At 60.4% G+C, this 111,778-nt stretch carries 106 protein-coding genes, 2 tRNA genes and 6 pseudogenes (2 of these 114 only partly in view); 65 read left to right on the top strand and 49 right to left on the bottom strand.

What is annotated here, in order from left to right; all coding sequences use genetic code 11:
• Positions 1-859, bottom strand: partial view of a glycosyltransferase gene (locus PZN02_RS02725; protein ID WP_280660102.1) — the 5' portion only. The gene continues 128 nt to the left of window position 1, outside the view; only the first 859 of its 987 coding nucleotides appear in the window; its start codon is at positions 857-859; its stop codon lies off the left edge, out of view.
• 281 nt (positions 860-1,140) lie between these two features.
• On the opposite strand from PZN02_RS02725, the gene PZN02_RS02720 reads away from it, so the two are divergent.
• Together PZN02_RS02720 and folD are read left to right on the top strand one after the other, a co-directional pair.
• Entirely contained in the window at positions 1,141-1,815 is a 675-nt protein-coding gene (locus tag PZN02_RS02720; RefSeq protein ID WP_280660101.1) for a WecB/TagA/CpsF family glycosyltransferase, read from the top strand.
• Between the two features lie 263 nt (positions 1,816-2,078).
• Positions 2,079-2,978: a bifunctional methylenetetrahydrofolate dehydrogenase/methenyltetrahydrofolate cyclohydrolase FolD gene (gene folD / locus PZN02_RS02715; RefSeq protein ID WP_280660100.1), complete on the top strand. Its 900-nt coding sequence runs from the start codon at positions 2,079-2,081 to the stop codon at positions 2,976-2,978.
• A 90-nt stretch (positions 2,979-3,068) separates the two neighbouring features.
• Here folD and PZN02_RS02710 read toward each other — a convergent pair whose 3' ends face one another.
• On the bottom strand, positions 3,069-4,100 hold the full coding sequence (locus tag PZN02_RS02710; protein WP_280660099.1) for a substrate-binding domain-containing protein: 1,032 nt from the start codon (positions 4,098-4,100) through the stop codon (positions 3,069-3,071).
• Between the two features lie 289 nt (positions 4,101-4,389).
• Here PZN02_RS02710 and PZN02_RS02705 point away from each other — a divergent pair, with 289 nt between their 5' ends.
• The 7 genes from PZN02_RS02705 to PZN02_RS02675 all read left to right on the top strand — a co-directional run bounded on the left by PZN02_RS02705 (position 4,390) and on the right by PZN02_RS02675 (position 12,108).
• Positions 4,390-5,748 (top strand): ABC transporter substrate-binding protein, encoded by a 1,359-nt coding sequence (locus tag PZN02_RS02705; RefSeq protein ID WP_280660098.1) that lies wholly within the window; start codon positions 4,390-4,392, stop codon positions 5,746-5,748.
• A gap of 261 nt (positions 5,749-6,009) precedes the next feature.
• Positions 6,010-7,020: a carbohydrate ABC transporter permease gene (locus PZN02_RS02700; RefSeq protein ID WP_280660097.1), complete on the top strand. Its 1,011-nt coding sequence runs from the start codon at positions 6,010-6,012 to the stop codon at positions 7,018-7,020.
• A gap of 1 nt (position 7,021) precedes the next feature.
• Positions 7,022-8,167 (top strand): carbohydrate ABC transporter permease, encoded by a 1,146-nt coding sequence (locus tag PZN02_RS02695; protein ID WP_280660096.1) that lies wholly within the window; start codon positions 7,022-7,024, stop codon positions 8,165-8,167.
• 30 nt (positions 8,168-8,197) lie between these two features.
• On the top strand, positions 8,198-9,853 hold the full coding sequence (gene bglA, locus PZN02_RS02690) for a beta-galactosidase BglA (RefSeq protein WP_280660095.1): 1,656 nt from the start codon (positions 8,198-8,200) through the stop codon (positions 9,851-9,853).
• Positions 9,854-9,927: 74 nt separating this feature from the next.
• Positions 9,928-11,016, top strand: a complete 1,089-nt coding sequence (locus PZN02_RS02685; RefSeq protein WP_280661364.1) for an ABC transporter ATP-binding protein — start codon at positions 9,928-9,930, stop codon at positions 11,014-11,016.
• Between the two features lie 196 nt (positions 11,017-11,212).
• The gene (locus PZN02_RS02680; protein ID WP_280660094.1) at positions 11,213-11,623 is read left to right on the top strand and encodes a hypothetical protein; all 411 of its coding nucleotides are present in this window, start codon (positions 11,213-11,215) and stop codon (positions 11,621-11,623) included.
• Between the two features lie 119 nt (positions 11,624-11,742).
• A complete protein-coding gene (locus PZN02_RS02675; protein ID WP_280660093.1) occupies positions 11,743-12,108 on the top strand; it encodes a GFA family protein in 366 nt (121 codons plus the stop codon).
• A 48-nt stretch (positions 12,109-12,156) separates the two neighbouring features.
• Here the strand turns inward: PZN02_RS02675 and edd are convergent, their stop codons facing one another.
• The 5 genes from edd to PZN02_RS02650 all read right to left on the bottom strand — a co-directional run bounded on the left by edd (position 12,157) and on the right by PZN02_RS02650 (position 19,243).
• On the bottom strand, positions 12,157-13,977 hold the full coding sequence (gene edd / locus PZN02_RS02670) for a phosphogluconate dehydratase (RefSeq protein ID WP_280660092.1): 1,821 nt from the start codon (positions 13,975-13,977) through the stop codon (positions 12,157-12,159).
• Positions 13,978-14,223: 246 nt separating this feature from the next.
• Positions 14,224-14,922 (bottom strand): 6-phosphogluconolactonase, encoded by a 699-nt coding sequence (pgl, locus tag PZN02_RS02665; protein ID WP_280660091.1) that lies wholly within the window; start codon positions 14,920-14,922, stop codon positions 14,224-14,226.
• Between the two features lie 9 nt (positions 14,923-14,931).
• Positions 14,932-16,407, bottom strand: a complete 1,476-nt coding sequence (zwf, locus tag PZN02_RS02660) for a glucose-6-phosphate dehydrogenase (RefSeq protein ID WP_280660090.1) — start codon at positions 16,405-16,407, stop codon at positions 14,932-14,934.
• Between the two features lie 97 nt (positions 16,408-16,504).
• Positions 16,505-17,791, bottom strand: a complete 1,287-nt coding sequence (locus tag PZN02_RS02655) for an NAD(P)/FAD-dependent oxidoreductase (protein ID WP_280660089.1) — start codon at positions 17,789-17,791, stop codon at positions 16,505-16,507.
• Between the two features lie 15 nt (positions 17,792-17,806).
• Positions 17,807-19,243, bottom strand: coding sequence for a glutamine synthetase family protein (locus tag PZN02_RS02650; RefSeq protein WP_280660088.1), 1,437 nt, complete (start codon positions 19,241-19,243; stop codon positions 17,807-17,809).
• Between the two features lie 134 nt (positions 19,244-19,377).
• Here PZN02_RS02650 and PZN02_RS02645 point away from each other — a divergent pair, with 134 nt between their 5' ends.
• The 5 genes from PZN02_RS02645 to PZN02_RS02625 all read left to right on the top strand — a co-directional run bounded on the left by PZN02_RS02645 (position 19,378) and on the right by PZN02_RS02625 (position 25,735).
• A complete protein-coding gene (locus tag PZN02_RS02645) occupies positions 19,378-20,562 on the top strand; it encodes a BaiN/RdsA family NAD(P)/FAD-dependent oxidoreductase (RefSeq protein ID WP_280660087.1) in 1,185 nt (394 codons plus the stop codon).
• 217 nt (positions 20,563-20,779) lie between these two features.
• On the top strand, positions 20,780-20,920 hold the full coding sequence (locus PZN02_RS02640; protein ID WP_280660086.1) for a hypothetical protein: 141 nt from the start codon (positions 20,780-20,782) through the stop codon (positions 20,918-20,920).
• Positions 20,921-21,321: 401 nt separating this feature from the next.
• Positions 21,322-23,847: a methyl-accepting chemotaxis protein gene (locus PZN02_RS02635; RefSeq protein WP_280660084.1), complete on the top strand. Its 2,526-nt coding sequence runs from the start codon at positions 21,322-21,324 to the stop codon at positions 23,845-23,847.
• 375 nt (positions 23,848-24,222) lie between these two features.
• On the top strand, positions 24,223-25,101 hold the full coding sequence (locus PZN02_RS02630) for a LysR family transcriptional regulator (protein WP_280660083.1): 879 nt from the start codon (positions 24,223-24,225) through the stop codon (positions 25,099-25,101).
• A gap of 142 nt (positions 25,102-25,243) precedes the next feature.
• A complete protein-coding gene (locus PZN02_RS02625) occupies positions 25,244-25,735 on the top strand; it encodes a GNAT family N-acetyltransferase (RefSeq protein ID WP_280660082.1) in 492 nt (163 codons plus the stop codon).
• Positions 25,736-25,894: 159 nt separating this feature from the next.
• Here the strand turns inward: PZN02_RS02625 and PZN02_RS02620 are convergent, their stop codons facing one another.
• Positions 25,895-26,134 carry an SMc00767 family acetate metabolism repressor gene (locus PZN02_RS02620; protein WP_280660081.1) on the bottom strand — a complete coding sequence of 80 codons (240 nt, stop codon included), beginning with the start codon at positions 26,132-26,134 and terminating at the stop codon, positions 25,895-25,897.
• A 130-nt stretch (positions 26,135-26,264) separates the two neighbouring features.
• Entirely contained in the window at positions 26,265-27,554 is a 1,290-nt protein-coding gene (gene aceA, locus PZN02_RS02615; protein WP_280660080.1) for an isocitrate lyase, read from the bottom strand.
• A gap of 230 nt (positions 27,555-27,784) precedes the next feature.
• On the opposite strand from aceA, the gene PZN02_RS02610 reads away from it, so the two are divergent.
• The gene (locus PZN02_RS02610) at positions 27,785-29,194 is read left to right on the top strand and encodes a helix-turn-helix domain-containing protein (protein WP_280660079.1); all 1,410 of its coding nucleotides are present in this window, start codon (positions 27,785-27,787) and stop codon (positions 29,192-29,194) included.
• Between the two features lie 7 nt (positions 29,195-29,201).
• On the opposite strand, the gene PZN02_RS02605 is transcribed toward PZN02_RS02610, so the two are convergent.
• Entirely contained in the window at positions 29,202-30,155 is a 954-nt protein-coding gene (locus PZN02_RS02605; RefSeq protein WP_280660078.1) for a fatty acid desaturase family protein, read from the bottom strand.
• 339 nt (positions 30,156-30,494) lie between these two features.
• Here PZN02_RS02605 and PZN02_RS02600 point away from each other — a divergent pair, with 339 nt between their 5' ends.
• The 4 genes from PZN02_RS02600 to PZN02_RS02585 all read left to right on the top strand — a co-directional run bounded on the left by PZN02_RS02600 (position 30,495) and on the right by PZN02_RS02585 (position 34,743).
• The gene (locus tag PZN02_RS02600; protein ID WP_280660077.1) at positions 30,495-31,589 is read left to right on the top strand and encodes a polyamine ABC transporter substrate-binding protein; all 1,095 of its coding nucleotides are present in this window, start codon (positions 30,495-30,497) and stop codon (positions 31,587-31,589) included.
• A 267-nt stretch (positions 31,590-31,856) separates the two neighbouring features.
• Positions 31,857-33,002 (top strand): ABC transporter ATP-binding protein, encoded by a 1,146-nt coding sequence (locus PZN02_RS02595; RefSeq protein WP_425336265.1) that lies wholly within the window; start codon positions 31,857-31,859, stop codon positions 33,000-33,002.
• Between the two features lie 4 nt (positions 33,003-33,006).
• Positions 33,007-33,918 (top strand): ABC transporter permease subunit, encoded by a 912-nt coding sequence (locus tag PZN02_RS02590; RefSeq protein WP_280660076.1) that lies wholly within the window; start codon positions 33,007-33,009, stop codon positions 33,916-33,918.
• 3 nt (positions 33,919-33,921) lie between these two features.
• Positions 33,922-34,743 (top strand): ABC transporter permease subunit, encoded by an 822-nt coding sequence (locus PZN02_RS02585; RefSeq protein ID WP_280660075.1) that lies wholly within the window; start codon positions 33,922-33,924, stop codon positions 34,741-34,743.
• 59 nt (positions 34,744-34,802) lie between these two features.
• Here the strand turns inward: PZN02_RS02585 and PZN02_RS02580 are convergent, their stop codons facing one another.
• Positions 34,803-36,626, bottom strand: a complete 1,824-nt coding sequence (locus tag PZN02_RS02580) for an AsmA family protein (protein ID WP_280660074.1) — start codon at positions 36,624-36,626, stop codon at positions 34,803-34,805.
• 174 nt (positions 36,627-36,800) lie between these two features.
• On the opposite strand from PZN02_RS02580, the gene PZN02_RS02575 reads away from it, so the two are divergent.
• Positions 36,801-38,753, top strand: coding sequence for an acetoacetate--CoA ligase (locus tag PZN02_RS02575; RefSeq protein WP_280660073.1), 1,953 nt, complete (start codon positions 36,801-36,803; stop codon positions 38,751-38,753).
• Positions 38,754-39,171: 418 nt separating this feature from the next.
• On the opposite strand, the gene PZN02_RS02570 is transcribed toward PZN02_RS02575, so the two are convergent.
• Complete coding sequence (locus tag PZN02_RS02570) at positions 39,172-40,854, bottom strand: ABC transporter permease (RefSeq protein WP_280660072.1); 1,683 nt, start codon at positions 40,852-40,854, stop codon at positions 39,172-39,174.
• A gap of 93 nt (positions 40,855-40,947) precedes the next feature.
• Complete coding sequence (locus PZN02_RS02565; protein ID WP_280660071.1) at positions 40,948-44,373, bottom strand: PAS domain S-box protein; 3,426 nt, start codon at positions 44,371-44,373, stop codon at positions 40,948-40,950.
• A gap of 229 nt (positions 44,374-44,602) precedes the next feature.
• Here PZN02_RS02565 and PZN02_RS02560 point away from each other — a divergent pair, with 229 nt between their 5' ends.
• From PZN02_RS02560 to PZN02_RS02550, 3 genes are all read left to right on the top strand, one after another.
• Positions 44,603-45,052, top strand: a complete 450-nt coding sequence (locus tag PZN02_RS02560; RefSeq protein ID WP_280660070.1) for a phasin — start codon at positions 44,603-44,605, stop codon at positions 45,050-45,052.
• Positions 45,053-45,300: 248 nt separating this feature from the next.
• Positions 45,301-45,377, top strand: a tRNA-His gene (locus tag PZN02_RS02555).
• An 88-nt stretch (positions 45,378-45,465) separates the two neighbouring features.
• Entirely contained in the window at positions 45,466-45,738 is a 273-nt protein-coding gene (locus PZN02_RS02550) for a hypothetical protein (protein ID WP_280660069.1), read from the top strand.
• A 123-nt stretch (positions 45,739-45,861) separates the two neighbouring features.
• Here PZN02_RS02550 and PZN02_RS02545 read toward each other — a convergent pair whose 3' ends face one another.
• A complete protein-coding gene (locus tag PZN02_RS02545; protein ID WP_280660068.1) occupies positions 45,862-46,743 on the bottom strand; it encodes a LysR family transcriptional regulator in 882 nt (293 codons plus the stop codon).
• A gap of 114 nt (positions 46,744-46,857) precedes the next feature.
• Here PZN02_RS02545 and PZN02_RS02540 point away from each other — a divergent pair, with 114 nt between their 5' ends.
• The 3 genes from PZN02_RS02540 (at position 46,858) to PZN02_RS02530 (ending at position 50,761) form a co-directional block, all read left to right on the top strand.
• Positions 46,858-48,354: a CoA-acylating methylmalonate-semialdehyde dehydrogenase gene (locus PZN02_RS02540; protein ID WP_280660067.1), complete on the top strand. Its 1,497-nt coding sequence runs from the start codon at positions 46,858-46,860 to the stop codon at positions 48,352-48,354.
• A gap of 234 nt (positions 48,355-48,588) precedes the next feature.
• Entirely contained in the window at positions 48,589-49,710 is a 1,122-nt protein-coding gene (locus tag PZN02_RS02535; protein WP_280660066.1) for a YjgN family protein, read from the top strand.
• Positions 49,700-50,761: a M48 family metallopeptidase gene (locus PZN02_RS02530; protein WP_280660065.1), complete on the top strand. Its 1,062-nt coding sequence runs from the start codon at positions 49,700-49,702 to the stop codon at positions 50,759-50,761. Before PZN02_RS02535 ends, PZN02_RS02530 begins: the two co-directional genes overlap by 11 nt.
• A gap of 85 nt (positions 50,762-50,846) precedes the next feature.
• Here PZN02_RS02530 and PZN02_RS02525 read toward each other — a convergent pair whose 3' ends face one another.
• The gene (locus PZN02_RS02525; RefSeq protein WP_425336282.1) at positions 50,847-51,872 is read right to left on the bottom strand and encodes a Fe(3+) ABC transporter substrate-binding protein; all 1,026 of its coding nucleotides are present in this window, start codon (positions 51,870-51,872) and stop codon (positions 50,847-50,849) included.
• Positions 51,873-52,075: 203 nt separating this feature from the next.
• Between PZN02_RS02525 and rirA the strand changes: the two genes are divergently transcribed.
• Positions 52,076-52,540 carry an iron-responsive transcriptional regulator RirA gene (gene rirA, locus PZN02_RS02520; RefSeq protein WP_280660063.1) on the top strand — a complete coding sequence of 155 codons (465 nt, stop codon included), beginning with the start codon at positions 52,076-52,078 and terminating at the stop codon, positions 52,538-52,540.
• Between the two features lie 41 nt (positions 52,541-52,581).
• Here rirA and PZN02_RS02515 read toward each other — a convergent pair whose 3' ends face one another.
• Both PZN02_RS02515 and PZN02_RS02510 read right to left on the bottom strand, forming a co-directional pair.
• The gene (locus PZN02_RS02515; RefSeq protein ID WP_280660062.1) at positions 52,582-52,971 is read right to left on the bottom strand and encodes a response regulator; all 390 of its coding nucleotides are present in this window, start codon (positions 52,969-52,971) and stop codon (positions 52,582-52,584) included.
• Between the two features lie 81 nt (positions 52,972-53,052).
• Positions 53,053-53,766, bottom strand: a complete 714-nt coding sequence (locus PZN02_RS02510) for a helix-turn-helix domain-containing protein (RefSeq protein WP_280660061.1) — start codon at positions 53,764-53,766, stop codon at positions 53,053-53,055.
• A 693-nt stretch (positions 53,767-54,459) separates the two neighbouring features.
• On the opposite strand from PZN02_RS02510, the gene PZN02_RS02505 reads away from it, so the two are divergent.
• The 8 genes from PZN02_RS02505 (at position 54,460) to PZN02_RS02470 (ending at position 62,016) form a co-directional block, all read left to right on the top strand.
• Entirely contained in the window at positions 54,460-56,055 is a 1,596-nt protein-coding gene (locus tag PZN02_RS02505) for an ABC transporter substrate-binding protein (RefSeq protein WP_280660060.1), read from the top strand.
• A 111-nt stretch (positions 56,056-56,166) separates the two neighbouring features.
• A complete protein-coding gene (locus PZN02_RS02500; protein WP_280660059.1) occupies positions 56,167-57,171 on the top strand; it encodes an ABC transporter permease subunit in 1,005 nt (334 codons plus the stop codon).
• A gap of 10 nt (positions 57,172-57,181) precedes the next feature.
• Positions 57,182-58,090: an ABC transporter permease subunit gene (locus PZN02_RS02495; protein WP_280660058.1), complete on the top strand. Its 909-nt coding sequence runs from the start codon at positions 57,182-57,184 to the stop codon at positions 58,088-58,090.
• A gap of 1 nt (position 58,091) precedes the next feature.
• A complete protein-coding gene (locus tag PZN02_RS02490; protein WP_280660057.1) occupies positions 58,092-58,946 on the top strand; it encodes an ABC transporter ATP-binding protein in 855 nt (284 codons plus the stop codon).
• A complete protein-coding gene (locus PZN02_RS02485; protein ID WP_280660056.1) occupies positions 58,943-59,767 on the top strand; it encodes an ABC transporter ATP-binding protein in 825 nt (274 codons plus the stop codon). Before PZN02_RS02490 ends, PZN02_RS02485 begins: the two co-directional genes overlap by 4 nt.
• 240 nt (positions 59,768-60,007) lie before the next feature.
• Entirely contained in the window at positions 60,008-60,352 is a 345-nt protein-coding gene (locus PZN02_RS02480; protein ID WP_153438308.1) for a RidA family protein, read from the top strand.
• Positions 60,353-60,599: 247 nt separating this feature from the next.
• The gene (locus PZN02_RS02475; RefSeq protein ID WP_280660055.1) at positions 60,600-60,770 is read left to right on the top strand and encodes a hypothetical protein; all 171 of its coding nucleotides are present in this window, start codon (positions 60,600-60,602) and stop codon (positions 60,768-60,770) included.
• A gap of 115 nt (positions 60,771-60,885) precedes the next feature.
• Positions 60,886-62,016, top strand: coding sequence for an AI-2E family transporter (locus PZN02_RS02470; protein WP_280660054.1), 1,131 nt, complete (start codon positions 60,886-60,888; stop codon positions 62,014-62,016).
• A 44-nt stretch (positions 62,017-62,060) separates the two neighbouring features.
• Here the strand turns inward: PZN02_RS02470 and PZN02_RS02465 are convergent, their stop codons facing one another.
• Positions 62,061-62,858 (bottom strand): response regulator, encoded by a 798-nt coding sequence (locus tag PZN02_RS02465; protein ID WP_280660053.1) that lies wholly within the window; start codon positions 62,856-62,858, stop codon positions 62,061-62,063.
• A 188-nt stretch (positions 62,859-63,046) separates the two neighbouring features.
• Here PZN02_RS02465 and PZN02_RS02460 point away from each other — a divergent pair, with 188 nt between their 5' ends.
• Positions 63,047-63,241, top strand: coding sequence for a NepR family anti-sigma factor (locus PZN02_RS02460; protein WP_425336264.1), 195 nt, complete (start codon positions 63,047-63,049; stop codon positions 63,239-63,241).
• Between the two features lie 122 nt (positions 63,242-63,363).
• Here the strand turns inward: PZN02_RS02460 and PZN02_RS02455 are convergent, their stop codons facing one another.
• Positions 63,364-63,612 carry a glycine zipper domain-containing protein gene (locus tag PZN02_RS02455; protein ID WP_280660052.1) on the bottom strand — a complete coding sequence of 83 codons (249 nt, stop codon included), beginning with the start codon at positions 63,610-63,612 and terminating at the stop codon, positions 63,364-63,366.
• Positions 63,613-63,724: 112 nt separating this feature from the next.
• On the bottom strand, positions 63,725-63,973 hold the full coding sequence (locus tag PZN02_RS02450) for a glycine zipper domain-containing protein (protein ID WP_280660050.1): 249 nt from the start codon (positions 63,971-63,973) through the stop codon (positions 63,725-63,727).
• 474 nt (positions 63,974-64,447) lie between these two features.
• Here PZN02_RS02450 and PZN02_RS02445 point away from each other — a divergent pair, with 474 nt between their 5' ends.
• Together PZN02_RS02445 and PZN02_RS02440 are read left to right on the top strand one after the other, a co-directional pair.
• The gene (locus PZN02_RS02445; protein WP_280660049.1) at positions 64,448-64,768 is read left to right on the top strand and encodes a hypothetical protein; all 321 of its coding nucleotides are present in this window, start codon (positions 64,448-64,450) and stop codon (positions 64,766-64,768) included.
• A 33-nt stretch (positions 64,769-64,801) separates the two neighbouring features.
• Positions 64,802-64,999, top strand: coding sequence for a CsbD family protein (locus PZN02_RS02440; RefSeq protein WP_225105449.1), 198 nt, complete (start codon positions 64,802-64,804; stop codon positions 64,997-64,999).
• A gap of 59 nt (positions 65,000-65,058) precedes the next feature.
• Here PZN02_RS02440 and PZN02_RS02435 read toward each other — a convergent pair whose 3' ends face one another.
• On the bottom strand, positions 65,059-65,262 hold the full coding sequence (locus PZN02_RS02435) for a hypothetical protein (protein WP_280660048.1): 204 nt from the start codon (positions 65,260-65,262) through the stop codon (positions 65,059-65,061).
• A 229-nt stretch (positions 65,263-65,491) separates the two neighbouring features.
• On the opposite strand from PZN02_RS02435, the gene PZN02_RS02430 reads away from it, so the two are divergent.
• The 4 genes from PZN02_RS02430 (at position 65,492) to PZN02_RS02415 (ending at position 68,143) form a co-directional block, all read left to right on the top strand.
• Positions 65,492-65,656, top strand: coding sequence for a DUF1328 domain-containing protein (locus PZN02_RS02430; protein WP_280660047.1), 165 nt, complete (start codon positions 65,492-65,494; stop codon positions 65,654-65,656).
• A gap of 153 nt (positions 65,657-65,809) precedes the next feature.
• Positions 65,810-66,310: a TIGR00645 family protein gene (locus tag PZN02_RS02425; protein ID WP_225105447.1), complete on the top strand. Its 501-nt coding sequence runs from the start codon at positions 65,810-65,812 to the stop codon at positions 66,308-66,310.
• A gap of 74 nt (positions 66,311-66,384) precedes the next feature.
• Positions 66,385-67,638 (top strand): NAD(P)/FAD-dependent oxidoreductase, encoded by a 1,254-nt coding sequence (locus PZN02_RS02420; protein ID WP_280660046.1) that lies wholly within the window; start codon positions 66,385-66,387, stop codon positions 67,636-67,638.
• Between the two features lie 235 nt (positions 67,639-67,873).
• Positions 67,874-68,143, top strand: a complete 270-nt coding sequence (locus PZN02_RS02415; RefSeq protein WP_280660045.1) for a hypothetical protein — start codon at positions 67,874-67,876, stop codon at positions 68,141-68,143.
• 166 nt (positions 68,144-68,309) lie between these two features.
• On the opposite strand, the gene PZN02_RS02410 is transcribed toward PZN02_RS02415, so the two are convergent.
• Complete coding sequence (locus PZN02_RS02410) at positions 68,310-68,864, bottom strand: MgtC/SapB family protein (RefSeq protein ID WP_280660044.1); 555 nt, start codon at positions 68,862-68,864, stop codon at positions 68,310-68,312.
• A 237-nt stretch (positions 68,865-69,101) separates the two neighbouring features.
• The gene (locus PZN02_RS02405) at positions 69,102-69,473 is read right to left on the bottom strand and encodes a hypothetical protein (protein ID WP_425336263.1); all 372 of its coding nucleotides are present in this window, start codon (positions 69,471-69,473) and stop codon (positions 69,102-69,104) included.
• A 353-nt stretch (positions 69,474-69,826) separates the two neighbouring features.
• Between PZN02_RS02405 and PZN02_RS02400 the strand changes: the two are divergent.
• The 4 genes and pseudogenes from PZN02_RS02400 to PZN02_RS02385 all read left to right on the top strand — a co-directional run.
• Positions 69,827-70,323: pseudogene (locus PZN02_RS02400) on the top strand (fumarylacetoacetate hydrolase family protein); the annotation flags it as partial.
• Between the two features lie 122 nt (positions 70,324-70,445).
• A complete protein-coding gene (locus PZN02_RS02395; RefSeq protein ID WP_280660042.1) occupies positions 70,446-70,811 on the top strand; it encodes a hypothetical protein in 366 nt (121 codons plus the stop codon).
• Positions 70,812-71,105: 294 nt separating this feature from the next.
• A complete protein-coding gene (locus PZN02_RS02390) occupies positions 71,106-71,399 on the top strand; it encodes a hypothetical protein (RefSeq protein WP_280660041.1) in 294 nt (97 codons plus the stop codon).
• Positions 71,400-71,497: 98 nt separating this feature from the next.
• Positions 71,498-72,271: a hypothetical protein gene (locus PZN02_RS02385; protein WP_280660040.1), complete on the top strand. Its 774-nt coding sequence runs from the start codon at positions 71,498-71,500 to the stop codon at positions 72,269-72,271.
• An 81-nt stretch (positions 72,272-72,352) separates the two neighbouring features.
• Here the strand turns inward: PZN02_RS02385 and PZN02_RS02380 are convergent.
• From PZN02_RS02380 to PZN02_RS02325, 12 genes and pseudogenes are all read right to left on the bottom strand, one after another.
• Positions 72,353-72,526: pseudogene (locus tag PZN02_RS02380) on the bottom strand (fatty acid desaturase); the annotation flags it as partial.
• 13 nt (positions 72,527-72,539) lie between these two features.
• Entirely contained in the window at positions 72,540-72,668 is a 129-nt protein-coding gene (locus PZN02_RS02375; RefSeq protein WP_280660039.1) for a hypothetical protein, read from the bottom strand.
• A 65-nt stretch (positions 72,669-72,733) separates the two neighbouring features.
• Entirely contained in the window at positions 72,734-72,985 is a 252-nt protein-coding gene (locus PZN02_RS02370) for a hypothetical protein (protein ID WP_280660038.1), read from the bottom strand.
• The gene (locus tag PZN02_RS02365) at positions 72,975-73,187 is read right to left on the bottom strand and encodes a hypothetical protein (RefSeq protein WP_280660037.1); all 213 of its coding nucleotides are present in this window, start codon (positions 73,185-73,187) and stop codon (positions 72,975-72,977) included. Before PZN02_RS02365 ends, PZN02_RS02370 begins: the two co-directional genes overlap by 11 nt.
• A 275-nt stretch (positions 73,188-73,462) precedes the next feature.
• Positions 73,463-73,603, bottom strand: coding sequence for a hypothetical protein (locus PZN02_RS02360; protein ID WP_280660036.1), 141 nt, complete (start codon positions 73,601-73,603; stop codon positions 73,463-73,465).
• Between the two features lie 1,085 nt (positions 73,604-74,688).
• Positions 74,689-74,952: a MurR/RpiR family transcriptional regulator gene (locus PZN02_RS02355; protein ID WP_280661360.1), complete on the bottom strand. Its 264-nt coding sequence runs from the start codon at positions 74,950-74,952 to the stop codon at positions 74,689-74,691.
• A 127-nt stretch (positions 74,953-75,079) separates the two neighbouring features.
• Positions 75,080-76,039 carry a sugar phosphate isomerase/epimerase family protein gene (locus PZN02_RS02350; RefSeq protein WP_280660035.1) on the bottom strand — a complete coding sequence of 320 codons (960 nt, stop codon included), beginning with the start codon at positions 76,037-76,039 and terminating at the stop codon, positions 75,080-75,082.
• Positions 76,040-76,051: 12 nt separating this feature from the next.
• Positions 76,052-77,062 (bottom strand): Gfo/Idh/MocA family oxidoreductase, encoded by a 1,011-nt coding sequence (locus tag PZN02_RS02345; RefSeq protein ID WP_280660034.1) that lies wholly within the window; start codon positions 77,060-77,062, stop codon positions 76,052-76,054.
• 10 nt (positions 77,063-77,072) lie between these two features.
• A complete protein-coding gene (locus PZN02_RS02340) occupies positions 77,073-78,047 on the bottom strand; it encodes an ABC transporter permease (RefSeq protein ID WP_280660033.1) in 975 nt (324 codons plus the stop codon).
• Positions 78,047-78,823, bottom strand: a complete 777-nt coding sequence (locus PZN02_RS02335; RefSeq protein ID WP_280660032.1) for an ATP-binding cassette domain-containing protein — start codon at positions 78,821-78,823, stop codon at positions 78,047-78,049. The genes PZN02_RS02340 and PZN02_RS02335 overlap by 1 nt, the downstream gene beginning before the upstream one ends.
• 17 nt (positions 78,824-78,840) lie before the next feature.
• Entirely contained in the window at positions 78,841-79,797 is a 957-nt protein-coding gene (locus PZN02_RS02330; RefSeq protein ID WP_280660031.1) for an ABC transporter permease, read from the bottom strand.
• 102 nt (positions 79,798-79,899) lie between these two features.
• Positions 79,900-80,931 (bottom strand): sugar ABC transporter substrate-binding protein, encoded by a 1,032-nt coding sequence (locus PZN02_RS02325; protein WP_280660030.1) that lies wholly within the window; start codon positions 80,929-80,931, stop codon positions 79,900-79,902.
• Positions 80,932-81,084: 153 nt separating this feature from the next.
• Here PZN02_RS02325 and PZN02_RS02320 point away from each other — a divergent pair, with 153 nt between their 5' ends.
• Entirely contained in the window at positions 81,085-82,167 is a 1,083-nt protein-coding gene (locus tag PZN02_RS02320) for a LacI family DNA-binding transcriptional regulator (RefSeq protein ID WP_280660029.1), read from the top strand.
• A gap of 702 nt (positions 82,168-82,869) precedes the next feature.
• On the opposite strand, the gene PZN02_RS02315 is transcribed toward PZN02_RS02320, so the two are convergent.
• From PZN02_RS02315 to PZN02_RS02290, 6 genes are all read right to left on the bottom strand, one after another.
• Positions 82,870-83,595 (bottom strand): ribonuclease activity regulator RraA, encoded by a 726-nt coding sequence (locus PZN02_RS02315; protein WP_280660028.1) that lies wholly within the window; start codon positions 83,593-83,595, stop codon positions 82,870-82,872.
• An 18-nt stretch (positions 83,596-83,613) separates the two neighbouring features.
• Positions 83,614-85,350 carry an L-arabinonate dehydratase gene (gene araD, locus PZN02_RS02310; RefSeq protein ID WP_280660027.1) on the bottom strand — a complete coding sequence of 579 codons (1,737 nt, stop codon included), beginning with the start codon at positions 85,348-85,350 and terminating at the stop codon, positions 83,614-83,616.
• 37 nt (positions 85,351-85,387) lie between these two features.
• Positions 85,388-86,290: a dihydrodipicolinate synthase family protein gene (locus PZN02_RS02305; RefSeq protein ID WP_280660026.1), complete on the bottom strand. Its 903-nt coding sequence runs from the start codon at positions 86,288-86,290 to the stop codon at positions 85,388-85,390.
• A gap of 36 nt (positions 86,291-86,326) precedes the next feature.
• Positions 86,327-87,826 carry a tripartite tricarboxylate transporter permease gene (locus PZN02_RS02300; RefSeq protein WP_280660025.1) on the bottom strand — a complete coding sequence of 500 codons (1,500 nt, stop codon included), beginning with the start codon at positions 87,824-87,826 and terminating at the stop codon, positions 86,327-86,329.
• Between the two features lie 27 nt (positions 87,827-87,853).
• The gene (locus PZN02_RS02295; protein WP_280660024.1) at positions 87,854-88,327 is read right to left on the bottom strand and encodes a tripartite tricarboxylate transporter TctB family protein; all 474 of its coding nucleotides are present in this window, start codon (positions 88,325-88,327) and stop codon (positions 87,854-87,856) included.
• A gap of 62 nt (positions 88,328-88,389) precedes the next feature.
• A complete protein-coding gene (locus PZN02_RS02290) occupies positions 88,390-89,367 on the bottom strand; it encodes a Bug family tripartite tricarboxylate transporter substrate binding protein (protein WP_280660023.1) in 978 nt (325 codons plus the stop codon).
• A 234-nt stretch (positions 89,368-89,601) separates the two neighbouring features.
• Here PZN02_RS02290 and PZN02_RS02285 point away from each other — a divergent pair, with 234 nt between their 5' ends.
• Positions 89,602-90,624 carry a LacI family DNA-binding transcriptional regulator gene (locus PZN02_RS02285; RefSeq protein WP_280660022.1) on the top strand — a complete coding sequence of 341 codons (1,023 nt, stop codon included), beginning with the start codon at positions 89,602-89,604 and terminating at the stop codon, positions 90,622-90,624.
• A gap of 129 nt (positions 90,625-90,753) precedes the next feature.
• A pseudogene (locus tag PZN02_RS02280) lies at positions 90,754-90,912 on the top strand (type IV secretory system conjugative DNA transfer family protein); the annotation flags it as partial.
• Positions 90,913-91,896: 984 nt separating this feature from the next.
• Here the strand turns inward: PZN02_RS02280 and PZN02_RS02270 are convergent.
• Complete coding sequence (locus PZN02_RS02270) at positions 91,897-92,346, bottom strand: YybH family protein (protein WP_280660021.1); 450 nt, start codon at positions 92,344-92,346, stop codon at positions 91,897-91,899.
• Between the two features lie 735 nt (positions 92,347-93,081).
• Positions 93,082-93,825 (bottom strand): annotated as a pseudogene (locus tag PZN02_RS02265) (tyrosine-type recombinase/integrase); the annotation flags it as partial.
• Positions 93,826-93,972: 147 nt separating this feature from the next.
• On the opposite strand from PZN02_RS02265, the gene PZN02_RS02260 reads away from it, so the two are divergent.
• From PZN02_RS02260 to PZN02_RS02245, 4 genes are all read left to right on the top strand, one after another.
• Positions 93,973-94,599 (top strand): hypothetical protein, encoded by a 627-nt coding sequence (locus PZN02_RS02260; protein ID WP_280660020.1) that lies wholly within the window; start codon positions 93,973-93,975, stop codon positions 94,597-94,599.
• A 583-nt stretch (positions 94,600-95,182) separates the two neighbouring features.
• A complete protein-coding gene (locus tag PZN02_RS02255; RefSeq protein ID WP_280660019.1) occupies positions 95,183-95,482 on the top strand; it encodes a thermonuclease family protein in 300 nt (99 codons plus the stop codon).
• Positions 95,483-96,159: 677 nt separating this feature from the next.
• On the top strand, positions 96,160-96,519 hold the full coding sequence (locus PZN02_RS02250) for a DUF5655 domain-containing protein (RefSeq protein WP_280660018.1): 360 nt from the start codon (positions 96,160-96,162) through the stop codon (positions 96,517-96,519).
• A gap of 502 nt (positions 96,520-97,021) precedes the next feature.
• A complete protein-coding gene (locus PZN02_RS02245) occupies positions 97,022-97,375 on the top strand; it encodes a hypothetical protein (RefSeq protein ID WP_280660017.1) in 354 nt (117 codons plus the stop codon).
• Positions 97,376-97,418: 43 nt separating this feature from the next.
• Here PZN02_RS02245 and PZN02_RS02240 read toward each other — a convergent pair.
• Positions 97,419-97,670 (bottom strand): annotated as a pseudogene (locus PZN02_RS02240) (helix-turn-helix domain-containing protein); the annotation flags it as partial.
• A gap of 89 nt (positions 97,671-97,759) precedes the next feature.
• Between PZN02_RS02240 and PZN02_RS02235 the strand changes: the two are divergent.
• The 3 genes from PZN02_RS02235 to PZN02_RS02225 all read left to right on the top strand — a co-directional run bounded on the left by PZN02_RS02235 (position 97,760) and on the right by PZN02_RS02225 (position 99,140).
• Positions 97,760-98,113, top strand: coding sequence for a hypothetical protein (locus PZN02_RS02235; RefSeq protein ID WP_280660015.1), 354 nt, complete (start codon positions 97,760-97,762; stop codon positions 98,111-98,113).
• A gap of 206 nt (positions 98,114-98,319) precedes the next feature.
• Positions 98,320-98,766 carry a hypothetical protein gene (locus PZN02_RS02230; RefSeq protein ID WP_280660014.1) on the top strand — a complete coding sequence of 149 codons (447 nt, stop codon included), beginning with the start codon at positions 98,320-98,322 and terminating at the stop codon, positions 98,764-98,766.
• Complete coding sequence (locus PZN02_RS02225) at positions 98,763-99,140, top strand: DUF6074 family protein (RefSeq protein ID WP_280660013.1); 378 nt, start codon at positions 98,763-98,765, stop codon at positions 99,138-99,140. Before PZN02_RS02230 ends, PZN02_RS02225 begins: the two co-directional genes overlap by 4 nt.
• A 200-nt stretch (positions 99,141-99,340) precedes the next feature.
• Here the strand turns inward: PZN02_RS02225 and PZN02_RS02220 are convergent.
• A tRNA-Gln gene (locus PZN02_RS02220) sits at positions 99,341-99,414 on the bottom strand.
• Positions 99,415-99,844: 430 nt separating this feature from the next.
• Between PZN02_RS02220 and PZN02_RS02215 the strand changes: the two genes are divergently transcribed.
• From PZN02_RS02215 to PZN02_RS02205, 3 genes are read left to right on the top strand one after another with little or no spacing between them, the layout of a single operon-like run.
• The gene (locus PZN02_RS02215; protein ID WP_280661358.1) at positions 99,845-101,461 is read left to right on the top strand and encodes a Ppx/GppA phosphatase family protein; all 1,617 of its coding nucleotides are present in this window, start codon (positions 99,845-99,847) and stop codon (positions 101,459-101,461) included.
• The gene (locus PZN02_RS02210; RefSeq protein ID WP_280660012.1) at positions 101,458-102,186 is read left to right on the top strand and encodes an RlmE family RNA methyltransferase; all 729 of its coding nucleotides are present in this window, start codon (positions 101,458-101,460) and stop codon (positions 102,184-102,186) included. Before PZN02_RS02215 ends, PZN02_RS02210 begins: the two co-directional genes overlap by 4 nt.
• 3 nt (positions 102,187-102,189) lie before the next feature.
• On the top strand, positions 102,190-102,573 hold the full coding sequence (locus tag PZN02_RS02205; protein WP_280660011.1) for a VOC family protein: 384 nt from the start codon (positions 102,190-102,192) through the stop codon (positions 102,571-102,573).
• A 27-nt stretch (positions 102,574-102,600) separates the two neighbouring features.
• On the opposite strand, the gene PZN02_RS02200 is transcribed toward PZN02_RS02205, so the two are convergent.
• Positions 102,601-104,007 (bottom strand): DHA2 family efflux MFS transporter permease subunit, encoded by a 1,407-nt coding sequence (locus PZN02_RS02200; protein ID WP_280660010.1) that lies wholly within the window; start codon positions 104,005-104,007, stop codon positions 102,601-102,603.
• Positions 104,008-104,390: 383 nt separating this feature from the next.
• Here PZN02_RS02200 and PZN02_RS02195 point away from each other — a divergent pair, with 383 nt between their 5' ends.
• From PZN02_RS02195 to PZN02_RS02175, 5 genes and pseudogenes are all read left to right on the top strand, one after another.
• Positions 104,391-105,374 carry an MBL fold metallo-hydrolase gene (locus tag PZN02_RS02195; RefSeq protein WP_280660009.1) on the top strand — a complete coding sequence of 328 codons (984 nt, stop codon included), beginning with the start codon at positions 104,391-104,393 and terminating at the stop codon, positions 105,372-105,374.
• A 189-nt stretch (positions 105,375-105,563) separates the two neighbouring features.
• A complete protein-coding gene (gene guaB, locus PZN02_RS02190; protein WP_280660008.1) occupies positions 105,564-107,066 on the top strand; it encodes an IMP dehydrogenase in 1,503 nt (500 codons plus the stop codon).
• A gap of 60 nt (positions 107,067-107,126) precedes the next feature.
• Positions 107,127-107,543 carry an MAPEG family protein gene (locus PZN02_RS02185; protein WP_280660007.1) on the top strand — a complete coding sequence of 139 codons (417 nt, stop codon included), beginning with the start codon at positions 107,127-107,129 and terminating at the stop codon, positions 107,541-107,543.
• 82 nt (positions 107,544-107,625) lie between these two features.
• A pseudogene (locus PZN02_RS02180) lies at positions 107,626-107,769 on the top strand (zinc-dependent alcohol dehydrogenase); the annotation flags it as partial.
• 163 nt (positions 107,770-107,932) lie between these two features.
• Positions 107,933-108,808: a dienelactone hydrolase family protein gene (locus PZN02_RS02175; protein ID WP_280660006.1), complete on the top strand. Its 876-nt coding sequence runs from the start codon at positions 107,933-107,935 to the stop codon at positions 108,806-108,808.
• Between the two features lie 117 nt (positions 108,809-108,925).
• Here PZN02_RS02175 and PZN02_RS02170 read toward each other — a convergent pair whose 3' ends face one another.
• Positions 108,926-109,876, bottom strand: coding sequence for a LysR substrate-binding domain-containing protein (locus PZN02_RS02170; protein ID WP_280660005.1), 951 nt, complete (start codon positions 109,874-109,876; stop codon positions 108,926-108,928).
• 205 nt (positions 109,877-110,081) lie between these two features.
• Between PZN02_RS02170 and PZN02_RS02165 the strand changes: the two genes are divergently transcribed.
• Complete coding sequence (locus PZN02_RS02165) at positions 110,082-110,378, top strand: DUF1127 domain-containing protein (RefSeq protein ID WP_280660004.1); 297 nt, start codon at positions 110,082-110,084, stop codon at positions 110,376-110,378.
• Between the two features lie 352 nt (positions 110,379-110,730).
• On the opposite strand, the gene PZN02_RS02160 is transcribed toward PZN02_RS02165, so the two are convergent.
• Both PZN02_RS02160 and PZN02_RS02155 read right to left on the bottom strand, forming a co-directional pair.
• On the bottom strand, positions 110,731-111,549 hold the full coding sequence (locus tag PZN02_RS02160; protein ID WP_280660003.1) for a DUF937 domain-containing protein: 819 nt from the start codon (positions 111,547-111,549) through the stop codon (positions 110,731-110,733).
• A 99-nt stretch (positions 111,550-111,648) separates the two neighbouring features.
• A protein-coding gene (locus PZN02_RS02155) for a glutamate--cysteine ligase (RefSeq protein WP_280660002.1) crosses the window boundary here: on the bottom strand, positions 111,649-111,778 show its end. It continues 1,244 nt past the right edge of the window; 130 of the gene's 1,374 nt are visible here — the last part of the coding sequence; its start codon lies beyond the right edge, outside the window; it ends in the stop codon at positions 111,649-111,651.

The following is a 111,778-nucleotide window of genomic DNA, read 5'->3' as shown; positions in this document are numbered from 1 at the left end:
CCGGCAGAGCGGTGGCGATGAGCGCAAGGGATTTACCGAGCGCTCTCAACCGACCGGAGAATGTCGGATCGCGCTGATGCTCCAGGAGTGCCGAGATCGCGCCGTTCTCGAGACTGCGGGCGCGGATCCACGACCTCGTCGTGTGATAAACTGGAACCGTTTCCGCGACCCAGGCTTCCGTTGCCCAGGCAAACGTGAACCCCTTCGCCTTGCATCGATCAAAGAACTCCGCGTCGCCGACGCCGACGACATTGAGCGCCGGATCCAGAAACGGCTGGGCCATCCCGTCGAGCACCGGCCGGGCTATAAGGACATTGCCTGCCGAATAGACGGTCGGTACCGGTCCGCTCTCATTATAAGGAGGCGTGAAAACGGGGTGCCGCTTCCACTTCTGCTCGTGCGGATCCTCGAAGACGGGGAGTTGCGGCCCGCCGACGATATCCGCCCTATGGATTTCCTGGACGGCAACGAGGCAATCGAGCCATTCCGGAGCGGCAACTTCATCGTCATAGATGACGGCGAGCGCGCGGAGGTTTGGATAGAGATCGAGCGCCGTCGCCCATCCGGCATTGCACGCATGGGCGTGTCCGCGGCGGCGAACGACGACAACTGCGGAATCGGACGGGTGCCCGAGAAAGAAATCTTTCGCCGCCTGGGCGCCAGCCAGCCCCTCCGCGTCGTTTTCGACGACGACGGTCGCCAAAGGCACATCAGGCCGTTGCGAAACAATGGTTTTCAGCGTTTTGACGATGTGTTCGGGCCGGCGGAAAGTCAGCACGACGACCACAAGTTCGATGTCCGCCGCATCTTCCCGCTCGGTCTGGAAATAGACGGTGATGTCCTGACCGTTCGGCGTCATCTTGAGACCCGTTCGCATAGATAGCCGGAAGGCACTACAGCAAAACTTCCTAAACAGATGTTGAATCCGGAAAACGGCTTTTGAATGAGAGCCTTAAACGCCGTTTCACTGCAAGCGGCTAAAGTGAAAAAATAGTCTCTCATCCCGTGTGGCAACATGTTTCCGATACCGGTCTCTTCTATCGCGCCGAGGGCAAGTTCCGCCTCGATCATCGATACGGCAGGGCGCACTTGGCAATGGTCTGGCGCCGATTCGGTCAGCAGGACCGAAGGCGGATCACGATGAACGTCGTTTCGCGCATTGCCGTCGCCGCGTCCAAGCGGATCACTTCCAGCGCGCCGCCTCGCGAGTTTGGTTGGGCCGATGCCTTGGCATTCGCCGACACGGTCGTCTCCCGGCCCAAGTGGCATGCGATCGTGACCGACCGCATGTTTCCGAGCAGTCGGGATGCGATGGCCTTCGTGCCCGCGCTCCTGACCTATATCGAAAAGCCGATGCGTGTCGCGCTGGTCGGATCGCACCGTCATGTTGCGGAACACGCTGCCGAGAATTTCCGCAGCCACGCACCCTGGCACCAGTTCATCGCTGTCGGTGGCTTTTCCGACCAGGCGAACGCGCTCGATAAAGTGCGCGCGCTCCAGCCCGACATTCTTCTCGTGAAGATCCAGAGCTTGAAACAGGAGAAATGGGTCGATCGATATATTGCTCCCGAGCACGGCCGGCTCGTCATCACCGTTTGCGATTTTGTCACGCAGGGATCTTCGCGCGCGCCCGTTCTCCTTCGCTGGCTGGAATGGCTCTATCGGTTCGTGGCCGAGGCCGGACGGCGGCGCACCTACCACGCCTTTCGGTGGAGGCCGATGGAGCGTGATCGCGATCTCGCCAACGCTTCCGGGCCGCCAAACCACTTCGATCCACGGGCGTATCGCGGCGCTCGCCTCATCTCGCACGAATGATCCCGATCATTGCCGGCTGATCGTCGCTGCCGCGGCGAAAACTGCTCTCGCGGTGCGGTCGGGTCCCTCATGACGATGCAGCGGGGCGGATCCCGATCTTTCAGCTATGCAAGGAAATGCGGCACTCGTTCGCCGGATTGCTGTTCCGGCCCCGTCGGCTCTTGCATTTATGCGTTTGGAACAGCATAGGGCGCATGCAGGCAATCGCGTGATGCCGTGCGCACTAGAGTGTGCCGCGTGAAGGACAAACCGGGAGATACGCTGTGACGACTGTGATTGATGGCAAGGCCGTTGCCGCTTCGGTCATCGAAACCGTGAAATCCGCCACAAAGACGCTGGAGGCGGAAACCGGCGTGCGCGCCGGGCTCGCGGTCGTGATCGTCGGAGACGATCCGGCTAGCCATACCTATGTGTCAGCAAAGAGCAAGATGGCCAAGGAATGCGGCTTCCTTTCGGTCCAGCATACGCTGCCGCAGGAAACCTCACAGGAGGAACTGGCTGCGCTCGTCGCCGAACTCAACGCGGACGACTCTATCCACGGCATTCTCGTGCAACTGCCACTGCCGAAGCATCTTCGGTCGGAGCCGATCATCCAGTCCATCCTCCCTGAGAAGGATGTCGACGGTTTGCACGTCGTCAATGCGGGCAGGATTGCGACCGGGGATCTCGAAGGTGGGCTCGTGTCGTGCACGCCCGCCGGGGCCATGGTGTTCGTACGCCGCACGCATGGCGAGGATCTTTCCGGACTTAACGCCGTCGTCATCGGCCGCTCGAACCTCTTCGGCAAGCCGATGGCGGCGCTGCTTCTTGCCGCCAATGCGACGGTAACGACGGCGCATTCGCGCACGAAGGATCTGCCTGCCGTTTGCCGCAATGCCGATATTCTGGTTGCCGCCGTGGGCCGCGCGGAAATGGTCAAGGCCGATTGGGTGAAGCCCGGTGCGACGGTGATCGACGTCGGCATCAATCGCGTCCCGGCGCCGGAACGTGGTGAGGGCAAGACGAAGCTCGTCGGCGACGTCGCCTTTGAGGATTGCGCGAAGGTCGCGAGCGTGATCACGCCCGTCCCCGGCGGTGTCGGGCCGATGACCATCGCCATGCTGATGGCGAACACGATTATTGCCGCCTGCCGCAAGGCCGGTCGCAAGACGCCGAAATTCTAAGACGGTTGGGCGGCTCTCTGCCGCCCGTTTCGCCGTTTCGTTGAAACCGTGAAGCGTTCGGACGGCAAAAGCCGTCGCGCACTTCAATTGCTATTTGCCCGGTGCCGGTCCAGTCGAAGCGCGAACGATCAGTTCTGCGTGCCAAAGTTCCTGATCCGGGTAGGTGCCGCGGTCCAGGATGCCGCCAATCAGCCGGCTGGCAACGCGTGCGCCGGCGGCTCTCAACGACGAGCGCGTCGTCGTCAGCGGCACGCTGAAATTTTCCGGCTTCAGCATCGGCAAGATATCGTCGTGAGCGATAATCGAGATATCCGTACCGACCGTGAGGCCGGCTTGATTGATCGCGCGCACGGCGCCGAGTGCCAGGACCGTACTCGAGCAGAGAACCGCAGTAGGCGGATCCGGCTCCTTCAGGAAGCGCTGCATGCTGCGATAGCCGTATTCATCGGTCATGACCGAATGGTGGACCAATGTTTCGTCGAGGTCGAGACCCCACTCCTTGAGGGCGCGCGTCACGCCCTTTTTCCGGCGAATGGCGAAGGCCAGATGTTCCTGTCCGTTGATGAGCGCGACCCGCCGGTGGCCGAGCTGGATGAGGAGCCTCGTCGCCTCGTAGAAGGCGGCGGTGTTGTCTATGTCGACGAACGGATAGTCTTTCGGGCCGCCGATCGATCGGCCATGCACGACAAAGGGGATAGACAGCGACTTCAGCATGGCGATGCGCGGGTCATTGGCGCGCATATGGGCAAGAAAAACGGCGTCGACATTGCCGCTTGCCGCCAGCCGCCGGAACGTCGCTTCCTCATCTTCGGGCGCGCTCGGGTTCAGCACGAAGTGAAAGTCATGCTTGACGGCCTCTTCGGCGAGACCGCCGAGAAATTCGCCGAAATGAATGTCCGATCCGATGCCGGATGCAATCGGCATGACAAGGCCGATGGAGTAGGCCTTGCCCGTCGCGAGCCGCTGCGCGGCACGGTTCGGCCTGTAACCGGTTTCGCGGACGGCTTTCAAGACCCGCTGCCGCGTCTTGGCGCTGACTTCCGGGTAGCCGTTGAGCGCTCGGCTCACCGTCGTCTGCGACAGGCCGAGCAGCTCGGCTAGCTGCTTAAGTTTGACCGGCATGGCCTCCTCCCAAAGCGCTTTGGGATACCCTTTTTATGCAGGTTGTTCCGGTCAGCGCCCCCAATGTCCTCTATCACCCGTTCCGCACCGGAAAAAGCGGAAAACCGCGCTTTCGCGCCGCAAAATGTTGATGCAAAGCAGTATCCACGTCGCGTTGAGACGAGCGGTAGGAAAGCGCTTGACTCTTCGTCTGCCGCGATGATTTCTTAGCGACTCAAAGCGCTTTGAATTGCGCGTTGATGATCCGCCCGTGGTGCAATGCCCGGGTTCATGTTGGGAGGACGATAACGTGAAGAGATCATTCCTGATGGGTGTGGCTGCGCTCGCCCTGGTAGTGGGGTCTGCCGATGCTGCCGAGCTGAAATTCAAGCCCGGCGAGGACTCCAAGTTCAACTGGGCGAGCTTCGAGGAGTTCAAAAAGGGCCACGACCTCAAGGGTCAGACGCTGACGATCTTCGGCCCCTGGCGCGGCGAGGATGAGGCGCTCTTCAAGAGCGTCTATGCTTACTTTGTCGAAGCGACCGGTGTTGACCTCAAATATTCGTCCTCCGAAAACTATGAACAGCAGATCGTCATCGATACGCAAGCCGGCAGCCCGCCGGATATCGCGATCCTGCCGCAGCCAGGCCTCATCGCCGACCTTGCCTCGAAGGGCCATCTGACGCCGCTCGGCGATGAAACCAAGCAGTGGTTGCTCGACAACTATGCCGCCGGTCAATCCTGGGTCGATCTCTCCACCTACAACGGCAAGGACGGCAAGTCGGCGCTCTATGCATTCCCCTACAAGATCGATGTGAAGTCACTGGTCTGGTACGTGCCGGAAAACTTCGAGGACGCCGGCTACGAAGTGCCGAAAACCATGGAAGAGCTGAAGGCACTGACCGAGAAGATCGCAGCCGACGGTGAAAAGCCGTGGTGCATCGGCCTCGGTTCGGGCGGCGCGACCGGCTGGCCGGCGACCGACTGGGTCGAAGACCTGATGCTGCGCACGCAACCGGCCGATGTTTACGACAAGTGGGTCAAGAACGAGATTCCTTTCACGGATCCGGCAATCACCGGCGCATTGGACGAATTCGGCTGGTTCGCGCGCAACGACAAGTTCGTGGATGGTGGCGCTGCGGCCGTGGCCTCAACCGACTTCCGCGACAGCCCGAAGGGCCTCTTCTCCTCGCCGCCGAAGTGCTACCTGCACCATCAGGCGTCGTTCATTCCGTCCTTCTTCCCGGAAGGCACGGTGATTGGCGAGGATGCCGATTTCTTCTACATGCCTCCCTATGAGAGCAAGAAGGAACTCGGCAATCCGGTGCTCGGTGCTGGTACGCTTGCGTTGATCACCAAGGATACGCCGGCTGCACGCGCCTTCATCGAGTTCCTGAAGACGCCGATTGCGCATGAGGTCTGGATGGCCCAGACGAGCTTCCTGACGCCCTACAAGAGCGTCAACGTCGAGACCTACGGCAACCCGCCGCTGAAGAAGCAGGGCGAGATCCTTCTCAACGCCACGACCTTCCGTTTCGACGGGTCCGACCTGATGCCGGGCAAGATCGGCGCGGGCGCTTTCTGGACAGGCATGGTCGATTTCGTAGGCGGCAAGTCGTCTGCGGATGTCGCAGGCGGTGTGCAGAAGGCGTGGGACGCCATCAAGTAAGACTAAAACAAAGACGGCGGACGGTGCCTACTGCATGATTCCTTAAAATCGGAATCGATTTAAGGATAAAATCATGCAGCAAAGCTCTACAGCGACCTTTGCGAGTCTGATCAGACGCGCGGCGCTGTAGATCGTCCGCCGCTCCTTCATTTCCGGATTGCCTCAGCAATCGGGGTAATCCCAATCAAGAGCGGTAGCCGCCATCACAAGATGCGTCTGGAGCATCCTGCTCCGGAGCGCGTTTAAGGGGAGGGATGTGTCATGCAGCAGCTACTCGCTGCCATTCTGACGATGATTGTCGGTGTCCTGGCTTGCGCAGCCTATTTCTGGGGCACCAATTTCATTCTCGACCGGATTTTCCCATCGAAGGGCCTCTCCGGTAAGGCTGCGTCCCGCAACCTGCGCATCACCAACGCCATCCGGCCCTGGCTGTTTCTGGCGCCCGCACTGTTCGCGCTGACGATCTATCTCATCTATCCGGTGTACCAGTCCGTCGTTTTCAGTTTCCATGATCGAGGGGGAGTGAACTTCGTCGGCTTCAGTAACTACTTCTGGATGATCAATGACGGTGAATTCCGTCAGTCGATCTTCAACAATTTCCTCTGGCTGCTGGTCGTTCCGGCACTCTCGACCTTCTTCGGGCTCATCATCGCAGCGCTGACGGACCGCATCTGGTGGGGCAACATCGCCAAGACGCTGATCTTCATGCCGATGGCGATCTCCTTCGTTGGCGCGGCCGTGATCTGGAAGTTCATCTATGACTACCGTGCGGAGGGAGCGGAGCAGATTGGCCTCTTGAATGCCATGGTCGTCGCCCTCGGCGGCCTGCCGCAGGCCTGGATCACGCTGCCCTTCTGGAACAATTTCTTCCTCATGGTCATCCTCATCTGGATCCAGACCGGATTTGCGATGGTCATTCTCTCCGCAGCACTGCGCGGCATCCCGGAGGAGACCATCGAGGCCGCGGTGATCGACGGCGCCAACGGCTGGCAGATCTTCTTCAAGATCATGGTGCCGCAGATCTGGGGCACGATCGCCGTCGTCTGGACCACCATCACCATCCTGGTGCTCAAGGTTTTCGACATCGTGCTGGCGATGACGAACGGGCAATGGCAGAGCCAGGTGCTCGCCAACCTCATGTTCGACTGGATGTTCCGCGGCGGCGGGGACTTCGGCCGCGGCGCGTCGATTGCCGTGGTGATCATGATTCTTGTCGTCCCGATTATGATCTGGAACATCCGCAACGCGGCCAAGGAAATGAGGAGCCACTGAGATGAACCCAGCCACGCGCTCCCCGCTGATGTGGGTCGTCCATCTCTCGGTGCTTCTCATCGTCGCTCTCTGGACGATGCCGACCGCCGGCCTGTTGATCTCGTCGCTGCGCGACAAGGACCAACTCGCCGTTTCCGGATGGTGGACGGCCCTTGCCACTTCGTCGCGCAATGACGTCGCGCGCGCTCCGTCGGCCGACAGCCAGGTCGAACGGGACGGCAAGTTCGTCATCTCCGGTAACATTCTTGATGGTCGGGCCGGGCAAGTTTCGGCCTTCGGCTTCTCCAGCCGCGAACCGGCGGCGTTCAAGGCCGGCGAAACCGCGGAACTGAACGACGGCGAGAAGCTGACGGTGCAGGCGGACGGCAGCTTCGAGATCGTTTCCGATACCAGGATGGAAGGCTCGCGCGGCCAGCGCATCTTCTTCACCGCCGCAGCACCACCGCGCTTCACCCTCGACAACTATAAGGAGGTGCTCGGTGCGGAGGGCATCGGTGCGTCCTTCATCAACTCGTTAACGGTTGCCGTTCCATCGACGGTCATCCCGATTCTGATCGCGGCTTTTGCAGCCTATGCCCTGGCCTGGATGCCCTTTCCCGGGCGTGCAATCCTGATCGCCGTGGTCGTCGGGCTGCTGGTCGTGCCGCTGCAGATGTCGCTCATTCCGCTCCTGAAGCTCTACAACGGCGTCGGCGCATTCTTCGGCGTCCCGGCCAAGACCTATATGGGTATCTGGCTTGCCCATACCGGCTTCGGCCTGCCGCTCGCGATTTATCTCTTGCGCAACTACATGGCGGGCCTGCCGCGCGAGATCATGGAATCCGCGCGCGTCGACGGCGCCAGCGATTTTGACATTTTCGTCAAGATCGTCCTGCCATTGTCTTTCCCGGCGCTCGCATCCTTCGCTATCTTCCAGTTCCTCTGGACCTGGAACGATCTCCTGGTCGCGATCGTCTTCCTCGGTACCGGCCAGGACCAACTCGTGCTGACGGGGCGGCTGGTCAACCTGCTCGGCTCTCGCGGCGGCAACTGGGAAATCCTGACCGCTTCCGCCTTCATTACCATCGTCGTTCCTCTGATCGTCTTCTTCGCCCTGCAGCGCTATCTCGTGCGCGGTCTGCTCGCGGGATCGGTCAAGGGCGGCTGACAGACTTCAGGACAAGGACCTTTTACACGAATGAACCAGACCGAAACGACCGGCTCCATTCTTACGCCGGACAGGGATTGGTGGCGTGGGGCTGCGATCTACCAGATCTACCCGCGCTCCTTTCAGGACACGAACGGCGATGGCATCGGCGACCTGAATGGGATCACGGCCCGGCTGCCGCATGTCGCGGCGCTTGGCGTCGATGCGATCTGGATTTCGCCCTTCTTCACCTCGCCGATGAAGGACTTCGGTTATGACGTATCCAACTACAGGGATGTTGATCCGATCTTCGGCGAACTCGAGGATTTCGATGCGCTGATCGCCGAGGCGCACCGACTCGGCCTGCGGGTGATGATCGATCTCGTCCTGTCGCACACGTCTGATCGTCATCCATGGTTCGTCGAAAGCCGGTCGAGCCGTAGCAACGCCAAGGCGGACTGGTACGTCTGGGCCGATTCCAAGCCCGACGGAAGCCCGCCCAACAATTGGCTGTCGATCTTCGGCGGCTCGGCCTGGGCTTGGGATCCGACGCGGCTGCAATATTACCTGCACAACTTTCTGACCTCGCAGCCGGACCTCAACCTGCACAATCCGGAGGTCCAGGAGGCGCTGCTTGCCGTCGAACGCTTCTGGCTCGAGCGCGGCGTCGACGGCTTCCGCCTCGACACCATCAACTTCTATTTCCACGACAAGCAATTGCGCGACAACCCGGCATTGGTGCCGGAGCGGCGCAATGCCTCGACGGCGCCGGCCGTCAATCCGTACAATTATCAGGAACACCTTTACGACAAGAACCAGCCGGAAAACCTCGAGTTCCTCAGGCGTTTTCGGGCGGTGATGGACGAGTTTCCGGCGATTGCCGCCGTCGGCGAGGTTGGCGACAGCCAGCGGGGGCTTGAGATCGCCGGTGAATACACCTCCGGCGGCGACAAGATGCACATGTGCTATGCTTTCGAGTTTCTGTCGCCCGATCCCTTGACGCCCGGCCGCGTGGCCGAGGTACTGCTTGAATTCCAGAAGGCGGCGCCCGAAGGCTGGGCCTGCTGGGCCTTCTCCAATCATGACGTCGTCCGGCACGCCAGCCGCTGGGCCTACGGCGTCAGCGATTACGGCGCTCACGCCAAGTTGCTGGCAAGCCTTTTGATGTCGTTGCGCGGTTCGGTTTGCCTGTATCAGGGCGAGGAACTGGGGCTGACGGAGGCGGAACTCGCCTATGAGGATCTCCGGGATCCCTACGGCATCCAGTTCTGGCCGGATTTCAAGGGGCGCGACGGCTGCCGCACTCCCATGGTTTGGGAGAGCATGCCGGACGGCGGGTTCAGCGACGCCAAGCCATGGCTGCCGGTTTCCGAGGCCCACCTTGCGCACGCAGTTTCCATTCAGGAGGCCGACCCGGCCTCTATCATGCAGCATTACCGGCGCTTCCTAAAGTTCAGGAAGGCGTATCCCGCGTTTGCCAAGGGCGAGATCAAGTTTTTTGAGACGCGGGCACCGCTGCTCGGCTTTCTGCGCACCTATGCCAACGAGAAACTGCTCTGCGTATTCAACTTGAGCGAAGGACGCGCGACCGCTGAGTTGCCGAGCGAACGACTGGAAGCACTTGAGGGGCACGGTTTCGTTTCGGAAATCAAAGACAACAAGGTTAATCTTCCGGGCTGGGGCGCGTTCTTCGCGCGTCTCGGCTAAGCGTTTTCCAGCGAAGTGGACACCGGTCCGCATGAGGAAAGCGCATCATGGAGAAACAGAGAGGGGAGGATGCGATGACAGGCCTGCTGCTTAAAGATATCCGCAAGTCCTATGGGGCCGTTGACGTCATTCACGGCATCAACCTCGACATCAAGCAGGGCGAGTTCATCGTCTTTGTCGGGCCGTCGGGCTGCGGGAAATCGACGCTGCTCAGGATGATCGCCGGCCTTGAGGAGATAACCGGCGGCGACATGTTCATCGACGGCGACCGGGTCAACGACGTGCCGCCATCGAAACGCGGCATCGCCATGGTGTTCCAGTCCTACGCGCTCTACCCGCACATGACGGTCTACGACAACATGGCATTCGGCATGCGGATCGCCAAGGAGTCGAAGGAGGAGATCGACCGCCGCGTACGCGCGGCGGCGGAAATCCTCCAACTCACCGAATATCTGAACCGCCTGCCAAAGGCGCTCTCTGGCGGCCAGCGTCAGCGGGTCGCCATCGGCCGGGCAATCTGCCGAGATCCCAAGGTCTTCCTCTTCGACGAGCCGCTTTCCAACCTCGATGCTGCCTTGCGCGTCGCCACGCGGATCGAGATCGCCAAGCTCAACGAGCAGATGGCCGACACGACAATGATCTATGTCACCCATGACCAGGTGGAGGCGATGACGCTTGCCGATCGCATTGTCGTGCTTTCTGCTGGCCATATCGAGCAGGTCGGTGCACCGCTCGAACTTTATGAGCGCCCGGCGAACCTTTTTGTCGCCCGCTTCATCGGCTCGCCGGCGATGAATATTATCCCTTCGACGATCTCGGCCGCCGGCGCGCAGACGACCGTGACGCTCGCAGGCGGCAAGTCGGTGACGCTCGATATATCCACGGACGCTTCCGAGAAAGGAAAGAAGGCGAGTTTCGGCGTGCGGCCGGAAGACCTGCAGGCGACGCAGTCCGAAGACTTCCTGTTCGAAGGAACGGTTTCGATCGTCGAGGCGCTCGGTGAAGTGACGCTGCTCTACATCGAGGGACTGGTCGAAAACGAGCCGCTCATCGCGAAGATCCCCGGCATCCCGCAGGTCCACCGCGGAGACAAGGTGCGCTTCACCGCCGACAAGGCAAAGCTTCACCTCTTCGATGCCGAAGGACGCAGCTATCGCACCTAGTCAGGGTCACCGGTAGTCGGCGCAGGCGGAGAAATAGCGCGCTCATTCTTCTCCATCTTCAGTCAGATGGATTTAACCATATCGCACTCGTCCGGCGTTGTCGGGCGGGTTTTCCACACGTCTTTGGCAAGCCAAACTCTCTGTTAAATTTCATGGGTTAGCGTCGCCGCGCATGGAAATGTGAAAGGCGAATTCTATGAGCGGCGCGGCGCCTGTGGTGCACCAGCACTTCCTCAACAAGGAAGAATCCTTCATGTACGATCGGGAAGCGAACTTTCCAATGGAGGACACACGCAACGAGGCGCGCATCGAATTCACCGAGAAGGGCATGCAGCACCTCTCATCTCGCCGCTGCGAGATCATCAAGCTTTCCAAGAGCAGCGCCATCATCGGCATCCTGACGAAGTTCCAACTGCCGCGGACCTTCTATCTCGACATCCCGAGCGCACGCATCCCCTTGATCGGCTGCCTACTCAAGCGCGTCCATGCCAACAATATCATCGAAGCTCGCTTCCTGCGGCTTTTGACAGATCGCGATTTGAACCGGATCTTCGTCTACAGCACGCATCCGAACCACCGCAATCGCACGCTCGATATCTATCGCTGAAACCGAAAAAGTGCGTTGTGTCTACGGCGCGTGTCGGCATTGCGCTCCGTCTTGACGGGGCTGCCTGCGTTGTCGAGACTCAAGCTGTGGCGACTGTAGATCGAGGCCAGAGAACCGCTATGCAGCGACCCTATCGGCTTTCCTGTCATTGCGGCGACATCTCTCTCGAGGTCGACGCTGAGCTATCGCGACTGGTCGAATGCAATTGCTCGACGTGCCGGCGTTCTGGTTTCCTTCATTGGAAGGTGGATGCCGCTGCTGTCAGGCTGATTACCGAAAAGCGCCGTCTGTCGACCTACATCTGGCGCGGCATCACCGAAGGCCATCACTTCTGCCCCACATGCGGCACCGCGATCATGCGAAGCGGCTATCCGGGCGACCGCGTTTCGCTCAATGCCCGCTGCATTGAAGGGGTGGACGTGTTCACGCTCGAGATTGAGCGTTACGACGGCCGAAACGATATGCCTCCCGGGCCGCTCCCTTAGCGAGAGCGGCCAATACTTGGTCCGGACGTCCGCCGGCTCACTGCGGGCTCATTGGAAAAGGACACTTGCCCCATTATCGGCCGTACCCGCGATCCTGCGGAACGGCGCGAACAGCTCGCGGCCCATGCCGAATTCGTTGTCGGAGAGGTCGATATGGGCCGGCACGCGCGTTTTCAGTGCAATATCTTCGACCAGTACCTCTATCGTTCCGGCAATCGCGTCGATGCGGACGATGTCACCTTCCTGAATGCGCGCGATCGGCCCGCCGTCCTTTGCTTCCGGGGTGACATGGATGGCTGCCGGGACCTTGCCGGACGCGCCCGACATGCGGCCGTCGGTCAAGATGGCAACCTTCTGGCCACGATCCTGCAGGATGCCGAGTACGGTCGTCATCTTGTGCAGTTCCGGCATGCCATTGGCCTTCGGACCCTGGAAGCGGACCACGGCGACGAAATCGCCCTCCAGCTTGCCCGCCTTGAAAGCGGCGTTGAGCTCCGACTGATCGTGAAAGATCTTTGCCGGCGCTTCGATGACATGGCGATCCGGCTTGACGGCTGAAATCTTGATGACGGCCTTGCCGATATTGCCGGCGAGCATCTTTAGCCCGCCCGTGTGCTGGAACGGTTGATCGATCGTTGTCAGCACCTTCGGATCGGCGCTCTGTTGCGGCGCCGGCTCGCGGTGGACGCCGCCGTTGGCGCCGAGCTTGACGTCGATCGCATAGGCGTCGAGGCCTTGGCCGAACACCGTCCTGACGTCATCGTGCAGCAATCCGTTCTTGAGCAGTTGCCCGATCAGGAAGCCCATGCCGCCGGCGGCGTGGAAATGGTTCACGTCCGCGAGCCCGTTCGGATAGACGCGTGCCAGCAGTGGCACGATGTCGGAAAGTTCGGAGATGTCCTGCCAGGTGAGCATGATGCCTGCGGCGCGCGCCATGGCAACGAGATGCATGGTGTGGTTGGTCGAGCCGCCCGTTGCGTGCAGACCGACGACGCCGTTGACGATCGATCGTTCGTCGATCATCTCGCCCGCGGGCGTGAACTCGTTGCCCATGGCGGTGATGGCCAGCGCCCGTTTGGCCGCCTCCTTGGTGAGCGCGTCGCGCAGCGGCGTGCCTGGATTGATGAAGGAGGCACCGGGCAGATGGAAGCCCATGATCTCCATCAGCATCTGATTGGAGTTGGCGGTGCCGTAGAAGGTGCAGGTGCCGGGGCCGTGATAAGACTTGGATTCCGCCTCGAGCAATTCGTCGCGACCGACCTTGCCCTCGGCGAAGAGTTGGCGGACGCGGGCCTTTTCGTCATTCGGCAGACCCGAGGTCATCGGTCCGGCGGGAATGAAGACAGCGGGCAGGTGGCCGAAGGTCAATGCAGCGATGACGAGGCCCGGGACAATCTTGTCGCAGACGCCGAGATAGACAGCGGAGTCGAACATGTTGTGCGATAGCCCGACGCCCGCTGCCATCGCGATCAGGTCGCGCGAGAAGAGCGACAGCTCCATGCCGGGCTGGCCCTGGGTGACGCCGTCGCACATCGCCGGCACGCCGCCGGCGACTTGCGCCACGCCGCCCGCCTCGCGAGCCGCCTCCCGGATCACTGCCGGGTAGGTCTCGAAGGGCTGATGCGCCGAGAGCATGTCGTTGTAGGAGGTAATGATGCCGAGATTGGGGACGCGGTCACCCGCGAGCGCCGTCTTCTCGGCGGGGGAACAGACGGCAAACCCATGTGCGAGGTTGCCGCAGCCGAGCACGCTGCGATGCGGTCCGTTTGTCGCGGCGGTGCGGACTCTGTCGAGATAGGCCTCGCGGTGGGGTTTCGAGCGCTCGACGATGCGGGCGGTGATGGCGGCAACGCGGGAATCGGCGGACATGATACATCCTGTTCCGGAGCCTTGACGGCCCCTGTCTTCATCCTGTCATCGGTCTACAGCGGCCGTGCGGCACCGCATCGGCGACTGTAACAGTTTGAACTGTTGTGTAAATTTGTCCTCAGTTCGATCGCGAAATGAGGACAAATCACTCAACATAACCTGCGCACTCGAGGGAACGCGCAAGGAAAGCCCTGTTCGGGGCGCTATCTACCGTGGCGGGTGCTGCCCGAAGGGGCACTCGCCGTATTACGGCGCCCAGTAGATCTGCAGCGGCGATGTTGCGTGCCGCAACATGGCGCGGATCGGCATCTCCGTCTCATCGCCGGGCGCCTCCGCTCGGGCAAGAACCTCCTTCTTGCCTTCGCCTTCGATATGCAGGACGAGTAGCCCGGCGTCCTCAAGACTGGAAAAAGTAAATGTCAGGCGCGTCTCACCCGCGCCGTCCGCGTCCATCGTGATCACGCCACGTGGCGTCGCCGGATCGATCGCCTCTTTAAGACGCGTCCCTCGCGGGAAGAACGAGGCGGTGTGCCCATCCGTTCCCATCCCGAGGACAACGACATCGAAGGGTGCGCCGATCGCCGCAACCGACCGGCTCGCCGTCGCTGCGGCGTCCTCGGCAGTGGCTGCTGCGTTGTAGAGCGGCAGGAACCTGGCCGCCTTCGCCTTGTTCTGCAGCAGGTTGGCGGCGACCAGCCCATGGTTGGAGCGTTCGTTTTCCGGGGGCACGAAGCGCTCGTCGACCAGCGTGACGGTCACCTTCGTCCAGTCTATCTCGCGCCGCGAAAGTGCCTGGAAGAAGGCCTTCGGCGTCGTTCCGCCGGAGACCGCGATGCTCGCAGCGCCGCGGGCCTCGATCGCCGCGGCGAGCTTGGCGCTGACCGCATCCGCAAGGCCCTCCGCCAATGCGGTTCCGTTCTCGAATATGTGCAGGGAAGCGCTCATGGGTCGATCCTAGATTGTATCGTTCCAGGTGCGGCCGTCGCGCTCGATCAGTGCGATCGACTGGCTCGGACCCCAGGTGCCGGCCGTGTAGCCCTGCACCTGCTGTCCGGTCGTTTCCCACGCCTTGAGGACAGGGTCGATCCATTGCCAGGCGGCTTCCACTTCGTCGCGCCGGACGAACAGCGTCTGGTTGTTGCGGACGACATCCAGCAGCAGGCGCTCATAGGCGTCGGCGTTTCGCACGCCGAAGGCTTCCGCGAAGCTCATGTCGAGCGGGACGTTCCTGAGGCGCATGCCGCCCGGCCCCGGGTCCTTAATCATCAGCGACTGCTTGACGCCTTCGTTCGGCTGGAGGCGGATCATCAGCTGGTTTGCCGAAATCCGTCCGGCGCTGTGATCGAAGATCGAGTGGGGGATCTGCTTGAAGGTGATGACGATCTCCGACATGCGGCCCGCCATGCGCTTGCCGGTGCGAATATAGAAGGGCACGCCGGCCCAACGCCAGTTGCTGACCTCGGCCTTGAGCGCGACGAACGTCTCGGTGTTGGAAACGCCGCCTTCCAGTTCCTCGAGATAGCCCTTTACCGGACCGCCGGCGGATGCGCCGGCACGATACTGGCCGCGAACCGTCACCTGCTCGACATTGGCCGCGGTGATCGGCTTCAGCGCGCGAAGCACCTTGAGCTTTTCGTCACGCACGGCCTCAGCGTCCATCGAGGTCGGCGCTTCCATGGCGACGAAACAAACGAGCTGCAGAATGTGGTTCTGCACCATGTCGCGGAGCGCACCCGCCTTATCGTAGTAGCCGGCACGGTTTTCGAGGCCGACGGATTCCGAAACGGTGATCTGCACATGGTCGATATGCGCCGAGTTCCATAGCGGCTCGTAAAGCGCATTGGCAAAGCGCAGGGCCATGAGGTTCTGCACCGTCTCCTTGCCAAGGTAGTGGTCGATGCGGAAGATCTGCTCTTCACGGAAAACCTTGCCGATCGTGTCGTTGAGTTCCGTCGCAGAGGCGAGGTCGCGTCCGATCGGTTTCTCGACGACGATGCGGGTGTTCTTGGTAATGAGCTTGTTGTCGCGAATCTTTTCCGAAATATCGCCGAAGATCGCCGGCGCGACGGCGAGATAGAAGGCACGGATGCGATCCTTTCCTTCGTCGAGGATTTTCTTCAGCTCGTCCCAGCCCTGGTCGGATTTGGCGTCGACAGAGACGTAGTAGAGCCGGGCCGTGAATTTCGCCACTTCCGCCTCGTTGAATTCGCCCTGTTTGAGATGCTCCTTCAAGGCGTCGGTCGCGAACGTTCGGTATTCTTCGTGAGTCAGTGCCGCGCGTGATGCGCCAATGATTCGCGTCGGCTCGCTGAATTGACCTTCGATCTGCCGGTGATAGAGCGCGGGCAGAAGCTTGCGCTCCGCAAGATCGCCGGTGCCCCCGAATACCACATAGTCAAACGGGTCGACGGGAATGATCTGGCTGCTCATGGGATATCTCGATCTTGTTCAGGTCAGGGGTGGTATAATCTAATCGATTTAAAAACGCTAGGGTGCGGCGCAACAAAATGCGTCTGCACGCGGCGTTTTAGAACCGGTCGCGCAAAGCATACCAGCTGAGCGCGAGGAACAGGAGCACCGAGCGGAATCGCATTCCGCCCGGGAAAGCAGGTATTTTCAAGGCCTTGAGAAGATCCAGCTCCGTCTGTTTGCCCAAGACCAGGTCAGCATAGAGCTTGCCGCAATAGTTGGACAGCATGACGCCGTGCCCGGAATAGCCGCCGATGCTTGTAACCCCAGGCATGACCTCTCGGCAGAAGGGCTGGCGCGGCATGGTGATGCCGACCGAACCGCCCCAGGCGTGCGTGATCTCGACATTGGCGAGCGCCGGATAGATCTCGCTGATCTGGCGGCGGATGTGGCTCGAAATGTCGCGTGGATTGTCGGCTGTATAGGCTTCGCGCCCGCCGAAGAGCAGCCGTCCGTCTTTCGATTTACGGAAATAGCGCACGACGAAGCGCGAATCGTCGACCGATTCGCCGCCGGGCAGTACGTCTGGATGGTCGGACAGGATCTTTGTCGCGCCGATGAACGAGCGGATCGGCATGACGTGGCTGGCGGTTACAGGCTCAAGGTTGCCGATATAGGCATTGCAGGCGATCAGCACTCGGTCCGCAGTGATCGTGCCGCGATCGGTGTCGATGGCGATCGCGGTCCCCTTTTTCTCGATCTTCAGCGCCTTCGTCTGCTCGTGGAGGCTGGCGCCGGCACGGGCCGCCTGCTTTGCGAGACCGACGAGCAGTTTCATCGGGTGGATGTGTCCGGTGCCGGTGTCGCGTATGCCGAACCGATAGTGATGCGATCCCAGCCGGCTTGCCGTCTCGTCGCGTTCCATGAAGGAGAGGTGCGAATATCCGAAACGCTCCGCCATCGCCTCGACATGGCGGCGGTAATCCTTCTCGAGGCTTTCCTTGTGGCCGACGGAAAGCTGCCCGGGCACGAACTCGATGTCGATCCCGTGTTCGTCGGCGAAGTCCAGGAGATAGCGCTTGGCGTTCTCCGCCATCTCGAACAGCAGCTTGGCACGCTCGTGGCCGAGCGTTTCCTCGGTATCCTCCGCCCAGGCGCGCTGGCCGGTGCCGAACTGGCCACCGTTCCGGCCGGAGGCACCGTCGCCGAACCGGCAGGCGTCGATCAGGGTCACGTCGATGCCGTTCTTGGCGAGATTGTAGGCGGCCTGAAGACCCGTGTAACCGCCGCCGACGATTGCGACGTCACTCTTCCGGGAGCCTGGCAGCGTCGGATAATCCGGACGCTCCAGTACCGTCGCCTCGTACCAGGAGATTCCGGGCGAGATCGGACTTTGCCAGGGCATGAAGTTGCCTTTCGGTCAGACGTTCAGAAGCAGGAATTCGCGTTCCCACGGACTGATGACCTGCATGAAGGTCTCGAATTCGCCACGCTTCACGCCGGCATAGATGGCGATGAATTCGGGCGTGAAGACGTCGGCAAGCGAGGGCGCAGATTCGAGCAGCGAGACGGCCTCGAGCAGGCCGCGCGGCAGATCGATTTCGCCTTCGTTGGCGGTGTCCTCGGTCGGCGGCGTGGGCTCCAGGCCCTCGACGATGCCGAGATAGCCGCAGCCGAGCGAGGCCGCGAGCGCCAGATAGGGGTTGGCATCCGAACTCGGTAGGCGGTTCTCGATGCGTCGCGCCGCCGCGTCCGATACGGGGATGCGGAACGCCGTTGTCCGGTTGTCGTAACCCCAGGCGGTGTTCACCGGCGCTGACATGTCGGGCGTCAGCCGCCGGTAGGAGTTCACGTACGGCGCCATCATCGCCAACGTCCTCGGAACGTAGTGCTGCATGCCGCCGATGAAGGAGAAGAACTCCTTCGATGGCGACCCGTCCACATTCGAGAAGAGGTTGCGACCGGTGTTGATCTCGACAACTGACTGGTGAATGTGCATCGCCGAGCCGGGTTGGCCCTGCATCGGCTTCGCCATGAAGGTCGCGTAGATGCCGTGCTTCAGCGCCGCTTCACGAATTGTTCGCTTGAACAGGAAAACCTGGTCGGCCAGCTCGATAGGGTCCCCGTGCCTGAGGTTGATTTCGAGCTGCGCCGGGCCCTCTTCGTGAATGAGGGTGTCGATCTCCAGACCCTGCTTCTCGGAGAAATGGTAGATGTCGTCGATCAGTTCGTCGAATTCGTTGATGCCGGCGATCGAATAGCCCTGGCCGCCGAGAATCGAGCGGCCGGAGCGTCCCTTCGGCGGGCGCAGCGGGTAGTCCGGATCGTCGTTCTGGGCGACCAGGTAGAATTCGATCTCGGGCGCGACGACCGGCTTCCAGCCCTTCTGGCGATAAAGGTCGACCACGCGCTTCAAGACGTTGCGCGGCGTATAGCTGATCTGCTCGCCTTGCGAGCCGACGATGTCGCAGATCACCTGGGCCGTCGGGTCGGTCTCCCAGGGAACGACAGAAAGGGTCGAAAGATCGGGCATCAGCTTGATGTCGCTGTCGCGGGAATCGTAACGAAACTGGTCGGTTTCGTCGGGATATTCGCCGGAAATCGTATGGCGGTAGATCGCCGAAGGCAGAGCAAGCGAGGTGTTCGACGTGAATTTGGAGGTCGGCATCATCTTGCCGCGCGGTACGCCGGCAAGGTCAGGCGTGATGCATTCGATATCTTCGATACCGCGGATCCTGAGCCAGTCGACTGCCTCCTTCCAAGTCTTGACGCCTCGGGACGAGTGCAGGGCGGCGGGTATTTTCGAACTCTTGCTGATCTTTGCTGCTTGCTGGGCGACACTTCTCTTGGAGGGCATAAATCACCGGTTTTGGCTTCGGATAGCGCATCATAGCCGGAGTTTGGCGATTGGCTAGAGCGGCTTCAGCGGATCACGATTGACTTTTGCGTCTGCCATCGGAAAGGAAGGCCGAAACGTGAAAAGGATCTTCCGTGGCAGAGAAACACGATGTGGTGATCATCGGCGCAGGTGCGGCCGGCATGATGTGCGCGATCGAGGCGGGAAAACGCGGACGCCGCGTGCTCGTGCTCGACCACGCCAAGGCGCCCGGCGAGAAGATCCGCATATCCGGCGGCGGCCGCTGCAACTTCACCAATATCCATGCCGGCCCGAAGAACTTCCTCTCCGAGAATCCGCATTTCTCTAAGTCGGCACTGGCGCGCTACCGGCCGCAAGACTTCGTGGCGCTCGTCGAGCGGCACGGCATCACATGGCACGAGAAGACGCTTGGGCAGCTCTTCTGCGATCATTCGGCGAAGGACATCATCCGCATGCTGCTTGCCGAGATGCAGGAGGCAAGCGTGGTGCTCCGGCTGGCAACGGCGATCTCGGCGATCGAGAAAGCCGCATCCGGATTCCGCGTAACGACCGACGATGGTCCCATCGAGGCAGCGTCATTGGTCGTCGCGAGCGGCGGCAAGTCGATTCCGAAAATGGGCGCCACGGGTTTTGCCTACAGGGTCGCTGAACAGTTCGGTCTCGCGATCGTCGAAACGCGGCCGGCACTGGTTCCGTTGACCCTCGATCCGGTCCAACTTGAAAAGATCGGTGAACTGGCGGGCGTTGCGGCCGATGCCGAGGCGCGCTGCGGCAAGGCCGCCTTCCGCGAAGCGGTGTTGCTCACCCATCGCGGCTTGAGCGGACCCGCCATCCTGCAGGTCTCCTCCTATTGGCGGGAAGGCGCGGAGATCGTCCTGCGGGTGATGCCGGATATCGATATCGGGTCTATTCTCAAGGGAATGCGCCGAACGAACGGGCGACAGGCCGCGCACACGGCCCTTGCCGACATTCTGCCGCGACGGCTGGCGCAGTTCTTTACCGAAGAAGCAAAGCTGGCGGGGCGGATGCTCGCCGACCTTTCCGACAAAGCCATTGATGCGCTGTCGGCTTCCATCCAGAACTGGACGCTGAAGCCTGCCGGGTCGGAGGGTTACAGAACGGCCGAAGTCACGCTCGGCGGGGTCGATACCCGCGCGCTTGATTCCCGCACGATGCAGGCGAGGGAAGTTCCGGGGCTCTATTTCATCGGCGAATGCGTCGATGTCACCGGCTGGCTTGGTGGCTACAATTTTCAATGGGCCTGGGCTTCCGGGTTCGCCGCCGGTCAAGAGGTATGACTATGCGGAAAAATTGGTGATTTGCCTTTTCAGCCATTGTTAACGGAAATGGCTGAACCTGAATTTATGGCTGCACGGCCTGCACAGGACTGGGGGCGGTCCCTAAACGGAAACCACACTGTTTCCATTTCATGGACTTTCCTTGGCCGCAGGACGAAGGCACCATGATCTGCATGGTAGCCAGGTCGGCTGCCAGCCAGGACAAGGATAGGATGCCATGATCCACTTACGCCGCCGTCCCCGCGCTGTTGCGATTGCCCGCACCGAGCAGAGCCACCGGCACCATGAGCTGATTGCTTTCGGTGCGGTTATCGCTCTCTTTCTCGTTGTGACATTCGCGACGTTCGCCACTTTCTGAATCTGAGTGCAAGTCAGGAAGGCGGAAGCGCCTTCCAGGGTGGAGACTTCACCTGACCTAAATTGCGGTGCCTGTGATCCGGCCGAAACCGCATGGCCGTTGTCGCAAAATCGTCCTTGCCGCCATCACCGCTTTAAAACCGCCGGCCGCTTATACAAATCTTAATCGTTCAAATCGACACTTGCGCCCAAGTGAGTTCCGTCAGGGCCTCGCCGCCCTGAGAGGTGGCGCGGGCCCCGCAATGATTGCCGGCGGACTGGCGGCGTGCGCCGCATGATTTCCCGAAAAACATCAGCCTGTTTGCGCATCGGGTGGCGTGTTCCTCCACAAGCAATCGCTTGGGGCGGTACGTCGGGCCATCGGGGGAAGCGAAACGCGAGCTGCGAGCCAAGGTGTTTTCAATGTTCATCGATAGAGTTCTTGCCCGATTCAAGATTCAGACGAAGGTTCTGTTCTTCATCCTGCCGTTCGTCATCAGCATCTCGGCGGTCGGCATCACCGGCCTCTACGCATCGGGCCTGCTGCAGGGGCGGATGGAGATTTCAAATAGCGTCCTGCAAACGCTGAGCGGCTTTAAGGACGTCTACGCGGGCATGAACAATTTCCTGTACAAAACGACCGAAGAAACCCGCGATGCGGTTCGCGCCACGATCGCCTCGCAGAAGGATATCCTCGCGGAGACCGCCGCACAGGTCGCCGGCCAGAACGGACAGGATGAGCTGACCGCTGCGATCGCTGCGACCAGCGATATCGAGGCGCGTATCGAGGGTCTTTGGACGCTGCATGTCGGCAAGAAAGAGCTGCGCGCGGCCACGACGGCCAATCTGGAGCGCCTGGTTGCCGAGCAGTCGAAGATCAATGAAGAGACGAACCGCCTGCAATATGCCGTGCGCAAGGACGAGAACGCGGCGAAGACGATGCTCAGGAACGCCGAAAAACTCCTTCGCGCCAGCCGCTTCTTCACGGAGTTCGGCACCGAGGTCGCCAAGGCGACCACGGTCGAAGAGAAGCTGAAGCAGGTCAAGGATCGCTTTCCGATGATCGGCCGCACACAGCGCGAAATCTTCACCTTGCTGCCGAAGGGCGAAAAATCCCTCGCCGACACTGTGAATTCCGCCTCAAGCAAGATCGGCTCCCTGATCAAGGCACCGGTCGGACCCGAAACACTCAGCAGCATTTCGAAGTACGTGGACAGCTTCCGCACCGCGAGCTTCCGCCTCGAAGCCGCCTCCGTGGGCAAGATGCGCGAAGCCACGCAGATCTTTAGCGAACTCGATGGAAAGATCGCGAGCACTGAATCCGTGCTGACCGCGACGCGCAGGCTTTCCACGTCTATCACCGACATCCAGATCGCCGCGGCCGCCTTCCTCGGCAGCACGACCGAGGAAAATCGCAAGCGGCTCCTGGATAAGTTCCTTGCCGTTCAGGCAAATTTGACGACGCTGCGCGGCGTCGCGAACGGGATGAGCTTCTTCGACACCACGTCGGACGCGCTCCTTCCGATCATCAACGTGATGAAGAGAGATAGTGTTGCGCTGGTCGCGAGTTCCGACAAGCGAAACTCCGAGTTCAATGCTGCCGGTGAGTCGATCAATCAGATCTGGGGCGACCTGACCGAGTTCGCCGAGCAGCAGAAAGTCGCCGCCGGTACCGAACGAGACGAAGCCAACCAGATCTCCGTCGCCGCGACTGTCGCCGGCGTGATCATCGCGCTGCTTGCCGGCATCGCGCTGACTCTGACGCTGAAGAAACCGATCGGACAGATCACCGCCGCGATGCGCCGCCTTGCCGACGGCATGCTCGATACGGCGATCGACGGCGACGCGCGGCGTGACGAGATCGGCGACATGGCGCGTGCCCTCGGCGTGTTCAAGGAAAACGCCCTTTCCAAGGTGCGCATCGAGGCGGAAAGCGAAGAGCAGCGCGCGCGTGCCGAAGCGGAGCGCAGCCGCAACGACGCCGAGAAGCGCGAACTCGACCGGCAGATCGATCTTGCCGTCAGCGAGCTTGCTGCCGGCCTCGGACGTCTCGCGCAAGGCGACCTCTCGCGCCAGATCGAGGTGCCCTTCCAGGGCCGGCTCGAACAGCTGCGGATGGATTTCAACGGATCGCTCATCCGGCTTCAGGATACGCTCGCCCAGATCCGGATGAACGCCCAGGCAATTCAGCAGAGCGGTGCGGACATGCATCATTCGGCCGACTCGCTCTCCAAGCGCACCGAAGCCCAGGCGGCCTCGCTCGAGGAGACCGCGGCCGCGGTCGACCAGATCACGGTGACTGTGCGTTCCTCGGCAGAGCGTGCACATGAGGCGAACCTCGCCGTTTCGCAGACCAAGAAGAGCGCCGACAGCTCGGCGACCGTCGTCACCAATGCCATCGCCGCGATGGGACGCATCGAAGAGGCTTCGCGCCAGATCGAGCAGATTATCGAAGTCATCGACGACATCGCCTTCCAGACCAACCTGCTGGCCTTGAACGCCGGCATCGAGGCGGCTCGCGCCGGCGAGGCGGGCAAGGGCTTTGCCGTCGTCGCGCAGGAGGTCCGGGAACTGGCGCAGCGCTCCGCCGAGGCGGCTCGGGAAATCAAGGGGCTCATCAACAAGTCGACCGAGGAGGTCAATTCCGGCTCGCATCTCGTCAAGGAGACTGGCGCAGTGCTTGCCTCGATCAGCGCTCAGATCGTCTCCGTAAGCCAGCATGTCGAAATGATCGCAACGGCAAGCCGCGATCAGGCGGCGGCGCTGAACGAGGTCAACGGCTCTGTCAACCAAATGGATCAGATGACCCAGCAGAACGCCTCAATGGTCGAGGAGGCGACGGCCACCAGCCGCGCGCTCGCAAACCAGGCCGACACACTGATGATGCTTGTCGAGCAGTTCCGGCTGGAGCCGGAGACCGGTTCCGGTCAGGTCTATCGCGCAGCGTAGCGGACACCGACGTCAAAGGTCCTGCGGTTCGCCGTGTGACACCGAAGAATTGAACGCCGCGCATCAAAGATGCGCGGCGTCGTCATTTCACGCTGCTTGCGCAGAAACCCCGGCTAGGCGTCGGCCGAGTCGTGCGTCTCCGCGGGCTGTCGCCTGCGGAAGAGTGCCGCAAATAGCTCTCTCGGGAAGTCCTTCGTGCGGCTTGGCCGTCGGGGCTCGAACTGTTCATCCCAGCGGCGATTTCTTGAGGCCATCTCGAATAGAACGGCCATTGCAATCATGTCCATGGTGATGCTCCTCATTTCCGGGCATCTCCTTTTTTATGCGCTCAAAACTGTTTTACATACAGCCTATTTCCCCATATGTTTTTCACCCATGAAAAGCATGGATTGGGACATCTACCGTTGTTTCATGACTGTGGCGCGCGCCGGCGGCCTGACTGGTGCGGCGCAGGCAACCGGCTTGAGTCCGGCAACCATCGGCCGCCGGATGCTGGAGATCGAGGAGCGTACCGGACGGTCGCTCTTCGTGCGGAGCCAGACCGGATACGTGCTGACCGCCGACGGACGCCTCCTGTTCGAGCAATTGCAGGAAATGGAGGCGGCGGCGCGCAAGGTCGAGAACTGGCAAAAGGAAGGCGAGGGGATGCCGGTCGTGCGTATTGCGGCCGGAACCTGGAACGCGTGGCTGATCGCGGAGAATTTTCCGGCGATCTGCACCGAGCGCGACGCCTTTGCCATATCGCTTTCGATCGGGGAGGCGCGGGCGAACCTTGCCTATCGGGAAAGCGATATCGGCATTCGCGCCTTCGAGCCGGAAGAGACCTATCTGGCGTCGCGGATGATCGGCGAAGTGGCCTATGCCGCCTATCGGCAGAAAAATGCGCTGGGAGGCAGACCGGAGCGCTGGGTCGCCGTCGCGGAGGAGGAGGCGATCTCGGGCTATCTGCGCTGGCCGCACGACCAGGTGGCCGGCCGCATCGTTGCGACCGTTGGTCGTCCCCGGTCCCTGCTCGATCTCGCGCGCGCCGGGGCGGGGAGGGCGGTGTTGCCCTGCTTCGTGGGTGATCTCGATCCGCTTCTCGAGCGCGCGGGCGAGGAACTTGAGCCGCTGCGGCATCGGCAATGGATCGTCATGAACAACGAGGACCGTCACAGGCGGGAAATCCGCACTGTCGTCGACCGGATGACACGGCTGCTGCGCAGCCACGTGGACCTCTTTGCTGGCAAGCGCCCGCGGCGGAACTCCACTTAAAGCCCGTCGCGCAAGCCTCCGGAAGAGTAGAACTGAGACCGTCTGTTCATGATAAGTGCGCCATCCAGTAAACTACGACAGCAATTCGACCGGCGGAACCCGAGGCGGACTTTCGTGACAAGCAACGGTAGAGGATCGAAGCATGATCGAGATTCGTGCTGCAAGAGATGAAGACTATGCGACGATAGTTCCACTTTGGCACCGAGGATGGCATGACGCTCATGCCGATCTGGTCCCCGCGGAGCTTTTAGCATACCGCACGTTGGGGCACTTCGCGCTTTGGCTGGAACAGGCGAGCGACGAATTCTATGTCGCGGCAGATCATGGATTGCTCGGACTCATATCATTGAAAGACGCTGAAGTCGTGAAGCTGTATGTCAGCGAAAACGCTCGCGGGACCGGTGTTGCCCGCTCGCTATTGTCCTTTGCGGAGCAGCTTTTGCTAAAAAGGGGAGTGAGACAGGCGGAGCTGTTCTGCACAGCAGGTAACATCCGTGCCCAAAGGTTTTATGAGCGGGAAGGATGGTCGCTATCCCGCTCATTTGAGGACGCTCTCTGGCTTCCAAAGGATGTTGTCGGTCGATTTACCGTGCAAACGCACTGCTACCGCAAAACTCTGAAGTCATCTGGCTGAACCGCGAGATAAAATCAGGCAGAGCCTGTAATAAGCATCAGTCGTTCTCAAGATGCCGGCGGCGCACAGGGATCGCGAGCACCTGCGGACGGAGGCGGAGTCCGTGCCAACTCGCCGCACAAAGCATCAGCGCAGCCGTTGCCGACGCCAGGATAGCCATCACGGCCGTCCCTGCGTGACGATGACCGGGATCAGCAGGTCGCCCCAGTTGCCTTCGCCGCCATGATGGCGTGCCGAGCGCACGAGTTCGACCGAAACGCCGGCATCGACGGCCTTCATGACCGACTGGTTGAGGCGATGCAGGTCGTTTGCGACCATGCGGATCGCTGCCTGCTGTTCCGGGGTCATGGCCGACGACTGTTCCTCGGCCCGTTCCTTGACGCGTGTCTGTACTGTCATTGGCGTTGCTCCTTCGCAGGTTAGAGCCGGATGCGGGCACTTGATCCCGCTTTCGGTTCGAGGTTCCGTGGTTTCCGGAGCGCGCGACGGGCAGGGATGCCGCGCGCTCCAGTCTTTCATTCTACGCCTTTCATTCTGCCGCAGGGCGGAACTGGTCGTGCTCGGTCGATTCCTTCATGGCGGTGGTCGACGACTGGCCGCCGGTGATTGCCAGCGACACCGCATCGAAATAGCCGGTGCCGACCTCGCGCTGGTGCTTGGTCGCGGTGTAGCCGTTGGCCTCAGCCGCGAATTCCGCTTCCTGCAGTTCCGAATAGGCAGCCATCTGCCGATCCTTGTAGCCGCGCGCCAGCTCGAACATGCCGTAGTTCAGCTGATGGAAGCCGGCGAGCGTGATGAACTGGAACTTGTAGCCCATCGCGCCCAGCTCGCGCTGGAACTTGGCGATCGTCGCGTCGTCGAGGTTCTTTTTCCAGTTGAACGACGGTGAGCAATTATAGGCGAGCAGCTTGCCCGGGTGCGCCTTGTGCACGCCTTCGGCAAATTTGCGCGCCTGCTCCAGATCCGGCTTGGAGGTTTCGCACCAGATGAGGTCGCAATGCGGCGCATAGGCGATCGCGCGGGCGATGCAGGGCTCGATGCCGTTCCTCACCTGGTAGAAGCCCTCCACCGTGCGGCCGGCATCGTAATCGACAAAGGGCCGATCACGCTCGTCGATGTCGGAGGTGAGCAGCTTCGCGGCTTCCGCATCGGTGCGGGCGATGACGAGCGTCGGCGTTCCCATGACGTCGGCGGCAAGCCGCGCGGCGTTCAAGTTGCGGATATGCGCGGCGGTCGGGATCAGGACCTTGCCGCCGAGATGGCCGCATTTCTTTTCCGACGCGAGTTGATCCTCATAATGGACACCGGCGGCGCCCGCCTCGATGAAGGCCTTCATGATCTCGAAGGCGTTCAACGGCCCGCCGAAGCCCGCTTCCGCGTCGGCAACGATCGGCGCAAACCAGGTCTCGACCGAAAGCCCCTTGCCTTCCGAGGTTTCGATCTGATCGGCGCGCTGCAGCGTGCGGTTGATGCGTTTCGCCAGTTCCGGTGCCGCATTGGCCGGATAGAGCGACTGGTCCGGATACATGGCCGAAGCCGTGTTGGCGTCTGCCGCGACCTGCCAGCCGGAGAGATAGATCGCCTTCAAGCCGGCGCGGACCATCTGCATCGCCTGGTTGCCCGAGAGCGCGCCGAGCGCATTGACGAAATCCTCGTCATGGATGAGCTTCCAGAGACGGTTGGCACCCATCTCGGCAAGAGAATAACGGATTTCCACCGATCCCCGCAGCCGCTTCACATCTTCGGCGGTATAGGGTCGCTGGATACCGTCGAAACGTCCCTGCGGCGCGCTGGGAACGAGGTTGTAAAAATCAGTCATTCTTGCCTCCTTGTAAAAATCGATAGCTCTTCGACTTCGGTCTTACGTCAATCTTTGGTCGTAAGATCATGTGACATTTTTTACATTGCAGTGCACGGGAACGCCATGGGAATCGTAGAAATGGCCGATCCAAAAGGGTTATCTTGTCTTGTGTTTGACAATAGAAGTCGGTAAATTTGTAAAATGTGTCAAAGCGGTCGCCGCGCCAGATTTTGTAAAGGGAGTTACAAATGGCCGAAAACAAGATCTTCGCCGGGCCGCGTGTCAGACGTATCCGCAATGGTCTTCAGTTGACGCAGACGGCGATGGCGGAAGCGCTCGGTATCTCCCCCTCCTACCTGAACCTCATCGAGCGCAATCAGCGGCCGTTGACGGTGCAGCTTCTCCTCAAGCTCTCCTCGGTCTACAAGGTGGACCTCGACGAACTGCAGGGTGAAAACGGTGGCGGTCTGGCGCAGTTGCGCGAGGTCTTCGCCGATCCGCTCCTGGCCGGCGAACTTCCCGGCGACCAGGAACTAATCGAAATCACCGAAGCCGCGCCCAATGCCTCCGGCGGCATCGTCAAGCTTTATCGCGCCTATCGTGAGCAGGCGTCACGCCTCAAGGATCTCGCCGATCTCCTGGCGGGACAGGGGCATATGGCGGCGCTTTCGGGCACGCGGCTGCCGATCGATGAGGTGCGCGAGGCGTTCGAGGCGCGGCCCAATCATTTCGGGCCGATCGAGGAGGCAATGGAGGCGTTCCACGCCGCGCTTTCGCCCGGCGACGATCTCGCCGGAGGACTGAAGGCCTGGCTCAAGAAGGAACATGGCCTCGTTGTCAGAACGCTGCCGGTGCACGCCATGCCGAACCTGCGCCGCCGTTTCGACCGGCACTCGATGCGGCTCTTTATTTCCGAACGTCTGTCACCCTTCGACCAGACGCGGGAAATCGCCATGGAAGTGGCGTCGATCGCCTGCCACGAGGCGATCGACGCCGAGCTCGAGCAATTCCGATTCTCGACCGCCGAGGCGCGGCGCATCGGTCGTTTCGAACTCGCGCGGTATGCAGCCCATGCCTTGATGATGCCCTATCAAGCGTTTCTAGCCGCTGCGCAGCGCGCGAAATACGACATCGATCTCTTGCGATCCCGCTTTCAAGTGTCCTTCGAACAGGCTGCCAATCGACTGACGATGTTGCAGCGTCCCGGCGCCGCAGGCATCCCGTTTTTCCTTATGGAGATCGATAATGCCGGCCACCGGCTGCGTCGTGCAGGCGCGCTTGGCTTTCCTGGTGCGCGCTTCGGCGGCGCCTGTCCCAAGCTCAACATCCATGCCGCCTTCGCCGTGCCGGGCCAGGTTCTCGTTGACCGCGTCGAAATGCCCGAGGGCAGCGAGTATCTTGTCGTTTCGCGGACACTCGACGGACCGCAAGCAGGCTTTCAGGAGAGGGTGAGACGCACGGCGCTGCTCATCGGCTGTGACGCTGGTTTTGCGGAAGAAGTCGTCTACGGTGCTTCGAGGATGCCGCCAATACCAGTCGGTGCAGCCTGCCGCCTCTGCGAGCGGCAAGGCTGCCTGGCGCGCGCTGAACCGCCCGTCACACGCCCGCTCGGCCTCGACGAGATGGCGACTGGTCTCAGCGTTTTCGATTTTCAATAATCGGATTTCAGTAACTGGCCGGGTGCTGATTGGGCAACAGCGGCGCCCCGGGCGCGAAGCATTCCGCGGCGAGCCCGGTGGTATAGCCGCGAGTAATGTGGGCCTTCTCCGCATAGGCCTTGTTTCGCATCAGGATCGCGTGCAGTTCCGGCAGGTTGTAGTAGGGCACACCGGGATAGAGATGGTGCTCGAGGTGGTAGTTGATGTTGTGGGGCGCGAAGAAAAGCTTCTCCCAGGCATGCGGATAAACGGTGCGTGAGCTCGTCAGTTCATCGCTGTAATCCATGCTGCCGAAATGTTCGGCGACGCTGCGCACGTAAAGAAACAGGCAGAAGAAGGTGAAGAAGGGCACGAGCCAGTAGAGCACGAATTCGCGCCAGATGCCGAAGAACGTGAAAACGACCGCTGCCGAAAGGTAGAAGCCAAGCCGCAGCGCCTTGTAGGATGGTGTCGAGCGATCCGTCTTCGAGATCCTCTTGGCCATGTGAATAAGATCGCGGATCGAATTCACCGCGACGAGATAGCCGAGCAGTTGCGCAATACCGCGTGCCAGTTTCTGCGGGAAGGTAAACTGTGCCAGGTCGCGCTTGGCGATCCAGTCCGGGTCGTCATCGGTATTGGCGTGCTGGTGGTGAGCAAGATGGTTCTGGCGATAACCGTCGACCGTCGCCAGCACCGGCCAGGCCAGCAGAATGTCGCTCATCCAGTCGCTTAGCTTGCGATCGCGAATAATGCGATAATGGGCAGCCTCGTGCACCATGCAGCCGAAGGCGTGCATTCGCCCGGCGATCACGGCGATGGCGATCACGTAGACGAGCATATTGCCGGAATATTCGCTGACGGTGATCGCCGCCGCGATGATAGCCCAGTCCGTGGCGATTGCCGTTAGTGATTTTCTCGGCTGCAGAACCGAGAGGCGCTTCAGTTCCCTCGGGTCGATCCTGCGGTTTCGCTCGCTCATAACGTGGTCCGGACGCTGATACACAACCGCCGGCAAACTCGCACTTCCACTAAGGTTAATCAATCGTAAACGCGGCTCGTGAGCCGGCATGTTTGCGGGATGGTTAACACGGTGGCTGTTTCCAATTGATACAGGAGCTCCGCGCACCGCGTCATAAGTGCCCGTTTTTGCTTGCGCTTGCCAAAATGCATTAGGCACGGGATCGTGCCTGAAACCCGAGCGAAAGCGCTTGAGGTTGGCGAGAAAGATGCCTAACCTCGGCTCCGGACCGACCAAGATTGCGCTGGACTGCAGGGGTTCAGCGGCTCTTGCCGAGAACCGATAATAATGAGGGAACTGATGTCCAAAATCATAATCGCAACTCTGGCTGCCGCGACGCTCGTGGGATCGACCATGCTTGCTTCCGCGCAGGAGCGGGTCGTCAACGTTTATAACTGGTCGGATTATATCGACAGCAGCATTCTCGAGGACTTCACCAAGGAGACCGGCATCAAGGTGGTCTACGACGTCTTCGATTCCAACGAAATCCTGGAGACGAAACTGCTTGCCGGCGGCTCCGGCTATGACGTCGTCGTGCCGACGGCGTATTTCCTGCAGCGCCAGATCGCGGCCGGCGTCTTCCAGAAGCTCGACAAGTCGAAGCTCCCGAACCTGCCGAACATGTGGGACGTCATCATGGAGCGTACGGCGAAGTACGATCCTGGCAACGAATATGCCGTCGACTACATGTGGGGCACGACCGGCATCGGCTACAATGTCGACAAGATGAAGGAAATCCTCGGCACGGACGAGAAGCCAAACTGGGACGTCATCTTCAAGCCTGAAATAGCCGCGAAATTCAAGGATTGCGGCATTCATCTCCTCGACTCGCCGACCGACATCATTCCTTCCGCACTCGCCTATCTGGGTGTCAATCCCGACAGCCACGAGCCTGCCGATCTTGAAAAGGCGGCCGAGTTGCTAACGAGCATCCGCCCCTATGTGCGTAAGTTCCACTCGTCCGAATACATCAATGCGCTCGCAAACGGCGACATCTGCCTCGCCGTCGGCTTCTCCGGCGATATCTTCCAGGCGCGGGACCGTGCTGCGGAGGCGAAAGCCGGTGTGACGGTCGATTATTCGATCCCGGCGCAAGGCGCGCAGATGTGGTTCGACATGCTGGCGATTCCTGCCGATGCGCCGCATGTTGCCGAAGCGCATGAGTTCATCAACTACATGATGAAACCGGAAGTGATCGCCAAGGCCTCGAACTATGTCTTCTACGCCAATGGCAACAAGGCTTCTCAGCAGTTCCTCGACAAGGAAGTCTTGGAAGACACGGCTATCTATCCGTCAGACGAGGTGATGCAGAAGCTGTTCACCATCACGCCGTTCGAGCCCAAGGAGCAGAGGGTGTTGACCCGGCTCTGGACCAAGGTCGTCACCGGCCAGTAAGAGCGGAAACGAATTGCCCGGCCCCAAGATCCGGGCAATTTTTTTGGAGCGGGCGACGAGGAAAGACGTGTCGCGGTTTCTCGCCCGTCTCCTGCTCGGCGTAAGATTGCAGTGGGCGCGACTGCATGTTTCCTTAAAACGTAGTCGATTTAAGGATAAAACATGCAGCAATTCAAAGTGCTACAGCGTCCTTTGCGCGTCTGATTAAGACGCGCGGCGCTGTAGGATCAGGACGGCGCGCCCATCGGCTGTGTCATTCGGGGATAGATGATGAAGTCTCTCGGCAGTATCCGGCGGTCCTTCGCCCCATGGGCGGATCCGGCCTCCAAACCATTCATTTCCTTCAAGAACGTAACCAAGAAGTTCGGAGACTTCACGGCCGTCGACGACCTTTCGTTGAACATCTACACCCGCGAGTTCTTCGCACTTCTGGGCGCCTCTGGCTGCGGAAAATCGACCTTGCTGCGCATGCTTGCCGGCTTCGAGCAGCCGACGTCGGGCGAGATCATTCTCGACGGCCAGAATCTCGCGGGCATTCCGCCGTATCGGCGACCGGTCAACATGATGTTCCAGTCCTATGCGCTGTTTCCGCATATGACCGTTGAAAGCAACATTGCCTTCGGGCTGAAGCAGGACGGCATGCCGAAGCAGGACATTGCCGAGCGCGTCGCGCAGATGCTGAAGCTCGTCAAGCTCGAGAAATTCGCCAAGCGCAAGCCGCACCAGCTTTCAGGCGGCCAGCGTCAGCGCGTGGCGCTCGCCCGCTCGCTTGCCAAGCGCCCCAAGGTGCTGTTGCTCGACGAGCCACTTGGCGCACTCGACAAGAAGCTGCGCGAGGAAACCCAGTTCGAGCTGATGGACCTGCAGCAGCAATTGGGCCTGACCTTCGTCGTTGTCACCCATGACCAGGAAGAGGCCATGACCATGGCCGACCGCATCGCCGTCATGAGCTACGGCAAGGTCGTTCAGGTGGCGACGCCGGCGGAAATCTACGAGGCGCCGAATTCGCGCTTCGTCGCGGACTTCATCGGCGACGTCAACATTTTCGACGGCACGGTCGCCGCCGCGGAAGATGGCCGCGTCCGCGTCGAGACGGCGGGTGGCGTTCCGATCCGGATGGCCTCGTCGGAGAAGCTGTCGACGGGAGCAAGGGCTGCCGTTGCCATTCGGCCGGAAAAGATCCGGGTCACCCGGCAGGCGCCTCAACATGCGCCGCTCAACGCTGCCGAAGGCGAGATCTGGGACATCGGCTACCTGGGCGACATGACCGTCTTCCACATTCGCCTGAAGGACGGCAAGGTCGTCAAGGCATCGTCGCTGAATGCCGTGCGCGCCGTCGAGGATCCGCTTGGCTATGACCAGCAGGTGTGGGTCTCGTTCGGCGAAGACGCTGGCGTGGTGTTGAAGGATTGATGTCATGGCAAGAATTGCTTCAGCCTTCGTCAGCCGCCTGGTCATCATCATTCCCTATGCCTGGCTGCTCTTCTTCTTTCTCATTCCCTTTTTCATCGTCTTCCGGATCTCGCTTTCGCAGACGGCCGTTGCCATGCCTCCCTATACGCCGGTCTTCGATCTGGCCGACGGCGTTTCGGGCATCCTTGAGGGAATGCGTGAGTTTTCCGTCGACAACTATGTCTGGCTGACCGAGGACGTGCTCTATTTCAACGCCTATGTTTCGAGCGTCGTCATCGCGGCCATTTCCACTTTCCTGACGTTCTTGATCGGCTATCCGATCGCCTACGGAATGGCGCAGGCGCCGCGTTCGATCCGCCCGACACTGTTGATGCTGGTGATCCTGCCTTTCTGGACGAGCTTCCTGATCCGTGTCTACGCCTGGATCGCGATCCTCAAACCGGAAGGTCTGCTCAATCAGTTCCTGATTACCATCGGCGTCATCGATCAGCCGCTCATCATCCTCAACACCAACTGGGCGATCTACATCGGCATCGTCTATTCCTATCTCCCCTTCATGGTGCTGCCGATCTATTCGGCACTCGAGAAGATGGATCACACGCTGACGGAGGCGGCTCAGGACCTCGGTTGCACGCCGATCACCGCCTTCTGGCGGGTGACGTTCCCGCTATCGCTTGCGGGCGTCGTGGCCGGCTGCCTGCTGGTCTTCATTCCGGCGGTTGGGGAGTTCGTCATCCCGGACCTGCTCGGCGGATCGGAAACCCTCATGATTGGCAAGACGCTCTGGAACGAATTCAATTCCAACCGCGACTGGCCCGTTTCCTCGGCGGTCGCCACGATCCTCCTGCTCATCCTGGTGCTCCCGATCGTCTATTTCCAGAATGTGCAGGCGAAAGCGGACAGCGAGGGGAGGTAGGCGATGGCAAAATGGTCTCGCTTCAACATCGTCTCCGTCGTCCTCGGCTTCGGTTTCCTTTACCTGCCGATCGTGCTTTTGGTGATTTTCTCGTTCAACGAGTCGAAACTCGTGACCGTCTGGGCCGGCTTTTCGACGCGATGGTACGCGCAGCTCTGGCACAATCAGAGCCTGCTTGATGCAGCCTGGGTCACCATCCGCGTCGCGCTTCTGTCGGCGACCTGCGCGACGGTGCTTGGAACGCTGGCGGCGCTCGCGCTCGTGCGGTACACGCGCTTTCGCGGCCGGGTGCTGTTCTCCGGCATGGTCTACGCGCCGCTCGTGATGCCGGAGGTGATCACCGGCCTCTCGCTGTTGCTGCTCTTCGTCGCCGTTGGACTCGATCGCGGGTTCTGGACGATCACGCTCGCCCACATCACCTTCACCATGTGCTTCGTCGCCGTGGTGGTTCAGTCGCGTCTCTTGAGCTTCGACCAGTCGATCGAGGAGGCGGCGCTCGATCTCGGCGCGACGCCGGTCAGAACGTTCTTCGCGATCACGCTGCCAGTGATTTCGCCGGCGGTCTTTTCCGGCTGGGTGCTTGCCTTCACCCTGTCGCTCGACGATCTGGTGATTTCGAGCTTCACGACGGGGCCTGGCGCCACCACCTTGCCGATGAAGATCTACAGCCAGGTGCGCCTCGGCGTGACGCCGGAAATCAACGCGATCTGCACGATCCTGATCGGCGTCGTCGCGCTCGGCGTGCTCGTTGCGTCGATCGTGACGAAGCGCCGAGAGCTGCAGCGCGAGAGGGACGAGCGCGCCGCATTTGCCGCGATAGGCTGACCCGCTGCAGCGCTGTGCGTCCCTTCAGACGCACAAAGATCGGGGTGGTGGTCTTGACGCTACTGCGGCTCGACGAGGACGGAGAGGGGCGAGATGACCGCATTCGGCCAGGACCCGCCGACGAAGAAACGCAGCGGTTGGTTGGCCGTCTCCGTGTTTTCGAGCATTCCGGCAAGCGCGAGGCTGCCGGTGCGATAAGGAATGACGCCGGTAACCGACATGCTGCCCGACGGCCCGGCAAAATTCGCTCGGTTGAGCCGCGCCACGCCGCCCCCGAAGCTGGCGTCGATCTCGGCCGCCTGGAAGTCGAACGCCCCGGCACTCGCCTGCGAGAGAGAGAAGAATTCTCCTCTTCGGATGAGGTCGATGAAGGCGTTCGCATCGAATCCGGCAAGGCTGCCATTGGCCAGCGAAAACGTGACGCTGCCCGAAAGATCGGCGGCGCTGGTCGTCCAAACGGCACGGTCCGTCGCGAGATCGAAATTGAGCGTGCCCCTGCCGCTCGGCGTCGGGCCTTTCAAGCCGAAACTGTTGAGTACGGCGGCAAAGTCGGCATCTTTCAGGCTCATCTGCAGCCGCCCGCCATGTTCCAGCCCCTTGTCCGAGAGCATCAGTCGGCCGCTGAGAATGCCGTCTGCGTAGGTACTGTCGCCGATATCGAGCGATGCCCGGTTGCCGTTGATCATGACACCGGCCGCTACGTCAGTGAGATGCAACGGGCCCACGAACACTTCCTGCGAAGAAAGGCGCACATCTGCGCGCCAGCCGCCGGTCAGGTTTTCCGCCATCCGCCATTCAGGATCGCTGGCGGCCGCGGGCGTCACAGTCGGGAGGTTGAGGCCGTTGAGATCGATGCTATCGAAGGCGAGCGTTCCTTCGATACGCGGCGTGTCGCCGACGGGAAACGCGACGTCCAGGACGCCAGTTGCAGTGGCCCCACCCACAGCAAGTTGCAGTTCATCGAGCTTGAGCGTCTTTTCGCCGGTCGCCACCATGGCATCGATGCTGAAAGCGCCCGCAGGAAGCACTCCCGACGAGCCGCCTCGATACCAGGCAAGAAGCGCTGACAGCGAAGGAGCGGATGCCTGCAGATGGCCGGAGGCAAAGGGATACATTGAAAGATTACCGATGCCTTCGAAGGAGAAGGTCAGCGGGGTAGAGGTCAGCGACGTCCTGAGCGACGCGTTGCCGCCGGCAAAGAGAGCCAGCGGTTGGTCGCAGATCAACGCCCAGTCAATCGCCTCGCCGCCAATGGTCGTCGAAAGCTGAGCGCTGATGCGCTCGGCAAAGGACGGCCATTTGACGGTTCCGGAAATGGCCGGAATGTCGATGTCCAGGCCACGGTCGGCCGTCCGGTCGAGGATACGAACCCGGCCGTTTTCGATCGTTATGTCGCCGAAGGGTGTATCCTCCTCGGTCGTCGTCTCGGCGAGGCTCAGCCAGTGCGGCCGTTTCCAGTTGACTGTTCCGTCGGCGGCACGTTCGATGGTGACGACGGGGTCGACGAAGCGGATATCATCGAGCGCCGGCTCGCCGCGAAGGGCTGCAAGCAAGCTGAAGGATGCGGTAATGCGGCCGATCTGCGCAAGCGGGCGCGGGTTTGTCTCGTTCGACTCGATCGTTGCCGCGGGCAGAATCAGTTCAGGCTCCGGCCAGAACCGCACTTCAGGTTCGCCGCCAATCCTGCTTTTGCCGCCTGACCAGGCATCGAGCATCCGTTCCATCGTTGCGCGGGCATCGGTCGTCGAAATGACCAGCGGCAGCGCGGCATTATAGGCGACGGCGAGGCCGACGCCGATCGCGGCGGACCAGGCGAGTTGGCGGCGGCCGATCCGTGACCAGAGGCCGGAACTGCTCAATATTTGCAGGAGTTGTCTCGTCATTTCGGTCGGATTGCCGTTGCCTCTCGGGTCGAGCCGTCTGGATAGGCCTTCGGCTTGGATAAAGCAAATGCGACTGGCATGGAAATGTCGTCATCGCGATGCTGAACCTGGCCGCATGCTGTTTATTTTGCATTGCAGCATGGTATAGAAACACGCAGAGGAGTGGAGGAGAGCATGCAAGCAGATCGACCTTTGTGGGTTCCTAGTGCCGAGATTCTCGCGCGAAGCCCGATGGCACAATTCATGGCGTGGTGCGGGCAACGTTTCGACCGGAATTTTGCCGACTACGACGCGTTCCATGACTGGTCTGTAGCCGAACGGGGCGACTTCTGGACCGCGGTCTGGGAGTATTGCGGGGTCGTCGGCGACCGCGGGGAGCGGGCGCTCATCAATGGCGAGCGGATGCTTGATGCCCGCTTCTTTCCTTATGCAACGCTGAATTTCGCTGAGAACCTGCTGCGCAAGAGCGGCGATGGCGACGCGCTGGTCTTTCGGGGCGAGGACAAGGCCGGCTATCGTCTTTCCTGGGACGATTTACGCGCCCTGGTGTCGCGTCTGCAGCAGGCAATGAAGGCCAAGGGTATCGGCAAGGGTGACCGCGTCGCCGCGATGATGCCGAACATGCCCGAGACGATCGCACTGATGCTGGCGACCGCTTCGATCGGCGCCATCTGGTCATCCTGCTCGCCCGATTTCGGCGAGCAGGGCGTTCTCGACCGCTTCGGCCAGATCGGCCCGAAACTGTTTATCGCCTGCGACGGCTATTGGTACAACGGCAAGCGGCAGGACGTCGCCGACAAGGTGCGCGCCGCCGCATCTGCCTTGGGCGTGCCGACCGTTATTGTTCCTTATGCGGGTGACAGCGCTTCGCTGGCAGCGGCGATCGAAGGCGGCGTTACGCTGGCCGATTTCATCGCTCCGTTCGACGTGAAACCGCTGACGTTTGAGCGGCTGCCATTCGGCCATCCGCTCTACATTCTGTTTTCCTCCGGCACGACTGGCGTGCCGAAATGCATCGTGCATTCCGCAGGCGGGACCTTGCTGCAGCACCTGAAGGAACACCGTTTCCACTGCGGCCTGAAGGAAGGCGAGAGGCTCTTCTACTTTACCACCTGCGGCTGGATGATGTGGAACTGGCTGGCATCGGGTCTGGCGGCGGGAGCCACGCTCTGCCTCTTCGACGGTTCGCCCTTCTATCCGGACGGTAATGTCCTCTTCGACTATGCGGCGGAGGAACGGTTCGCGATTTTCGGCACGTCGGCAAAATATATCGACGCCGTGCGCAAAGGTGGCTTCACGCCGATCAGCACGCATGACCTGTCCGCGCTTCGTCTTTTGACGTCGACCGGTTCGCCGCTTTCTCCGGAAGGTTTTTCGTTCGTCTACGAGGGCATCAAGTCGGACATCCAACTCGCCTCCATCTCCGGCGGCACCGACATCGTGTCCTGCTTCGTTCTCGGCAATCCCCTTAAGCCGGTCTGGCGAGGCGAAATCCAGGGCCCCGGTCTCGGACTTGCCATGGACGTCTGGAGCGACGAGGGCCAATCCGTGCGCGGCGAGAAAGGGGAACTCGTTTGCACCAAGGCGTTTCCGTCGATGCCGATCATGTTCTGGAACGACCCCGAGGGCACCAAGTACCGCGCAGCCTATTTCGAGCGCTTCGACAATGTTTGGTGCCATGGTGATTTTGCCGAGTGGACGCCTCATGGCGGCATCATCATTCATGGCCGTTCCGATGCGACGCTCAATCCGGGCGGCGTGCGGATCGGCACGGCGGAGATCTACAATCAGGTCGAACAGATGGAAGAGGTCGCCGAGGCGCTGTGCATCGGTCAGGACTGGGAGGACGACGTCCGCGTAATCCTCTTCGTGCGGCTGGCGCCGGGTGTCGAGTTGACCGACGAACTGACGAAGGCCATCAAGAACCGCATCCGCACCGGCGCCTCGCCGCGTCACGTGCCGGCGAAGATCATTGCCGTTGCCGATATTCCGCGGACCAAATCGGGCAAGATCGTCGAGCTTGCGGTCCGCGACGTCGTGCATGGCCGGCCGGTGAAGAACAAGGAAGCGCTTGCGAACCCGGAGGCGCTCGATCTGTTTGCCGGTCTCGATGCATTGAAAAGCTGACCTTTGGGCGGGATGGCGGCTCCTCCGCTATCCCGCTACTTTCCCGCCCGTTCCAACCCATAGATCACGTGCTCGCGTTAACCAGTTCTCGCTCCGTGAATTAACCAAATCGTCTGAGTTGCGCACGATTGCTTAAGATTGTTGGATCAAAAAGTAAGATCTTGTTTACATTTGGGGGTGCATGGTCGAACCAACTTGAGGCCGACCAGTCAAGGGCCGGTGCCGCAGCAGTGATGTTGCTGCAGACATGATGTCACCTTTTCTCGAGCATTTGTTGGTTAGCATTGACTTCAGAGGCGGCTTTCGGCTGCCTCTTTTTTTCTGTGTTTGCCTTTGCTGTGTTTGTGGGGCCGCCTGTGACCGTTAGAACAACGCAACTCCGGACGGAAAACCGTTGGACACTTTTCCTGGAGCTGCTCTAGGGACGGCGTTCCAGCGATCTCGACACTAGGATCACCGGGATCATGCCGGCGATGACGATGATCATCGCCGCGACGGAGGCGTCTTCGACCTTGGCGCGCGAGGCGTCCTCGTAGACCAGAGTGGCAAGCGTGTTGAAGTTGAAGGGTCTCAGCATGATGGTTGCCGAGAGTTCCTTCATCGTCTCGATGAAAACGAGCAGCGCCGCCGTCAGCACGGCCGGCCGCATCATCGGCAGCAGGACAGTTCGCAGCGTCTGGCCGCTCGTGCGTCCGAGCGCGCGTGCCGCCATGTCGAGATGCGGCGACAGTTTCTGGAAACCGGCTTCGAGCGTGCCTTCCGCCATCGTCAGGAAGCGGACTGTGCAGGCGTAGACGATGGCAAAGCCGGTGCCGCTCATCAGGAGGCCGGTCGAAATTCCGAACGTACCTCTGATCTGCGCATCGACGGCGTTGTCGAGTGCTGCTAGCGGAAAGAGCACGCCGATCGCGAGAACCGTACCGGGCACGCCGTAGCCGAAGGAGGCCAATCGGCCGGCTGCTTCCGTGGTGCGCGAACGCCCGGTGCGGGCGGCGTAGGCAAGCACAAATCCCAGAAGCACCGCGACGAGCGCTGTCAGGCCGGAAACCAGAATGCTGTGCAAGAGCGCACTCAGGAGGCGCGGCGCCAAAAACTGATCCAGGCGTTTCAGCGCGTAATTTCCGAGAATAAAGAAGGGGACGGCGAAGCCGGAGAGCACCGGCAAAAGGCAGGCGGTCGTTGCTGCCCATTTTTTCCAGCCCGACAGTGTAAGCCTGGCAAGATCGTGGACGGCGGCCGTTGTCTTCTGGCTGGAGAAGCGCTGTCTGCGACGGGCGGCGCGTTCGACCATCATCAGGGCCACCACAAAGAGCAGCATGATACAGGCGATCTGTGCCGCGCCGGCCAGGCTGCCGCGGTTAAGCCAGGTATCGAAAATCGAGAAGGTCAGGGTCTGGACGCCCAGGAATTCGACCGCTCCGATATCGTTCAGCGTTTCCATGGCGACAAGCGTCAGGCCGATCATGATCGCGGGCCGCGCCATCGGGATCTGGATCCGGAAAAACACCTTGAGCGGCCCGGCGCCGAGCGTACGCGCCACATCTGCGGCCGCGCGCCCCTGCATCAGGAACATCGAGCGGCAGGCGAGGTAGATATAAGGATAGAGCACCGAGCTCAGCACGAGCACCGCGCCGCCGAGCGAGCGCACATCCGGGAACCAGTAGTCTCGGCTCGTCTGGAAACCGAAGATGAGCCGGATCAGCCCCTGGACCGGACCGGTGAAGGTGAGAAGTTCGCCGAAGGCATAAGCCGCAAGGTAGGCAGGTATCGCAAGCGGCAGCACGAGCGCGGCGGAAAGGAAGCGGCGTAGCGGAAACTCGCAACTCGCCACCAGCCATGCAGTCAGGATACCGATAAAAGCTGTTGCCGCACCCGTGAGCGCGACGAGCAGCAGCGTCCGTCCGGTCGCGCGCGGGATGACATTCTCGATAAGATGCGGCCAATCGGCGCTGCCGCCGGAAACCGCAAGCCAGCCAATGGCGAGCATCGGCATCAGCACGATCGCCGAGGCGAGCACAGCCCAGATCGCGAGCAACGGATGACTAAGGCCCGTCCCGGTACGGGCATAGCGTCTTCTGAGGCTTTTGGATGTGGACTGCAAACGATCGGTTCCGAGGCGAAGCGGCAACGTGACGACTGGCCGGAACCTGCAAACTGGTTCCCGCGGGTCAACATTTCATTACAGCATTCGTCCTCAGTTCGCCAAGACGCGTTGCGATGGGAAGGAAATTTCGACGAGCGTGCCTTCGTTCGGCGTGGAATTGATCGAGAACTGCGCGCGGTTCGCCTCGGTCATTGCCTTGGTCAGCGGCAGGCCGAGGCCGGTACCGTCGCCGCGCTTGCGCCCGCCGGTGGTTACCTGACGGAAGGGTTTCATCGCCTGGTCGAGCTCGCTGCGCGTCATGCCGATCCCGGTGTCGCGGATCCGCAGGATGACGCTTCCGTTCGCCTCGTAGGACGTCGACACGACGATCTGGCCGCCGGACGGGGTAAAGCGGATGGCGTTCGCCAGAATATTGAGCGCAATCTGCTTGATGGATCGGCCGTCCGCGACGACCGTCGGAACGGATCCCGAGAGCGAAGTGCGGATGATCACGCGCTGGCTGTTGGCCTGTGGCTGCACCAGCGACACGGCTTCAGACACCGCATCGTTGATGTCGACGGCACTGAAATCGAGGTCCATCTCGCCGGCTTCGATCTTCGAGATGTCGAGCAGATCGTTGACGATGTCGAGGACGTGCCTGCCGGAGCGGCCGATATCCCCGGCATATTCGATGTAACGGGGATGCCCGACCGGGCCGAAATGCTCGCTCGCCATCATGTCGGAAAAACCGATGATGGCGTTCAGCGGCGTGCGGATCTCGTGGCTCACCCTCGCCAGGAATTCGGTCTTGTGCGCGTTGGCAGTTTCCGCGGCGCGCTTTGCATTGCGCAGTTCCTCCTCGGTCCGCTTCCACTGCGTGATGTCGCGGATGACGGCACAGTAGCCGTTGGACGACGAAAGCCGCCCGATGGTCATGAACAACGGGATGAAGCCTCCGTTCGCCTCGCGGCCGATCACTTCGCGGCCGTCATTGAGCACGCTTGCCACGCCATGGCCGGAGAGACCCTGCAGATAGTCGAGCACCGCCCTCTGGCTCTCATGGGCGAAGAGTGCGGCGAAGGGCTTCCCGCGGATCTCGTCTTCGTCGTAATTGAAGAGTGCACTTGCCGAGCCGTTCATCGTGCGCACGTCGCCTTCCTGCCCGAGGATGACGACTCCGTCGGTCGCCGTCTCCAGAATGGAGCGAAGTTCGTCGATTTCCATCCGCAGGCGGCTTGCTTCGCTTGCCGCCGCATCGCTGTCACGCGTTGTTTGTGCGTCTTCGCTTCCGCTCACCGGTGCCAGTGCGAGCATGAGCGCGCTTTTGCCCTCCCATCGGATCGAATGAAGATGAGCGTTCACCGATGTAAGCTGGCCGTTCCGGCGGATCAGCGTCATCGTTCCGTCCGGCTGCTCGTTCGGCTGCTCGTTCGGCTGCTTGTCGGCGATATCGTCGGCGTGGGCGAAGAGCGCGTCGAGGCCGCCTTCCCGCGACAGGCTTTCGAGGTCGTCATATCCCGTCAGTTGCAGGAATTCCGGATTGGCATGCAGCAGCTCGTCGCCATAGTGGACGAGAAGGCCGACAGGCAGGCGGTCGAGGATCTCGCTGCTCATGCCGACGGGCGTGCGCGAGGTCGAAGGTGCTTCATCGTCGGCTGAAGGCGCCCCTTTACCCTGCTCGACGGTTGTTTTCGTTTCGTCCGCGGCTTCGGCGTCGGATACGGCGCTCGAGGGCGCCTCCTTTGTAGGCGTGGATGCGGAGGCCGGTTCCTCGATGTCCTCGCTCTCCGGGGGTGTTACGAAATGTTCACCGAGTTGTCTCGCAATTTCGCGAAAGGCGGCTTGTTCGCCTCGCGTCAGCGTCCCGGCCGTCCCCGGCCTGCGCAGATCGAGTTCCACGATCTTGTCGGACGATGCGCGCTCGGATGTCTCGGCGACGCGCAGTGCCGGACGCTCGCCGTGGAAGGGATCTTCTGGCTCGGCCGGCTCCGTTGCCGCGGTGTCAAAGTCCACCCATTCCCCATCGCGACCGGGCGACTGGTCGGCGGGCGCGACGTCGGGTTCTGCTCCGGTCTCCGTCCGCTCTTCTTGAGCGGTGGCCTCGTCCTCGCTCTTCGGGGGCGGGGCAGCCGAACCCTGCCGAGGCTCGGTGGTGCGACCGAGTTCCATTCCGCTGGCCTTCTCGTCGATGACCGCGTCTGCGACCCGGACGATGCCGAAGCCGCGGAAGCCGTCGAATTCTCGGGACCGCGAATAGGTGGGAAGCGCGGCGAGGTCGACGGGTACCTTCAGGCTCGTTCCCTCGACCGGCCAAAGAATCGTTTTGCCCGACCAGGTGTCGCGCCGGCGCAGGAGCTCGTTGATCCGATTGTCGGGGTCGAGATCATAGCGCTGAGCGAGATCGGCAAATGTCTCGCCGATTACGTCAGCAGCGTTGGGGCCTACGGCCGAGGCAAACTCCTCCGAGATCTCGCTGAAACGTCCCTCTGCGTCTATTTTCCACACGAAGCGGACGGCGCGACCGCCGGGCGTGAAGGCAAAGCCGCGGCCATCGGTCTCGTCGGTATCGCTTTGCCCTGCGGTTCCCGCGGCTGGCTCGATTGCTGAGGTCGGCTCATCGGGAATGGCAGGCTCCGCGGGCGCCGATGTCGTTTCGGGCGCAAGGGTCAATTCACCTTGATCGTCCAGGCCCGCACCGGCGGTCGCATCTTGCTCCGCATCCGCCAGCGATGACGCGGTGTCCGGGACTTCCTGGCGAGGCTGATCCTCCATCGCCGGCAGTTCGTCGGCGGCAGGTTGGTCGACACTTTCTACCGACGAGGGTAGATCGTCGTCTGTTCCTTCCGATGCCGCTTCGGAATCGAGATCCTCAAAGACGGCTTCCACGGCGAACAGAAGGTGCAAGGCCGGAAGGTCGGATATCTTGCCGACGGCGGCCGGGAGTTCGCCCTTGCTGGTCAGGACCGGGCGCTTGATCAGCCGATCCCTGTCGCGCGCGACATCCGAGACGAGTGTGCGGCGAACGTCCTCGGACAGACCCAGTTCATCGAACCCGGAAGACTGCGCAAGGATCGCGCCGTCGCCGTCGAGCACGGCCATATGCGTGTCCGGTCCGTCGAGCCCTGCGATCATGCGGGCGGCCCGCTCCTCGGTTGTCAGTGCCTTCCCGTTATGAGGGGTGGTGAAGAGTACCGCGTCCTCACCCGGGCGGATGCGGATGAGTTCCACGGAAGCATTCAAGGGCAAGCGCCGGAAGCCGGAGGATATCCGAACCAGCAGTTGCCGGCGGTCGCCGACGGCTGAGAGCTGCGTTGCTGCTGTACGCAACTGACGAAGCGAGAGATCGTTCGGATCGAGAGCGGCATCGATGAAATCGTAGACGGATGCGCTGCCGAACAGGCTCGCGCCCTGGTCATTGGCCCACAATACGCGGCCGAGATCCCTCGAAAACAGGACGGACGCATCCCCTTTGGCGAAATGATCGCGCACCCGTGCATGCACGGCAATGTCGATGAAAGGATACTGTCTCTCGGGCATGGGCAGGCCTATTGACGGATCGCTTGCGCGTTAACAGTCTATTAATACCCGGCCCATCTGCGAGGGTCCAGCAAAGGCGCGGCGTCGGCAACGCCTTTTGCCGCGCAAGGTTAATAGGTCGGGATTTGTGCGATGCACAATTTTGTTGCAACGCACAACGAAATCGATTATAGGATGGGCATCAACAAACCGGTGCCTCTGAAGAGGGCCAAACTTAGGAGCGCTTACCATGGCTACCAAGAAGACCGACGATGCATTTTCCCTCTCCTCCTTCGAGCCGGCCAAGTTTGCCGACGGCTTCCGCGAGTTCGCCGAAAAGGGCGCCGCGCAGTCGAAGGAAGCCTATGCCAAGATGAAGACCGCTGCCGAAGAAGCGACCAAGACCGTCGAAGCGACGCTTGAAAACGCTCAGACCGGTACTGTCGAACTCGGTCTCAAGGCCATCGACGCTCTGCGTACCAATGCCGAGAATTCCCTGTCGCACATGGAAGCGCTGCTCGGCGTGAGGTCGCTTTCGGAGCTGGTCGAACTCCAGACCACCTTCATCCGCAAGCAGGCCGAGCTTGCCGTCGAGCAGGCGAAGACCATGCAGGAAGCGACGAAGAAGGTCGCCGAAAACGTTGCCAAGCCGGGCAAGGACGCCGCCGAAAAGGCAATGTCGAGCTTCAAGAAGGCCTGATCGGCTACTGCATGATTCCTCAAAGCGGAATCAATTTGAGGACAAATCATGCAGCGATTCCAAGTGCTACAGTGACCTTTGCGCATCTCAAGAGACGCGCGGCGCTGTAGATCGCAGCGCCTCACATCATCAGAAAGACCGGGTGGCTTGCCATCCGGTCTTTTTGCAGGATAATCGCAAGTTAAGGCTTGCAAATCAGCGGCAGTGCCCGTATGTGAGCCGCCAAGCGACACATGTCGCATCCGTGTGCGGTTGTAGCTCAGTTGGTTAGAGCGCAGGTTTGTGGCACCTGAGGTCGGTGGTTCGAGACCACCCAACCGTACCATTTTCTTCAATAATTCGATTGTAGTCTTCGTCCGAACGTGCCCGTTGTGATTGCGGCGCACGGAGAATTTGTTGAAGGATACAGTGATATGGCCGACGAAATACACAATGAGCGCGTCTTCGCTCTTTGGGGGCGAGGGATCGCGCTTACCACTGCCGTCGGTTTGGGTATAGCGCTTTTCGCCTATTTGTTTGAGCCACCCGAATGGCTTGTCGTGTCCATGCTTTTTGTCTGGGCTGGTTGGGCATACGGATTGACGAAAAATCGCTTCTTCGCGCTGGATTTCGACGAGGGGCGCTCGTCGGCTACGCGGTCCGATGGCGAAATATCGCACCAATCGGAGGACCGCGGGGCGCGCTGAAACCTTTTTATTTCGTTTCGAGGCGCGCTGGTGGAAGCGGCAGTCAGATGGCCCGGGCGGCACCAATCCCATTTGATTTTTCCGGCCCAGTCGTTTTCAAACTTGCGACCCTTCCCCACACACTCACACGAAGATCTGATGCTCCGCCGTCACCAGTTCCTGTAAAAACGAGACGACCGTGCGCACGCGCACCAGATCGCGCGCGCTTTCGTGATAGGTCGTCCAGTAGGCCCGCCTGATGGTGGTATCCTGCAGGATGCGTTCGAGCTCGGGAACCTGGCGGGCAATGTAGTTGTGCAGAATGCCGATCCCGGCGCTGGAGCGGACCGCTTCCGTCTGTCCCGTGGCGCTGGAAATCTCGAAGGAAGCATCCCAGCTTCGCATGATTTCGGCGGAGAAATTGAGCGAGGGCGTGAAGATCAGGTCTTCGACATAGCCGATGCGGCGATGGTCCTTGAGATCGTCGATCGTTAGCGGCGTACCATAGCGGGCAAGATAATCTGCCGATGCGTAAAGCCCCAGTGTATAATCAGTCAGCTTGGACGAAACGAGACGTCCCTGTTCCGGGCGCTCGATGGTGATCGCGATGTCGGCTTCGCGCTGCGACAGAGAAAAGGAACGTGGGACCGGAACGAGCTGCAGCTTGAGTTCCGGATAGCGCGCGGTCAACGCCCCGAGGCGCGGCGCGAGGAAGGAGACGCCGAAACCGTCCGGTGCGCCGATACGCACCGTGCCGGCAATCGCCGTGTCGATCCGGCCGATCTGCGACTGGGCCGCGAGCATTTCGGTTTCCATGCGTTCGGCTGCGGCAAGGAAGACTTCGCCCTCGGCGGTCAACTCGCAGCCGTTCGGGCGCCGGACAAGAAGTCTCGTTTTGAGTGCTTCCTCAAGCGCCGTCACCCGGCGACTGAGGGTGGCGTGATTGATGCCGAGCCGCTTCGAGGCGGCGAGAATTTGCCCCGTTCGCGCCACCGCGAGAAACACTCTGACATCGTCCCAGTCCATGCCGCAGCTCCATGGGCTTTAGTTTCTGCACAACGGTTCCTGAATATCGGAAATTGAATTGTTCAAATCGTAGTGCGATCATGGGACCACAATCAAGATCAGGAGGAGCATTCGATGTACGAAATCGGACATTTCATCGATGGCAAGCGTGTTGCCGGCAAAAGCGGCCGTACCAGCAACATCTTCAACCCCGCGACCGGTGAGGTTCAGGGGACCGTGGCGCTTGCAAGCGACGCCGAACTCGCCGCAGCGGTCGAAAGCGCGAAGGCCGCACAGCCGAAGTGGGCTGCCACCAATCCGCAGCGCCGCGCTCGCGTTTTCATGAAATTCGTCCAGCTCCTCAACGAAAACATGGACGAGCTGGCCGAGACGCTCTCGCGCGAGCATGGCAAGACGATCGAAGACGCCAAGGGCGACATCGTTCGTGGCCTTGAGGTTTGCGAATTCGTCATCGGCGTTCCGCATCTCCAGAAGAGCGAATTCACCGAGGGCGCCGGTCCGGGCATCGACATGTATTCGATCCGCCAGGCCGTCGGCATTGGTGCCGGCATTACCCCCTTCAACTTCCCGGCGATGATCCCGATGTGGATGTTCGCCCCGGCGATCGCCTGCGGCAACGCCTTCATCCTGAAGCCCTCGGAGCGTGACCCGTCCGTGCCGATCCGGCTCGCCGAACTGATGATCGAGGCCGGCCTGCCTGTTGGTGTGCTCAACGTGGTCAATGGCGACAAGGGCGCGGTCGACGCGATCCTGACGCACCCGGATATTTCCGCCGTTTCCTTCGTCGGCTCGACGCCGATCGCCCGCTATGTCTACGGTACCGCGGCGATGAACGGCAAGCGCGCCCAGTGCTTCGGCGGTGCCAAGAACCACATGGTCATCATGCCGGATGCCGATCTCGACCAGGCCGCCAATGCGCTGATCGGTGCCGGCTACGGATCGGCTGGCGAGCGCTGCATGGCGATCTCGGTTGCCGTCCCGGTCGGCGAGGAAACCGCAAACCGGCTGATCGACAAGCTGGTGCCGATGGTCGAGAGCCTGCGCGTCGGTCCCTATACCGACGAGAAGGCCGACATGGGCCCGGTCGTCACCAAGGAGGCCGAACAGCGTATCAGGAGCCTGATCGAAAGCGGCATCGCGCAGGGCGCGAAGCTCGTCGTCGACGGCCGCGACTTCAAGCTGCAGGGCTATGAGAACGGCCATTTCATCGGCGGCTGCCTGTTTGACCACGTGACGCCGGACATGGACATCTACAAGACGGAGATCTTCGGACCGGTTCTGTCGGTCGTGCGTGCAAAGAACTACGAGGAAGCGCTGTCCCTGCCAATGAAGCACGAATACGGCAACGGTGTCGCGATCTACACCCGCGACGGCGATGCGGCGCGCGACTTCGCCTCACGCATCAACATCGGCATGGTCGGCGTCAATGTTCCGATCCCGGTTCCGCTCGCCTATCACTCCTTCGGGGGCTGGAAGTCCTCGTCCTTCGGCGATCTCAACCAGCATGGAACCGACTCGTTCAAGTTCTGGACCAAGACGAAGACCATCACCTCCCGTTGGCCGTCCGGCATCAAGGATGGCGCCGAGTTCTCCATCCCGACGATGAAGTGAGGAACGCAAATCGTCCCATCTGGGATCCTCCCCTCTGGGCCTCCTTCGGGAGGCCCTTTTTTGTTGCATCGGGTGTGGCGGTACAACTAACGTCAGTCGCGCGTGATGCGATTCCTTGAAGATTCGCATCACTCATTCATGGACGGCCGTTTTGGGGATGATGGCGGCCCGGTTTCGGTTGGCAGGAAGCCCTCCCTTCTAAGGCCGGGAGGCGTCGGTTCGTAGGGGGGTATCATGACTTTGGCAGAGCCGTTATCGGCGCAGACTGTGGGGCAGGGCAGCTTCGGGCGCTCGGCGGACCGAGACTTCCAGCGCCTTTCCTTCAGTGGCAGCGCCAGCGAATATTTCGGGATCTGGGTCGTCAACATCCTGCTGACGATCCTCACCCTCGGCATTTATTCCGCCTGGGCCAAGGTCCGCCGCAATCGCTATTTCTACGGCAACACCGTTCTTCTCGGCCGCGCTTTCGAATATCACGCGAGGGGGTGGCAGATCCTGATCGGGCGCCTGATCGTCTTCGCCTACCTGGTCCTCTACAATGTCATGCTGACATTCGTGCCGCTCGTCGGCATAGCGCTCAGCGTGTTGCTGCTGTTCTTCGTGCCCTGGCTCCTTGCCCGGGGGCTGCGCTTCAGTGCGCGGGTGACGAGCTACCGCAACGTCCGCTTCGACTTCGTCGGCCGCGCCGGCGGCGCCTTTGTCGCCTTCATTGTCGGCCCGGTTCTCGCAGCCTTGACGCTCGGAATTCTCGCGCCGCTCGCCAGCCGCTGGTCGTATCGCTATATCGGCAACAACCTGCGCTACGGGCGGAAAGCCTTTGCGACCGATCCGTCCGTCGGGCAGATCTACAGGAACTGGGCGATCTCGGCGGCAATCATCGTGCTCGGGTTTCTGATCGTCGGTTTTGTCGTCGCCCTCAACAGCGCACTTATTGCCACGGCGATCGAGAACCCCGATTTCGCCGAGATGGTGGAGATGCAGGCGTCGCTTACACTGCTGATAGTGCTCGGCTACGTCCTGATCCTGTCGATCTTCGGCGTGGCGGGCCTTGTATACCGCGCCGGGGTTCGTAACGTCGCCTGGTCCGCCACCACCTTCGACGGCAGGCACAGGCTGCTCAGCGATCTCTCGCGCCTGCGCTACACCTGGATCGCGGTCTCGAACTTCGTCGTCACGCTTGTTACACTTGGCCTGATGCGGCCCTGGGCCGCGGTTCGGATGGCGCGCTACGTCAACGAACACACGGCCGTCCGCTTCGACGGCAATGTCGGCGAGATACTGTCCGCGATCGAAGCGGAGGGCTCGGCGGTCGGCGCCGAGTTCATGGATATAGAAGGTTTCGACTTTGGCTTCTGACGGCCCGGCCATTGCACATGGCGAGTGGCACCCTCGGGGATCGAGCCGCTCGCTGCCCGCAAGTCTCCTCGAACGTGCAGGGCGCCTCGCCGTGCGCGACGAAACCGGTGCCGAACTCGCGGGCGGCAGCCTGTCCTCGATCGAGATCTCGTCGCGGGTCGGTCGCATACCGCGTCGGATCACCTTTCCCGACGGTTCGCTCTTCGAGACCGTCGACAACGACGCGATCGACCGGTTCCTCGCCGGCAAGGGCTGCGCCCGCGAGGGGATCGTCCACCGGCTGGAGCGGTTCCATCCGCGGCTCATCGCCTTCGTCGCCGCAACGATCCTCCTTGGCGCGCTGATCTATCGCCTTGCCCTGCCGGCCCTGGTAGAGGTTGCCGTCGCCGTCACGCCGCCGATCGTTCCGCGCATCATGTCGGCGAGCACGCTCGAGACGATGGATCAGACGTTGCTCGGCGAATCGAAACTCGACGAGGCGCGGCGCGGCCGGATCCTCGACGGGTTCCGTCGCATCGTGGCTGAGTCCAGCGGCGGAGAGGCGGGCTACACGCTCAACTTCCGCAAGGGCGGCGCGGTCGGCCCCAATGCCTTCGCGCTTCCGGACGGAACGCTGATCCTCACCGATGAACTTGTCGAACTCGCGGGCGACGACACGGAGATGATCGTCGGCGTGCTGGCGCACGAGATCGGCCATGTCGAGCACAAGCATAGTCTCAGGCAGATCTATCGCGCCGCCGGCGTTGCCGCGCTCATCATGCTAATTGCCGGCGATATCGGGTCGGGAGCCGAGGACGTTCTCGTGCAGGGCGGCGGCCTCTTGTCGCTTTCCTACTCCCGCTCGGCCGAGGCCGAGGCGGACAGGCATTCCGTCGAGTTGATGATGAAGGCCGGACTCGATCCGACCGCGATCGCCCGCTTCTTCGAACTGCTCGAAGCCAAGCTCGACGACCATTCCGAAACGAGCATCTTCTCCACCCATCCCGGAACCCCGGAGCGGCGCAAGGCGATCCTGGACATGATTGCGGAACTGCGCAATCCGAACAGATAGAAGGCTGCGTGGCGCCCGTCTGATTGGCCGAAACGAAAACAGCGGGCTCTCGCCCGCTGTTTCGTGTCTTATTCAAATAATCCGCTCAATCCTGCGGTCCGTCGTTGTAACCGACCTTGTCGACCAGTTCCGAAGCCTTCTTGCGGTTAGCCGCAATGTCGGCAAGCGGCAGCGTATCCGGCTTGATCGTGCCGAAGGACTTGACGATTTCGGATGGCTCGGCGCCCGGAAGCACCGGGTACTCGAAAACCTGCTCGGCATAGATCTTCTGTGCTTCGCCTTCGGACAGGAACTCCATCAGCTTGATGGCGTTGTCCTTGTTCGGCGCGTTCTTGGCGAGCGCCATGCCGGAGATGTTGACGTGGGTGCCGCGGTCCTTGCTGTTCGGGAACAGGACCTTGATGGCCGCCGCCCATTCCTTCTGCTCCGGCTCCTTCTCGTTGGTCATCATCAGACCGACGTAATAGGTGTTGCCGATCGCAAGGTCGCATTCGCCCGCGAGAATGGCCTTCGCCTGGTCACGGTCGCCGCCGTCCGGCTTCTTCGCGAGGTTGTTCCTGAGGCCCGTCAGCCATTTCTCCGCTTCGGCTTCGCCGTGATGGGCAACCATCGAGGCGAACAGACCGATATTGTAGGAATGCTGGCCGTCGCGTGTGCAGATCTTGCCCTTCCACTTCGGGTCGGCGAGTTCTTCATAGGTGATGTCGTTCTCGGTTACGCGCTCCTTCGAGGCGTAGACGACGCGACCACGCGTGGTCAGGCCGAACCAGTTGCCGTCAGGATCGCGGAAATGTGCCGGAATATCCTTGTTGATCGTCTCGTTGGCGACCGGTTGCGTGACGCCGGCGTCCTTCGCTTCGGTGAGGCGGCTGATATCGACGGTGAGAATGACGTCGGCAGGGGAATTTGCCCCTTCGGCCTGGATGCGCTCGACGAGACCCTTGTCAAGGAAGAGCACGTTAGTGGTGATGCCGGTCTCCTTGGTAAAGGCATCCAGCAGAGGCTGGATCAGATCCGGCTGGCGATAGGAATAGATGTTGACCTCGCCGTCCGCCCAGACGGGTGCCGCCGAAGCAAACAGCGTCGCGGTTATCGACAGTGCCCCGATCATCGTCGTTGACATGCGCATGGTGCCCTCCACTTTCTGTGTAACTTAACAAAATCGGTCACCTTTTTGGCGCCGCGCGCACGGACAGTCAACAGCGAAACGTGGCCGTCAACGAGAAGTGATTTTTTGCTGTTTTTTGGAATTGTTCCAAACTGCGATCCGTCCTATATGATGAAAAGATGAATTTCTCGATTCCGGAGTGAATTATGCGTCTGACGAAGCAAACGAACTACGCGGTTCGCATGCTGATGTACTGTGCAGCGAACGGCGAGAAGCTCAGCCGCATCCCTGAGATCGCCAAGGCCTACGGCGTCTCCGAGCTGTTTCTGTTCAAGATTTTGCAGCCGCTGACCAAAGCGGGCCTGGTGGAAACCGTCCGCGGCCGCAATGGCGGTGTGCGGCTGCCGAAGCCGGCATCCGAAATCAGCCTCTTCGACGTAGTGAAGGTTACCGAAGACAGCTTTGCCATGGCTGAATGCTTCGAAGCTGGTGAGATCGACTGCCCTCTGGTCGACAGCTGCGGCCTCAACACGGCCCTGCGCAAGGCATTGAATGCCTTCTTCGAAGTGCTTCAGGGCTATTCGATCGACGACCTGGTCAAGGCCCGGCCGCAGATCAACTTCCTTCTGGGCCTGGACGAAACGGCACAGGTGCGCACCTCGGCGGCTTGATTTTCCGCCCCCTCATGGCGGCCGTACTCTTTCGGCCGCCATTACTCCTCCGGCAGATATTCCCTTAGGATGAATTCGATCGCCGTCGGATCGATTTCCGATTTGTCGATGCGAAAATCGGCGCCGTATTCTTCCAGGCTCTGGAAATAGGGCTCGCCCGGCGAGGACGATATGACACCGATCGGGCCAATGAAGCCCTGATGCCTCAGGGCGGGAACGGTCTCGCGAAAATCACCGCGAGGATGCACGAGATTGTCCAGCAGGATCATCGAGACTGGTTTGCCGGAAAGAAGAAACGCGATCGCGCTGTCCATCGTCCGGCAGTAGTGCAGTTCGATGTCGATGCTGTCCACTTTCCTGATCAGTCCGCTGAGGATCAGGTTTTCCGCCGGGTTGTCGTCAACGAGCAAGATGTGGGCTTTCCGTGTCATGAACGTTCACATCCCTGATTGATCGGCCGCCTATGCTGGAAGCATGCCGCTCGGGTGGCTCTGCCGGCTGCGCCGGCAACTTCACTGGATAATCTGTTCTCGTATCGCTTTCGCGACCATTTGCGTCCGGTTGACTACATCGAGCTTCTTGAGGATCGTTGCGGTGTGTGAATTCACGGTGTGCTCCGAGACCGATACGATCAGGGCAATCTCACTGGCCGTCTTTCCGTGCGAAATCCACTTGAGTATTTCGGTTTCTCTCGGCGTCAGGCCCATGCCGGCCTTGTTGGCGAGCGTCGCCCGATAGAAATAGTCGAAGGCTGATGCCGCGCTGTAGCATAGCTCGTAATGCGCGGCCTGTTCGATGTCCTCGCCATCGCCGAGGAAGAGCACGGCATAGCGCGCTCCCGTCGTTGCCGCGTTGACCGGCACGCAAAGCAACAGCTCGAAACCGAGTTGGGAAAGGAGGCTCTGACCTGATCCCAGCGTCGAATCGTTCACGCCCCATACCGACGAAATATTCGAGCCATGCAAGGCTTTGTAGACGATGGAATCGCCGAAACGGTGACGCTTGTCGTATTCCTCGGCGAGGCCGGAGGGGAGGTCGTGGAGGACCAGGCGCGTGGAAAGCATGCAGGCGTCATTCTCGTTGCCGAGTTGCAGGATGCCGAAATGCCCAAAACCGAAACGCAGCGCCAAAGTGTGGAAAATGCGGAAGAAATCCACACGGTTGAGAGCCTTCTCCAGCTCCTCGTGAAGGTCGTACCGCCTATGATTTTCCTGTAAGACCGCCACGCTCCGGCTATCTCCCCATGGCCGCGCAGCAGTTTGCCGGCCAACCTGACATGGACACTACAGCGCCGCGCGTCTTATCAGACGCGCAAAGGACGCTGTAGCACTTTGAATTGCTGCATGTTTTTATCCTTAAATCGGCTACGATTTAAGGAAACATGCAGTAGCTCCACGTCGCCGGCCAAATCCTCCACATGGACATCACCCATGCCGAATGTCCCCCCGAAATGCGTGTGCATTCTATTGCACGACGGGAAGTGTATTTCTACCGCACTATTTTGGGGTGACCGCCCGGCGCCGCGAAGCGCGCATTGCTACTGCATGATTCCCTAAATCGGAATCGATTTCAGGACAAATCATGCAGCCCTTGCGCGTCCGGTTAGACGCGCGGCGCTGTTGTGCGAGATCGCTCTCAATGCGGTGCGTCTTTCTGGCGCGCCACGCGCAATTGCTGTCAATTCCTTTGTGCAGCCGGTAAACGCGCCGTTAACGATGGCGGTGCATCGGGCCGTTTTCGAAAATCGTGGATACGCGCGCAAGCTCTACTTAAGGAAGAATTTTTCGCATAGACAAATTTCTGCAGTGACTTATTGCATTGCGACGCCAAATGTCGTTCCATCCGCCCTTGACCGGGTGTAAACGTCATTCCGCGTCAGGCAAATACGAGAACAAAAAACAAATCTGGGAAGCAAGCTCATGAAAAAGCTCACTACTCTTTTCGCAGCGACGGCGCTTGCCACGCTGATGGCCGGCTCGGCTTGGTCGAAGACGTTCGTCTACTGCTCTGAAGGTTCGCCGGAAGGCTTTGACCCCGGCCTCTACACGGCCGGCACGACGTTCGACGCTGCCGCGCACACCGTTTACAGCCGCCTTCTCGAATTCAAGAAGGGCACGACGGAGACCGAACCGGGGCTTGCTGAAAGCTGGACGATTTCTGACGACGGCCTCGAATACACCTTCAAGCTCCGTCCGGGTGTCAAGTTCCAGACGACCGAGTTCTTCACGCCGACGCGTGAACTCAACGCCGACGACGTGATCTTCTCGCTTGAGCGTCAGTGGAAGCCCGACCATCCGTGGCATGGCTACGTGACTGGCGGTTCCTGGGAATACTTCGCCGGCATGGGGCTGCCGGATGTGCTCGAGTCGATCGAGAAGATCGACGACATGACGGTGAAGATCAAGCTGAAGCGCAAGGAAGCACCGTTCCTCGCCAACCTTGCCATGCCCTTCGCATCGATCATGTCGAAGGAATATGCCGATAAGCTGCAGGCCGACGGCAAGATGAACCAGCTCAACCAGATGCCGCTCGGCACCGGTCCGTTCGCCTTCGTCGGCTATCAGCAGGACGCGGTCATTCGTTATAAAGCCCATCCGGACTATTGGGGCGGAAAGCAGAAGATCGACGATCTGGTCTTCTCGATCACCACTGATGCTGCCGTCCGTTACCAGAAGCTGCAGGCCGGCGAATGCCACCTGATGCCCTATCCGAACGCAGCCGATGTCGAAGCCATGAAGGCCGATCCGAACCTCAAGGTGATGGAGCAGGCCGGTCTGAACGTCGCCTATCTCGCCTACAACACGACGCAGCCCCCCTTCGACAAGGTTGAAGTCCGCAAGGCGCTGAACAAGGCGATCAACAAGCAGGCGATCGTCGACACCGTCTTCCAGGGCCAGGCAACCCCGGCGTCGAACCCGATCCCGCCGACGATGTGGTCCTATGACGACACCATCGCGGATGACACCTACGAGCCGGAAGTCGCCAAGAAGATGCTCGAGGATGCCGGCGTCAAGGACCTGTCCATGAAGGTCTGGGCGATGCCGGTTGCGCGGCCGTACATGCTGAACGCACGTCGCGCCGCCGAATTGATCCAGGCCGATTTCGCCAAGATCGGCGTCAAGGTCGAGATCGTCTCCTATGAGTGGGCCGAATATCTCGAGAAGTCCAAAGCAAAGGATCGCGACGGTGCGGTGATCCTCGGCTGGACGGGTGACAATGGTGACCCGGACAACTTCCTTGACACGCTGCTTGGTTGCGATGCTGTCGGCGGTAACAACCGCGCCCAGTGGTGCAACCAGGAGTTCGAGGATCTGGTGACCAAGGCCAAGGAGGCGACGGACGTTGCAGAGCGCACCAAGCTCTACCAGCAGGCTCAGGCCGTCTTCAAGAAGGAAGCGCCGTGGGCAACGCTCGACCACTCGCTCTCCATCGTCCCGATGCGCAAGAACGTCGAAGGCTTCGTGCAGAGCCCGCTCGGCGACTTTGCTTTCGACGGCGTTGACATTGTAGAGTAATCTTACCGACTGACCCGAAGGGGGCGTTTGCCATTGGGCGAGCGCCCCTCTTCCTTTTTGCCAGTGCTGCCGCTCAACCAGTTCGCGGCGACGACGGCATGAGGTTTGACTATGTTTCGATTTCTTCTGGGGCGCTTGGCGGTGCTGATCCCGACTTTCATCGGGGTTTCCATCATCGCCTTCTCCTTCATCCGCCTGCTTCCTGGTGACCCTGTAGCGCTGCTTTCCGGCGAACGGGTGATGTCGCCGGAGCGCCACGCCGAAATTTCACACCAATTGGGCTTCGATCGCCCGATCGTCGTTCAGTACCTGGACTATCTCTGGGGCGTACTTCGCGGTGATTTCGGGCTGTCGATCGTCACCAAGAAGCCGGTGATCGATCAGTTCCTGGAGCTCTTCCCGGCGACGGTCGAGCTCTCTCTCTGCGCCATCGTTTTCGCCGTCGTGGTCGGCATCCCCGCGGGTGTCATTGCGGCGATCAAGCGCGGCTCCATCTTCGACCAGATCATCATGGGCACAGCCCTCATCGGCTTCTCGATGCCGATTTTCTGGTGGGGCCTGCTGTTGATCATCGTCGTCTCCGGCATATTGCAGTGGACGCCGGTGTCGGGACGCATCTCGCTGATGTTCTTCTTTCCATCGGTCACCGGTTTCATGCTGATCGATTCTCTGCTGTCGGGGCAGGAGGGAGCGTTCCAGTCGGCCTTCAGCCATCTCGTTCTGCCGACGATCGTGCTCGGCACCATTCCGCTTGCCGTCATCGCGCGGCAGACCCGTTCGGCGATGCTCGAAGTTCTGTCCGAGGACTATGTGCGCACGGCGCGGGCCAAGGGGCTCTCCACGTTCCGGGTGGTGGGTATCCACGCCCTGCGCAATGCGATGATCCCGGTCGTGACCACCATCGGTCTTCAGATCGGTGTCATGCTGGCCGGCGCTATTCTGACGGAGACGATCTTCTCCTGGCCGGGCATCGGCAAATGGATGGTCGATTCGGTTTTCCGCCGCGACTATGCCGTCATCCAGGGCGGACTCCTGATCATCGCGGGCGTCATCATGCTGGTGAATCTCGTCGTGGACTTGCTCTACGGCCTGATCAACCCTCGTATCCGGCATTAAGGAGGGCGATATGACCGAAGTTACCGCAACAAGCCCCATATCGACCGATCCGTCCCGCCGAGCGAGACTTGCCGAATTTTGGTTCTATTTTGCCGAGAACCGCGGCGCCGTCATCGGGCTGTTCTTCTTCCTGTTCCTGGTGCTGCTCGCCATAGGCGCTCCGCTTGTCGCACCCCATGATCCGACCATCCAGTTCCGGGAGGCAGTTCTGCTTCCGCCGTTCTGGCAGGAAGGCGGTCGCGTGGAATTCCTTCTCGGCACTGATGCTGTCGGCCGTGACATGCTCTCCCGACTGATTTACGGCACGCGGTTTTCGCTGTTCGTCGGCGTCATCGTGACCACATTGTCGCTGATCGGCGGCATCCTCGTCGGTGTCATTGCCGGCTATTTCCGCGGATGGGTCGATACTGTCATCATGCGGATCATGGACATCATCCTGGCGTTTCCGTCGCTGCTGCTGGCGCTGGTTCTGGTCGCCGTGCTCGGTCCCGGTCTTACCAATGCGATGATCGCGATCGCACTGGTGTTCCAGCCGCATTTCGTCCGGCTGACCAGGGCCGCCGTGATGACGGAGAAGACCCGGGACTATGTCGTGGCGGCAAAGGTCGCCGGCGCGGGCCACCTGAGGCTGATGTTCAAGACCATCCTGCCGAACTGCATGGCGCCGCTCATCGTTCAGGCGACGCTCTCCTTTTCGAGTGCGATCCTCGACGCGGCGGCACTCGGCTTTCTCGGCATGGGCGCGCAGCCGCCGACGCCGGAATGGGGAACGATGCTGGCCGAAGCGCGTGAGTTCATTCTGCGCGCCTGGTGGGTCGTCACGCTCCCGGGTCTTGCGATCCTCGTGACCGTTCTCGCAATCAATCTCATGGGCGATGGCCTGCGTGATGCTCTCGACCCCAAGCTGAAGAGGTCCTGACATGGCGCTTCTCGAAATTGAAAATCTCGTCGTTGAATTCCAGACGTCTTCCGGGCCGTTCCGGGCCGTCGACGGCGTTTCGCTCAAGGTGCATGAGGGCGAGGTCCTGGCAATCGTCGGGGAATCGGGCTCAGGCAAATCCGTGTCGATGCTTGCCGCGATGGGGCTTCTGCCTTGGACTGCGAAGGTGACGGCGGACAAGCTTGCCTTCAATGGACGGGACCTTCTGAAGATGTCCGCGGCCGACCGTCGCAAGATTATCGGCAAGGACATCGCCATGATCTTCCAGGAGCCGATCGCCAGCCTCAACCCGTGCTTCACGGTCGGCTTCCAGATCGAGGAAGTATTGCGTATCCATATGGGGCTCGACCGTAAGGCGCGGCGCAAGCGCGCGATCGAACTCTTCGAGGCCGTCGGCATTCCGGAGCCCGCCGAGCGCCTCGGCCATTTCCCGCATCAGATGTCGGGTGGGCAGTGCCAGCGCGTCATGATCGCCATTGCCCTTGCCTGCAATCCGAAGCTCCTCATCGCGGATGAGCCGACCACCGCGCTGGACGTGACGATCCAGAAGCAGATCCTCGATCTTCTGATGAGACTGCAGCAGGAATACCGCATGGGCCTCATCATGATTACCCATAACATGGGCGTGGTCGCGGAAACGGCGGATCGCGTCGTCGTTCAGTACAAGGGCCGCAAGATCGAGGAGGCGGATGTGCTGTCGCTGTTCGAGTCGCCGAAAAGCAACTACACGCGCGCACTTCTTGCTGCCCTGCCGGAGAACGCGACGGGCGACCGGTTGCCGACGATCTCCGAACTCTTCAACGACCAGCAGATGCTGGAGGGAGCCACTCGATGACCCATGTTCTCGAAGCCCGCAACCTGGTGCGCGACTATCACATTCCCGGCAATCTGTTCCGCAAGGCGCGTACCGTTCATGCGCTGAAAGGCGTAAGCTTCACCGTGGACGAGGGAAAGACGCTGGCGATCGTTGGTGAAAGCGGCTGCGGCAAGTCGACGCTTGGCCGCATCATCACGCTGATCGACCCAGCGACCTCGGGCGAGTTGCTGATCGATGGAAAGAAGGTCGACATCGCCAGGGACGGCCTGACGTCGGAGATGCGCCGCAAGGTGCAGATCGTTTTCCAGAACCCTTATGGTTCGCTCAACCCCCGGCAGAAGATCGGGGACATCCTGGCGGAGCCGCTGGTCATCAACACCAAGGCACCAGCCGACGAACGGCGCGACCGCGCCATGACGATGCTGAAGAAGGTGGGTCTCGACGAGAAACACTACAATCGATATCCGCACATGTTCTCGGGCGGCCAGCGTCAACGCATCGCCATCGCGCGCGCCTTGATGCTCAATCCCAGCCTCCTCGTGTTGGATGAGCCCGTTTCCGCGCTCGATCTGTCGGTTCAGGCGCAGGTCCTTAACCTGCTCGCGGACCTGCAGGACGAGTTCCACCTGACCTATGTCTTCATCAGCCATGATCTCTCGGTGGTACGCTACATCGCAGACGACGTTATGGTGATGTATTACGGCGAGGCAGTGGAATACGGCAGCCGTGACGAGGTCTTTGCGGATCCCAAGCACAGCTATACCAAGACCCTGTTTGCCGCCACGCCGCGCGCAGACGTTGCCAGCATCAAGGCGCGCCTCGCACGGAAGGCCGCTTAAGATATCCTGCCCTGTCACTCTACAACGCCGAGCGTCTTATCAGCCGCGCGTACGGTCTAAGGAAACATGCAGCAGGGCAGGGTCCAATCGCTTTCAGCCTGAGGCTTTCGGTCGGCCGCTCCTTGGCCTCGATTACCCTTTGGTGTAGAGCTTCCCCGCCATCACCACTCGCCTTCCGGTGGCGGGCGGACGCCATCGGTCGGACGGAAGACGTCCGGCCCAAACTTCAGGATGATGACAATGGAAATCAAGCGCTTTGAAACCGGGCCGCGGATGAGCCAGGCCGTGGTCTATAACAACACGGTTTATCTGGCTGGCCAGGTCGGCAATGCCGGTGACGACGTGGTCACCCAGACGAAGCAGGCGCTCGCCGAAGTCGATCGTCTTCTTGCCCTCGCAGGCACGGACAAGACGCGCATCCTGTCGGCAACGATCTGGCTCGCGGACATGGCCGATTTCGCCAAGATGAATTCCGTTTGGGACGCCTGGGTGCCGCAGGGCCACACGCCCGCCCGCGCGACTGGCGAAGCCAAGCTCGCAACGCCGGAATACCTCGTCGAAGTCATTGTCACCGCTGCCGCTTAAGTCCTTCTTTTTTTGGTGAATTGAAGCGCGCCGCCGTGCCTGTGCACGGCGGCGTTTTGCTTCGGTCTCGCCCTCATCCCTGTGCCTGTCACAGGGATCCAGCAGCGCCCAAGTCTGTGGCGCTGTAGCGCTTTGAATTTCCGCATGTTTTTATTCTTGGAGCGGCTGCGATCTAAGGAAACATGCAGCAGGAACCAAGCACTCGCTCGGACGTTTATCGGTCGTTCCGTAATGGAAGGAATGACCAATGCTCTACTGGCTGCCACGCCTTTTCGTGCTGGTGCTCGCGGGGATCGTGATCGGTTTCGGCCTCATCCCGCAGACAACGGATGAAGTGGCGCGCACGCTGCTGATGATCGTTCTGGGGTTGGGCCTACTCTCCCTGACGCTCCACATATTCCCACCCGGACAACAATGAGCAATGCCTCGAGTGAAAGGCGGATGTGCGGGGCAAGGGCGGACTGTTCCGGATCTGCGGCTGATCGACAGCATTGCCGACGCTGCGAACCGGTAGCGGAAGAAGAAGGACGCCGATGGAAACAGCGAGGCATATCACGAGCAACCGCAAACGAAAGCGCAGCGTGGACAAGGAAATCGCGCTGGCCGATTCGCCGAGAGGCGCCGTCCGAAGGAGCAACGGCCTTGAGCTGTTGGTTGCGCTAAGCACGGTCGGCCTCTTCATCATCGCCTGCTCGGCGGCCGTCTATTCCATGGAAGCGATCCTGATGCCGATCACGCTGGCGATTATCGTTGGCATCGTGCTTGGCAGGGCGGCCGATGAATTGGAGAGGTTCGGCCTGCCGCCGATCTTCGGCGGCCTGTTGCTGGCGCTTCTCTTCGTGCTCGGGCTGTCCTCGCTGGTGAATGCACTTCTTGTCCCGATCACGGAGGTGGCGCGTGAGGCTCCCCGGCTGGCCGAGGGCGTCATAGAGCGGATATTGCCCTTCATTGAGCGGTTCACCTGGTTGAGAATGGCGCTGATACGCAACGCCGATCAGAACGCACTTGCCGACACGCTCGTAAGGAACGCCGGCCCGGTGCTTGGAGCTGTTGCAGCAGGTTTGACACCGGCACTCGTCCAGACACTGATTTTTCTGGCAGCCCTTGTCCTTTTTCTTCTCGGCCGCCTTCAGCTACGCAGCACAATCATCCTAGCCTTTGCCGGCAGGGAGCATCGCTTGAACGCGATCCGGATCATGAACGCGACCGAAGATGCACTTGCCCAGTATTTTTCGACGGCGAGCCTCATCTATCTGGCGCTCGGCTTGACGACGATGGTGATCGCGCTTGGCGGCGGACTGACCATGGCACCGTTGTGGGGGCTGTTTGCCTTCGTGTCGAGTTTCATTCCCTACCTGGGCGTGACCTGCATGACGCTGTCGCTGCTCGTCGGCGGGTTGATGACGCATGACGCGCTGCTTCTGGGAATTGCACCCGCTGTCGCCTTCTTCGTCGTGCATCTGCTCATGGAAAATCTCATCGTTCCGGCGGTCCTGGGGCACCGCTTCGAGATCAATCCATTTCTGATTTTCATCGCGATCATTTTCTGGACGTGGATGTGGGGCGCCGTCGGGGCGATTCTGGCGCTGCCCCTGTCACTTATCGCCGTGACCATATTCGAGCAGGTGCGCGAGCCGCCTGTTGACCGGCCTCTGCCGGAGTGACGTCCGGTCCGATGCCGGATTGCTGGTGGCGCAGGCCCGCGTGTTTACAGGCGCCCGGTTCGCGCCTGTTCGTCGAAGAACAGTGCCTGGCTGATCAGTGCCTTCACCATTTCCGGATTGAAGGGCTTCGTTACCAGAAAAGCCGGCTCCGGCTTCTTGCCTGTCAGGAGCCGCTCGGGGAAGGCCGTAATGAAGATCACCGGCACGGTGGTTTCAGCAAGGATATCGTTGACGGCGTCGATACCCGAACTGCCGTCGGCGAGCTGGATATCGGCAAGAACCATTTTCGGCGATGTTGTCCGATAGAGTTCGAGCGCCTCGCGATAGGTTCGAGCGATCCCGGTAACGCGATGTCCGAGGCTTGTCACCATGTCCTCGATATCCATGGCGATCAGCGGTTCGTCTTCGATAATCATGACCTCCGTCGCCACCTGACGTGAAATCTCCTGTGACGCGTCCGCGAGAAGAGTGGCGAAGGCGCCGGGGTCGAGGTTCATGATCTCGGCCGCCTCGCTTGTGGAAAAGCCTTCAACGGCGATCAGCAGGAATGCCTGGCGCGGCGCCGGCGCGATCACCGACAGATTGGCCGCGGCGTTGCGCTCCCAGGCGAAGGGCGACGTCAATTGCGCGCGATCGATGTCCAGCTTGTCGAACAGGGAGCAGAACAGCTTGTAGAGACCGATCCGGTCGTTGGAGGCGGTCGGGAAGAGACTGACGTCCTCGATCAACGCCTCGAGAACGGCGGCGACATAAGCATCGCCTGCGGCTTGCGAGCCCGTGACGGCGCGGGCATAGCGCCGCAGATAGGGAAGATGTGGCGCAATCCTGGTGGAAAGTGACATTTAGGGTTTCCTAAACTATTGTGCCGGTATGGTCCCGGTCTTGCGGACAATGGGCGTGCAGCAAGATACGTCAATGTTTTGAGCACGTCTTTTGGATTATGGAAAGCCTAGAGTAAGCAGATGACGGGCATAAGGGATAGGAATGGCCGGAACAGGGGGATAAGGCCTTCGGCGCGCGGAAGCGAAAAATGAATGAGCCTTCCGGATGGCGCAAGGCGCCGGGCGGTGCCGGCAAGCTTCCCTCAATGACGGATGCGAGCGCACAGATCGCTTCGAAATTGAAGGCGCTTTACCAAGCCTTGGAAAACGAACCGATTCCGCAGCACTTTATTGAATTGCTCGAACGTCTTGACGCAGCCGAGAACGCACAGTCGCGACCCTGATGCCCGCCGTCTGATTGACGGGCTTCGCACGACACGTCACGGCAGGCGCGAGCTTGCAGGGCGTGCGCCAACCCGGCGGCATTATTGTAGCAGCCGGCCGGGTTTCGCGCTGTCTATCCCGATCAGCAACGCGCGGTGTAGCGGCGGCCGTATTGGTCGCGGTAGTAGCAATAGCCGGGCTCGTTCGCGCGGCCGATAAGGGCGCCGGCTACGCCGCCGATCCCGGCGCCAACGGCTGCTCCGCGAACATTTCCGGTGGTTGCCCCGCCGATGATCGCGCCGGATGCGGCACCGATGCCGGCGCCCCTTTCCGTTGCCGTGCAGGCCGCCAGGGGAAGGATCAGGCTTGCTACGAGAAGTATCTTCTTCATGGTGCGTTCCTATCCGAGGTTTGGTTGCTATGAGAGAAGACGATGGTTTGTCTGGGCACGAATTTCGGGGCGGAGGAGCGCGGTGGCCCCCCTGCAGTCTTGCATGTCCGGATCAGCAACGCGCCGTGTAGCGCCGCCCGTAACGGTCACGATAGATGCAGCGTCCAGGTTCGTTTGCCCTGCCGATCAGGGCGCCGGCGACGCCACCAACAACTGCGCCGACCGCGGCACCTCCCACATCATCGGTGATGGCCCCGCCGATGATTCCGCCGGAAACGGCGCCGATAGTCGCACCTTTTTCCGTCTGCGTGCAGGCCGCCAGGGAAAGGATCAGGCCTGCTGCCATAAATACCTTCTTCATGGTACGTTTCCCTATCCAAGGTTTATTTACCGAACAGCGGAAGATGTTAAGTGCGTGTTCTCCGGTCGAAGACGGGAGGCCGACAGAATGCCGGTCGCGAGGCCAAGTTACCCGTAGGCGATTGCTCATGCCGCCACGATCATAGCATGTTCCTGGCATAGTTTGGCTGATCGCTGCAGGCGCAACTAGGTCACGCATTCCTCACTCCCTTGTACGTGGCCGCCGCCCGCGGCGCTTGTTATTATTGCCAAAACGCCGATTGCAACCATTTGTTCCGCGTGTCCATGCGCCGTCGCGCATGATCGTTGTCGCGCGTCCGCATCCTGATTGCAAAAGGCCGCTGATCAATCGGCCACCTGCCCATTTTCAACCCAAGCAGTGCAATCCCTTACCAAGCAATTGTTGACGCGGACGAGGAACCCGCTGCCGGCTTCTTCCGTTTGTTCCAGGTGTCGGCGTCAAAGGAGCGCGGAAATGGAACATGTTGCCGCCATCATGGTTCTCGTCGGTTGCATGCAGAATACGACAGCGTGCCGGGAGGTGCCATCGCCGTTGGTTGCCTTCGAAACCGTGGAGGAATGCGACACCTTGCTTCCTCCCGCGATGGAGGAGGTCGGCAAGGTTTTCAAGACGGCATACGGCAAGTGCGCCGAGGTCGATCCTGCACTCATCGTCGAAAGTGCGGTGATCGAATGGACGATCACACCTGCGGGAAAGCTGGAAGTGACCGTCTCTCCGGATGAAGAGCCTTATGCGGTTGCGGGCGGTGTCCGTCCTTCGTCCGGCGATAAGTGACTTTGGGCATCAAAGATTGAAAGGAGCGTAATCATGAACTGGGACATCATCGAAGGTCGGTGGACCGAATTCAAGGGCAAGGCCCAGGTGCAGTGGGGAAAGCTCACCAACGACGATCTCGACATCATCAACGGCAATCGGAAGGAACTCGCCGGGCGCATTCAGGCGCGCTACGGAATTGCCAAGGAAGAGGCGGAGCGCCAAATCGACGAATGGGCATCGCGCCATTGACGGGCTGAGACGGGCTGACGAAACCTCGCCGGACGCGACGCGCTTCTTGCGATGATGCGTCACTTATCCTCTTTGGGTAGCGCTTTCTCGGCTTTTTCCAGAGCGTCAAGAAGGGCCTGGAGGCGTTTATTGCGCTTCTCTTCCGTGTGAATGTGAAGATCACGCATCGTTCTGCCGATATGCAGGTTATGCCTGCGCACGGGCGCGTTGTGCCGGGCGACCTCGGTCACCGATTTCCATATATGTCGCGATGGAATCTTCATTGCGTTTCCAAGAGCTTCGTTACCGGAACAACGCCAAGCCCTATCGAAGGTTCCTGGCGAATTTTGTTGCCGTGTGCCGGTTCTGGACCATTTCCCGCTCGTTGGTTAACGAAAGGTTTTCTTTTGGCCAAAAGCCATTGGAGGTCTCGCCGGGAGAAAAAACGGAACCCGGAACAAAGGCGATGAGCTAAGCGTTCCAATTTCACCAACGCAGACATTGGAGATATCGATGCTCTACTATGCTCTCGTCTTTCTGATTGTTGCCATCATTGCCGGAATTCTCGGATTTGGTGGTATTGCCGGAGCTTCGGCAGGCATCGCCCAGGTCTTGTTCTTCCTGTTCCTCGTATTCTTGGTGATTTCGCTCATTGCCGGATTGATACGCAGAACCTGATGCGACAAGTCCGGGGGCTCATAAACGAGAAAGGGGCGAAGCGCCATGCTTCGCCCCTTTCCGTTGCAAGCCGTGTTCAGTTCTCTTGCTCCGGCCAATGCGCTTGGCTATTCATGCGGGTACCCGCCCACCGGTCAGGAACAGAACAATCTCATGAAGTCCCTGGAACTCATCGTCGAGCGCATTATCCTTTCGAGCCGATGGCTACTGGTCCTCTTTTATCTCGGGCTGGTTGCAGCGCTTGCTCTCTACGGCGTTTCCTTCATCTACAAGTTCCTGAAGGTTGCGGGCTTGGTCTTTGTCTACGACGATGCCCAGATGATCCTTGCAATGCTCGGCTTGATCGACGCCGCACTCGTCGCAAGCCTGATCGTCATGGTGATGATTTCCGGATACGAGAACTTCGTCAGCCGCTTCGACGAGGGCGAGGGCGAAGTCTCCTTCCTGGGCAAGCTTGATTCAGGCAGCCTGAAGATCAAGGTCGCCTCCTCCATCGTGGCGATCTCGTCGATCCATCTGCTGCAGATCTTCCTCAACGCCCAGCAGTTCACGAGCGAAAAGCTGATGTGGGCGACGATCATGCATCTGGCTTTTGTCGTTTCGGCCGTGCTCCTCGGTTCCCTGGAGCAGATCATGAGCAAGTTGAAAAAGTAGTAGCGGCGCGACTGATGCAGCCAACTTCTGGCGCATGCGGCGGGTTTGTGAACGAGCAAGCGGGGCAGTGGCATATGAAGACTGACGTAGTGGTTTTGGGCGCCGGCATCGTCGGCATTTCCGCCGCCATCCACCTAGCGCGACGCGGGAAATCGGTAGTGCTTCTCGACCGACGCGGCCCGGGCGAGGAGACGTCTTACGGCAATGCCGGGCTTATCCAGCGCGAAGGCGTCTTTCCCTACGGCTTTCCCCATAATTTCGGTGCGCTCTTCCGCTACGCGCTGAACAACACCATCGACGCCAGCTATCATTTTCGCGCGCTGCCGGGGCTGGTGCCCTTTCTGGCGCGCTATTGGTGGCATTCCGGCTTCACCCAGCACCAGAGGATCGCGCATCTCTATGCACCGCTGATCGAAAACTCGATCGCCGAGCACAAGGACCTGATCGAGGCTTCCGGTGCCGGGGACCTCATCCGCAAGGATGGCTGGATGAAGGTGTTTCGCACGGAAAAGGAGCGCGACGCCGCCTACAAGGACGCGGAAAAACTCTCCGCCGGTTTTGGCGTCAATCACCAGAAGCTTTCGACGAGCGAGCTTAGGACCATCGAACCATCCATCCGCGTCGAGCTCGCCGGCGGGCTGCGCTGGACCGACCCCTGGTCGATCCGCGATCCGCATAGCCTCAACAAGGCCTATCTTACCTATTTCCAATCGCTCGGCGGCAGGCTCGTCTCCGGAGACGCTGCGACATTGGAGCACATTCTGGAGGGCGCCGGCTGGCGGGTGGCGACACCGGAAGGTCCGCTCGAAACCCGCGAGGTGGTGGTGGCGCTCGGTCCCTGGGCCGACACGGTGACCCGCAAGCTCGGCTATCATTTTCCGCTCGCGGTCAAGCGCGGCTACCATATGCACTATGGTGTCCAGGAAGGGGCGACGCTTAACAACTGGGTGCTCGACGCCGAAAAGGGCTACTTCCTGGCACCGATGCTGCGCGGGATCCGCTTGACGACAGGCGCGGAATTTGCACAGCGGGACGCGCCGAAAACGCCGGTACAGTTGACCCGGGCCGAACGGGTCGCGCGCGAGTTCTTCCCGCTGGCCGAACGCCGCGATGAGGAGCCATGGATGGGTGCGCGGCCCTGCACGCCCGATATGATGCCGATCATAGGCAAGGCACCGCGGCACGAGGGCCTCTGGCTCGCCTTCGGCCATGCCCACCACGGCATGACGCTTGGCCCGGTCACCGGCCGCGCGCTTGCCGAGGCCATGACCGGCGAAAAGACCGTGATCGACATCGCTCCCTATCGGCCCGAGCGCTTCCTCGCCTAGCTATTCCAGGAAGCGTGCGTCGGTCTTCCGTCTGGAATTTTGTAGTTCCAAAGAGTTAGATCATTTTCCTCCCCGATGGTGGCACCGTGCTGCCGTTTTTGTTGTCCCCGCGTGGAACCAAACGGCCGCTCACGTGTTTCGCCGGTGGCTGAAGGCGAGGGTTCGGTTCGTTGGCGCCTGCCCAGCGAAAGATTGCCCGTCGCTCCGCGAGCCGCCGGGAGGGAGTTTCAAGCCTATGAGTAAGCAGACGATAGAATTCGCCGGCGAGGCGGTCGGCGCACTGATACCTGACAACGGACAATTGCGCTTTGTCGCTGTCAAATACAGTGTGTGGCCGCTGGACGGGCAGGTATTCCAAACGCCCGAAGATGCCCGCCGGGCGGTCGCCATGTTGCAGGCACATCGACAGAGAGGGCCGGCCATCCGGAGGAATCCGCGCGCAGGCTCAGCACCCATTCACGGTCATTCCGATCCGGAAGTTCCATCTGCTTTTCCCAGCCGTTAGAGCGATTCCAGAAAGGGCGTGCGACGGCTTTTCAAAGAGTTGGATCATTTCACTGTCAATGAAGCAGTGAGATGATCTCCAGCGCTGCGCGCCTTATCAAACGCGCAACGGGCGTTTGCAGCACTTTGATGTGCTGCATGTTTCCTTAGCTATAAGGAAACATGCATTAGCCTTCCTTCGAAACGGCCGTAGCGTCCCGAGGCGCGGCGGGCCGTCCGTTCGCGCCACCTTCGGAAGGCTCCGGTGGCTTCCAGTGGAGAGCGATCTCCAGCCGCCAGAGGATGAAAAGCACGGCGAGGCTGGCGCAGGAGGCAAAGGCGGCGATAAGCCAGAAGCCAAAACCGACGGACAGCCCCGCCGCACCCGCGAGCCACATGCCAGCTCCCGTGGTCAGCCCTTTGACCTCGCCCTTCGAAAATACGATCATGCCGGCCGCGAGGAAGGCCACCCCCGCGGTGACCGCCTCCACGACCCGTATCGGGTCGATCCGCACTTCGGGTCCCGAAAGACTCATCATATGCACGCTTTCCACCGCGATCACGGCGAAAATCGACGATGCGAGGCTGATGAGAATGTGCGTCCTGAGTCCGGCCGGCCGCTGCCGTTTTTCCCGCTCTATGCCAATCAGCGCCCCGAACAGGATTGCGCCGCAGAAGCGCGCGAATATGACCGGATAGGGAACCTGCGTTGGAGCAAGGATGTCGGCGAGGATCTGTTCCATGAGCAGCGCAGCAATTCAACGTGCTACAGCGTCTTCTCTGGCGTCTGTTGAGACGCGCGGCGCTGTAATCAATATCTTCGCTTCAATCACCGAAACGGGGAGGATTGGTGCTCCCCGTTTATGATAGCCTTTGGCTGCTGCATGTTTCCTTAAATCGTAACTGGGATCAAAACATGCAGCAATTCAAGTGCTACAGCGTCCTTTGCGCGTCTGATAGGACGCGCGGCGCTGTAGGGCTTATTGCGCTGGTTGTGCCGGCGTCGTCTGCGGTTGCGGTGCCGGGCTTGCCGGTGGCGTTGCCGGGGTCTCCGGTGCGGCTGGCGGCGTGCCGGGCGTCGCTTGTCCGGCCGGAGGTGTGGCGGTCGATGGCGGCGTTGTCGTCGACTGGTCCGAGGTTGCCGGTGGCGGTGTCGCCTCTTCCGTGTCCCTGGTCAATTCTGCGGGCAGCCAAGCGATAAGCGCCAGCACCAGCCCCGCAAGCAGAATTATCAGCAAGGGCCAACTGCTGCGGCTCGACAATTTGCCGCGCATCTCGGGGTCCCGGGTCGTCGGCTGGCCGGTCACGGGATCGATGAGCGGCTTGTCCTTCAATTCTTCATGCTGATTCATCGCATTCACATCCTTTCTGGACATCATCCATTGCCGGCGAAGCAAAGCAAATGCCGGCATGTGGCTCCCTAAATCAGCAGTGACTTAAGGAGGGACTCCGTACCATCGCAAGTATAGTCGCGACCTCACCGCGGCCGGTGAGAGCCACGATGAAATATTAAAACGTTCCAGATCTTGCTAGGTTCCGTCGCAGGCGGCGCGAGCTACAATTTGCCGCGCAAAGGTGCTTTACAGATACGTGTCGTAACTGCAAAAAAGCTCGCTTGGATGCCGCGAAAACGCTGCATGCATCGAGAGGAGCAAATGACTGCTGCATATCAATCGGGAACCTTCGTCGGGCGGGTTTGACGTCCGTCAAGGGCGCCACACTCGGCAACGATGACAATCTGCGCGATGTCGAGGGGCGCTCCGCGTTGCTTCTCGGCAGGGCCAAGGACAACAATGCCTCCTGCGCGATCGGGCCATTTATCCGGCATTTCGACGAGACCTATTCGATCGATGATGTGCGCAATGTCGATCTCGACCTGCTGATCGAAGGGTCCGACGGCTTCCGTCTTGAAGGTGCGAGCACGATGCGCGAGATCAGCCGTGACCCGCTCGATCTCGTCGCCCAGACCATCGGCCGCATCATCAGTATCCGGATGGGGTGATGGTGTTCATGGGCGCGCTGTTCGCGCCTGTCGAGGATCGCGACGAGCCCGGGCAGGGGTTCACCCACAAGCTCGGCGTGACGATTTCAAGTCCTGCGCTCGGCAGCCTCGTCAATACGGTACGGCTTGCGACCGAAGGCCCGCCATGGACCTTTGGCATGACGGCGCTGATGCGCAATCTTGCGAAACGCGGATTGCTGCAGGCATGGAAACATTTGCCGCTTGTGGAAGATGCCGGACGACTTGCTTGCCTCGAGGCGCAGTTATACGCAATCTTGAGTGGGTTTGATTACCGGTTCGTTCGAAGTGGGTTGAGATCACAATGAGAGTCGTTGCACTGTGGGTTCTGGCGGGCTTATTCCTCGTCACCGCAACGGGTCCGTCGTGGGCGGAGCCGTTGCTGACCATCGAGGATGTCGGCAACGCCCTCGGCAAATGCTGGACCCCGCCGTCGGGCATCAAGGATTCCTTCGTCACCTTGAAGTTCGGCTTCAAAGGCAACGGAACGCTGATGGGTCCGCCGCAACCGACCGCGATCCGCGTCACCGGAGACGAGACACAGCGCAAGGCCTTCGTCGCAGCGGCGACCGAGGCGCTGCAAGGCTGCATGCCGCTGGAGTTTTCAAAGGCACTCGCCGACGAGATCGCCGGGAATGTGTTCACGCTGCAGTTCAGGTCGGCGGAGTAGCGGGGCTGGAGAGGCAATAGGTCGGGCGTGGTGATCTGCTGTTTGCGGCATCAGATCGCCGTATCGGCCCGTCTTTCAGCCGCCAGAGCTGGCTTGTGACCAGGTTCGCCGAGTCTTCTGCGTTGTGTACCATTGGCGGAATTTAGAGCGGGGCGTTCCGCGGTTAACTGAATAAGACCTAAGAGCGGTTGCTATTCTTATAACAAAGGCGCAGTGTCCAACCTTCAGTAGCAGATGTCACGGGCGCTACTGCTTGAGGGCTAGATACCCTAGCCCCCGATCAAGGAGGACGCCATGTCTTCCACCGTACGCAACATTTCGCCTACCGACCAAGAAAAGATCCAGTCAGTCTTAGACGAGGCTGGTTACAGCGCTGACCTCCTTATCCATGATCCGAGACTTTTCGAGACTGCCGCATTGCTGGTAACTAAGCTGCTCCTTGCGGGGGTTGACTCCCGGTCGGGACTAGCAACGAAGCTCAAGTGTCAGTTGGGGGAGGCCGGCAAGCACAGGCAACCGTCGGGTTCCTTGTTGGGGCGCTACGCAATCCAAGGTCTTCCACTCGAGTTACAACGCCTTATGCGATGAACAACGCTTGCATGGTACGGAAGTGCCAGTCTGCGAGAAGAGGACGCAATGGCTTCCCGCTCCTGTAACAACACAGGGGCTCATTCGGAGATAAAGACATGCCCCATCCATACCGCCCGGCATCGGCTCTGCAAATGAGCGCGCTTCTATCCGCAACTCTGTTATTCATCCCCGGCGCATATGGTCAAGGAACGCCGCCGGTGCCCGCTAATGCCGAAGCAAGCCGCTACGGATCAGGCTGGGAGTGCAATCGTGGATTCCGAAGAGAAGCCGATTCCTGCGTTGCGGTGACGGCTCCCGACCACGCGTTTCTGACGAATGAATCCTATGGCAAGGGCTGGGAATGTCACTACGGATTTTCTGAAAAGGGCAGCCGGTGCCTTGAGGTTCAGGTGCCTGCCAATGCCTATCTTGATCCGTACTATGGTGATCGCTGGCAGTGCATGCGGGGATATCGTCAAAACGACACTGGATGCGACCTTATCGAGGTGCCGGACAACGCGTTTCTGACGGACTCGACGTTTAATGAGGGATGGGAATGTGAACGAGGTTACCAGATTGTCGGCCGCGAATGCGTCGCGTTGATCGTTCCTGACCATGCCTATCTGACGACCAGCGGCAACGAATGGATATGCGATCGTGGTTTTGAAAAGAAGGACCAGACCTGTGCTGCTGTAAAGGTTCCCAAAAATGCAATCTTCGCGGACAATTCCTACGGCCAGAAATGGAAATGTGATCGCGGCTTTGAAGCGAAAGGAACCACATGTTCAGAAATCAAGCTTCCTGAAAACGCGCATCTCGGTCCTTCCGGTAACGCCTGGGAGTGCAACCGGCCGTATCAGCTCCGCGGTGGAGTCTGCAGTATGGAGTGACGATCTCTGGACATCGTTGCGGACTTGAGTCGAGTTTCTATGAGGCGTCATGAAGTCCTGTTTATGAGCGAACCGCCGCACTGCAGCATCTTGGAATGAAACGAGTTTTTGGCGTCTGTCATCCCAAAGAACGAGCCTAAGGCATTGCAAGCTTTCCCAAGGAGTGATGCGGCCGATATGCGCGAGCTGCGGGTGATCGCCCAGTACTTGCGGCAGTCTGTAGTAAGGGATACTGCTCGACAGGTGATGCACGTAAGTTGTTGAAGTGTTAGACCCGACGAGCCTTGCGTGCCGCGGAACGGCGATCGCGCTCGGCTTTGCGCGCAGCTTCGTCGGCCAACGCGCCGCCTTCGGCTGCTTTCCTCTCCGCGATTTCGGCAGCTGCGAATTCCGCCATCAGGCGCTCATTTGAAGTCGCGCAGCCGACGCCAACCGGCACAACCCCCGGGTTCTCAAAACCGCTCAAAGTTTCTGATGGCCTCGCCGCGGCAAAGGGTATGCGTCCGCGTCATAAAGCTCCCGTATCTGCTGGCCATTGTAGCGGGCTTCCTCGACCTCAAGAACAGAGCCGCGGAGCATCGACGCCGGCATGTCCTCAACCGCAAAGCGAAGCGCTTCGGCAACCGAATCAAACCGCTGGTACCGAAGCCGGCTCGTTCTTCTCACGGTCTTGCAGGGATATAGTCCCGCGCCGGCACTGTAATCAAACGTCATGAATGCGCTCCTTGGATGCAAAGAGAGTGTCGCGGGAACGGCTCATACGTTTCTCGAGGCGTTGCTGCCGCTCAACGGGCCTGCGCTCGCGCATTCGGAGGATCTGTCTGGCGCGTATCTTCTGCAGCTTGGTTGCATTCGAGCCTTCTGGCGCTGCCGGCCGGAACAGGTTTTCCGCCGCGAGGCGGGCTGTATTCATCATAAGAGTGTCCTAAAACGTGGATGCGCAACGCAATAGCGTTCAGCGCAAATTTCTCCCGCCAGAGCGGAGTTCGGAACGTTTGCAAGTCGGGGATTGCCAAGCAGCCGGACGAGCCGGTGAGATCAGGTAGCCGAAAGGCTGAAAACGCAACCTTCATGTGGCGACGCCCACCGCCTCATTCAAGGCTCCCCGCCGCTCGCCGTCGAAAGACCAACGACCGTGGTGCCTCGGGTGCCAGAGGCGGCATGCCAGAGGCACCCCTGCTTCCACCGGAGCTATTTCTGCTTTTTGCCGAGGCTGGGCCCGCTGTTTGCGAACTTAACCTGACTTCCCTGCACAGCGGTAACCGGTGCCACCGCCTTGTCTTTTTTTGGCTTTCGAACTTCACGATTGCTTCTTGCTTGGCCTTTAGCCATTTGGTCCTCCTGGATTTTCGGTTGATTTTCGGCTGCAGCTTTCAATACAGCGGCATCGCCGTACGTTGCCTCACTCAGCAAAAACGTAATGTTCCGCCACGAAGGCAGGAAAGGCCTTCGCGCGGCGTTGCCGAATTGAATCGCTTGATGCGCGGTGCGACCGCTGATTCGGCTTTACGAATTTGCTGAAGCCGAACGTTTTCGCCGTATCCAAATCCGCTAACGCTGACGAGGTTACGAGCGGTGATGTGAACGTGGAGGTCGGAAGACAGGCTGTCCTCCTTTCGTTGGGGCCAGGACACCGAGGCCCCGAAGCAGCAGCGCCCGGAAAATGGCTACTGAAGTTGACAGCATGCGCTCTTTAAAGGGCACAGGCAATGGGCCATTGTCATCAAATCCGGACTCGACCGCTGGTTTTAGACGCACAACAAACAGATGCGGCCGGTCATTGCGGTGGCGTCGAATTCACCGCTGCATGCTAGCACCCAAGAGGGTTCAGCCCGTCAAGAGCATCCCCGGGGCAGCATCGGATAGTTTCGGGCATGATGCTCTCCCTGTTTCTAGGTCGAGGCAGAGGTGGTGTTGTCGTGAGATCTAGCCATGATAGGCGATGATGGAGAATGGTGCATTGTGAACCACGACTGAAAGGCGCGCCATGATGCCGAATTATGCACCGGAAAACTGTTACGGCTAGCGATTTATGATATTCGCTAAGCGCTTGAAAACAAAGGAAAAATAAGGAGTGGCTGGGGAACCTGGATTCTCACATGATTTCAAAGGCTTAACGAAAGTGCCTTTGAATTCCCTCTGTTTTTCCGTCGCGGGCGACCGTGGATGCCACCTTTGTGCCCTGGCTTTGGGCCTCAGTCAACACGTGCGTAGAGCGGCAATTATTTCCGCTTCTGGGCCCTAAGCGCGCCTTCACTGGCGGGTCGGCACCAGCAGCAATGGGTGGACTGCGGAAGTTCGGCTGTCTCGGCCGATGAGACCGGAATGTGCCCAACAGCGGCCATCGCGCCAAATGGCACAGTTTATAGCTCCAAGCGGCCACACTCACATTCCACCCACAGGTCCCCGTGAACAGGCTATCCGGCTAGCCCGGTCGCTGAGCCGGACGCCGGCACTCGTGCGGCACGTCTCCGCAAATGCTCCCGAAACAAGGTTCGAAGGTCTCGATAGTTCTCGAAGCCGAGGAAGCCGGCGAGCCGGACCACGGTCGTCGGTGACACCGAACAGGCAAGTGCCACCGAATTGGAGCTACCAAAGGCGATTAGTTCCGGAGTGACGAGGGCGCAGCGGACAACCCGTTCAAGCTGATCTGGGAATTCGAGCTGTCTCGAGGCGATCATCGACTTCAGTTCCGAAAGACTGCTTGGTGGTGCACCTTCATTCAGGCCTCGCATCCCCTACTGTTCTCCAGATCTGAGCGGCAACTACGGATGTCCATGTGAATTTGGGCCCACCGTCGTTCGACCCTCAAATTGCCTGCGGCTTGAAGTCACTCGGCGCGACGGGCATCACCCCGTTGAGCAGGGCGACGGATTTCTCCAACCCTTCGAGGCTATTGAGCAGCACGTCCTCGTGCTCGATCGACAGCCAGCCGTCATAGCCTGCCATCTTCAGGCGGTAGCAGAACTGTCGCCACCACTCCTCGCCATGGCCGAAGCCGAGGGTGATGTAGGACCAGCTTCGCGCCGGAATGTCCATGAGCGAGCCGTTCTCGAGGAGCGAAGTTGTTGCCTGGACAGGCGCGTTGAGCATCGTGTCCTTGGCATGGACGTGATAGACGGCCTCGCCGAGTGCTTCGGCGACGACGAGGGGATCCGCCCCCATCCAGAACAGATGCGATGGATCGAGATTGGCGCCGACGATCGGGCCGACGGCCGCCCGGAGCTTCAGAAGCGAGGGAACGTTGTAGACGCACTGGTTGCCGTGAAGCTCGAGCGCGATGCGCTCGACGCCATTCTCCTCGGCGAGTGCCACGGTCTCGGTCCAGAAGGGGAGGAGCTTGTCCTCCCACTGGTAACGCAGGATCTCCTGCGTTTCCGGCGGCCAGGAAGAGACGACCCAGTTCGGCATCAGATCGCCGTTACGTCCTGCCGGCAGTCCGGACATGGTGCAGACGGTCTTGATCCCCATCTCGCCGGCGATGCGGATCGTGTCCTTGAGGCACTCGCCCTGCTCGGGTTGGGTCGGATGCAAGGGATTGCCGTTGGCGTTCAACGCAATAATCTCGAGCCCGCGGGTTTCGAAGGCGCGAGTGAAGGCGCGGCGAGCATCGGCGCTTGCCTTCATCGTCTTTAGGTCGAAGTGCGGAGCGGTCGACCAGCCGCCTGTGTTGACCTCCACGCCCGAGACACCAAGGCGCGCGGCGCTGTCGAGAAGCCCGTCGAAGGTCATTCCGCCGAGGCTGTCGGAAACGAAGCCGAGTTTCATCTCTTTAATCCTTTAATGCTTGTAGAGGGACGGCTTTTCCGCTCCCGCAAGGGTGACGCGCGCGCCCTTCTGAAGGGCTTCGACGCCCGCTTCCGCAACGCGCGCTGCGCAGTAGCCGTCCCAAGCGTCCGCCGCGATGGGAGGGAACTCCCCGGTTCGGACGAAATTGAGAAAGGCCTTGTTCTGAAGCCGATAGGCTTCCGCAAATCGCGGCCTCCAGTCCGGCGCATAACGCTCGTAGGACATGAGCCGGCCGTTCTGTCGCGTATGGATCGGCGCGTTGAGAAAGACTGACCCCTTTTCGCCGACGAGCTCACCGCGGACGTCATAGCCGTAGGCGGCGTTGTTGTTGATCTCGATGTTGACCAGCTGGCCCTTGTCGGTCTCCAGGACCATGAAGACCGGCGCTCCCGTCCTGGAAGCGTCTATCCCGGCCGGCTGGAAGACGGAGATCGCCTTGTAATCGGCGCCGAGGACGAACCGTGCGACATCGAACTCGTGGGGGGCAGAGTTGGTGATAGCCATCCGGCCCGTGAAGTTTGCAGGCGCTTCCACGTTCCGGTGGAAATTGTGCATCATGATCGCGGCCCCGAGGGAGCCGTCGTCCAAGGCCGCTTTCATTTCCCGATAGGACGGATCGAAGCGGCGCATGAAGCCCAGTTGGACGAACTGCCGGCCGCGGGACACTTCCGCCTCGATGACGTCCTGGCACTCCTTCGAGCTTTGCGAGAGTGGCTTCTCGCAAAGCACGGGCTTTGCAGCCTCGATGGCCGCAAGCGCAAGCGGCGCATGGGTTTCGTCGGGGCTGGCAATCAGAATGGCATCAACGTCATCGCGTCTGATGGTGGCAAGCGGATCGTCCGAGACGTCACCTGCGCCGTATTCGTTGGCCGCCTTGCGCGCACGCTCCTGCGAGGCGTCGCACACAACCTGCAGCGAGGCTCCCGGAAGATCTTCGGCGACAATGCGGGCGTGATCGGCCCCCATGATACCCGCGCCTATGATCGCTACTCTGACAGACATTTTGAACCCTTTACTTGCGAAGCGCCCATTGCCGCAGCGATCGGTCGCCGTAGGCGGCGAGTACCACGATGAGACCAAGGACGAGGATGAACCATTGTGGACGGACGCCCGTAACCACGAGATAGGATTGGATGGAGGACAGAACGAAGGCCCCCATCAGCGCACCTGGCAGCGAGATCCTGCCGCCGGCGAGCAGGCAGCCGCCAAGCACGCACGAGGCAATCGCCTGCAGTTCCATCAGGCGCCCCATCGAGCCGTCTGCGAAGCCAAGCTTGCCGGCCTCGAGCGTGCCAGCGAAACCCGCCAACATGCCGCACAGGACAAAAGCGGACAGTTTGATGCGATCAACGCGAACGCCACGCGAATGCGCGCTTTCGGCGGACCCGCCAACGGCGAGAAGGCGGTTGCCGAAAGGCGTTGCTTTCAACGCCACCAGGAGAATAACGGTCAACGTCATGAGCCAGTAGAGCGCGGTGTTGAAGCCCAGGAAGTCACCGCCGCCGAGGACGAAGTAGGTCCAGCCCTTGCGCGCTGCATAGGGAATAGAGAACGAAAATCCCTCGGTCAGAGCGATGGCGATGCCGCGGAAGATCATCAGCGTCCCAAGCGTGATGATGAGGGATGGCGTGCCGGTTCGGGTGACCAGCAAGCCGTTGAACAGTCCGATCGCGGCGCCGACCAACACCGTAGCAACTGCGGCGATCGACGGGTCAACCTGGGTCGCAAGCCAGAGATAGGCCAGCGCGCCCATGCCGAAAGTCGAACCGACCGAGATGTCGATCTCGCCCGTCCCGATCACCAGAGCGACGCCGAGGCTCATCAAGCCTAGCGTTGCCGTCACCTGCAGGATGGTGCCGATATTGTAGAGATTGGCCCACCGACCGTCCGATGTTGAGGCGAAGATGACGATCAGAACGGCGCCGATCAGGATGATCCCGATCTCCGCGTGACGCCGAATAAGAGGTTTGGCGGAGGAGAGAGCCATCAGACCGCCTCCCGCTTTTCCACGACGCGCCCGCCCTGGCGGATTACCTCTTCGAGTTCTTCCGCCGTCATGGAATCCGTCGTTGCGTCCGCGACCTTTTCGCCATTCTCCATGATCACAATTCGGTCGGCGAGCCTGTGCACCTGGAAGATGTCGTGAGTGATGTAGATGACGAGCAGGCCCTGCTCCTTGAGCTGGACGGCGAGCTCGTTGACGTGCTCGCGTTCGCGTACCGACAGATGGTTGGTCGGCTCGTCCATGATGACGACCCTGTTCTTGAATTCGACCGCGCGACCGATCTTCACGGACTGACGTTCTCCGCCTGACAGGCGTTCCACCTCGTCGTCCGCGGAGACATTTGCACGCAAGCCGAATTGCCGGATCACGCGTGTAGACTTCTCTCGCATCTTGCCCATATCGAGGAAGGGGATGCCGAGAACACGCTTAACCGGCTCGCGTCCGAGATAGAAATTGCGCGCGATCGACAGGTTGTCGCAGAGGCCGACGGACTGCTGAATCGTCTCGATGCCCTGGTCGATCGCAAGCTTCGGGTGAAATTTCTCCACCTTATTGCCATCGAAAAAGACCCCGCCCGACGTCGGGGCGTAAATGCCGCAAAGGACGCGGATCAGCGTTGTCTTGCCGGCGCCGTTGTCGCCGACCAGGCCAATCAGCTCACCGGCGTGAAAGTCCACCGAGACGTTCTTGAGGGCGTGGAAAGCGCCGAAGTGGAGATCAAGGTTCTTCACCTGAATGAGGGGGGTGCTGTTCGCCATTTTGATGTCCTCCCGCGTCAAACGCTGTGTCCGAGGAAACGGGCCAGTTTCTGATTGAAGATGATCGCCACGATGAGCACGACACCGACGAAGGTGATGTACCAGGACGAGGGCGCGCCAAGAGCGATGAGTTCGTAGCGGAAGCTGACGACGATGAGAGCTCCGAGTACGGCTCCAATGATCGAGCCGCGTCCGCCAGTCAGCAGGCAGCCGCCGATGACCGCGGCAGAAATGGCCTCGAGCTCCATGTTTTCGCCGAGCGTGACATGGGTTTGCGGCTGGTTGCATAGGGTCAGGATGCCGGCGAATCCGGCGAGCAGCGAGCAAAGGACGAAGGTCCAGATCTTCACTCGGTCGGTGCGAACGCCGCGCGATTCCGCGCTTTCGCGGCTTCCCCCGGTGGCCAGAAGGCGATTTCCGAAGGGTGTGGCCCAGAGGACGATACCGAGAACGGCGGCGACCACGACAAGCCAGAATATGGCCGCTTCGACACCGAACAGTTCGCCGCCGAACAGACGGGTCACCGGATGGATGCGTGCATCGGCTGAGAAATTGTGGACCGAGCCACCCGTCCAGACATAGATGATCCCGCGGACCGCAAAGAGGCCGCCGAGCGTCACGATCATCGACGGCAAGTGCCCCTTCACCACGGCAAACGCCTGAAGAAGGCCGACGAAGGCAGCCATGACCAGCGCTATGACGAGCGATCCGGGCACACCGAAACTCGGTTCCAGCGTGATGAAGGCAACGCCAGCCAGCCCGTAAACGGAGCCGACAGACAGGTCGATTTCCTTCGTCATGATGACAAGGGCCTGGCCCATGGCGACGAAGGACAAGATGGCTGTGAACTGCGTGACATTGGTGATGGTCTGGGCGGTCCACCAGCCGGAAAAGTCGATCAGGGAAAACACGACAAGCATGACGACGACGCCGATGATCGCGCCGAAGCCTTGGCTTCGCACAAGCTGTTTCATGACACTCTGCTCGCTGGTTTCAATGTGCGATGTCAGGCGCACAAATGGGTCGGGGCAGCCGGCGCTCCTCGTCGCAGCCGGCCGCCCCTCCGGGAGGAACCCTTACCAGGTGTTCTGCTCGTCGTAGGCCTTGTCGCCAAAGACGCCGCGGACCAGTTCGGCCCACTTGTCTGCGTTATCCTTGTTGATGATCACGGGACCGGTCAGGATATTCGACTGCGGCGCGTAGCCGAACTCCTTGTTCCAGTAGAGCCATTCCATCGGAGCGTAGCCCTGCAGCCAGAAGCCCTGGCTGTTCGTCGCCAGCACATGCCCGGCGCGCACGCCCTCGATCGAAACCGGACCCTCGTCAACCGTCAGGACAGTCACGCCCTTGTCGTCGACATCCGGGTCGAGCTTCATCTCATTGGCGACACCCCATGCCCAGGGTGAAGACCAGCCAGCAACCGTGAAGATGTAGTTGGTGTCCGGGTTGGCCTGCAGGAAGGACTGCAAGGTGTTGCGTGCCGTCGCCGGTTCGGCGCCGATGAAGAGTTCATCAACCTTCGCGCCGGCCTTCTCCATTGCGTCCTTCATCCCGGCACAACGAGCCTTGAGACCCTGGTGGGCGGAGTCATGGCTTGCGCAGACGACATGGGTCGGTTTCGGGATTTCGCCGGCTTCTGCCTTTTCGAGCGCGTATTCGCCGAGCTTCTTGCCCGTGAGATATTCGTCGCCGCCGACATAGGTCAGGTAGGGAATGCGCTCGCCCTCAGGCCGGCCGTCCGGAATATTGAAGGCAACGACCGGAATGCCGGCTTCGATGGCCTTGCGCAGCGGCCCTTCGAAGGCATCGGAACTGACGATCGGCACGGCGATGCCATCGGGCTGGGTCGAGATAGCCTGCTCGAGAAGGCGAACGTGTTCCTGGACCGAATAGTTGTTGGTGGAGATGTATTCGGTTTTGACGTTCGGATATTTCTTCTCGAACTCCTCCATCGACTTCGTCAGCCAACCCATGTTCGGATCGTTCGATCCGATGTGAGAGACCATGACGAAGCGATATTGCTTTTCGCCGTCCTGCGCATTGGCTATGCCTCCAAGTGCGGTGGCGGCCATCAAGGCAGAAAGCAGAATCGAATTTCCGAATTTCATGGGGTTCCTCCTCCGTTAACGATGTGATTATCTGGATTGAAATCACATCAGACAAGGAAGACGGAGGCCATTTTATGATGCGAAATACATCAGAAGATCGATGTCGCACAACATAGTGGCAAGCCGTTCAAAAATTTGGCGTTGCGATGAGTAATGACTTCCGAGATGATGTTTTTACCATCAGTTTTTAGGCGGAAACTGGAGAAAGCTGTGATCGATCACCTGCAAAATCGGACATGGAAAGGCCCCAAAGTCCAGGAAATTGCCAAGCTCGCAGGAGTCGGTCCCGCGACGGTCGACAGGGTCCTTAACAACCGCAGCGGCGTCCGAGAACGAACGAGAGCCCGCGTCCTGGGGGCGCTCGAAAAGCTGAAGAACGAAAGCGCGGACCGCGACATCCCTTTGCACATTCGTCTATTTTGTGACTCCGGCGAAACCTTCAATGCAGCAATGGCGGCCGCTGTAACTGAGGTCAACCGAACCCTTGCCGGCATCGAGATTGAGGGAGATTACCTAACCACGAGCGAAGTCGAGCCTTCATCGTTTGCGCGCCGGATTGAGCAGGAAGGTAGCGCCGCGGATGGTGCCGTAGTCATCGCTCGCGAGCATCCGGCGATCAACCGCGCGATACGCAAGCTGCGGTCCATTGAAATTCCCGTCGTCTGCCTGACGACCGATCTGCCGAGTTCCCGTCGCAGCGTCTACATAGGCAATGACCAGTATGCCGCCGGCAGCGTGGCCGCTCTGTTGATCGGCAATGCGCTTCCGAAGGAGCGTAACAATATTCTGATCGTCATGAGCGTGGCGTTCCGCTGCCAGCAGGAGCGTGAGATGGGGTTTCGAAGGGTGCTCCGTTCCGATTTTCCATACTTGAAGATCGAGGAACGTGTGATTTCTGACGACAGGCCGGAGAGCACTTGTGAGCAGTTGACCCGCTATTTCGAGGCACATGGTCACCCGGCCGCGATCTACAATGTCGCCGGCGCTAATCGCGGCGTGGCAGCGGCACTGGAGCACGCTGGAAGGGCCCGTGACACAATCTTCGTCGGCCACGAGTTAACCAACCACTCGCGAAACCTGCTGGAATCCGGGGTCATGGACTATGTCATTTCGCACGACTTCAGCGGCGAGCTGGCGACAGCCGCCAAATGGATCCGTGACAACGTCGGGGGCGTAACCGTGGAGCCGTCCTATTCGCAGATCCTGGTGCACACCCGATACAATTGCGGTCTGTGACGAAAAAGACTACCGGGTAATGGCGGAGATCTGGGCAGGGGCGTGGAATCACCTCACCCGCGTATCGCCTGAGCGAACGTCTCCGAAGAGCTCCAATCGAGCCATTCATGGCATCTGCCTTCGCTGACCGTTTTGGGTCGACTGCTGACGATGAATGTCATTTCCTCGCAGCAACGGGAACGTCTTCACCTCGACACACCGGATTAGAGAAGCGCCGCCCGCAGGATCGGACCCGGGACCGACTGTCCCCAGCGGTTCTGCTCGATCAAGCCTTTCTCCAAAACCGCTCGGCAACCCCGCCGCCGATTACAGTCAGCAGGACAAACCCGATCAGGCTCACAGTTTCCGGAAGAGCTTCTAGCGGCGGCAGCTCTCCATCTTTGGGGCGAAAACCAAAGCAAAGTGGATTTGCTCCTGGCCTGCATCCACAAGCTCCCAGCCGACGAAGAAATTCAACCGCGCCACGGAACTAGCCGGCAAGTTCATGCCGATTGGCGAGGGCGCGCGCGGCCCGTTCGCCAAGCAGTTTTTTGTGCGATTCACCTCCGGAAGGGTCGCGGCAGGCTCGTTCAGGAAAGTTTCCTTTATCCTGATTCAATCGCCGCCAATGAGATGCTTCCGTGGGACTTGAAGACCATTCTCAACTCCTGTGTTCTCACCACGATCGTGGTAGCCGCTCGGATCGTGTTGTCGAACCTGAGCTCAGCGAGCCTTCTCTTTGCGCCATGCCTCGAACTTAGGCAGATATTCATCCTTGGTCCGGGGGTAAAGACCTATAATCGGCTCGCCAGCCCTTACCTGATCCAGTACAAAGTCTTCATAGCTCTCCATTCCGGTGCATTCCTCGGCGATCTCGTCGGCGAGATGCGCCGGGATCACCATGACGCCGTCGCCGTCTCCAAGCATCACATCGCCAGGAAAGACCGGGGCATCTCCGCAGGAGATCGGCACGTTGATGTCCAACGCCTCGTGTAGCGTCAGGTTGGTCGGTGCGGATGGTCGCTGGTGATAGGCCGGCATGTCCAGCTCGCCAATACCCTCCGCATCGCGAAAGCCGCCGTCGGAGACGACGCCGGCACAGCCGCGCACGGCCAGCCGAGTGACGAGGATGGAGCCGGCGGACGCTGCCCGCGGGTCCTTGCGGCTGTCCATCACCAGCACATGGCCGGCTGGGCAGGTCTCCACCGCCACCCGCTGTGGATGGTCGGCATTGCGGAAGACAGTGATTGCATTGCGGTCCTCGCGCGCCGGAATATAGCGCAGCGTAAAGGCCTGGCCCACCATGTTGACACCCTTCCAGGAGACGGGATGGACATTCTGGATGAACTGATTGCGCAGGCCGCGCTTGTAGAGGGCGGTTGCCACGGAGGCCGTCGACACCTTCATGAGCTTGGCGCGTGTGGCATCAGACAATATATAGTCGGACATGGAATGCTCCTGATCTGGTCAGTTGATCGCCGGTTCATCGACCCTGGGGCCGAAATCCGTCTTGAGAAAATCGAAGTCGCAGCCCTTGTCAGCCTGCTCGATATGTTTCGAGAACATCAGGCCGTATCCGCGCCCGTAGCGCGGGGCCGGCGGCGTCCAGGCGGCGCGTCGTGCCGCCAGCTCATCGTCCGACACAAGCATATTCAGACTGCGTGCGGGAATATCCATCTGGACCATGTCGCCGGTCCGGAGCAGCGCAAGTGGTCCACCGACATAGGCCTCGGGAGCCGCATGCAACACACATGCCCCGAAAGATGTGCCCGACATGCGGGCATCGGAGATGCGCATCATGTCGCGCAGGCCGAGCTTCAAAAGTGCCTTCGGCATGGGGATCATGCCCCATTCCGGCATACCCGGCCCGCCTTGCGGGCCGGCGTTTCTCAGCACCAGCACCGTATCCGGCGTCAGCGGATAATCCGGATCGTCGATGATCTTCTTCAGTTCAGCATAGCTGTCGGCCACCAGCGCCGGTCCCTTGTGCCGGTGGAATTTCGGGTCGCAGGCCGCTGGCTTGATCACGGCGCCACCAGGGCAAAGATTGCCCTTCAGCACGGCGAGCGATCCCTCGTGATAGACCGGATTGGCGAGGGGCCGGATCACATCCTCGTTCCAGACCTTCACCGCTTCGAGCCCATCGGTCAGCGGTCTGCCGGTAACCGTGATCGCGGAACTGTCGAGCTTTTTACCAAGCTGCTTCATCAGCGCGCGCAGGCCGCCGGCATAGTAGAAGTCCTCCATCAGGTAATTGCTACCGGATGGCCTGATGTTGGCGATGACTGGCGTGGTGCGGCCTATCCGATCGAGATCGTCGAGTTCAAGCGGAATGCCAGCCCGTCGCGCCATGGCGATTACATGGATGATGGCATTAGTGGAGCACCCCGTTGCCATGGCCACCGTCACTGCATTCTCGACCGCCGCTGGCGTAACGATCTTATCCGGCGTGAGGTCTTCCCAGATCATCTCGACGACCCGGCGGCCGCATTGGGTCGACATGCGCTGGTGGCTGGCATCAGCGGCAGGGATAGACGAGGCGCCGGGCAGGGAAAGGCCCATGGCTTCAGCGATCGCGGTCATTGTCGAGGCCGTGCCCATGGTCATGCAATGACCGTAGGAGCGAGCGATGCCGCCCTCGATGCCCTGCCACTCTTCTTTTGAGATCGTGCCGGCGCGGCGCTCGTCCCAGTATTTGAAGCCGTCTGTACCGGAGCCCAGATACTTGCCGGCATGATTGCCGCGCAGCATCGGTCCGGCCGGCAGGAAGATGAAGGGCAGGCCCATGCTGAGCGCGCCCATGATAAGGGCAGGCGTAGTTTTGTCGCAGCCGCCCATCAAAACGGCGCCGTCAACAGGATGCGAGCGCAGCAACTCCTCGGTTTCCATCGCCAGCAGGTTACGGTAAAGCATGGTCGTCGGCTTGACGAAGTTTTCCGAAAGCGACAGCGCCGGCAGCTCCATGGGAAAACCACCGGCCTGCAGGACGCCGCGTTTGACCCATTCCACGCGGTCCTTGAAATGCATGTGGCAAGGCTGGGCATCCGACCAGGTGTTGAGGATCGCGATGATAGGCCGGCCCTCCCAGTCCACCGGATCGTATCCCATCTGCATGGTCCTCGAACGGTGGCCGAAGGAACGCTGATCGTCCGGCACCATCCAGCGGGCGGATCGCAGTTGCTCGTAGGTCTTTTTCGGTGTCATTGACGTCTCCGGCCGGTCTTCGACCGCATTGGCTTCGTCAGAAGCGGATTTCGTTTGATGTGATGAATGCCTGCAGTGCCGCATGCTGGGATGACGTGAGCGGCCAGGCCGAAGGCGGCCGGGTGGTGCCGCAGTCATAACCGATTGCTGCCAGCGCCGCCTTGACCCCAGTTACATTGGTGCCGTTCAGTTCCTCGGCGCGAATCTCCTCAAAGGCTCTCATACCGGTGATCAGATCGTTGGCCTTGCGGTAGTCTCCCGCTTCCAGCGCCGCGTGGATAGCAACCGAGCGCTCGGGCCAGACATTGATCAGCCCAGACGTAAAGCCCCGTGCGCCGACCGCATAGAAGGCTGGAGCCCAGACTTCGGCCAGTCCGCCGACCCAGATGATGTCGGGATCGGTGGCGGCGATCGCCTCGGCCAGTTTCAGCGGATTCGGCGTCGCCCACTTTACGCCGACGACGGAGGGCAGTTTGCAAAGTTCCCTTACGGCTTTGATGCCGATGGCGTCGTTGCGCAGGTAGAGCACGACGGGCAAGCCCTCCGCGGCGTCGGCTACGGCTTTCACATAGTCGGCTAGGCCACGAGGGGACGAGAACGGATCCGGCGGCTGGTGGATCATCAGGGCTGCGGCCCCAGCTGCAATCGATGTTCGCGCCAACCGGCACGCATCCCGTACGCCTCGACCGACGCCCGCCAGAAGAGGGACGCGTCCGCCGATATGCTCGGCCGAAGCGCGTACCATGGCCTCGGCCTCCTCGACCGTCAGGGCATAGAATTCGCCCGTATTGCCGTTCGCGACCAGAACGTGCACGCCCGCTGCTATCGCCTTGTCAACAATCGGCTTTTGTCGACCGGGATTTATCTCCCCGGCGTCATTATAAGGTGTGACGAGGATGCCGGAGATGCCTGTCAGGGCCGTGCGTAGATTTTCGGTCATCGGCTGCTTCCTTATCTCGGTAAAATTCGCACCGGGTCACTCCGTGAAGGCTTCGTCGCGCTTGCGGCTGATCGAGGGAGAAAGCACTAGGCCCAGCACGATCACGGCGACGATCAGCAACGAAAGGCTGAGCGGGCTGCGCACGAAGATTGTCGGATCGCCCTGGCTGATTAGCATGGCGCGGCGAAGGTTCTCCTCCAGCATCGGCCCCAGGATGAAGCCGAGCAACAGCGGTGCAGGCTCGAAGCGCAGCTTGGAGAGCGCAAAGCCGACGACGCTGAAGCCCGCCATGATAAAAACGTCGAAAACGCTGTTGTTGATGCTGTAGGCGCCGATGCAGCAGAAGCCGATGATTGCGGGAAACAGCAAGTGATAGGGAATGGTCAGCATTCGTACCCACAACCCGATCAACGGCAAATTGAGGATCACCAGCATCAGGTTTCCCGACCACATGGAGACTATCATGCCCCAGAACAAATCGGGTTCCTCGGAGATGACGTTGGGGCCGGGCGTGATGCCCTGGATGATCATCGCGCCGACCATCAGGGCCATGACCGGGTTACCGGGTATGCCAAGTGTCAGCATCGGAATGAACGAGGTTTGCGCTCCGGCATTATTGGCAGATTCCGGCGCCGCGACTGCCTCGATCGCGCCCTTTCCGAATTCGGCCCTGTTTGGCGAGATGCGCTTTTCCAGCGCATAGGCGGCGAAGGAGGATAGCATGGCGCCTCCGCCCGGCAGCACGCCCAGGAACGAGCCGAGCGCTGTGCCGCGCAGGACTGGACCGCGGATGCGCCTGAAATCGTCGCGGGTAAGCATCAGGCCAGTCACCTTCTTTACTCCGACCGAACGCTCATGCTCGTTCTCGAGATTGCGGAGGATCTCGCAGATGCCGAATATGCCCATGCTGACTGCGACGAAATTGAGACCGTCATAAAGCTCTGGGATGCCGAAGATGTATCGCGGCATGCCGCTTTCCACGTCGGTGCCGACCGAACCAAGCAGCAGGCCGAAGGCGATCATGGCAAACGCCTTCAGGAGCGAGCCGCTGGCGAGCGCCACGGATGCCACAAGGCCGAGGACCATGAGCGAGAAATATTCGGCGGGACCGAAGTTCAGGGCGACCGCGGCGAGCGGCGGGGCAGCGACCGCAAGTAGTATGGTCGCCACGCTTCCGGCAAAGAAGGACCCAAGTGCCGCCGTTGCCAGTGCTGCACCGGCGCGCCCACGGCGGGCCATCTGGTAACCGTCGATCGCGGTAACGACGGACGAGCTTTCGCCCGGAAGATTGATCAGGATCGCCGTGGTCGAGCCGCCATACTGGGCCCCATAGAAGATGCCGGCGAGCATAATTAATGCCGACTCCGGCTGCAGTCCAAAGGTGATTGGCAACAGCATGGCGATCGTCGCAGTCGGTCCCAGCCCCGGCAGAACGCCGATGGCCGTGCCGAGCAAACAACCGATGAAGGCATAGACTAAATTTATCGGCTGGAAGGCGGTCGCAGCGCCCAGCAAGAGATTGGAAAAGATATCCATCACAGAACTCCTGGCGGATGTTGTCGGTCAGTTTCCGAGGAAGGGGATCCATGGCCCGAAGGAGCTGACGGGAAGCGACAGAAGCCGTGTAAATAAGACGACCGAACAGATCGTCATGAACAGTGCGAGTGCGATCGAATGACGCCAATCGGCATATTTGCTGGCAGAGCTGACCGTGACGATCATCAGGAACATGGTCGGGACGAGTCCGAGGCGAGATATTGCCAGCCCGAAGAACACCGGCGCCAAGATGACCAGCGCGTAGGCCTTCCAGTTTGCGGGCGCATCCGGTTCGCCCTTGACGGTAACCACCAGAGACTGAACCATGATGAGAACTCCGATGCCGATCAGCAGCAGGCTCAGCATGACGGGGAAGTAGCCGGGTCCCATCTGGAACGAGTTCCCGACATCGAGGTCTCGCCCGAACCAGATGAACAGTAGGCTGACGATGACCATCGCCGCGCCGCCGACAAAGTCGCGACCGTTTCTAATCTTCAACATGGCTTCACGATCCATAGGTCAGAAAGCACCGGCCGACGCGATGCGCCGGCCGGTGGGAAATGTCACTGCAGCGGGACGTTCGCCGCCTTGATGACCTCTGCCCATTTGTCGGTTTCGCCCTTGATGAAGGTGGCAAATTCCTCGGACGTATTGCCGACCGGTGTTGCGCCCATGCCTTCGATCTTCTCCTTCATGGCAGGGTCGTGAAGGATGGCCTGAACTTCCTTGCTGAGCTTCTCGACGATTTCCGGTGGCGTGCCGGGAGGTGCGAAGAGGCCGTGCCAGGAGGTTGCCTCAAAGCCGGGAATGACGCTGTCCATGGTCGGGACGTCGGGCAGGAGCGATGCCTTATCGAGGCTGGTCACCGCGAGCGCGCGCAGCTTGCCGGCCTTGACCTGCTGGGCTGCCGTCGGAATGTTGTCGAACATGAAGTCGATATGGCCGGCGACCACGTCCATGATCGCCTGACTGCTGCCCTTGTAAGGCACGTGGGTAATCTTGACGCCTGCCCTGGTGGCAAGCAATTCGCCGGCGAGGTGGATAGAAGTGCCCACACCTGACGACGCGTAGGTGTGCTTGCCAGGCTCCTTCTTCAGCAGTTCAATCAGTTCCTGGACGGAATTGACCGGCAGCTTTTCCGGATTGACTACCAGAACGTTCGGCATCCGGGCGATCAGCGATAGCGGCGCAAAGCCCTTTTCTTTGTCATAGGGCAAGGTCTTGAACAGGGTCTGGTTGATCGCATTGGAACTGACCGTTCCCATGCCGATCGTATAGCCATCGGGCTCAGCGCGGGCGAGGTCGCCCAGACCGACATTGCCGCCAGCTCCCGGCTTGTTCTCCACGATGAAGCGCTGGCCGAGGCGCTTGTCCAGTTGTTCGGCCACGAGGCGGCCGAAGGTATCGGTATTGCCGCCAGCGGCAAAGGGAACAATGACCGTTACGGTCTTCGAAGGATAGTCCTGGGCGTGGCCTGCTGCTGCCACTGCACAGATGCATGCGGCTATGGCCGCGAATTTGATGAAACGCTTTAAGGGCATGAATTCCTCCTCCCGCTTTGGCGCTCAGCGCACATTGGAAACCTATATTCCGACTCCTCGCTCGGAATGAAAGCGCTTTCATCTTACCAATTTAATTTTGTCTCGCAAGACTTGGCCGCATCCATTTTTAATGAGTAACTTCAGTTACTTGGGTGAATATTGGAAACTTTTTTACCGGAGGACTTGATAAACGACGAAATGAAAGCGTAAATCATTTCAATTTGGGAGACGGTCATGTCCAGACAGGAAAGTAGCAGCCAAATAGAGCGACCCAGCCCCGTGACGCTGGCGGACATCGCCAGGCTTGCAGGCGTCTCTCCCGTAACGGTTTCCCGCGCGATCAACACGCCGCGCCTGGTCAAGCCGAAGACGCTTGAAGCTATCGAACGCGTCATCGCCAGGACAGGCTATGTGCCGAACCTGCTGGCCGGTGGCCTCGCCTCGCGACGGACACGGCTGGTGGCGGCAATCGTTCCATCGGTATCCAGCACGATCTTCGCTGAGGCGATCGAAGGTTTGAATGCCGAACTCGTCGCGGAAGGCTATCAACTCCTACTGGGCCTGTCCGGCTATGACCAAAAGCGGGAGATGGAACTGACGCGAGCCATCCTCGCACGACGTCCCGATGGCATAATCCTAACCGGCATCACTCACCTGAAGGAAACGCGAGCGATGTTGTCAGGGGCGGGCTTGCCAATCGTTGAGATCTGGGATTCGACGCCGTCACCGCTCGATACCGCTGTCGGCTTTTCGCACCATGACGTCGGGGCTTTGGTGGCCGAATATCTTATGGCGAAGGGGTATAGCCGATATGCGCAAATCGGCGCCAACGATCCTCGCGCCATTCAACGCAGAGATGGGTTCATAAAGCGGCTCTCTGGCGTCGCGGCGGTGGAACTTCCTCATATCGAGATGAACTCGCCGTCGACCTTTAGCGACGGGCGGAAAGCACTGAGTCAGTTACTCTATCGGGGATCGGGATCGCTAGCTGTATTTGGAAGCTCCGATGTGGTCGCGCATGGGGCGCTGACGGAAGCCATAGCAAGGGGGTGCAGAGTTCCGGAGGATGTCGCAATTGTTGGGTTCGGCGACTTCGACTTCGCGCCTCACACTTATCCGTCATTGACAACGGTCCGCATCGACCGGCGCATGATCGGCACAAAGGCCGCGCGGTCAATACTAAGAAAAATTTCCGGCGAGACTGTCGAGCCCATGATTGAAATCGATTTTGAGATCGTCGCGAGGCAGTCCGCTTGATCGCCGATCGCCGATCGCGACTTGGGTGCGGATAACGGGCTGCCACTGGTTCTGGGAGAACGAGCTTGAGGTAAAGCAACATCCGAAGGCGAACGGTTGCGCTCGTTAGACGACTGGTTCAACCACTGGCTCAGCCGTCGGCCGCTGATCATGCCGCACGAAGTGCTGCGCATGCGCAGCGACGAACAGATCGTCTTCACATCAGGCAATCCGCCGCTCAGATGCGGGCGCGCGATTTTGTTCCGGCGTGAGGACATGAAGGCCTGCGTCGGGACGAACCGGTTCCATGGAAACGGGGCGCGCGCCAGATCAGGTGCAGCGAGCGTCACCGTAGCCGCGCAGGGGTCAGGGATGGGGCGACGCAACCGCCGAATGCGGCGACCAACGGCACTTCTACCGGCACCACCGAACGACGCTCAAGGCGGCAGTTCGCTGTCAATTTCACAAGTGAAACGGAGCGCTCAGAAGAAAACCAGAGTCGGCCGGAATGTCGCGGTCGGGTGGAAAGCCGCCGGCCATCACGGTAGATTGCGACCGCTTCCATGCGCCGGCAAGCGGCCACTCTTCGGATATAAGAACTACACCGAAGCATCTTCTTCCACGATGACGCGCACGGTATCGAGATCAAGCCCTTCAAGCGTTCTCGCATTCACCGCGCATTCAGGGTAGTCCCCTCGCGGTGTCCAGGCGACTACACATCCACATTTTGAGCATCGGTGAAAGGTGATGTATTTACGCCCCCAAACATACACCTCAGTCGGCCCCGTGAAGGAGACTTCCTCCACCTTGTAGTAGGCCCACCAGGCACCATAGCGACGACAAATCGAGCAGTGGCATTCCGTCACATCGCAGGCAGGCGGGGCACCGATAGCTGAACCGCTCCACAGTGACACTTGCCATGCGCAGTCTGTGTCATAGGCACTACCCTGTTTTCTCAAGCTAGACTAGCAGGCAGGAACTGCGCGACTCAACGGCCGTTTCGGGTCGATCTTTCGGTTCCATCCGTCGTGGATGGGCCTTTCAAGTTCCTCACAGGTCGCGAGAGGGTGGAAAGTTCACATTGCTGCCGTGGATCTGAACGCGCAGAAAGCGCCAACTTGCGCCAGAGCGATGGTGAACCCGAGCGACCGCGTGGGTCGGACCCTGCCCTTGTGAAACGCCGAGACTGTCGCATTTTTAACCTGCTGGATGCATCGCGTCTCTAAATCGCTTTGACATAGCGCGCAGGAAGCGTTTGCATGCCGCAGCCGAGCGGCAACGCGAGCACGAACCCTACTTGGCAGGGTTCGTATTCCAGATATCCCGATGCAGTCGCCACTCGCCGTCGTCGCCCTTCTTCCATACGACAATGTATTTGCCGATTTCCTCGCTGGTCTTGCCGTCCTTGCCGGGAATCTTGATAGAGTAGGTGCCCTCCTCATACGCGAGATTGCCACTCTCCTCGACCTGCGCCGCTTTCAGTGTCAGATCGGTCAATCCGGCATCAATCCAGCTCTGCCACATCTTCTGAACGCTTTCGCGGCCGGCGATCCGGTTCTCGTTGGGAGGAAACGCTACTGCGTCTTCGGTATAGTGTTGAGCCAGGCCTTTCGCATCCTTAGCGGCAAACTTGGCGACGAAGTCGGCATTGTTCGCCTCTATGCTTGATTGGGCTGTCTGGGCACCGGCAGGTTCACCGATAACGAGTGCGATGAAACAAAAAGACGCTAGAAAGTAGCGCATCGAAATCCTCCCCTGGACGATTCCGGCACTTGTTCTTGGCCGATGGGCACAACTTTATACCGGCAGCCTCGTCAGAGCAAACAACGCTGCGCGGTTAAGTCCTAAAGTTGTTGGAAATTCAGGGAGGGGCGCATCCTTTGCTGAGGGATCAGAGCCCATGCCAGTTGGCGCCGGCCGACGAATGGAACAAAAGCCAGGCTCGGCGCATGTAGCCGGTCACCTTCAGGGTGTTGGCCCCAAGCCTGGTGTCGAGACCTTCTGGGCGCTCTCGCTGACCCGCTCGACAATTGAGTGCGTACCCGTAGCCGATCGCACCGGCGATCAGCAGCCTGATCGCGGCTTAACGACTACCCTAGTGGCTAAAATCTAACGCTTGGTACCGGTGTCGTAGCCCGCTCTGGGTAAGAAACGGGTCGTTCCCCGGGCGAGCGAACGTCCGGAAAGGGTCACAAGTTTCCGTAGCCGCGCTCCGAAGGAAATTGGGTCCCCAGCCAATTTTCGTGCGATCGTAGATTGCGACATCGGAGTAGCGCGAGGCTGCGGCTACCGGCGCGGAAAAGGTAGCATGTGGCTGTAAAATCTGCAGAATTTTTGGAGACGATCGGCAGATCAGAATGGGGCGCTACAGGCGTAAATTGTGCCTACCTGGGGACCTTGGGTTCGAACCAGGACTAACGGAGTGAGAGTGTTCCACCCACCGTTGAAAAGGCTCATCTTTTTTGCTGCATGTCGCGTCTATGTCGGGTCGATCGCGAACAGGGCATGCTCGGCTGCCGCCATTTCCGCTGCTTCATCCACTGTCGGGAACAGGTGCCCATAGGTGTCGAACGTGACCTGAATGGAGCTATGGCCCATTCGCACCTGAACGGCCTTAGCCGTCAGCTCTAAGCCTCCATCTGCCTTCCGGTTGATGCACCAGCTCGCGAACCAATGGCGTAACGCATGAAAGCCTGAATACTTCGGCGCAAGGATCGGCTTTCCATCCTTGTCCAATTCGTCGGTGGTGGTGGTGACGCCCGCGGCGATCAGAATCGGCCACAGACCGCGCTTGAGCATGTTCTGGTGGTTCTCGATGTTCCCGACCGAATTGGGGAAGGCAAGCCCGGCCTCGCTCTTGGGGCAAGCCAACTTCCATTCCTTCAGTGTGTTGACGGCGATCGGGGGCAGGGGAACGGTTCGCTGCCCTGCTTCGGACTTTGGCATCCCGACATCGCCATAGCGGTCGGCTCGCTGCCTCACGTGCAGGATTGCTTGCTTCAGGTCGACATCTTCCCACCGCAGTCCGCGCGCCTCGCTGGCTCGGATGCCAGTGAAGATCATAGTCACCAAGAGCGGGCGATATCGGCCGGTAGCAGCGTCGAGAATGGCCCGGATCTCAGCATTGGTCGGAATGTCGCCGCGAACGTGGTGCGCTGCTTCATCGACGGCGTCCTGCAGTCGATCAGCAACACCAACACCGCGACGCTGCCTAACAGTTTCGATGTCGGGCGAGCTTCCACCGCCCCCGACAACTGTTCGTGGAATGGCTATCTCGACGAGTTGCGCGTCACGGAGGCTTGCCGATTTACCGCGAGCTTCACGCCGCCGGCCGAACGGTTCCCGGCGTCCTAAACAAAGGAGTTGACCATGTCCGAAGCGCTCGCCCGCTCCATATGCGATGAATACGGAATCAAGATCGTTCCGGGAAACGTCTTCCCCATGCCTGGTGAGACTCGCGCCGTAGCCACGATGGCCCGGATTATCGCGAAACACGGCGAAGGGCATTTCCGCATGGTCATGACCGAGTTGGCGGAAACTAAAGGCAAGGAAGGGCTGATCGACGTGTTCACGCTCTGGGCTTTCAGTGATCTGATTAGGGCATGCCCTGAATGGGTCGAAGAACATACGTCCCAGTTCCTCGACTGGCTCGACGAGCTCCCGATGGGATGGATCTGCTACATCACTTCCCAGCTTCGCGGCGTTGTTCGCCAGCGCTATGCCCTGGCCGGCGTCATCCATTACCAGCTCTGGGTGAAGGCGCAAAAGAGCCTGGCGGGGAAGGGCGCAACCGAAAAGTACGCGAAGCGCGTCCGCCGAACCAAGGAACAGGAGATTCAATACGGTCGCGAGCTGACCGGGATCAAACGGAGCTTGCCACACGGCCATTTCACGCTCTGGGTCCAGGAAAAGTCGGGTTTATCCCTGCATATCGCGCACAAGTTCATGCGCATGGCCCGAGAGGCGGATGCCGTGGAACTGAAGGCCGCCGCATAGATATCCGATCTGCCGCAAAGATCAGGCCGTGCCAGAACCGACCGTCAAAATTATTTGCGCCGAGTCTCGCAACTCACGCGCGCAGCTCTGCCTCTACTCGACTCACTGTCTCCTTTGTGCTTCCATATGAAAGAGGGGTTTGTGCAGTTTCGGTTGAGGGGACCAGATGCGCGTCACGCCATCCCAGTTAAGCCGCCGCGCTTTGGTGCTCGGCCCACTTCTGCTTTTGCTTCCAAATGACGCCGAGGCGCGCAGGCGAGGGGGCGGTGGAGGCGGAAGTCGCTCGCCCTTCGCGCTGGTCATAGGCGGCGTGCTAGTTTGCGCGATACTTGTCGCCAATTCCTTGTTTGGTCGGACAGGCAAGAAGCCGCGAGCGTCGCGGGAGGCCGTGGGGGGATTCACCGAATTCAATCCGATCAAAGGCCCGGCGGCGCCTAGAAGGGGTTTATCCCCCTGGGTGTTTATGTTGCCTCTCGCTGGCATCGTGATAGGTGGAGCCTACGGCTGGGCAACCGTGCCGCCGGAAGACACCATTTCCGCATCCTTCCCCATATGCGCATCGGACGCGCGGATAACCTGCGTCGTGGACGGTGATACATTCTGGCTCGAGGGCATCAAGTACGGGATCTCGGACGTCGACACGCCGGAGATCAGCGAGCCGTGTTGCGCAGAGGAGAAGGCGCTAGGCGAGCAGGCCAAGCTCCGCCTTCAATCGCTTCTGAACGCCGGCGCCTTCGGTCTCAAAGCAGGCCTCAGCGATGAGGACAAATACGGTCGGAAGCTGCGCGAGGTCTACCGAGGCGGCCGATCGCTCGGGGCACAACTCGTCGACGAGGGGCTTGCTCACCATTGGCTTGGCTTCAAGCCGTCGTGGTGCGGATAAGATGGCACGCCCCACGAGACCAGCAGGAGCGATCGGCGGCGTAACGCGAGCCTACGGGTATTTGTAAAAGACGTGACCTTTTACCCAGGTCACTGTTCCGTCCTCTGCTCGCTCCCAAGCTATCTTCGCATTCATCGGGTACGGGCAACCCTCTTGGTGAAACTGACCCAGACGCACTCTCGGAGCACGCTCACCACAAGGTGAGGAAATCTGGAACCCTTCTCCCTGCAGGTATCGTTCCAACGCCGCCGCATCACTGCCGGCCGGGAACCGCATCCGCAATCGCTTTGTGAGCTCCGGTGAAACGCCTTCTCGCATGCGGCTACGAAGAAAATCTTCGGGAGGGGGGCACCCGTTGGTCCACCAGCCTCCCGAGGCTTCTAAATCGCGCAGCAGCGGAGGCAATGGCGGATAGCACTCCCCTGGCCAGCATCCAGAAAGGAAGGTGCAGAGGCAGACCAGCGCTGCGCTCCTAGAAAAGTCGCGGATCATCGGCGTCCGTCCCACGCACTACAACCAGGAGCTTGAAGGGTCGCACAGTGCACGCTGCAGTCAAGGATTATGGCGCCGCCCAAAGGGGTTAGTGTGATTGCAGACGGCATTTGCGTACAATCACGAGCTCCAACGTCTTTCCTGTGCAATAACCTCGCCGACCCGGAACCCGGAGAAATCGATCCATGGGCATGATTGAAGAGCACATCGCATACGCCGAACCTGAAGTCCGCCCCATTCTGGACGGACTGAGAAGGCGGATTTTGATGCTAGACAGACGAATAAAAGAAGATGCGACGCCCCAGCAACGGCTTACCTACTCGATCAATCGCATATTTGCCGAAGTGAAGGTTCGCAAGAAGTATGTACTGGTAAGATTCTACAATTCTCGCACACCAGACCCGAGACAACTGGTGCAGCATATTGACCACGCTAACAAAAATCATTGGCCGCATGACAAGGAAATGCGCCTGCACAGTACCGAAATGGTGGATTACGTGATGCCTTTCCTGGAAGCTTCGCTACGCGAGAGTCTGAGACCGTAATTGGCGGGAAGAGGTTAGAGAAAAGGGCGGGCCTCCGGGATATGCCCTCCGCGCTGCTTGTGTGCGCATTCTGTATGCCTCCAAAGTCCGCCCTGATTGAATTTAATCAAACGGAAATCAAACCCGCGCCGAAGCCGACGGCTCCCCACAGCAGGAAAATGCTCGGGCAAGGCTTTCCCTATGTCTCTGTATCGGCGCGATGTCGGCCGGCAGAAATCCGTCTCCTACGCGGGGATTTTGGGCGGGAAGGCTATGTCTGATCGAGAGCCTGCAGCGATCGGCAAAGCAAGAGATCGCCCGCTTCCTCGGTATTACGCACCCGGCAAGTCTCCTGGCATGACGAGCAAGGGGAACCTACCGGCCTTCCGGATAGGCAGAACCGTGGCCGCCAGGAAATCCACCCTCCTGCAATGGATCGAAAAGCAGGAGAAGGAACAGGCTAGACGAGGTGCGAAGAAAAGGGCTGACTAAGGCCTTTTGGGGCAAGGGGCTTTAATCCGACATGAAACTTCAGCTTGTTGCGGCTCTCATACTTTCGCTTTCGACCGCTGTCTCCGCACAGGAACGGAAGCGACACGTCCCCAGGTATCACTACTTCCACTGCACTGCCGTGCACAGGATCTTAGCGGAAGCCTACAGGCACGCAGGCAACAAGGTCTCAGAGGCAGCCCAGAGGGTGAAGGCAGACCGTCTCTACCAGGAAGGCAAGAGAGACCTGATTGAAGTAGGTAAGGACCCTTCTGAAGCTGACGGAAGGGTGCAGAAATTCATCGATGAAATCATTGGAAAGCTAGAGGCAGACCCTAAGCTAATCCGGGTTTATGTCTTTGGATGCGATGAAGACGAAAAGGCTTAACCGCCTGTATTTTCTCGCTCTCTGGCTTTGCCGATCGGAATCATGACTGATCGCCTCCGCTTCTCAGCCTCACTCCAGGGCCGCCGTCGACCATCTCGCCTTCAGCCTGGAAGATCACGCCGGCCGCCTCCATCGCTTCCCGCATGTCCTGCAGGGTGCGATCGTATGGCGTCCGTTTACCCGCCTCGAAATTGGCAATCGTCGCCTTGGCTACCTTCGAGGCACTGGCGAGCTGTTCTTGAGACCATCCCAATATGGCACGACCCGCACGGCACTGTTCCGATGTGATAGACAAAATTAGCAACCTTACATCAAAAGTGTTGACTTGTGATTTGTGCAAGGTTGTATCAGAAGTGTAATCTTAACTCAATGGGGACGAGACCAATGCTGCATCAACCCACGCCTGCCGTCGCTGAAGCCCTGCCCAAGCTCGACCGTCTGAACAAAGAGGCTGAATCCATCGTTGCCCAGACCAATGGCCGAGCGGTCGTCTCATCCATGCGCGAACTCGAATGCGAGGTGGGCGCGGTCATGCAGATGGCGACCGTGCTTCACGACCTCATCGAGTTTGAGTTTCAGGCGGCACTCGGTTTCAGAAACACCGATCCCGATGCGGACGCGATCGTCTGCGCCGAATCGCGAGCGAACATCACCTTCATGGCCTATGAACTCGACCGGCGCGCGCGCCAATTGCATAAGGCCTACCAGGCAGCATATTGGGGCAAGAAACAGTCATGATCATCATGAGAAGGGCATAAGGGCCGCCATCAGAAGGCCTTGCCAGATCACGACAACAGACTCGCCCTGCCCTTTTTGCTTGGAGGGGCAGGATTTTCCATGAGCGATGATCAAGATCGGCCGAAGCTCACTGTAGTCGCGGACAATCCACATCCGAAGCCTAACAAGCGCATGGCCCAACAGCACTTCGACAGCGAACTGGTGGCTTGGCCGCAAACATCACCCGGGTCGTGAGAGGCGCTGGCCGGCCTTATGAGGTGATTCTGCGATGCGACGAGGTGGTGAAGGCCGCGATCGAATTCCACAACAGGGTCGGAAGGATGCCGTCTGAAGCCTCCGTCGCAAACGCGCTGATGCTCGAGGACGAGGAGATAAGAGACTACGATTCGCTGTTTGGCCGAAGGAAGCTTGCAATGCAGCGGACGGTCAGAGGTGCGCTGCAAGTGACCGCGTCGACTTTGCTTCATCAGCAACTTCAAATTAAACACGGTCAGCGCGAAATGGATGATGCTTTTGACGACCTTGAGCGCCTCTACGAGGATCTTCGGAGGAAGCGCGAAGCCGAGGCGAAGGCGGCCAGAGCGAGTGCGGCACCGAAACGCAAGCCAGCCAAGAGGAAGCCGAGAAAGGCTAAGGGCGTCGACTCGCTGTGAGCCATGTCGGCGTGGGTCGCCTTCTTGGAGCCGGCATAAGCAATCTGTTCAATCTTTGTGAAGGACTGGCGGCGATTGTAGCCCCATCCGCAGGCGAATCGCCTGGCAACGATGGAGGCGGCATGACGGTTCTGCAGTTCCCGGCCGATCGGCGCACGGGCGATGTCAAACGATGCGCTGAAGCCCTCCAGCGGCTCCATGGAGAGCAAGCAAACCGTTTCTGGCGGTCTGAAATGGCCGACTTTGCCGCGGCGCTGAGAAGGTCGGGCGTTGTCGAGGAAGAGATATCGCGCCAAGCCGGCCTATTCATGCACGCGGTACAGATGGAACTGCAGGTGGCGTTTGCCATCGAAGAGAACAACGCGTCCGCTTAACCTGATCCGGCGCGATTGGAAATCATTCCCCGGTGGTCATCTCCTAAACATGTTGCATTCCGTGTTGCGTGGAGTCGCCGTGTCTGCACGGTAGTCGTTGAAAATCAACGGAATTCTTTTGCAACATGACGCGACATGAAAAAGGCCGTTTGGCCAAGATGGCGTTGCCTTAACTTCTTGATTTTGCTGCTGAAAGTGGTTGGCTGGGGAACCTGGATTCGAACCAGGACTAACGGAGTCAGAGTCCGCTGGTCTACCGTTAACCTATTCCCCAAGGCTCGCTGGCAGAGCGTGGCCCGCCGCGTCGGTGTGGCGGGCTTATAAACAAAAGAATGGCCGATGCAAATACCTTCTGGCAAAAAAATGCGACTGGCCTGTGGCCAGCCACTTTATTTCACGCGCCAGGGCCGGGCAGGGGGCGGAACGACCGGCACCTGACTGTCTACCCGTAAGCCTAGGACCGACCTCGGTTTGCCGGCCTCAAGCGCGGCGCGCCTCACCAGACATGCAAAGGATGCTGCCGCACTTGGAATCACTGCATGTTTTTGTCCTTAAATCGATTTCGATTTAACGAAACGTGCAGCCACCGCACGTCAAAAAAGGTTTGGCGAAAAGGGGCGGCGCTGGTACAGTCGCGCCAACGCAAAATCGAGAGAGCGCCTTGAGCGGCCATCAGGCTTCGCGCGGCGCCATGGTTGAGACACGTGAGAGACCCCGATCACGGCGAAAAGCCGTCTGAATCTGGGGCGTCGGCAGCAGGTCGTGGCGAGGTGCGCAAGGGCGCGCCGCGCGGCGGAAAAGGCAAGCGGAGGCGGCGCAGGCCGTCCGGCTCGCCGTCTGCAGTTGCCAGCCAATCCGGCCAAGCCGGAGAAGCAGGGCGTCCCGCAGGACTGGAAGTGACGGAGCCGGCGCGCAAGCGCAAACGGCGCCGGCGCTCGAAAGCAGCAAGACCGCAGGGCCAGGTCGTGGCCGCCATTTCCGGCGAAAGCGTCGAGCTTGTCGTTGCGGCTATCACCGACAAGAAGGGCCATAAGCGCAGCAAGAAGGCACGTCATCGGCGCGGGCTTCAGGGACGGCCGCTTGCTTCGAACGGCAAATCGCATGCTGCTGACCGGCCGGGCGATACACGCGGTGCCGAGGCTGCCGCGGCTTCGCAGCCGGCGCAGGCACCTCGGCCGGAAAATCTGCGCGCACCCTTTGTTGCGACGGGTGAACCGCCGGCACCGCTTTACGCAGCGCTCGACCTCGGCACCAACAATTGCCGCCTGCTGGTCGCACAGCCGACCCGGCCGGGTCAGTTTCGCGTGGTCGACGCGTTCTCCCGCATCGTCCGGCTCGGCGAGGGGCTCGGAGCGAGCGGGCGCCTTTCGGACGACGCAATGGAGCGATCCGTCGAGGCACTCAAGATTTGCGCCGCGAAACTCAATGCCCGTTCGATCCGCCGCCGCCGACTGATCGCGACGGAAGCTGCGCGTTCGGCCGCCAATGGCGAATCCTTTTTGAAGCGCGTGGCGGAGGAAACCGGACTGGAACTCGAGATCATCGATCGCCAGACCGAGGCGCGGCTGGCGGTTTCCGGTTGCTCGTCGCTGGTCGATCGCGAGACGAGATCCGTCGTCCTCTTCGATATCGGCGGCGGCTCGTCCGAGATTGCCATCATCCGCATCGGCGACAACCGGTCGAGCCGGCTGGCCAACCACATCACCCATTGGACGTCGCTCCCCGTCGGGGTCGTCACCCTTTCGGAACGCCATGGCGGCGAACATGTGACGCCGCAGAGCTTCGAGGCGATGGTGCGCGAGGTCGAGGGCATGCTCGCCCGCTTCGACAGCCCACCGGTCGAGGCTCTTGCGAATGGCGGCGACGGCTTTCATCTGATCGGAACCTCGGGAACGGTGACGACCCTTGCTGGCGTTCATCTCGATCTGCCGCGTTACGACCGGCGCAAGGTCGATGGGCTGTGGCTGTCCGACGACGAGGTTTCGGCGATGCAATCCCGCCTGCTTTCCTGGGATTTCGCCGCTCGCGCCGCAAATCCTTGCATCGGGCCGGATCGTGCCGATCTGGTGCTCGCCGGCTGCGCGATCCTCGAGGCGATCCGCCGCCGCTGGCCGTCGACGCGCATGCGCGTGGCCGATCGCGGTCTGCGCGAAGGCCTGCTGACCGATATGATGGCGGACGACGGCGCCTGGCGCCGCGGGCGCCCGCGCCGGCACCAGCGCAGCTTCAATGGCGGATCGGCGAACCAGGAAGGAAACAAGGCCCACGAAGGGAACAGGACCCACGAGGGGAACAAGGCCCACGGGGGAAATGAAGCATGACGAAATCGCCGATCGGCGGCAACCGCAGCGGCCGCAAGCTTGGCCAGAAGGTGAAGAAGGGCAAGCTCAAGGCTTCCTCGCGCCGCTGGCTGGAGCGCCACATCAACGATCCTTACGTCCAGCGGGCGCAGCTCGAAGGTTATCGCGCCCGGGCGGCGTTCAAGCTTCTCGAAATCGACGAAAAGCACAAGATACTTGCCGGCGCTAGGCGAATCATCGACCTTGGTGCTGCACCCGGAAGCTGGTCGCAGATCGCCGCCAAGGTGACGAATTCGACCGACGCCGACCCGCGTGTGGCGGCGATCGACTTTCTTGAAATGGACCCGATCCCCGGTGTCCGCTTCCTGCAGATGGATTTTCTCGACCCTGAGGCGCCCGACAGGCTGAAGGAGGCGGTCGGTGGAACGCCCGACCTCGTGATCTCCGACATGGCGGCGCCGACGACCGGCCATCGCCAGACCGACCATCTCAGGACGATGCATCTTTGCGAGGTCGCGGCACATTTTGCCGTCGATGTGCTCGCCGAAGGCGGCCACTTCCTGGCAAAGACGTTCCAGGGCGGCACCGAGCGTGAACTCCTGAACATGCTGAAGCAGAATTTCCGTCAGGTCATCCATGTCAAGCCGGCCTCGTCTCGCGCCGAATCGGTCGAGATGTTCCTGCTCGCCAAGGGCTTCAAGGGGCGGCGGGCGACGGAACCAGCGGAAGATGCCGCAACGGAGTAGAACATGCTGCTTTACGTGACGCTCGGCACGAACGACCTCGACCGCGCAGGCGCCTTTTACGACAAGACGCTCGCGACACTCGGTCTTGAGCGCCGGAAGCAGGACGAAGTCGAGATCGGCTACGGCGCCGAAAGCGATGTCCGCTGCCGCCTCTGGGTGGTGACGCCGTTCAACGGCAAGGCGGCAACGATCGGCAACGGTTCGATGGTCGCGCTCCAGGCGGAAAACCGCGCTGCCGTCGATGCCTTCTACGCCGCCGCACTCGCCAATGGCGGCACGGACGAGGGCGCACCCGGCTTAAGGCCGTTCCATCCGAATTTCTATGCCGCTTACGTCCGCGATCCGGACGGCAACAAGCTGTCGGCCGTCTGCGAGCGGCCGGAATAAAGCGGCGCTGTCGCTATCGAGCCTTCCCTATTTGGCCGTCGTTTCGGCTTCGCGCATCTGCAGGCGGTGGCCGGAAACGGAAGCCCCGGCATTCTTCGCCATCGTCAGGAAGGGGATCGCTCCCAGCAGATTCGCGCCGGCGATGATCATGAAGGCGATGTGGAAGTCTTCCAGACCCAGCGGGTCGCCGCTGATCGCCGTTTCCACTTCAAGAATCGCGCCGGCGACGGCAACGCCAAGCGCGAGGCTGATCTGCTGCAGCACTGCGCTCATCGAGGTTGCCTTGCTGGCATCCGCATCGTCGATATCGGCGAAGGAAAGAGCGTTGACGCTGGTGAAGAAGAACGACCGGGCGAAGCCGGCAATCAGCAGGATGGACATCATCACCAAATAGGGTGTCGCGGGCGTGAAGAAGCCGTTGGCGAAGGTCATCAGGGCGCCGACGACGGCCGCAACGATCAGCGTGGTGCGGAAGCCGGCAAAGGCGAGAACGCGGCGCGCTAGAAATTTGGTGGTGATGGCGCCGACCGCGCCGACGAAGGTGATGAGGCCCGACTGGAATGGATTGAGACCGAAGCCGATCTGCAGCATCAGCGGCATCAGGAAGGGGATCGCGCCGACCGAGATGCGGAAGATCGTGCCGCCAATCGTGGCCGCGCGGAAGGCGCTGTCCCTAAACAGCTTCAGATCGAGCACCGGTGCGGGATGCCGGCGAGCGTGGACAATATAGAGGAACGTGGCGGCGATACCGGCCGAAACGGATGCAAAGCCGATCGCCGTCGGCAGCGCCGGCAGGCTGATGACCGACAGGCCGAAGACGATGCCCGAGGCGGCGATGCCGCCAAGCAGGAAGCCCAGAATGTCGACCGGCGGCGGGTTTCGCCGCTCCATCTCGGGCAGGTAGATACCGGAAAGCACGTAGCCGGCGATGCCGACTGGGACGTTGATCAGGAAGATCCAGTGCCAGGAAAAATAGGTGGTGATGAAGCCGCCGAGCGGTGGGCCGGCAAGCGGTCCGACGAGTGCCGGGATAGTCAGCAACGCCATGGCCGAGACGAGCTCACTGCGCGGCGCGCCTCGGACGAGAACGAGGCGAGCGACCGGCGTCATCATTGCGCCGCCCATACCCTGCAGGAAGCGTGACAGGACGAAGGCGATGAGGCTGTTCGAGATGGCGCAGAGCACCGAGCCGACGATGAAGACGAGAATCGCCGTGCGAAAAATGCGCTTGGCGCCGAAGCGGTCGGCCATCCAGCCGCTCAACGGTATGAAGATCGCGAGCGCCACCATGTAGGACGTCAGCGCCAGTTTCAGGGTGATTGGGCCAACACCGATGTCGTGGGCGATTGCCGGCAGTGAAGTCGAAATAACCGTGGAATCCATCTGCTCCATGAACAAAGCTATGGCAAGGATCAACGGGACGACACGATTCATGCGGAAAGGCCCTGGCGTGAGTGGCACGGGCGTGGCGCGACAATGACGGCCTATAGCATAATTCCCGGAAGTTGAATCGAATTCAGGAAATTATGGTCGGTCAAAGCGCAACCGCGACCCTACAGCGCCGCGCGTCTTATGAGACGCGCAAAGGACGCCGTAGCACTTTTGAGTTGCTGCATGTTTTTGTCCTTAAATCGGCTACGATTTAGGGAAACATGCAGCAGGCGTCTAAAAACACGAATGCCGTCGAAGCGCAAACCAAACCAGCGATTGCAGATCAAAAGCCTGTGAACCCGTCTGTCCATTTTCATCGGGACCCTACTTCCTGCCTGTCACGCACGTCGTGGCAACGGGCATAGTTGTAGGATGGAGGGACGACGATGACGTTTTCACTGACGCGCCGAACGCTGTTCGGAACGGGAGCAGCGGGCGCTCTCGCGGCTCCGACCTTGTTGACGGAGTTCGCCAGGGCTCAAGACGCGACGGAGCCACCGGTCATGACGAACGGCACGGCTTTCAAGACGCTCAAACTCGGCACCGCCAAGATCACGGTGATCAGCGATGGCACGCGCATGTCGGGGAACCCACACGAGACCTACGGGCTCAATCAGCCGGCTGATGCGGTTTCAACCCTGCTCACGGAGAATTTCCTGCCCGCCGACGGCTTCGTCAACGGGTTCTCACCGGCGCTGGTCGATACCGGAACCGATATCGTGCTTTTCGATACCGGCTTTGGTGAGGCCGGCCGGCAAATGGGAACGGGTAAGCTCGTCGATGGGCTGAAAGCCGCCGGCTACACGCCCGACCAGGTCTCGGTGGTAGTGATCACCCACATGCATGGCGACCATATCGGTGGCCTCATGACAGCCGGAAAGCCGACCTTTCCGAATGCGCGCTACGTCACCGGGCAGGTCGAGTACGATTTCTGGAAGGACGAGGCACGCGTCGGCACGCCTGCTGAAAATGGCCACAAGGCCGTGCTCGAAAAGGTCGTTCCACTCGCGGAAAAGACCACTTTCATCGCCGATGGTGCCGAAGTTGTGCCGGGCATAACGGCGCTCGCGGCCTTCGGCCATTCTCCGGGGCACGTGGTGTTCCGGCTTGATTCCGACAACGAGGCGCTGATGCTGACGGCGGACACGGCCAATCATTATGTCCTGTCGCTGCAGCGGCCCGATTGGGAAGTTCGTTTCGACATGGACAAGGCCGCTGCAACCGCTGCGCGCCGCAAGGTCTTCGACATGATCGCCACCGATCGCCTGCCCTTTATCGGCTATCACATGCCGTTCCCAGCGGTCGGTTTCGTCGAACGGAATGATCTCGGCTACCGCTTCGTGCCGGCGACCTATCAGTTCGATATCTGAGCAGCGGAGAAATGTTGCCCTGCAACAAGAATTTCCAGGGCCCGGGAGATTTCCGGGCCTTGACTATTCCCATTCCGACATATCCGTGTTACGAGCCCTCGCCAACTTCCAAGACAAGCTTTGAAGTCACCCGGTGGACAAATCGCTGACCGTCCCCGGGGATTTTCGTTTATTGAAGAGGAACTGGCCATGGCGCGTATCATCGAAACGGCAACCGGTCTGGAGGCTTTGACCTTCGACGACGTTCTGCTTCAGCCGGGACATTCCGAGGTCATGCCGGGCCAGACCAACATCTCGACCCGCATCGCACAGGATATCGACCTCAACCTCCCGATCCTGTCTTCCGCAATGGATACGGTCACCGAAGGCCGGCTGGCGATCGCTATGGCGCAGGCCGGCGGCATTGGTGTCATTCACCGCAACCTGACCCCGGCCGAACAGGCCGAAGAGGTTCGCCAGGTCAAGAAGTTCGAGAGCGGCATGGTCGTCAACCCGGTCACCATCGGTCCGGATGCGACGCTCGCAGACGCGCTGAGCCTGATGAAGGTGCATGGCATTTCCGGTATCCCGGTCGTTGAAAACGGCGGCGCTGGTGGGCAGAAGCAGGGGCGCCTCGTCGGCATCCTCACCAATCGCGACGTCCGCTTCGCCTCCGATCCGGGCCAGAAGATCTACGAACTGATGACCCGGGAAAACCTGATCACGGTCAAGGAAAACGTCGACCAGCAGGAAGCCAAGCGTCTCCTTCATAAGCACCGGATCGAGAAGCTCCTGGTGGTGGATCCGGACGGCCGCTGCGTCGGTCTGATTACGGTCAAGGACATCGAGAAGTCGCAGCTCAATCCCAACGCGTCGAAGGACGCGCAGGGCCGGCTTCGCGCCGCCGCCGCCGTCAGCGTCGGTGACGACGGCTTCGAGCGTGCCGAGCGGCTGATCGACGCCGGCGTCGACCTGATCGTCGTCGACACTGCGCACGGTCATTCACAGCGCGTGCTCGATGCCGTCGGCCGGATCAAGAAGCTGACGAATTCCGTGCGCATCATGGCAGGCAATGTCGCGACGGCTGACGGCACCAAGGCGCTGATCGATGCCGGTGCAGATGCCGTCAAGGTTGGAATCGGCCCCGGCTCCATCTGCACGACGCGCATCGTCGCTGGCGTCGGCGTGCCGCAACTTGCGGCGATCATGGCGGCCGTCGACGCCGCGCAGGCGTCCGGGATCCCGGTGATCGCCGACGGCGGCATCAAATTTTCCGGCGATCTCGCCAAGTCCATCGCGGCCGGCGCCTCCGCTGTAATGATCGGCTCGCTGCTGGCCGGCACCGACGAGAGCCCGGGTGAGGTTTTCCTCTATCAAGGTCGCTCGTTCAAGGCCTATCGCGGCATGGGGTCCGTCGGCGCCATGGCGCGCGGTTCGGCCGATCGCTACTTCCAGGCCGAGGTGCGAGATACACTGAAGCTCGTGCCAGAAGGCATCGAGGGTCAGGTCCCTTACAAGGGGCCGGTAGCGGGCGTGTTGCATCAACTCGCCGGCGGCCTCAAGGCCTCCATGGGCTATGTCGGTGGCGCGACGATCAAGGAGTATCAGGACCGCGCGACCTTCGTGCGCATCTCTGGTGCCGGCCTTCGCGAGAGCCATGCGCACGACGTGACGATCACTCGTGAGAGCCCGAACTATCCGGGCGCCGTCTGACATCTCCACGGGACGCCGTCCGGCGTCCCGCTCCACCCGATACTTTGACGCGGAACACCGATGACAGGCTTCGAGATCTTCTGGCCAATGGTCGCGCATGCTGCGCTGGTTTTCGCGCTCTATGCGCTGCTCTCGGCACGTCGCGCTTCGCTTGTTCGAACGGGCAAGGTCGAGGCGTCGCAGTTCCGCGAAAACCGCCACGAGCCGGCCGAGAGCCTTGTCGTCCGCAACAGCATCGCCAACCAATTCGAGTTGCCGGTGCTCTTCCATGTCTGCTGCGTGCTGCTCTACATCACCGAAGCCGACAACCTTGTCTCCCTCGGTCTCGCCTGGCTCTTCGTCGCTCTGCGCTACGTCCATGCCGGCGTTCACGTCACCAGCAACCGGCTCCGTTATCGCCGCCCGCTGTTCATCACCAGTTTCGTGACACTGCTCGCCATGTGGGGCTGGCTCTGCATCTGGATGGCGACCAGCTGATCGCTGTTTGCCGGCACGACTGTTTCAGATCTGAGACGATTTCTCCACCGAACGACCCCTCCTTGATGCGTGACCGAGCGCTCTGGACGAGGCGCTGGAATTTGCGGGCGAGGGCAAGGTCGCGGCCCACTTTTCCTGGGACAAGCTCGAGAACATGAACGCCATCTTCGAGCGCATGGAGGAGGGCAGGATCGACGGTCGCATCGTCCTCGATCTCAACGGCTAGGCAGTGAAATGGGACGGGGCGGGGTTCTCGCCCCGCTTCGCCCGATCCAGTGCTGCCGGTAACGTAGTTTTGTACGCCATGCGCGCGCCGGTTGACCTATCTTGTCGGCGGGCGGCTTTCCTTCCGATACCGCCTACGGAGAGGATAGCCGAAGGAGGGCGCTATGAACGAACCCGTCATCACCCAAGCGATGATCGATGCCTATGACGAATATACGCATCTGACACTGGACCGCCGCCGTTTCATGGAGACGCTGACAGCGCTGGCCGGTTCCGCCGCGGCCGCTGCGGCGATTGCTCCGATGCTGGCGGCAAATAGTGCCAAGGCGGAGATGATTGCCGACACCGATCAGCGCATCAAGGGCGAGGACATTACCTATCCGGGCGCCGACGGCGACATGAAGGGGTACCTCGTCAGGCCTGCCGATGCCTCCGGCAAGCTGCCGGCGGTGATTGTCATCCACGAAAACCGCGGTCTCAACCCGCATATTCGCGACGTCGCGCGCCGTATGGCGCTGGAGGGTTTTGTCGCCCTTGCGCCCGATTTCCTTTCTCCCGACGGAGGAACGCCGAGCGACGAAGACAAGGCCCGTGAGATGATCAGTGCGCTTGATGCCGGCGCAACCAACGAAAACGCGGTTGCGACTGTCACCTTCCTCAAGGGCCACGAAGGAAGCACTGGCAATGTCGGTGCCATCGGCTTTTGCTGGGGCGGCGGGCTCGTCAACCGCCTCGCCGTAAGCTCACCCGACCTTAAGGCCGGGGTCGCCTACTATGGTGCCCAACCGAAGGCCGAGGATGTTCCGAAGATCAAGGCCGCAATGCTAATGCATTATGCCGGGCTCGACGAGCGCATCAATGCCGGCATCGAAGACTATCGCAAGGCGCTGACCGCCAGCGGCAAGGACTTCACGATCTATGTTTACGACGGCGTCAACCACGCCTTCAACAATGACACGTCGGCAGCCCGCTACGACAAGGCCGCAGCCGATCTCGCCTGGAGCCGTACGGTCGAGTTCCTGAAGGCAAAACTCGCCTGACAACCGAATGGGCTGCCGGGCAGGTTGAACGGGCCAGCTTCGGCTCCGGCATCAATCGAGAAGGCCATGCCTCCCTCCGGATGCGCGGCCTTCGCTTTGACGAAAAACGCGTGGCTCTTACCACCCGGGCAGCATATGGCTCTGCCTGAGGCGCGGATAACGCGGATAGCTCTTCAAATCGCCGTCGAGGTCATCGTTGACCGTGATCGGCGTGATGTTGTCGAGGCAGGCGGTGATGTGGTTGGTGATCGCGTTGGAGAGTGACGGCGACAGGCCGGGGCGCTTCATGATGCCGATCTGAACCGGAGCCAGCGCCGGGAAGCCATCGGCCAGTGTCAGCACCTTCATGCCGGGCCGCAGCGCCGATTCCGGCAGCACCGAAACCGCCATGCCGGCGAGCACGGCCGCGGCGACGACGGTCGACGACCAACTCGTGAACAGGATCTGATATTCCTTGCCCGTCGCGTCAAGCGCCGCGCAGGCGGCCTGCCGCCACTGACAGTCGCGGCGGCCGACAGCAAGCGGGATCGGCGCGTTTTCCGGCAGCGGGTGGTTGATCGAACTCACCCAGCAAAGCGGCTCCGTCCGCACCACGTCGGAGGCCCGCGCCCTGGGATTGTGGGTGACGAGCGCGATGTCGAGATCGCCCTTTGCCATTTTTTCGGCGAGGTCGACCGAGGGCTCGCAGACGATGTAGAGCTCGACGTTCGGGTGGGTCTTGGCGAAACGGACGATGATCTCCGGCATGTAGCGATCGGCATAGTCGTCCGGCGTGCCGATCCTGAGTGTGCCTTCGAGCCGGTTGTCGTCGAAGGAGGCAATCGCCTCGTTGTTGAGGCGGATCATCCGGCGCGCGAAATTCAGGAGTCTATCGCCTTCGACGGTCAGCCGGTTGCCGCGCCCGTCCTTCATGAAAAGCGCCTTGCCGATGCGCTCTTCCAGGCGCCGCATCTGCATCGACACAGCCGATTGCGTCTTGAACACACGATCGGCAGCCTTGGTGAAGCTACCCGTATCTGCAATGGCAACGAAGGTTTGCAACTGGTCGATATCGAGCGGTGCTGACATGGCCGTATACCCATAAGATTGTTTGATGAATATCATTAAAAACATTCGTTGGACTGATCAATAAGCATTTGCGACTAATAGCGTGCAAATCACATCAGTCCTGTCCGCGAAATTCGTCGCTGACTCCGAAACTTTACTGCCTGCCCCTGCGTATGACCTCCCCGCAGGGAGTGGGCTTCTTCGTGCCTGAAAAAGGAGTACCGCCATGCGCACGACCCAACACGCCTTCGATCTCGACCTCGTTGCAGGAAAGCAGCCGCTTGCATCCCGCACGGCAGGCGTGACCGGCGTGCTGACGACTGTCTGGCGCCTGTTCCGCAACCGCCGCCAGATCGCACGTCTGCAAGATCTTGACGACCGGCAGTTGCTCGACATGGGATTGAAACGCGAAGACCTGCACGAGGCTTTGACCTCCTCGTTCTTCGACAATCCGGGCAGCTATCTGACGCGCGCCTCCCGAAACCGGGCGAACCTCTTCTACCGGGGGGTACGCCACGATTAACCCCTTGGCGCATCCCTCCGCCTTGGATGCGCCATACGGCATGATCCGCGATCGGTTGCCGCCTTTGCGGATCATGCCGTCGAAATCCGGTTCACGGTGCGCCGACCCGCACCGAAACGTTCCCCGCAGGGTATGAGCCAATAGACCCTGCCGCTTGCCCGGTGCATGACCAAGACATGCACCGGGCTTTTTTACGCGCGGTTCTGCAAGGGCGCTGTCGAAGGCGTCAGATGAATCCGTTTGAATGCAATGTGCCTTCAAGCAATTCCAGGAAAAGTGTGTAACGGTGTTCCGTCCGGGATTGCGTCGTTTCAGAGCTTATTTCGCTGTTTCAATGAAGCGGTGAAATGATCTATGTCTTGTCGCCGGAACTTTTCTTGTAGCTCTCGAACAGGGCGTCGATGTTCTTCTGATATTCCTTCTGCATCTCGAGCCCGCTGTCGAACATCGTGTTCATCATCTCGGAAAACTGCGCAAAGGCCGGGTTTTCCGCGGGTGTTTTTTCGGGTGTGCTCGCACCTCTTTGCATCATGTCCTGAAACGCCTTGAAGAAAGGATTGTCGGCGAAGATGTCCGGCGTCTTCGGCTTGCCTTCCGTCTTTGCCGTACCGAAGAATCCCTGCATCGCCTGAATGAAGGGATTGTCGAAGGCGGTCGGGGCGGGATCGGGTTTTTTGGCCAGCCCCGTTGCCTCCATCCATTGCTGCATCATCACCATCATGGGATTGTTGGCGAAGGCATCTCCGGACGCGCCGGTCGTTTGTTTGAAGAGGCCGCCCATCAGGGTGCTCGCCATCACCGGCAGCATCTGCTTGTAAATCTCCTGGCCGATGCCGGTCATCTGTGCGGCTTGTGCGGCAATCGCGCGCGACATCTCCTTGGAGCCGAACAACTGACCGAGGACGCCGTTGCCGTCGGCCATGCCCTGCGGCGTGAAGGCTTGGCTCATGTCCTCGAAATATTTTGCATAATTGCCGGTTGAAAGCGCGCCCAGCAGCGCACCGAAATCATAAGGATTGGCGGTGTTGCGCTTGAAGGCCGTTGAGAAAGCGGGCAGAAGCGCCGCCGTCGCCTTCATCATTTGTTCCTGGGCGAGGCCGTATTGCTTCGCCATCATCTCGATGGCCTTGCCGTTCTGCGCCTGCGCGAACATGTCAAAAAGCGGTGCCATCCCAGTTCCTTCCCAGCCGAACGACGCATCTCACCGCACTATAACGGGAAATGGGGGACTGCAAACCGCCTTTTTAAGCGAGCGAATGCCTCGGCGCGCTCAATACTGGTATTCGGCGAATACCGGCTCGACAGAACCGTTCCAGCGGCCGTTATAAAGCGCCAGCAGGTCTTCGGCGAGTGTCGCCTTCTTCGCCAGCACTTCGTCGAGTGGCGCCAGGAACTGGCTT

The organism is Sinorhizobium garamanticum (assembly GCF_029892065.1).
GTDB classification, from domain to species: domain Bacteria; phylum Pseudomonadota; class Alphaproteobacteria; order Rhizobiales; family Rhizobiaceae; genus Sinorhizobium; species Sinorhizobium garamanticum.
Note: the sequence above shows the minus strand (reverse complement) of the source record. Positions and strands in the feature narration are given on the sequence as shown.

What these genes read in the sequence shown, in the direction of transcription:
- PZN02_RS02685 (WP_280661364.1), top strand. Translation starts at nt 9,928, where the DNA reads ATGACAGGCCTGCTGCTTAAAGATATCCGCAAGTCCTATGGGGCCGTT.
- PZN02_RS02605 (WP_280660078.1), bottom strand. Translation starts at nt 30,155, where the DNA reads ATGAGCGAGCGAAACCGCAGGATCGACCCGAGGGAACTGAAGCGCCTC.
- PZN02_RS02260 (WP_280660020.1), top strand. Translation starts at nt 93,973, where the DNA reads ATGTCCGAAGCGCTCGCCCGCTCCATATGCGATGAATACGGAATCAAG.
- PZN02_RS02350 (WP_280660035.1), bottom strand. Translation starts at nt 76,039, where the DNA reads ATGAAACTCGGCTTCGTTTCCGACAGCCTCGGCGGAATGACCTTCGAC.
- PZN02_RS02365 (WP_280660037.1), bottom strand. Translation starts at nt 73,187, where the DNA reads ATGATGAATACAGCCCGCCTCGCGGCGGAAAACCTGTTCCGGCCGGCA.
- PZN02_RS02415 (WP_280660045.1), top strand. Translation starts at nt 67,874, where the DNA reads ATGAGTAAGCAGACGATAGAATTCGCCGGCGAGGCGGTCGGCGCACTG.
- PZN02_RS02175 (WP_280660006.1), top strand. Translation starts at nt 107,933, where the DNA reads ATGAACGAACCCGTCATCACCCAAGCGATGATCGATGCCTATGACGAA.
- PZN02_RS02340 (WP_280660033.1), bottom strand. Translation starts at nt 78,047, where the DNA reads ATGGCTCTCTCCTCCGCCAAACCTCTTATTCGGCGTCACGCGGAGATC.
- PZN02_RS02600 (WP_280660077.1), top strand. Translation starts at nt 30,495, where the DNA reads ATGTCCAAAATCATAATCGCAACTCTGGCTGCCGCGACGCTCGTGGGA.
- PZN02_RS02460 (WP_425336264.1), top strand. Translation starts at nt 63,047, where the DNA reads ATGAATGAGCCTTCCGGATGGCGCAAGGCGCCGGGCGGTGCCGGCAAG.
- PZN02_RS02500 (WP_280660059.1), top strand. Translation starts at nt 56,167, where the DNA reads ATGTTTCGATTTCTTCTGGGGCGCTTGGCGGTGCTGATCCCGACTTTC.
- PZN02_RS02565 (WP_280660071.1), bottom strand. Translation starts at nt 44,373, where the DNA reads ATGCCCGAGAGACAGTATCCTTTCATCGACATTGCCGTGCATGCACGG.
- PZN02_RS02395 (WP_280660042.1), top strand. Translation starts at nt 70,446, where the DNA reads ATGAGAGTCGTTGCACTGTGGGTTCTGGCGGGCTTATTCCTCGTCACC.
- PZN02_RS02345 (WP_280660034.1), bottom strand. Translation starts at nt 77,062, where the DNA reads ATGTCTGTCAGAGTAGCGATCATAGGCGCGGGTATCATGGGGGCCGAT.
- PZN02_RS02440 (WP_225105449.1), top strand. Translation starts at nt 64,802, where the DNA reads ATGAACTGGGACATCATCGAAGGTCGGTGGACCGAATTCAAGGGCAAG.
- PZN02_RS02485 (WP_280660056.1), top strand. Translation starts at nt 58,943, where the DNA reads ATGACCCATGTTCTCGAAGCCCGCAACCTGGTGCGCGACTATCACATT.
- PZN02_RS02550 (WP_280660069.1), top strand. Translation starts at nt 45,466, where the DNA reads ATGGCCGACGAAATACACAATGAGCGCGTCTTCGCTCTTTGGGGGCGA.
- aceA (WP_280660080.1), bottom strand. Translation starts at nt 27,554, where the DNA reads ATGACTGATTTTTACAACCTCGTTCCCAGCGCGCCGCAGGGACGTTTC.
- PZN02_RS02680 (WP_280660094.1), top strand. Translation starts at nt 11,213, where the DNA reads ATGAGCGGCGCGGCGCCTGTGGTGCACCAGCACTTCCTCAACAAGGAA.
- edd (WP_280660092.1), bottom strand. Translation starts at nt 13,977, where the DNA reads ATGTCCGCCGATTCCCGCGTTGCCGCCATCACCGCCCGCATCGTCGAG.
- PZN02_RS02410 (WP_280660044.1), bottom strand. Translation starts at nt 68,864, where the DNA reads ATGGAACAGATCCTCGCCGACATCCTTGCTCCAACGCAGGTTCCCTAT.
- PZN02_RS02710 (WP_280660099.1), bottom strand. Translation starts at nt 4,100, where the DNA reads ATGCCGGTCAAACTTAAGCAGCTAGCCGAGCTGCTCGGCCTGTCGCAG.
- PZN02_RS02445 (WP_280660049.1), top strand. Translation starts at nt 64,448, where the DNA reads ATGGAACATGTTGCCGCCATCATGGTTCTCGTCGGTTGCATGCAGAAT.
- PZN02_RS02355 (WP_280661360.1), bottom strand. Translation starts at nt 74,952, where the DNA reads ATGATCGCCTCGAGACAGCTCGAATTCCCAGATCAGCTTGAACGGGTT.
- PZN02_RS02720 (WP_280660101.1), top strand. Translation starts at nt 1,141, where the DNA reads ATGAACGTCGTTTCGCGCATTGCCGTCGCCGCGTCCAAGCGGATCACT.
- PZN02_RS02540 (WP_280660067.1), top strand. Translation starts at nt 46,858, where the DNA reads ATGTACGAAATCGGACATTTCATCGATGGCAAGCGTGTTGCCGGCAAA.
- PZN02_RS02450 (WP_280660050.1), bottom strand. Translation starts at nt 63,973, where the DNA reads ATGAAGAAGGTATTTATGGCAGCAGGCCTGATCCTTTCCCTGGCGGCC.
- PZN02_RS02370 (WP_280660038.1), bottom strand. Translation starts at nt 72,985, where the DNA reads ATGACGTTTGATTACAGTGCCGGCGCGGGACTATATCCCTGCAAGACC.
- PZN02_RS02405 (WP_425336263.1), bottom strand. Translation starts at nt 69,473, where the DNA reads ATGAATCAGCATGAAGAATTGAAGGACAAGCCGCTCATCGATCCCGTG.
- PZN02_RS02385 (WP_280660040.1), top strand. Translation starts at nt 71,498, where the DNA reads ATGCCCCATCCATACCGCCCGGCATCGGCTCTGCAAATGAGCGCGCTT.
- PZN02_RS02375 (WP_280660039.1), bottom strand. Translation starts at nt 72,668, where the DNA reads ATGGCGGAATTCGCAGCTGCCGAAATCGCGGAGAGGAAAGCAGCCGAA.
- PZN02_RS02635 (WP_280660084.1), top strand. Translation starts at nt 21,322, where the DNA reads ATGTTCATCGATAGAGTTCTTGCCCGATTCAAGATTCAGACGAAGGTT.
- PZN02_RS02675 (WP_280660093.1), top strand. Translation starts at nt 11,743, where the DNA reads ATGCAGCGACCCTATCGGCTTTCCTGTCATTGCGGCGACATCTCTCTC.
- PZN02_RS02455 (WP_280660052.1), bottom strand. Translation starts at nt 63,612, where the DNA reads ATGAAGAAGATACTTCTCGTAGCAAGCCTGATCCTTCCCCTGGCGGCC.
- PZN02_RS02595 (WP_425336265.1), top strand. Translation starts at nt 31,857, where the DNA reads ATGATGAAGTCTCTCGGCAGTATCCGGCGGTCCTTCGCCCCATGGGCG.
- PZN02_RS02330 (WP_280660031.1), bottom strand. Translation starts at nt 79,797, where the DNA reads ATGAAACAGCTTGTGCGAAGCCAAGGCTTCGGCGCGATCATCGGCGTC.
- PZN02_RS02285 (WP_280660022.1), top strand. Translation starts at nt 89,602, where the DNA reads ATGTCCAGACAGGAAAGTAGCAGCCAAATAGAGCGACCCAGCCCCGTG.
- PZN02_RS02480 (WP_153438308.1), top strand. Translation starts at nt 60,008, where the DNA reads ATGGAAATCAAGCGCTTTGAAACCGGGCCGCGGATGAGCCAGGCCGTG.
- PZN02_RS02295 (WP_280660024.1), bottom strand. Translation starts at nt 88,327, where the DNA reads ATGTTGAAGATTAGAAACGGTCGCGACTTTGTCGGCGGCGCGGCGATG.
- PZN02_RS02470 (WP_280660054.1), top strand. Translation starts at nt 60,886, where the DNA reads ATGGAAACAGCGAGGCATATCACGAGCAACCGCAAACGAAAGCGCAGC.
- PZN02_RS02495 (WP_280660058.1), top strand. Translation starts at nt 57,182, where the DNA reads ATGACCGAAGTTACCGCAACAAGCCCCATATCGACCGATCCGTCCCGC.
- PZN02_RS02245 (WP_280660017.1), top strand. Translation starts at nt 97,022, where the DNA reads ATGAAACTTCAGCTTGTTGCGGCTCTCATACTTTCGCTTTCGACCGCT.
- araD (WP_280660027.1), bottom strand. Translation starts at nt 85,350, where the DNA reads ATGACACCGAAAAAGACCTACGAGCAACTGCGATCCGCCCGCTGGATG.
- PZN02_RS02525 (WP_425336282.1), bottom strand. Translation starts at nt 51,872, where the DNA reads ATGATCGGGGCACTGTCGATAACCGCGACGCTGTTTGCTTCGGCGGCA.
- PZN02_RS02335 (WP_280660032.1), bottom strand. Translation starts at nt 78,823, where the DNA reads ATGGCGAACAGCACCCCCCTCATTCAGGTGAAGAACCTTGATCTCCAC.
- PZN02_RS02625 (WP_280660082.1), top strand. Translation starts at nt 25,244, where the DNA reads ATGATCGAGATTCGTGCTGCAAGAGATGAAGACTATGCGACGATAGTT.
- PZN02_RS02210 (WP_280660012.1), top strand. Translation starts at nt 101,458, where the DNA reads ATGACGAAATCGCCGATCGGCGGCAACCGCAGCGGCCGCAAGCTTGGC.
- PZN02_RS02420 (WP_280660046.1), top strand. Translation starts at nt 66,385, where the DNA reads ATGAAGACTGACGTAGTGGTTTTGGGCGCCGGCATCGTCGGCATTTCC.
- PZN02_RS02630 (WP_280660083.1), top strand. Translation starts at nt 24,223, where the DNA reads ATGAAAAGCATGGATTGGGACATCTACCGTTGTTTCATGACTGTGGCG.
- PZN02_RS02235 (WP_280660015.1), top strand. Translation starts at nt 97,760, where the DNA reads ATGCTGCATCAACCCACGCCTGCCGTCGCTGAAGCCCTGCCCAAGCTC.
- PZN02_RS02435 (WP_280660048.1), bottom strand. Translation starts at nt 65,262, where the DNA reads ATGAAGATTCCATCGCGACATATATGGAAATCGGTGACCGAGGTCGCC.
- guaB (WP_280660008.1), top strand. Translation starts at nt 105,564, where the DNA reads ATGGCGCGTATCATCGAAACGGCAACCGGTCTGGAGGCTTTGACCTTC.
- PZN02_RS02505 (WP_280660060.1), top strand. Translation starts at nt 54,460, where the DNA reads ATGAAAAAGCTCACTACTCTTTTCGCAGCGACGGCGCTTGCCACGCTG.
- PZN02_RS02165 (WP_280660004.1), top strand. Translation starts at nt 110,082, where the DNA reads ATGCGCACGACCCAACACGCCTTCGATCTCGACCTCGTTGCAGGAAAG.
- PZN02_RS02695 (WP_280660096.1), top strand. Translation starts at nt 7,022, where the DNA reads ATGAACCCAGCCACGCGCTCCCCGCTGATGTGGGTCGTCCATCTCTCG.
- PZN02_RS02535 (WP_280660066.1), top strand. Translation starts at nt 48,589, where the DNA reads ATGACTTTGGCAGAGCCGTTATCGGCGCAGACTGTGGGGCAGGGCAGC.
- PZN02_RS02475 (WP_280660055.1), top strand. Translation starts at nt 60,600, where the DNA reads ATGCTCTACTGGCTGCCACGCCTTTTCGTGCTGGTGCTCGCGGGGATC.
- zwf (WP_280660090.1), bottom strand. Translation starts at nt 16,407, where the DNA reads ATGAGCAGCCAGATCATTCCCGTCGACCCGTTTGACTATGTGGTATTC.
- PZN02_RS02585 (WP_280660075.1), top strand. Translation starts at nt 33,922, where the DNA reads ATGGCAAAATGGTCTCGCTTCAACATCGTCTCCGTCGTCCTCGGCTTC.
- PZN02_RS02360 (WP_280660036.1), bottom strand. Translation starts at nt 73,603, where the DNA reads ATGGCTAAAGGCCAAGCAAGAAGCAATCGTGAAGTTCGAAAGCCAAAA.
- PZN02_RS02650 (WP_280660088.1), bottom strand. Translation starts at nt 19,243, where the DNA reads ATGCCCTCCAAGAGAAGTGTCGCCCAGCAAGCAGCAAAGATCAGCAAG.
- PZN02_RS02620 (WP_280660081.1), bottom strand. Translation starts at nt 26,134, where the DNA reads ATGACAGTACAGACACGCGTCAAGGAACGGGCCGAGGAACAGTCGTCG.
- PZN02_RS02315 (WP_280660028.1), bottom strand. Translation starts at nt 83,595, where the DNA reads ATGTCCGACTATATATTGTCTGATGCCACACGCGCCAAGCTCATGAAG.
- PZN02_RS02490 (WP_280660057.1), top strand. Translation starts at nt 58,092, where the DNA reads ATGGCGCTTCTCGAAATTGAAAATCTCGTCGTTGAATTCCAGACGTCT.
- PZN02_RS02320 (WP_280660029.1), top strand. Translation starts at nt 81,085, where the DNA reads ATGACTTCCGAGATGATGTTTTTACCATCAGTTTTTAGGCGGAAACTG.
- PZN02_RS02465 (WP_280660053.1), bottom strand. Translation starts at nt 62,858, where the DNA reads ATGTCACTTTCCACCAGGATTGCGCCACATCTTCCCTATCTGCGGCGC.
- PZN02_RS02640 (WP_280660086.1), top strand. Translation starts at nt 20,780, where the DNA reads ATGATCCACTTACGCCGCCGTCCCCGCGCTGTTGCGATTGCCCGCACC.
- PZN02_RS02200 (WP_280660010.1), bottom strand. Translation starts at nt 104,007, where the DNA reads ATGAATCGTGTCGTCCCGTTGATCCTTGCCATAGCTTTGTTCATGGAG.
- PZN02_RS02160 (WP_280660003.1), bottom strand. Translation starts at nt 111,549, where the DNA reads ATGGCACCGCTTTTTGACATGTTCGCGCAGGCGCAGAACGGCAAGGCC.
- PZN02_RS02205 (WP_280660011.1), top strand. Translation starts at nt 102,190, where the DNA reads ATGCTGCTTTACGTGACGCTCGGCACGAACGACCTCGACCGCGCAGGC.
- PZN02_RS02170 (WP_280660005.1), bottom strand. Translation starts at nt 109,876, where the DNA reads ATGTCAGCACCGCTCGATATCGACCAGTTGCAAACCTTCGTTGCCATT.
- PZN02_RS02560 (WP_280660070.1), top strand. Translation starts at nt 44,603, where the DNA reads ATGGCTACCAAGAAGACCGACGATGCATTTTCCCTCTCCTCCTTCGAG.
- bglA (WP_280660095.1), top strand. Translation starts at nt 8,198, where the DNA reads ATGAACCAGACCGAAACGACCGGCTCCATTCTTACGCCGGACAGGGAT.
- PZN02_RS02545 (WP_280660068.1), bottom strand. Translation starts at nt 46,743, where the DNA reads ATGGACTGGGACGATGTCAGAGTGTTTCTCGCGGTGGCGCGAACGGGG.
- PZN02_RS02515 (WP_280660062.1), bottom strand. Translation starts at nt 52,971, where the DNA reads ATGACACGGAAAGCCCACATCTTGCTCGTTGACGACAACCCGGCGGAA.
- PZN02_RS02425 (WP_225105447.1), top strand. Translation starts at nt 65,810, where the DNA reads ATGAAGTCCCTGGAACTCATCGTCGAGCGCATTATCCTTTCGAGCCGA.
- PZN02_RS02575 (WP_280660073.1), top strand. Translation starts at nt 36,801, where the DNA reads ATGCAAGCAGATCGACCTTTGTGGGTTCCTAGTGCCGAGATTCTCGCG.
- PZN02_RS02250 (WP_280660018.1), top strand. Translation starts at nt 96,160, where the DNA reads ATGGGCATGATTGAAGAGCACATCGCATACGCCGAACCTGAAGTCCGC.
- PZN02_RS02290 (WP_280660023.1), bottom strand. Translation starts at nt 89,367, where the DNA reads ATGCCCTTAAAGCGTTTCATCAAATTCGCGGCCATAGCCGCATGCATC.
- pgl (WP_280660091.1), bottom strand. Translation starts at nt 14,922, where the DNA reads ATGAGCGCTTCCCTGCACATATTCGAGAACGGAACCGCATTGGCGGAG.
- PZN02_RS02430 (WP_280660047.1), top strand. Translation starts at nt 65,492, where the DNA reads ATGCTCTACTATGCTCTCGTCTTTCTGATTGTTGCCATCATTGCCGGA.
- PZN02_RS02390 (WP_280660041.1), top strand. Translation starts at nt 71,106, where the DNA reads ATGTCTTCCACCGTACGCAACATTTCGCCTACCGACCAAGAAAAGATC.
- PZN02_RS02305 (WP_280660026.1), bottom strand. Translation starts at nt 86,290, where the DNA reads ATGACCGAAAATCTACGCACGGCCCTGACAGGCATCTCCGGCATCCTC.
- rirA (WP_280660063.1), top strand. Translation starts at nt 52,076, where the DNA reads ATGCGTCTGACGAAGCAAACGAACTACGCGGTTCGCATGCTGATGTAC.
- PZN02_RS02610 (WP_280660079.1), top strand. Translation starts at nt 27,785, where the DNA reads ATGGCCGAAAACAAGATCTTCGCCGGGCCGCGTGTCAGACGTATCCGC.
- PZN02_RS02580 (WP_280660074.1), bottom strand. Translation starts at nt 36,626, where the DNA reads ATGACGAGACAACTCCTGCAAATATTGAGCAGTTCCGGCCTCTGGTCA.
- PZN02_RS02325 (WP_280660030.1), bottom strand. Translation starts at nt 80,931, where the DNA reads ATGAAATTCGGAAATTCGATTCTGCTTTCTGCCTTGATGGCCGCCACC.
- PZN02_RS02185 (WP_280660007.1), top strand. Translation starts at nt 107,127, where the DNA reads ATGACAGGCTTCGAGATCTTCTGGCCAATGGTCGCGCATGCTGCGCTG.
- PZN02_RS02270 (WP_280660021.1), bottom strand. Translation starts at nt 92,346, where the DNA reads ATGCGCTACTTTCTAGCGTCTTTTTGTTTCATCGCACTCGTTATCGGT.
- PZN02_RS02590 (WP_280660076.1), top strand. Translation starts at nt 33,007, where the DNA reads ATGGCAAGAATTGCTTCAGCCTTCGTCAGCCGCCTGGTCATCATCATT.
- PZN02_RS02700 (WP_280660097.1), top strand. Translation starts at nt 6,010, where the DNA reads ATGCAGCAGCTACTCGCTGCCATTCTGACGATGATTGTCGGTGTCCTG.
- PZN02_RS02300 (WP_280660025.1), bottom strand. Translation starts at nt 87,826, where the DNA reads ATGGATATCTTTTCCAATCTCTTGCTGGGCGCTGCGACCGCCTTCCAG.
- PZN02_RS02195 (WP_280660009.1), top strand. Translation starts at nt 104,391, where the DNA reads ATGACGTTTTCACTGACGCGCCGAACGCTGTTCGGAACGGGAGCAGCG.
- PZN02_RS02655 (WP_280660089.1), bottom strand. Translation starts at nt 17,791, where the DNA reads ATGCCCTGGCAAAGTCCGATCTCGCCCGGAATCTCCTGGTACGAGGCG.